Source organism: Granulicella tundricola MP5ACTX9, assembly GCF_000178975.2.
Classification (GTDB): Bacteria; Acidobacteriota; Terriglobia; order Terriglobales; family Acidobacteriaceae; genus Edaphobacter; species Edaphobacter tundricola.
In genome coordinates, this window is sequence record NC_015057.1 from 57672 (window position 1) to 173014 (window position 115343).

At 59.1% G+C, this 115343-nt stretch carries 70 protein-coding genes and 7 pseudogenes (2 of these 77 cut by a window edge); 38 read left to right on the plus strand and 39 right to left on the minus strand.

The features are described 5' to 3' along the window. A protein-coding gene (locus tag ACIX9_RS19050; protein ID WP_013572732.1) for an alginate lyase family protein crosses the window boundary here: on the minus strand, positions 1-1215 show its 5' portion. 9 nt of this gene lie to the left of the window's left edge; the window shows 1215 of its 1224 coding nt (coding positions 1-1215); the start codon lies at positions 1213-1215; its stop codon lies beyond the left edge, outside the window. A 174-nt stretch (positions 1216-1389) separates the two neighbouring features. Here ACIX9_RS19050 and ACIX9_RS19055 point away from each other — a divergent pair, with 174 nt between their 5' ends. Continuing rightward, positions 1390-2646 carry a hypothetical protein gene (locus ACIX9_RS19055; protein WP_013572733.1) on the plus strand — a complete coding sequence of 419 codons (1257 nt, stop codon included), beginning with the start codon at positions 1390-1392 and terminating at the stop codon, positions 2644-2646. 27 nt (positions 2647-2673) lie between these two features. Here ACIX9_RS19055 and ACIX9_RS19060 read toward each other — a convergent pair whose 3' ends face one another. The 5 genes from ACIX9_RS19060 to ACIX9_RS19080 all read right to left on the minus strand — a co-directional run bounded on the left by ACIX9_RS19060 (position 2674) and on the right by ACIX9_RS19080 (position 7537). After that, positions 2674-3639, minus strand: coding sequence for a sugar phosphate isomerase/epimerase family protein (locus ACIX9_RS19060; protein WP_013572734.1), 966 nt, complete (start codon positions 3637-3639; stop codon positions 2674-2676). 88 nt (positions 3640-3727) lie between these two features. Beyond that, positions 3728-4195 carry a cupin domain-containing protein gene (locus tag ACIX9_RS19065; RefSeq protein WP_013572735.1) on the minus strand — a complete coding sequence of 156 codons (468 nt, stop codon included), beginning with the start codon at positions 4193-4195 and terminating at the stop codon, positions 3728-3730. 16 nt (positions 4196-4211) lie between these two features. Then, positions 4212-5087, minus strand: a complete 876-nt coding sequence (locus ACIX9_RS19070; protein ID WP_013572736.1) for a sugar phosphate isomerase/epimerase family protein — start codon at positions 5085-5087, stop codon at positions 4212-4214. Positions 5088-5136: 49 nt separating this feature from the next. Continuing rightward, positions 5137-6456, minus strand: a complete 1320-nt coding sequence (locus ACIX9_RS19075) for a Gfo/Idh/MocA family protein (protein WP_013572737.1) — start codon at positions 6454-6456, stop codon at positions 5137-5139. A 70-nt stretch (positions 6457-6526) separates the two neighbouring features. Next, positions 6527-7537 carry a YncE family protein gene (locus tag ACIX9_RS19080; protein ID WP_013572738.1) on the minus strand — a complete coding sequence of 337 codons (1011 nt, stop codon included), beginning with the start codon at positions 7535-7537 and terminating at the stop codon, positions 6527-6529. Between the two features lie 215 nt (positions 7538-7752). Here ACIX9_RS19080 and ACIX9_RS19085 point away from each other — a divergent pair, with 215 nt between their 5' ends. The 4 genes from ACIX9_RS19085 (at position 7753) to ACIX9_RS19100 (ending at position 13010) form a co-directional block, all read left to right on the plus strand. Beyond that, positions 7753-8349, plus strand: coding sequence for a hypothetical protein (locus ACIX9_RS19085; RefSeq protein ID WP_013572739.1), 597 nt, complete (start codon positions 7753-7755; stop codon positions 8347-8349). A gap of 10 nt (positions 8350-8359) precedes the next feature. Beyond that, a complete protein-coding gene (locus tag ACIX9_RS19090; RefSeq protein WP_013572740.1) occupies positions 8360-8992 on the plus strand; it encodes a hypothetical protein in 633 nt (210 codons plus the stop codon). Continuing rightward, a complete protein-coding gene (locus tag ACIX9_RS19095; protein WP_013572741.1) occupies positions 8985-10382 on the plus strand; it encodes a Dyp-type peroxidase in 1398 nt (465 codons plus the stop codon). Before ACIX9_RS19090 ends, ACIX9_RS19095 begins: the two co-directional genes overlap by 8 nt. A gap of 246 nt (positions 10383-10628) precedes the next feature. Next, positions 10629-13010 (plus strand): TonB-dependent receptor, encoded by a 2382-nt coding sequence (locus ACIX9_RS19100; protein WP_232298898.1) that lies wholly within the window; start codon positions 10629-10631, stop codon positions 13008-13010. A gap of 62 nt (positions 13011-13072) precedes the next feature. Here the strand turns inward: ACIX9_RS19100 and ACIX9_RS19105 are convergent, their stop codons facing one another. Next, positions 13073-13594, minus strand: a complete 522-nt coding sequence (locus ACIX9_RS19105) for a substrate-binding domain-containing protein (RefSeq protein ID WP_041597975.1) — start codon at positions 13592-13594, stop codon at positions 13073-13075. 19 nt (positions 13595-13613) lie between these two features. Then, complete coding sequence (locus tag ACIX9_RS19110; protein WP_041597976.1) at positions 13614-14021, minus strand: substrate-binding domain-containing protein; 408 nt, start codon at positions 14019-14021, stop codon at positions 13614-13616. Positions 14022-14130: 109 nt separating this feature from the next. Here ACIX9_RS19110 and ACIX9_RS19115 point away from each other — a divergent pair, with 109 nt between their 5' ends. From ACIX9_RS19115 to ACIX9_RS19125, 3 genes are all read left to right on the plus strand, one after another. Further along, on the plus strand, positions 14131-14577 hold the full coding sequence (locus ACIX9_RS19115) for a Fur family transcriptional regulator (protein ID WP_013572743.1): 447 nt from the start codon (positions 14131-14133) through the stop codon (positions 14575-14577). Between the two features lie 49 nt (positions 14578-14626). Further along, on the plus strand, positions 14627-16864 hold the full coding sequence (gene katG / locus ACIX9_RS19120; protein WP_013572744.1) for a catalase/peroxidase HPI: 2238 nt from the start codon (positions 14627-14629) through the stop codon (positions 16862-16864). A 459-nt stretch (positions 16865-17323) separates the two neighbouring features. Next, the gene (locus tag ACIX9_RS19125) at positions 17324-18373 is read left to right on the plus strand and encodes an alpha/beta fold hydrolase (protein ID WP_013572745.1); all 1050 of its coding nucleotides are present in this window, start codon (positions 17324-17326) and stop codon (positions 18371-18373) included. Positions 18374-18544: 171 nt separating this feature from the next. Here ACIX9_RS19125 and ACIX9_RS19130 read toward each other — a convergent pair whose 3' ends face one another. Beyond that, positions 18545-19819: a glycosyltransferase gene (locus ACIX9_RS19130; RefSeq protein WP_013572746.1), complete on the minus strand. Its 1275-nt coding sequence runs from the start codon at positions 19817-19819 to the stop codon at positions 18545-18547. Between the two features lie 128 nt (positions 19820-19947). Next, positions 19948-21081, minus strand: a complete 1134-nt coding sequence (locus ACIX9_RS19135) for an ABC transporter permease (protein WP_013572747.1) — start codon at positions 21079-21081, stop codon at positions 19948-19950. A gap of 310 nt (positions 21082-21391) precedes the next feature. Here ACIX9_RS19135 and ACIX9_RS19140 point away from each other — a divergent pair, with 310 nt between their 5' ends. Beyond that, positions 21392-22480: an SDR family oxidoreductase gene (locus tag ACIX9_RS19140; protein ID WP_083808528.1), complete on the plus strand. Its 1089-nt coding sequence runs from the start codon at positions 21392-21394 to the stop codon at positions 22478-22480. A 44-nt stretch (positions 22481-22524) separates the two neighbouring features. Then, positions 22525-24087: a class I adenylate-forming enzyme family protein gene (locus ACIX9_RS19145; protein WP_013572749.1), complete on the plus strand. Its 1563-nt coding sequence runs from the start codon at positions 22525-22527 to the stop codon at positions 24085-24087. A 48-nt stretch (positions 24088-24135) separates the two neighbouring features. Here ACIX9_RS19145 and ACIX9_RS19150 read toward each other — a convergent pair whose 3' ends face one another. The 5 genes and pseudogenes from ACIX9_RS19150 to ACIX9_RS24105 form a co-directional block, all read right to left on the minus strand. Beyond that, the gene (locus ACIX9_RS19150; protein WP_013572750.1) at positions 24136-24930 is read right to left on the minus strand and encodes an outer membrane lipoprotein-sorting protein; all 795 of its coding nucleotides are present in this window, start codon (positions 24928-24930) and stop codon (positions 24136-24138) included. Continuing rightward, the gene (locus tag ACIX9_RS19155; RefSeq protein WP_013572751.1) at positions 24927-25592 is read right to left on the minus strand and encodes an ABC transporter ATP-binding protein; all 666 of its coding nucleotides are present in this window, start codon (positions 25590-25592) and stop codon (positions 24927-24929) included. Before ACIX9_RS19155 ends, ACIX9_RS19150 begins: the two co-directional genes overlap by 4 nt. A gap of 575 nt (positions 25593-26167) precedes the next feature. After that, positions 26168-29533 carry an Ig-like domain repeat protein gene (locus tag ACIX9_RS19160; RefSeq protein WP_041597980.1) on the minus strand — a complete coding sequence of 1122 codons (3366 nt, stop codon included), beginning with the start codon at positions 29531-29533 and terminating at the stop codon, positions 26168-26170. Positions 29534-29622: 89 nt separating this feature from the next. Beyond that, positions 29623-33392, minus strand: a pseudogene (locus tag ACIX9_RS27915) (outer membrane beta-barrel protein). A gap of 69 nt (positions 33393-33461) precedes the next feature. After that, positions 33462-35345, minus strand: coding sequence for a family 16 glycosylhydrolase (locus tag ACIX9_RS24105; RefSeq protein WP_049789438.1), 1884 nt, complete (start codon positions 35343-35345; stop codon positions 33462-33464). A gap of 277 nt (positions 35346-35622) precedes the next feature. Between ACIX9_RS24105 and ACIX9_RS19180 the strand changes: the two genes are divergently transcribed. Beyond that, positions 35623-36888 carry a hypothetical protein gene (locus ACIX9_RS19180; protein WP_013572754.1) on the plus strand — a complete coding sequence of 422 codons (1266 nt, stop codon included), beginning with the start codon at positions 35623-35625 and terminating at the stop codon, positions 36886-36888. A gap of 140 nt (positions 36889-37028) precedes the next feature. Here ACIX9_RS19180 and ACIX9_RS24995 read toward each other — a convergent pair whose 3' ends face one another. Beyond that, complete coding sequence (locus tag ACIX9_RS24995; protein WP_013572755.1) at positions 37029-38612, minus strand: ISL3 family transposase; 1584 nt, start codon at positions 38610-38612, stop codon at positions 37029-37031. Between the two features lie 151 nt (positions 38613-38763). On the opposite strand from ACIX9_RS24995, the pseudogene ACIX9_RS19190 reads away from it, so the two are divergent. Continuing rightward, a pseudogene (locus ACIX9_RS19190) lies at positions 38764-39593 on the plus strand (helix-turn-helix domain-containing protein); the annotation flags it as partial. A gap of 105 nt (positions 39594-39698) precedes the next feature. Here ACIX9_RS19190 and ACIX9_RS26040 read toward each other — a convergent pair. The 6 genes and pseudogenes from ACIX9_RS26040 to ACIX9_RS19210 all read right to left on the minus strand — a co-directional run. Then, a pseudogene (locus tag ACIX9_RS26040) lies at positions 39699-40571 on the minus strand (transposase); the annotation flags it as partial. A 256-nt stretch (positions 40572-40827) separates the two neighbouring features. Then, positions 40828-41381: pseudogene (locus ACIX9_RS19200) on the minus strand (PDDEXK nuclease domain-containing protein). Further along, a complete protein-coding gene (locus ACIX9_RS27080) occupies positions 41366-41797 on the minus strand; it encodes a hypothetical protein (RefSeq protein ID WP_408609734.1) in 432 nt (143 codons plus the stop codon). Before ACIX9_RS27080 ends, ACIX9_RS19200 begins: the two are co-directional and overlap by 16 nt. A gap of 111 nt (positions 41798-41908) precedes the next feature. Then, positions 41909-42547, minus strand: a complete 639-nt coding sequence (locus ACIX9_RS27085; RefSeq protein ID WP_157478134.1) for a sugar-binding domain-containing protein — start codon at positions 42545-42547, stop codon at positions 41909-41911. A gap of 547 nt (positions 42548-43094) precedes the next feature. Then, positions 43095-43181: pseudogene (locus tag ACIX9_RS27555) on the minus strand (hypothetical protein); the annotation flags it as partial. A gap of 124 nt (positions 43182-43305) precedes the next feature. Then, a complete protein-coding gene (locus tag ACIX9_RS19210; RefSeq protein WP_013572757.1) occupies positions 43306-44610 on the minus strand; it encodes a GRP family sugar transporter in 1305 nt (434 codons plus the stop codon). A 463-nt stretch (positions 44611-45073) separates the two neighbouring features. On the opposite strand from ACIX9_RS19210, the gene ACIX9_RS19220 reads away from it, so the two are divergent. After that, positions 45074-45934, plus strand: a complete 861-nt coding sequence (locus ACIX9_RS19220) for an inositol oxygenase family protein (RefSeq protein WP_013572759.1) — start codon at positions 45074-45076, stop codon at positions 45932-45934. A 62-nt stretch (positions 45935-45996) separates the two neighbouring features. Here the strand turns inward: ACIX9_RS19220 and ACIX9_RS19225 are convergent, their stop codons facing one another. After that, a complete protein-coding gene (locus ACIX9_RS19225) occupies positions 45997-48228 on the minus strand; it encodes a GH92 family glycosyl hydrolase (RefSeq protein WP_013572760.1) in 2232 nt (743 codons plus the stop codon). An 89-nt stretch (positions 48229-48317) separates the two neighbouring features. Between ACIX9_RS19225 and ACIX9_RS19230 the strand changes: the two genes are divergently transcribed. The 3 genes from ACIX9_RS19230 to ACIX9_RS19240 all read left to right on the plus strand — a co-directional run bounded on the left by ACIX9_RS19230 (position 48318) and on the right by ACIX9_RS19240 (position 54416). Further along, on the plus strand, positions 48318-49364 hold the full coding sequence (locus ACIX9_RS19230) for a LacI family DNA-binding transcriptional regulator (RefSeq protein ID WP_013572761.1): 1047 nt from the start codon (positions 48318-48320) through the stop codon (positions 49362-49364). A gap of 218 nt (positions 49365-49582) precedes the next feature. Then, entirely contained in the window at positions 49583-53170 is a 3588-nt protein-coding gene (locus ACIX9_RS19235) for an outer membrane beta-barrel protein (RefSeq protein ID WP_013572762.1), read from the plus strand. A gap of 55 nt (positions 53171-53225) precedes the next feature. After that, a complete protein-coding gene (locus tag ACIX9_RS19240) occupies positions 53226-54416 on the plus strand; it encodes a phosphatidylinositol-specific phospholipase C1-like protein (RefSeq protein WP_013572763.1) in 1191 nt (396 codons plus the stop codon). Positions 54417-55462: 1046 nt separating this feature from the next. Here ACIX9_RS19240 and ACIX9_RS19245 read toward each other — a convergent pair. Further along, positions 55463-56419 (minus strand): annotated as a pseudogene (locus tag ACIX9_RS19245) (IS5 family transposase); the annotation flags it as partial. Between the two features lie 121 nt (positions 56420-56540). On the opposite strand from ACIX9_RS19245, the gene ACIX9_RS19250 reads away from it, so the two are divergent. The 3 genes and pseudogenes from ACIX9_RS19250 to ACIX9_RS19265 all read left to right on the plus strand — a co-directional run bounded on the left by ACIX9_RS19250 (position 56541) and on the right by ACIX9_RS19265 (position 60530). Further along, positions 56541-56894, plus strand: a complete 354-nt coding sequence (locus ACIX9_RS19250) for a tyrosine-protein kinase family protein (RefSeq protein WP_157478136.1) — start codon at positions 56541-56543, stop codon at positions 56892-56894. 451 nt (positions 56895-57345) lie between these two features. Next, positions 57346-58550, plus strand: a pseudogene (locus ACIX9_RS25025) (IS3 family transposase). A gap of 405 nt (positions 58551-58955) precedes the next feature. Further along, positions 58956-60530: a hypothetical protein gene (locus ACIX9_RS19265; protein WP_013572766.1), complete on the plus strand. Its 1575-nt coding sequence runs from the start codon at positions 58956-58958 to the stop codon at positions 60528-60530. 457 nt (positions 60531-60987) lie between these two features. Here the strand turns inward: ACIX9_RS19265 and ACIX9_RS19270 are convergent, their stop codons facing one another. Beyond that, positions 60988-61245 (minus strand): hypothetical protein, encoded by a 258-nt coding sequence (locus tag ACIX9_RS19270; RefSeq protein ID WP_041597984.1) that lies wholly within the window; start codon positions 61243-61245, stop codon positions 60988-60990. Positions 61246-61770: 525 nt separating this feature from the next. Between ACIX9_RS19270 and ACIX9_RS19275 the strand changes: the two genes are divergently transcribed. The 4 genes from ACIX9_RS19275 to ACIX9_RS19290 all read left to right on the plus strand — a co-directional run bounded on the left by ACIX9_RS19275 (position 61771) and on the right by ACIX9_RS19290 (position 74276). Then, positions 61771-64548 carry a choice-of-anchor D domain-containing protein gene (locus ACIX9_RS19275; protein WP_013572768.1) on the plus strand — a complete coding sequence of 926 codons (2778 nt, stop codon included), beginning with the start codon at positions 61771-61773 and terminating at the stop codon, positions 64546-64548. Positions 64549-64866: 318 nt separating this feature from the next. Beyond that, positions 64867-68814, plus strand: coding sequence for a TonB-dependent receptor (locus ACIX9_RS19280; protein WP_013572769.1), 3948 nt, complete (start codon positions 64867-64869; stop codon positions 68812-68814). Positions 68815-68971: 157 nt separating this feature from the next. Beyond that, positions 68972-71410, plus strand: a complete 2439-nt coding sequence (locus ACIX9_RS19285; protein ID WP_013572770.1) for a glycoside hydrolase family 2 TIM barrel-domain containing protein — start codon at positions 68972-68974, stop codon at positions 71408-71410. A gap of 358 nt (positions 71411-71768) precedes the next feature. Beyond that, complete coding sequence (locus ACIX9_RS19290) at positions 71769-74276, plus strand: winged helix-turn-helix domain-containing protein (protein ID WP_013572771.1); 2508 nt, start codon at positions 71769-71771, stop codon at positions 74274-74276. Positions 74277-74393: 117 nt separating this feature from the next. Here the strand turns inward: ACIX9_RS19290 and ACIX9_RS19295 are convergent, their stop codons facing one another. From ACIX9_RS19295 to ACIX9_RS19305, 3 genes are read right to left on the minus strand one after another with little or no spacing between them, the layout of a single operon-like run. Then, positions 74394-75329, minus strand: coding sequence for a transglutaminase family protein (locus ACIX9_RS19295; protein WP_013572772.1), 936 nt, complete (start codon positions 75327-75329; stop codon positions 74394-74396). Positions 75330-75373: 44 nt separating this feature from the next. Then, positions 75374-77917, minus strand: a complete 2544-nt coding sequence (locus ACIX9_RS19300) for a circularly permuted type 2 ATP-grasp protein (protein ID WP_013572773.1) — start codon at positions 77915-77917, stop codon at positions 75374-75376. Continuing rightward, positions 77914-81192 carry a transglutaminase family protein gene (locus ACIX9_RS19305; protein ID WP_013572774.1) on the minus strand — a complete coding sequence of 1093 codons (3279 nt, stop codon included), beginning with the start codon at positions 81190-81192 and terminating at the stop codon, positions 77914-77916. The genes ACIX9_RS19300 and ACIX9_RS19305 overlap by 4 nt, the downstream gene beginning before the upstream one ends. 319 nt (positions 81193-81511) lie before the next feature. On the opposite strand from ACIX9_RS19305, the gene ACIX9_RS19310 reads away from it, so the two are divergent. The 3 genes from ACIX9_RS19310 (at position 81512) to ACIX9_RS26055 (ending at position 86212) form a co-directional block, all read left to right on the plus strand. Then, a complete protein-coding gene (locus ACIX9_RS19310) occupies positions 81512-82465 on the plus strand; it encodes a GGDEF domain-containing protein (RefSeq protein ID WP_013572775.1) in 954 nt (317 codons plus the stop codon). Positions 82466-82738: 273 nt separating this feature from the next. After that, positions 82739-86041 (plus strand): TonB-dependent receptor, encoded by a 3303-nt coding sequence (locus ACIX9_RS19315; RefSeq protein WP_013572776.1) that lies wholly within the window; start codon positions 82739-82741, stop codon positions 86039-86041. Positions 86042-86056: 15 nt separating this feature from the next. Continuing rightward, on the plus strand, positions 86057-86212 hold the full coding sequence (locus tag ACIX9_RS26055; protein ID WP_157478142.1) for a hypothetical protein: 156 nt from the start codon (positions 86057-86059) through the stop codon (positions 86210-86212). On the opposite strand, the gene ACIX9_RS19320 is transcribed toward ACIX9_RS26055, so the two are convergent. Next, positions 86197-87636 (minus strand): zinc-binding metallopeptidase family protein, encoded by a 1440-nt coding sequence (locus ACIX9_RS19320; RefSeq protein WP_157478144.1) that lies wholly within the window; start codon positions 87634-87636, stop codon positions 86197-86199. The two genes, ACIX9_RS26055 and ACIX9_RS19320, sit on opposite strands and share 16 nt — an antisense overlap. 215 nt (positions 87637-87851) lie before the next feature. Here ACIX9_RS19320 and ACIX9_RS19325 point away from each other — a divergent pair, with 215 nt between their 5' ends. The 3 genes from ACIX9_RS19325 to ACIX9_RS26060 all read left to right on the plus strand — a co-directional run bounded on the left by ACIX9_RS19325 (position 87852) and on the right by ACIX9_RS26060 (position 90290). Further along, a complete protein-coding gene (locus ACIX9_RS19325) occupies positions 87852-88199 on the plus strand; it encodes a hypothetical protein (protein ID WP_041597986.1) in 348 nt (115 codons plus the stop codon). 14 nt (positions 88200-88213) lie between these two features. Beyond that, the gene (locus ACIX9_RS19330) at positions 88214-88459 is read left to right on the plus strand and encodes a hypothetical protein (protein ID WP_013572779.1); all 246 of its coding nucleotides are present in this window, start codon (positions 88214-88216) and stop codon (positions 88457-88459) included. A 604-nt stretch (positions 88460-89063) separates the two neighbouring features. Further along, positions 89064-90290, plus strand: coding sequence for a carboxypeptidase-like regulatory domain-containing protein (locus ACIX9_RS26060; protein WP_157478146.1), 1227 nt, complete (start codon positions 89064-89066; stop codon positions 90288-90290). 75 nt (positions 90291-90365) lie between these two features. Here the strand turns inward: ACIX9_RS26060 and ACIX9_RS27470 are convergent, their stop codons facing one another. Further along, positions 90366-90491, minus strand: coding sequence for a hypothetical protein (locus tag ACIX9_RS27470; RefSeq protein WP_269744710.1), 126 nt, complete (start codon positions 90489-90491; stop codon positions 90366-90368). Positions 90492-90614: 123 nt separating this feature from the next. On the opposite strand from ACIX9_RS27470, the gene ACIX9_RS26560 reads away from it, so the two are divergent. From ACIX9_RS26560 to ACIX9_RS27790, 3 genes are read left to right on the plus strand one after another with little or no spacing between them, the layout of a single operon-like run. Then, a complete protein-coding gene (locus tag ACIX9_RS26560; protein ID WP_013572780.1) occupies positions 90615-91223 on the plus strand; it encodes a hypothetical protein in 609 nt (202 codons plus the stop codon). Positions 91224-91278: 55 nt separating this feature from the next. Then, positions 91279-92787: a DsbA family protein gene (locus ACIX9_RS19350; protein WP_041597989.1), complete on the plus strand. Its 1509-nt coding sequence runs from the start codon at positions 91279-91281 to the stop codon at positions 92785-92787. Then, a complete protein-coding gene (locus tag ACIX9_RS27790; protein WP_408609735.1) occupies positions 92724-92990 on the plus strand; it encodes a DsbA family protein in 267 nt (88 codons plus the stop codon). Before ACIX9_RS19350 ends, ACIX9_RS27790 begins: the two co-directional genes overlap by 64 nt. Positions 92991-93361: 371 nt before the next feature. On the opposite strand, the gene ACIX9_RS19355 is transcribed toward ACIX9_RS27790, so the two are convergent. Together ACIX9_RS19355 and ACIX9_RS24135 are read right to left on the minus strand one after the other, a co-directional pair. Then, the gene (locus tag ACIX9_RS19355) at positions 93362-94177 is read right to left on the minus strand and encodes a tetratricopeptide repeat protein (protein WP_041597990.1); all 816 of its coding nucleotides are present in this window, start codon (positions 94175-94177) and stop codon (positions 93362-93364) included. A gap of 158 nt (positions 94178-94335) precedes the next feature. Continuing rightward, a complete protein-coding gene (locus ACIX9_RS24135) occupies positions 94336-94737 on the minus strand; it encodes a hypothetical protein (RefSeq protein ID WP_157478150.1) in 402 nt (133 codons plus the stop codon). Positions 94738-94752: 15 nt separating this feature from the next. Between ACIX9_RS24135 and ACIX9_RS26065 the strand changes: the two genes are divergently transcribed. After that, positions 94753-95040 carry a hypothetical protein gene (locus ACIX9_RS26065; RefSeq protein ID WP_198152236.1) on the plus strand — a complete coding sequence of 96 codons (288 nt, stop codon included), beginning with the start codon at positions 94753-94755 and terminating at the stop codon, positions 95038-95040. A 55-nt stretch (positions 95041-95095) separates the two neighbouring features. Here ACIX9_RS26065 and ACIX9_RS24145 read toward each other — a convergent pair whose 3' ends face one another. After that, on the minus strand, positions 95096-95473 hold the full coding sequence (locus tag ACIX9_RS24145; protein ID WP_049789446.1) for a multiheme c-type cytochrome: 378 nt from the start codon (positions 95471-95473) through the stop codon (positions 95096-95098). Positions 95474-95811: 338 nt separating this feature from the next. On the opposite strand from ACIX9_RS24145, the gene ACIX9_RS19365 reads away from it, so the two are divergent. From ACIX9_RS19365 to ACIX9_RS19375, 3 genes are read left to right on the plus strand one after another with little or no spacing between them, the layout of a single operon-like run. After that, the gene (locus ACIX9_RS19365; protein WP_013572782.1) at positions 95812-99159 is read left to right on the plus strand and encodes a CHAT domain-containing tetratricopeptide repeat protein; all 3348 of its coding nucleotides are present in this window, start codon (positions 95812-95814) and stop codon (positions 99157-99159) included. Beyond that, positions 99160-99828, plus strand: a complete 669-nt coding sequence (locus ACIX9_RS19370; protein ID WP_013572783.1) for an RNA polymerase sigma factor — start codon at positions 99160-99162, stop codon at positions 99826-99828. A 40-nt stretch (positions 99829-99868) separates the two neighbouring features. Next, positions 99869-100663: a hypothetical protein gene (locus tag ACIX9_RS19375; protein WP_013572784.1), complete on the plus strand. Its 795-nt coding sequence runs from the start codon at positions 99869-99871 to the stop codon at positions 100661-100663. Positions 100664-100707: 44 nt separating this feature from the next. On the opposite strand, the gene ACIX9_RS19380 is transcribed toward ACIX9_RS19375, so the two are convergent. Next, a complete protein-coding gene (locus ACIX9_RS19380) occupies positions 100708-102369 on the minus strand; it encodes a glycoside hydrolase family 43 protein (RefSeq protein WP_013572785.1) in 1662 nt (553 codons plus the stop codon). Between the two features lie 285 nt (positions 102370-102654). On the opposite strand from ACIX9_RS19380, the gene ACIX9_RS19385 reads away from it, so the two are divergent. Beyond that, positions 102655-104691 carry a tetratricopeptide repeat protein gene (locus ACIX9_RS19385; RefSeq protein WP_041597992.1) on the plus strand — a complete coding sequence of 679 codons (2037 nt, stop codon included), beginning with the start codon at positions 102655-102657 and terminating at the stop codon, positions 104689-104691. 36 nt (positions 104692-104727) lie between these two features. Continuing rightward, entirely contained in the window at positions 104728-105975 is a 1248-nt protein-coding gene (locus ACIX9_RS19390; RefSeq protein ID WP_013572787.1) for a hypothetical protein, read from the plus strand. Between the two features lie 2004 nt (positions 105976-107979). Here ACIX9_RS19390 and ACIX9_RS19395 read toward each other — a convergent pair. The 5 genes from ACIX9_RS19395 to ACIX9_RS19420 all read right to left on the minus strand — a co-directional run. Then, on the minus strand, positions 107980-110235 hold the full coding sequence (locus ACIX9_RS19395; RefSeq protein WP_013572789.1) for a xanthine dehydrogenase family protein molybdopterin-binding subunit: 2256 nt from the start codon (positions 110233-110235) through the stop codon (positions 107980-107982). A gap of 29 nt (positions 110236-110264) precedes the next feature. Further along, entirely contained in the window at positions 110265-111248 is a 984-nt protein-coding gene (locus tag ACIX9_RS19400) for an FAD binding domain-containing protein (RefSeq protein WP_013572790.1), read from the minus strand. Between the two features lie 24 nt (positions 111249-111272). Beyond that, positions 111273-111917: a (2Fe-2S)-binding protein gene (locus tag ACIX9_RS19405; protein ID WP_013572791.1), complete on the minus strand. Its 645-nt coding sequence runs from the start codon at positions 111915-111917 to the stop codon at positions 111273-111275. 621 nt (positions 111918-112538) lie between these two features. Beyond that, positions 112539-115142: a hypothetical protein gene (locus ACIX9_RS19415; RefSeq protein ID WP_013572793.1), complete on the minus strand. Its 2604-nt coding sequence runs from the start codon at positions 115140-115142 to the stop codon at positions 112539-112541. Between the two features lie 124 nt (positions 115143-115266). Further along, on the minus strand, positions 115267-115343 hold the final stretch of the coding sequence (locus tag ACIX9_RS19420; RefSeq protein WP_013572794.1) for a hypothetical protein. Its footprint extends 730 nt past the window's final position; 77 of the gene's 807 nt are visible here — the last part of the coding sequence; the start codon falls outside the window, past its right edge; the stop codon is at positions 115267-115269.

Genomic DNA, 115343 nt, shown 5'->3' on the forward strand with positions numbered 1-115343 from the left:
GAGAAGCGGTTGGCGGATGGGGTAGTTGCGGATGATCTCGCGATCCGTGGGGTCTGGGTTGAGGGATTTCCATAGGTCGAGGTACGGCTGCTGGTGGCAGGCGAGGCCGGCGAAGAGGAGGCCGGGGGAGCGAACGGGGAGGGCGTCGAAGTGCTCGACGTCATGGGCGTACGGCCAGGCGTTGCGATCCTTGAGGAATGGGTAGAGGAACTCGGCTGATTTGCAGAGGCCCCGGCCGTCCGGGAGGGCAAACTTTGTGGCGTCCTGCTGTACTCCCTTGAGGGACTGGCAGAGGCCGGCCATGACGTCGAAGTTGAAGATGGAGTAGCTGTAGGGCTTGGTGCGGAGGAGCTCCTTGGGGAAGGAGCCGTTGGGGCCTAGCTGGTTGGGCAGGAGGATGGTGATGTATTGGTGATAGACCTCGGCGCGGGTGGTCTCGTCCTTGATGAGGCGGGCGAACTCCGCGGCCTGGAGGGCCCAGCACATGGAGTGGTTGTTGAGGGCATCGCGCTCGGTGGTGCCGAACTTGCTGGTTTTGAGCCAGGAGAGGTACTCGGTGAACCAGGTTTTGACTCCGGCGCTGTCTTCCGGCGAGAGCAGGGTGCCCATGAGGAAAGAGGCGGCGCGGGCGACTTCTACGAGGTGGAGGGTATCGATGACGCCGAAGGAGCGGCCGGTGGAGACACCTTTGACGCCCTGCGAAAACTCCAGGTTGGGGTTCATGCGGGTGGCGGGGGTGACGAACCAGGCGCGGAGGTGGGCGCAGGCGGCTTCGCCGTAACGCTTGCCTTGCTTGTCCCCAAGGAGGACCCAGGCGGCGGTGAGGGCGGGCATCTCGACGGAGAGGCGGATCATGGCTTTGCGGTGATCGGCGAAGTTTTCGGGATTGCTCTGGCCGTCGCGGTTGATGTAGGGGCCGTTAGGGTCTTTGGGGTTGGGCCAGAAGTAGTCGGCCTGGGAGTAGAAGTCGTGGAGGCCGCCGGGGCTGCGCTTGGTGGGGAAGTCTGTGATGGTGGCTGGTTTCTGGGCGAGATATAGGTTGGCTGCGGTCAGGATTCGCTGGCGGTCTGTTTTGGCGACGAGGGCGTGACCGTCCTCTTTCTCGGCGGGAGCTTTGGCCCATGCCGGGTTGAGGGTGAGGGCTGCGGATGCGGCGGCTGCCGTCTTGAGGAATGCTCGTCTGTCCAGATTGCCGATAAAGTTCAGTACTTGCACCAGGCCTCCCGCCGGCAGAATTGGTGTGCCGGAGTCGGAACCACGCTCTGCCTTTGCAGCACCATCTGCAAGTGACTCACGGTTTGTCACAAGTCAGAATGGCCGTTTTCCTTGGAAACAAGCGTTTGTCCCAACGGATTGAGGCGGAAAAACAGGGGCGGAGGGGTTTGCGGTATGATCCTCCGGGACGCGATGATCTCTGCCGAATCAACTCGAACGCGGTGGGTTCCTGTGAGCGAGCAGGATCACGCGGAGGTGTTGCGTGCGCTCGAAGGGGTGCTGGCCAGCCCGCACTTCTGCAACAGCAAACGGTATCCGGCGTTCCTGCGATACGTGGTGGAACAGAGCTTGTTGGGTCAGGCGGATCAGCTTAAGGAACGGACGATCGGCGTGGAGGTGTTTGGGAGGACGCCTACGTACGACACGAACACCGATACGGTGGTGCGGTATACGGCGGGTGAGGTTCGGAAACGACTTTCTCTGCACTATCACGAGGTGGCGGAGACTTCGATTCAGATTCATCTTTCCGCTCGGTCTTATCAGCCGGAGTTCCTGATGCTGGATGAGGCTGGAGAAGCAGCGCAGGTAGAGATTCCAGTTGCCGTGGTGGAACGTGTGCAGGACGAGAGCCGCCGACCGCTGTCCCCGGGTACGCCGGTTCGGTCTGGAACTGGATTGCGGAAGTGGGTGCTGCCTGTGGTGATGGTGGTGGTTCTTCTGCTCCTGGGAGGAGCTGCGTGGATGCGTCTGATGGCGCGGCATAAGGGGGACAGCCTGCATCAGTTCTGGGCTCCGGTTCTGCAGGCGAATGCGCCGGTGTTGATCAGTCCGGGGGGCGTGGTGTTTTCACAGACCTCGCGGATTGGGACGCAGGTTGCCGACCACGACGTGATGAATCCGTTTCTCTCCTTTGAGAACGGGCTCGCGATGGGGCGGGTCGCGGCGCTGGTGAACGGGATGGGCGGCAGCTATACGATTCAGTCGTCGAACGCGACGAGCCTGGCGCAGATTCGTGAGAGTCCGGTGGTGCTGATCGGCGCTTACAACAATGCCTGGACGCAGCGGCTGCTGGAGCCTCTGCGGTTTCACTTCAGTGCTCATCCGGGCGAGCAGATTGTGGATGGGGCGCAGCCTGGACGTCATTGGGTACGGGATCTTGCGCGGCCTTATTCCGAGAGCCCGGACTATGCGATTGTGGCGCGGTTTCGTAATCCTTCAACCGACAGCATGGTGGTGGCGGTGGCGGGGCTGCAGCGCTATGGTACGGATGCGGCTTCGCAGTTCATCATCTCGCCGCGCAGTTTGAATACGCTGGACGCGCGGCTGGGCCCGGGGTGGGCCGATGCGAATGTAGAGATTGTGCTGAAGGTGGATGTGGTGAACGGCAGGGTGGGTGCGCCGATGATCGAGGACGCTTATACCTGGAAGTAGCCAGGAATAAGCGTCCCGATTGCGGGGCTAGATTGCGTCGGCCTGCTGCAGATTTTTCTTCATGCCAGCCCAACTGGTGCGGGTGGATGCTTCCGGGGTGCCGCCGCCCTTCCAGTGAGTTTCCAGGTTGACGGCGTCCGAGTAACCGATCTTCTTCATGGCGCGGAACTGGGCGGCCCAATCGACGTAGCCGATATCGACGGGAGACCAGACGATTTTGCCGGTGGCGTCCTTGACGGCGTTCTTGACGTGGCAGTGGTGGATGCGTTCCTTGGGGATGGCGTTCCAGCCGTTGGGGAAGGCGTCGAGTTCGCCGCGCATGACGGCGTTGCCCGGGTCCCAGTTGAGAGCGAAGTTCTTGGCGCTGACGCCCGCGAGGGTGGTTCCGGACTCGCGGCCGGTGGCGGTGTTGCAGGCGAACTCGTTTTCAAGGACGAGCATGATGTTCTGCTGGGCGCATTTTTCCGCGGACTCCTGAAGCTTGGCGTCGATGGCCTTGCGGTAGGGTTTTACGTCGTCGATGCGCCAGAAGTCGAAGCAGCGGACCTTGTTGGTCTTGAACTGTTTGGCGAGGGAGATGGAACGCTCAAGGACTTCATCCTGCTGCTTGAAGGTGGTCTCGGCTGCGCCGTGGAGGTCTTCCTTGGAGCCGTACTGAGAGACGGGTGCGCCGGGCCAGTTGACCTTGTAGAGCGGGCTGCTGATATCGGTCACCTGCAGGCTGTACTTGGCGAGGATCTTCTGGGCTTCGGCGATCTGGGCATCGGAGACGACCTGCAGGTTCTTTCCCCAGATCTCACGCAGCTCCACATAGTGAAGGCCGAGGTCCTTGGCGATGACGTAGCAGGCGTGATCGAAGTCCTGGGAGATTTCGTCGGAGATGACGCCGATCTTGAACGAGGAGCCTGCGGCGAAGGCGCGCAGTGGAGAGGCGAGCGTGGCGGCAGCGGCAGCGGTGCCGGCGAGGAAGTTGCGCCTGGTGAGACTGGTCATAGTGCTTGAGGCTCCTTGATGCCGCGGTGGGCATGAGTCAATGTCTGAGACGATACGCCAGTGGGTAGAGCGTTGTCATAAACGGGCGTCAGGGGAGGGCTTTCTGGAGGCCGACTGCGACGACGAAGTAGTTTGCGGGCACGTCTCCAATGTTCTTGAGGCCGTGGAGGACGCCGGATGCGGTGAAGATGACGCCGCCGGCTTCAATGACGCCGCGCTGGCCGTCGCTATCGACCTGGAGCTTGCCTTCACGGATGAGGAGGAACTCCGAGTGGGTATGGCGATGCGGTGGGTGCGGCATCTGGCCTGGGGGCAAGGTGGTTTCGTGGACCTCGACGAACTCTCCCGTGGCCAGGGTGCCGTGAACGACGGCGCGGCTTGCGCCTCCGTTGGCGGAGGGCTTGGCAATGAGCTTGTCAAAAGGGAAGAGCTCAGAGTGCAGGAGGCGCGGGCCAGTTTCAGGGGCGGACGTGGGCTGGGTTTCGGCGGATGCCGTGCCGACTGATGCGAGGGCGGCGAGCGCTACGCAGAGGTCTCTTCTACTTGGATTGTTCATGCTTTCTCCCTTCGTCTCAGGCGGGGCGGGAGTAGCCCATACCGGCCAGCGCGCCGCGCATGTACGCGAAGCTGCCGATGACGCCGGGCATGGGATCGTCACCGTGGACCTCGTACTCCAGATCGACGAAGCCCTGGTACTTGGTAGCGATGAGGGCTTCAAAGATGCCGCGGATGGGGATCTTGCCATCGCCGACGGCGACCTGGCTCTCCTTGACGCCAAGGTCTGTGAGGTCCTTGATGTGCATGTTGAAGAGGCGTGGGCCAACTTCGTGAATGGCCTTGATGGGGTCCGTGCCGGCGCGTTCGGTGTGGCCGACGTCGATGCAGCAGCCGATGCGGGGGTCCATGTTCTTGATGAGCTTGAGGATATCCAGCGGCGACTGCCAGAGCTTGTCTTCCGGGCCGTGATTGTGGATGGCGAGCTTGATGTCGTATTCCTTGACGAACTTCTCAACGCGCGGGAGGCTGGCCGGGGTGGGGTCGCCTGCGACGATGACCTTGATGCCGGCACGTTTGCAGTACTCGAACTTGGCGCGGATGTCGTCGTCTTCATCCTTGGGGAAGTAGATGGCGCCGGCGGCGTGGAGCTTGATGCCGGCGGCGGTGTAGTCGGAGACGGCGGCTGCTTCAAGGGTGGGATCGGTGGGGAGGTGGTCCTTGATGTCCTTGACGTTGAGGTCCGAGACGTTCAACTGCTTCATGTAGCCGATCATCTGGGCGCGGGTGAAGTTGCGGAAGGTGTAGCTGGCCAGGCCGAGCTTGATGGGCGAGGGAGTGCCGTCGTGAACGGCGGGCTCGGCCATGGCTGGGAGAGTGGGAGCGACGGCGCAGGTGACTGCTGCCAGGGCGCTTGAAGCGAGGAAGTTGCGGCGGGTACTGGTGGAACTCATCGGGATGGAACCTCATGGCTGCTGCGGTTTAGGTAGGAAGGGCGGCGGTTTAGAGGTGCGGCGCCCAACCTTTTTCGTAGTCGCGGCCCCAGAGCTTCATGGCCTCGGAGTCTGCCTGGATGTGGGCGTTTGCGGGATCGAGCTTGAGTTCGCGATTCATCTCCCAGGCGACGTTCGAGAGCTGGAGCATGGTCACGGCGACGTTGCCGACGGCGATGGGTGCGTTGAGCTTCTCGCCCTTCTGCACGCCTGCGATGAAGTTGGCGAAGTGGGCGTCGGTCATGGAGTCCGCGCCGACGAGATCGGCGGAGGAGGTCTTCTGGCCTACCTTGAACTCGCTGGTCTTATTGCCTTTGAGGTCGTAGATCTCGTAGCCGTCACGATCAACGAGGACTGAGCCCGTGGTGCCCATGATGACCGAGCCACGGTCGCGGTTGTAGTACTTCATGCCCTCACAGCATTTGCCTTCCCAGGAGATCATCTTGTCCGGGTAGGTGAAGCTGGTGACGAGCGTGTCGTAAAACTGCCAGTCGTCCTTGAAGTGGTAGCGGCCTCCGCTGGAGGTGATGCGCTCCGGGAAATCGACGCCGAGAGCCCAGCGGCAGACGTCCACTTCATGGGTTCCGTTGTTGAGCGTTTCGCCGGTGCCGTAGGTGCGGAACCAGTGCCAGTTGTAAGGCTGGAGGTTGTCCTTATAGGGTTGGCGCGGTGCGGGTCCCTGCCATAGATCCCAGTCAAGCTGCGCTGGCACAGGAACTTCCTTGCCTGTGCCGATCGATTTGCGCACGTTGCTGTACCAGGCTTTGGCGAAGTAGGCGTGGCCGATGAGGCCGTTGTGGATCTTGTCCACGATCTCAATGGTGTGGGGCGAGGAGCGCTGCTGCGTCCCCATCTGGACGAGCTTGCCATACTTCTGCTGGGCCTGGACGAGCAGTGCGCCCTCTGCCGGGTTATGGCTGCAGGGTTTCTCCACGTAGACGTGCTTGCCCGCCTGGAGGCCGGCGATGGCCATGGGAGCATGCCAGTGGTCCGGCGTGGCGATGGTGATGGCGTCGATCTCTTTGAGCGCGAGGATGTGGCGGAAGTCTTTGTCCGTGGCGGGAGCGGTGCCCATCATCTGCTCCGTGGCGCCTGCGAACTTCTTCAGGGTGACGCTATCGACGTCACATACATGCGTGATGCGTGCCTTTGCCTTGTTGGCCTTCAAGGCGGACAGGTGGGCGTAGGCCCGGCTGTTGAGGCCGATGACCGCGAAGTTCAGGCGATCGTTCGACCCCATAATCTGTGCGTAGCTTTTGGCTGTCGATGCCACGGCGAGTGCAGCCGTACTAGTTGTTGCTTTCTCCAGAAACTCACGACGTGTGATCATCAAGCGCCCTCTCGACTGGTCATCATAACGTTTGTCTCGCGGGTTAGGCGAGTGGGTTGAAGAAAAGATCTTATTGCGCCCAGGCGAGGCCGTCCGCTCCGGCTCCTGCCTGCAGGATGGACTGGACCTTCCAGGTGGCGAGATCGATGACGGCGACTTTGCCGCCGCAGGAGACGTACGCTGCCTTGCCGTCGGGACGGATGAGGATCTCGGTCGGGGTCTTGGGGACGTCGATGGTGGTGGTGACCTTCATGGTCTTCAGGTCGATTACGGCGACCTGGTTGGTTGGGCGCAGGGCCGCCAGGAGCCAATGACCGTCGGGGGTGGGTGCGGTTCCGTAGGCGATCTCCGGCAGCGGAATCCAGCTTTGCAGCGTGTTGGTGGCCGTGTCGATGACTGCGAGTTGAGGTTTGGTTTGGTCCGCGGTGAAGACCTTGCGGTCGTCCGCGGAGATGGAGATGCGCTGGGTTTGGGCAGAGATGGGGATGATCTTGACGGTCTTGCGGGTGTTGAGGTCAAGGACCGAGACGGTGCCGGGACCGACGTTCGCGGTATAGCCGAAGCGGCCGTCATGCGAGATGGTGAGCATGTGGGATTGCTCCTGGCCCGTGGGGATGGTGCCTACTATTTTCAACGACTTCGGGTCAATGACGGTGATGGCCTTGTCCAGTTCAGTGGTGACGTAGAGGAGGTTGCGTTTTTTGTCGAAGATGGCGCAGTGAGGGCGGACGGGGTGGCCGAAGTCCACGGAGCCGATGACCTTGTGGGAGGGGACGGAGACGACCGTCATCGTCTGGCCGTCCGTGCCGGGTTTGCCTACGCCGGAGTTGCCGTAGATGGGGATGAAGGCGGTGCGGCCGTCCGGGGTGAGGGCGAGTTCGTGGCCGGTTATACCGCCCACGTCCACTGCTGAAGCCGCGCCGGAAGAGGCTGGCAAAAAGCTGACGTTGTGGTCTGCCTGATTGACGACGAGCAGGGTGCCATGGGCGCTTGCCTCGGTATGAGCTTGAGCCCAAAGAGGTTGCATCATGGCAAGGCAGGCGATGAGGGTCAGGAGTCGCGAAGAGGAGGCGATTTTCATGTCCGGGAAGCATAGCACCGGGGATACAGGGTTAGCTTTGCTGTGCCTCGCGGATGGTATCCCGGTGGGCTGGCAGAAAAAATATTTGCAAGCCGTGACATCTCTGGCATACTTCTCTCGTTCCCCTGATACTGACTCGAATGTGCTGCTGATGCGTCGGTCGGCGGGAGAACTCTCTATGGGGCCCCTATTTGAATTTTCTTCGGGAGGCCCTGATGAGCAATGTCAACGGCAAAGTCTATGCAATGAATGTCATCACGCCGATGCGGCCGTGGAAGACGTTTGCGCTGCGGGCGATCTTCTTTGCGCTCTGGCATATCAAGCCGTTACAGAGTGACCTGATCAACCTTTCTTTTATCGAGTTTGCGCGGTGGGTGATCATCCCGCGCCGCCGTTTCCCGCATCTCGGTCACGGGCAGGAAAAGGAAGATCTGAAGTATGACTATCTCCTCTTTTTTAGTAACTTCAACGGGACCTGGAATCAGTACATCGACGCGTTCTCCGCGGTTCTGAGCAAGGGGCTGAACCTGATCTGGCGGTGGAGCGATAAGTTTCCGGGCTCGGTTCCGGTGACTCCGTTCAAGGAGTACATTGCGCGAGTGCAGTTCGACACGGACTACTACTACACTGCGTATCCTCATGCGACGGCGAATGATTTGAAGTCGGCCCATGTGGTTCAGGAGGCGTTCGACGCGCTGAGTACACAGGCGCAGGGGAGCACTCCGGAGCAGTTTGCAGAGGCGTACCGGGATTTTGTTTTGCAGGTGCAGTGCCATCTGGGAGAGACCGGCGAAGCGCCGGTAGCGTGCTGAGAGAGAGACCATGCCCAATCAAAGCGGTATCTTGTATGGCCTCACGATCCTTTCGCCCATCATTGATGACGAGCGGGCGACGCCCTCGCACGATCTGCAGATTCGCAAACATCTGGCGGGATTGCCGACTGATCAGCACAGTCCGTTTGCGCTTGCGGCCGGGACGCATCTGGCGCGGATCGCGGTGATGGACGATGTGATCTACGTCGGGATGCCGTCTTGCGAAGAGCATCTGAAGTCGAAGTACCTGGTCTTTGAATCGAACTGCGATGGCGATCTGGAGGGCTATCTCGGGGGGCTGGCGGATGCTGTGCCGGAGCAACTGGACGCCATCTGGAGCCACTGCGTCGGGTATCCGGGAGCGGCGGACCGGTGGGCGTTCATCCAATACATGAAGTCCTGCCAGCTCGATACGACGTTCTACTTTGCGGCGATCAACAACAAGACGCTTCCGCAGGCGCTGCGTGCGCTGTATACCCAGCATGCGGTGACCAACTTCATTGCGTCGCATCAGGGCATGGCGCCTGCACAACTACAAGCTGAGTTCCTGCAATTTACGCAAGACCTGGCGTCCGAGCCGACGCCTCCAGCGGGTTCCATGGGGCCACATCGCGGTATTAAGACGGGTGGGCGAAATGAGTAAGTTGAACGCGACCGACATCCAGGGCTTCGTGCTGCGTGGATATAACCTTCCGCTGGCTCGTTACTATTTTCTCCACTTTGAGGACTCTGTACGAGCTCGTGCGCTGCTGTTGAAGCTGCTGCCGAAGATCACCACGGGCCAGACGTGGGACGGTGGCAAGCCGCAGAGCACGCTCAACATTGCGTTTACTCATCCCGGACTGGCAGCGTTCGATCTGCCTGACGCCACGCTGCTGAGCTTTCCGGTGGAGTTCCAGCAAGGCATGAAGAAGCGTGCCGCCATCCTGAACGATACCGGACGCAATGCGCCGGAGCGGTGGGACGAGTGCTGGACGGAAGGCCTCGTTCACGCGTGGGTCGCGGTAAATGCGATGACGCCGGCGGCACTGGCCTCTGGGCATGCGGAGTTGATCGGGTTGCTGGAGGAGGTGGGCGGTGCCACGATACTGGCGACGCAGGATGCCGCGGCTGCCGTGGCCGGTGGGAAGCCTACGACGAAAGAACATTTCGGGTACACGGACGGCTTTGGCAATCCGGATTACCTGGGGGTGGAGCGCTCCGTGCAGCCTGGGCAGGGTAAGCTGATGCCGGATGGAAGCTGGGCGCCGCTTGCCACGGGAGAGCTGCTGCTGGGCTATGCGGATGAGGCTGGTGAGCTGCCGGTCGCGCCTGTGCCTCACCTGCTGGCGAGCAATGGCACGTTCATGATTTATCGCAAGCTACATCAGAACGTGGCGACCTTCCGCAAGTTCCTGGCGGACGAGGCCGGGCGCTATGGGGCCGGGGATGACTATTCCAAAGAGAAGCTGGCCGCCAAGCTGATCGGCCGTTGGCGTGACGGGACGCCGATAGAGCTTTCGCCTGACGGACCTGACTTTGCGCTGACCCAGGACCCGAACCGCAGTACCAACTTCACGTACGGCGGGGATGCAGACGGTACCCGTTGTCCGATGGGTGCGCACATTCGGCGCGTGCATCCGCGGGACGCGTTCGGGTTTGAAGGCAGGCTGGTGCATCGCCGCAGGATCACGCGGAGGGGACTGCCCTACGGCAGGTTTGCTGGCGAGAATGAGCCGGTGGCCGACACCGACGATCGCGGCGTCGTCTTCATGGCGCTCAACGCCAGCATCTCGCGGCAGTTCGAGTTCGTTCAGCAGCAGTGGATCGAATATGGGAACGACGCGCATCTGGGCAACGACAAAGACCCTCTGATGGGCAATCATGACGGCAGCGGTCGCTTCATGGTTCAGGGCGACAGCAGCAAGAGCAATCCTCCGCATTTGTGCCGTCATCTGCCCCAGTTCGTCGAACTGCGCGGCGGGGATTACTTCTTCCTGCCCAGCATCACGGCGTTGGGCATGCTGGCGATGGGCCTTGTCGATCCGCGTTAGTGGATGGCGTTGACCATGCGTGTTGAACCGAATAAAATCGTTACAGCGAGGCATTGACCTTCGCCGCAGAAGATCGCCGCTCATAAGCTAACGGGCTGCCCGTGCAGCCTCCTTTCATATCCCCTTCCGATTAAGAATCCTGATCAGGATCCAGGAGGGCCCTGCCTCACAAGGAGCCCCATGCATTCCAGCGCTGTTGTTCGACCTCTGATTTACCTTTCCCTTATCTCTACTGCTGTTGGTGCGTTGGCCCAGAGCTCCCAGGTGGCTGGAACCGTGAAGGACCCGGAGCGGTCGCTGGTGGGCAGCGCCGTCGTCACGCTGGAGGAGATGCAGAGCGGCAGACTGCAGAAGACGGTGACGGATGCTTCCGGGCAGTACAGCTTTTCAGCTGTGACCGCAGGCAAATACCGTCTGGTGATTAAGAAAGACGGCTTCGCGCCGATTGTGATTGCGCCCCTGACAGTGGCTGAGGGGCAGAGCGTCAACCAGGATGGAACGTTTGACGTGGCCGGCGTTTCCTCGCAGGTGACGGTAAATGGGAATGCCACCGGCAGCTCTGAAGATGGCTACGCGGTCAGCAAGGTGAATCGCGGTGTCATGGGCGATGCGCCGGTCGTCAACCAGCCTTATACGATAACGGTGATTCCCGCAGACGAGATTGCCAATACCCAGGTGAAGAACCTGCGCGACACGATCAAGTACCTGCCGCTGGTCTCGTTTACCGAGCAGCAGGGGCCTGAGATTCTGCGGCCGGCCACGCGCGGCGTTCAGGGTTCGATCGCGCAGAACACGCGCATGGACGGTATGTCCATTGCCATTACAGGCGGCAACCCCATGGAGCAGTACCAGGAGATGCAGGTCGAAAGCGGACTGGGCGCGGCGATGTACGGCCCGGCGAACCCTTCCGGTATGTTCGACTTCGTTCTGAAGCGGCCGACCGAAGAGCGCACCGCAAACATCTTTCTGGAGCAGGACTCCAGCTCCATCGGCACTGTGTATGGTGACTTTGGTGGGCGTCTGGGGCCGCACAAGATCTTTGGTTATCGCTCCAATTTACTCTTCGGTGACGGCACGCAGTTCGTCGCGGAGAGCCGTCTGCGCCGCCGCCTCGCGGAGTTTGCGTTCGATCTGCGGCCCACGCCGGCCACGACGATCGACGCGCACTACAGTGTCTATGACATCGTCCAGCGTGGCTATCCGGGCTGGTTCAGCTATGGTCCTTCGTCCAAGACGAACGTTGCTGCGGCGGACTTCATTCTGCCCTTAGCACCGGACCCCACGCGCGTCGGCTTCGGGCAGGCTTATGCCGGCGTCAACCTGACGACGCAGTCCACCAGCGTTCGAGTGCTGCATGACTTTTCGCCCAACTGGCACGCCACGGCGGGTGGAACGGCGCAGAGGCTGGACCGCTTCATCGATACGCCTGTGAACACTATTATGGATAACGCCGGGGACTACAGCAGTTCGCTCAGCAGCGGCTTTGCTCCGCGCTTTGGGGTTGAGAGCGATCTCGGTTACATCACTGGCGTCATCAAGAAGTGGGGCATCAAGCAGGATGTGGCACTGGCCAGCGAGGGATATCGCTTCAACCAGTACAGCTATACCGCCAACTCGGCTGCAAGTCTGTTTCTGGGTCTTGCAAACGTCAACAACCCGGTGGTCTTTGCTGCGCCGACGGTTGGCTTGCCCCACAACAGAGGGCTCTATCAATCGGCCGTGGTTCATCAGCAGGGCTTTAATCTTGGTGATCTGATTACCTTCCCCGCGCACATTCTGGTGCGGGTTGCGGCCAGCCAGGACTTTATCGGGGTCGATAACAACTCGGCCACGGCGAGGACCAGCGGCTCGAATAAGCAGGGCATCAGCCCTTCGGCCAGCGTGCTGTACAAGCCGACGACGTGGTCGACCGCTTATGCAACCTACGCGAGCAGCCTGCAGCAGGGTGATCTTGCGCCGGTCAGTGCAACGCTCGTCAACTCCGGCGCTGCGCTTGCGCCTTATCGCAGCAAGGAATGGGAGCTCGGCTTCAAGACTGACCTGCATCCGCTGGCGATCACGACCGCACTCTTCCGGCTGGAACGTCCTTTCGCCGACACCCTTTCCTACAACGGCAGCACGACGCAGAATATCTTCGCCATTGCAGGGCAGCAGGTGAACTTTGGCGCTGAGATCTCCGCGCAGGGCACGCTGTTTCGCCGCCTGTTGATCGACGGCGGATTTACCGCGCTGAATGCCCGGCTGAACGATACGAATGTGGCGTCGACGGAAGGGAAGCGCTTTGTCGGTATCCCCTCGTACAAGTCGAACTTCCTGAGCGAGTATCGCGTGCCGGGCATTGCCAATCTCAACATCACGGGTGATTGGCAGTTCGTCGGCAAGCGTCCGCAGGATGATCAGAACCTGCACACGACGACCGGCTACAACACGTTTGATTTTGGGTTCCGTTACTCGCGTCCGGTCTTTGCGCGGGTGGCGACGTTGCGGTTCACCTGCGACAACATCACGAACACGCGGTACTACTCGACTATCTCCGCTGGCGATATCACTGGGGCCAATGCCAGTGCGAACCTGGCGCATCTAGGATCGCCGCGCACTATTTCAAGCTCACTCCAGTTCGCTTTCTAAACGGCGTAGCAGTGAGCGAGACCCGGCAGCGTCAAGCTGCCGGGTCTCTTTATTGCGAACACTTAGCCACGCAATGCAGGAACTGCTCCGGGCGGGTTGAAGCGATGAGTCGCCAGGAGCTTCTGCGCCTCGTCACTGCCAAGCCAATCGACGAAGGCCGCCGCACCTTTAGGGTTCGCTGCGTTGTTCAAGGCTGCTGCGTAGAAGATCAGCGACTCCGGATTGAAGGTCCTGTTGTTGAGGTTGAGCTTTAGATCCGGGTGCAAGGCGTGCAGGTTATCGCCGCTGAGGTTGATGTCGGCAGGCAGCGAGAGATAAGGCAGGTGTGACCACTCTGGACCTACGCCGTAGGAGGCGCTCGCGTCGAGTTCGCCGGCTGCGAGCCGCTGCTGGGTGTCACCGCCGGTGAGGATCTGCTGCGGATTCATCAGGGGGCCGGCGATGCGTTCAAGCAGGTCGGGTTGCTGATACTTCTTTGCTGCGAGCATCAGGGTGAACAGGATGGCACGGCCGGAAGGGTCGGCTGCGGGGTTCGAGCGGACCAGGCGAAGAGCGGGCTGCTGCAGGACCTGCCACCATTCCATCTTTCCCTGTGATACTGCTTCAAACTGCTCTATGAACCGGCTCTTCGGGCTGTAGACAATCACCAACTCTGTACGGGCGAAAGGCCACCAACTCTGTACGGGCGAAAGGCTTCGCCACCTGGGTTTTGCCGGCGCTCATCACGGTCAGCATCGGGCCTGCAGTAATAGGGATGAAGACGTCCGCCGGCAGGCTGCCATCGATGATGGACTTCGCCACCGCATCGGCTCCCTGTGCGTGAACCCGCAGGTTCAGCTTCGACGACGCAGCCACGGCAGCACGCATGGGACCTTCCAGCATGGGACGAACGGAGCCCGCACAGGCCACATCCAGAAAGGGAATATCCTGAGCCAATAGGTCGAGCGGCAGCATGGAGGCTGCCGCTGCAAAGGCTGTGTCTTTGAGCAGGGTGCGGCGGGTGCCAATCATACGTGTTGGACGCTTTATTTCTGACAAAGGCCGCAGAGGGATCGCCGGTTTGATTGCCTCATTCGGCATCGCTTGACGTGCGATATAAATTATCGTTTACTAGCTCTTGATGCAGACTTTTCAAACTGAAGAGACCCGTCCCTTTCGTGAACTGTGTGCGGACCACGGGCTTACCGTGACCCACCAGCGTCAGGTCCTCTATGAGGTGATGCAGACCATGCCGGGGCACCCGAGCCCGGAAGAGGTCTACGCACGCGTCAAGAGGCGTATCCCTGCGATCTCTCTTGCTACGGTCTATAAGAATATTCATCTCTTCGTTGAGAGAGGCGTTCTCAAGGAAGTCAGCATGCATCACGGCTCTCTTCGAGTCGAGCTGAACAGCCACCTTCACCACCACATGGTTTGCTCCCACTGCAAAGCCATCACGGATCTCGACGAGAAGGATCTTGGCGAACTACCTGCATTGCAGAGCTTGCCCGGAGGCTTCCAGGCAGAACGCTATGCCATCGACGTCATCGGAATCTGTGCCGCGTGCCAGAAAGCGAAACGCAGCTGATCCGACCACCCGCAAACAGTTTCCCGGCAACGAGAACGAAGGAGTAACAATGTCGAACGAAATGAAGTGCCCTGTGCCGCATGGCAACAACCCCTCGATCACCAGCACTGAGACGGAGTCGCCCATGCATGGTGCGGTGACTCACAACTCGCGCAAGATCCAGCGTAACGAGCACTGGTGGCCGGATCGCCTGGACCTTGCCGTCCTGCACCAGAATAACAAGCTGGCTGATCCTACCGGTGCAGACTTCGAGTATGCCAAGGAGTTCAAGACCCTCGATCTCGACGCCGTGATCAAGGACCTGCACGTTCTCATGACCGACTCGCAGAGCTGGTGGCCTGCGGACTACGGCCACTACGGCCCCTTCTTCATCCGCATGGCATGGCACAGCGCCGGCACCTACCGCACCTATGACGGCCGCGGCGGCGCGGGCATGGGCACGCAGCGGTTCGCTCCGCTCAATAGCTGGCCGGACAACGTAAGCCTCGATAAGGCTCGCCGTTTGCTTTGGCCGATCAAGCAGAAGTACGGCAAGAAGATCTCCTGGGCCGATCTCATGATCCTCACCGGCAACGTCGCGCTGGAGTCCATGGGCTTCAAGACCTTCGGCTACGCTGGTGGGCGTGCTGATGTGTGGGTTCCTCAGGAAGACATCTTCTGGGGTACGGAGCACACCTGGCTCGGCAGCGACCGTTACCAGGGGGACCGTGAGCTGGACAAGCCTCTTGCTGCTGTGCAGATGGGGCTTATCTACGTGAACCCGGAAGGCCCGGACGGCAAGCCGGATCCCGTAGGCTCCGCGCGCGATATCCGCGAGACCTTTGGCCGTATGGCGATGAACGATGAGGAGACCTTCGCGCTGATCTCCGGCGGTCACACCTTCGGTAAGGCTCACGGCGCACATGATCCCGGCCCCAATGTCGGTCCCGAGCCGGAAGGCGCACCGATCGAGCAGCAGGGACTTGGCTGGAAGAACTCCGTGGGCAAAGGCAACGCGGAAGACACTATCTCTTCCGGTCTTGAAGGCGCCTGGACGTCCAGCCCTATCAAATGGGATAGCGAGTACCTCGACAACCTCTACAACTACGACTGGGCACTGAAGAAGGGGCCTGGCGGTGCATGGCAGTGGTACGCCGTCAGCGAGCCGGCCAACATTCCGGATGCACACATTGCGGACAAAAAGCATCTGCCCATGATGTTTACCTCCGACATGGCGCTCAAGTTCGATCCCGAGTACGAGAAGATCGGCAAGCGCTTCCAGGCGAATCCCGATCAGTTCGCAGATGCGTTCGCTCGCGCCTGGTTCAAGCTGACCCATCGCGATATGGGTCCCATCGAGCGCTACCTCGGTCCGCTGGTTCCCAAGGAGCGTTTGATCTGGCAGGATCCCGTTCCGGCCGTCGATCACGAACTGATTGGGGAGGCGGAGATCGCCGCACTCAAGAAGATCCTCATCTCCGGCTTCTCCATCTCGCAACTTGTTTCGACTGCCTGGGCGGCTGCCTCGTCCTTCCGCGGCTCCGACAAGCGCGGGGGAGCCAACGGCGCACGTATCCGCCTGGAGCCTCAGAAGAACTGGGAGGTCAACCAGCCGGTTGTTCTTGCGAAGGTCCTCGCGACTTTGGAAGAGGTCCAGAAAGCCTTCGCAGAATCCACCAGCAAGAAGGTCTCGATTGCTGATCTGATTGTTCTTGGCGGCTCTGCTGCTGTTGAGGAGGCTGCGAAGAAGGCTGGTTACGACGTGACCGTTCCCTTTGCTCCCGGCCGCACGGACGCCTCGCAAGAGCAGACCGACGTGGAGGCCTTTGAGCCGCTCGAACAGACGGCCGATGGCTTCCGCAACTACCTCCGCCTGGGCCACAAGCTGCGCGCAGAGGAGTTGTTCATCGATCGCGCCCAGCTGCTCACGCTAACCGCGCCGGAGATGACGGTCCTCACCGGAGGGCTACGTGTCCTCGGCGCGAACTACAAGCAGTCCAAGGACGGCGTACTCACCAACACACCGGGTACGCTGACCAACGACTTCTTCGTCAACCTTCTGGACATGGCCACGGAGTGGAAGGCCTCGACCACTGCGGAAGGTCATTTTGATGGTCTCGATCGCGCTACCGGCGAAGTCAAGTGGACAAGCACCCGTGTCGACCTTGTCTTCGGCGCCAACTCTCAGCTTCGCGCAATCGCGGAGGTCTATGCAGCGTCTGACGCGAAGGAGATCTTCGTGAAGGACTTCGTGGCTGCATGGACCAAGGTCATGAACCTTGATCGCTACGATCTGCGTAAGTCATAGGTCGTCCATCGCACCTCGATTCCGCAATTCAAAGGGCTGCCGCGAGGCGGCCCTTTGACTCTATGTCATGCAATGAAGAGCGGCGGCTGGTACGACGTTGTGAGTGCAATTTTGTAAGTCTCGCTCCCATGAAGATGGCGAGGCGACCTAGTGTAGGTCTATGAGGGTGGTATCGAACTTTTCATAGGCTCATGCGAGTCTTGCGAAGCGCACGGCTTATGCGAGCTTCGTGTGAAGACCTAGCGTTTGGGCAGGAGGATGACGCCTCTCTTTGCTATCGGGTGCTTGACGGCTTCAAGCTAGATGCCGTACGGGTTGCGGGGGGGGGACGAGGACCAACACACGTTGTTCTGAGCGTGGAAGGATGAAAGAATGTTGTAGGTGTTGTACGCGGTATGGGTTTGCGGCTTGCATGCAAAGGCTTCAAACTCAACAGCTACATTTTAAGGAGAGCAGTACATGGTCCGCACGTTGTGGCTGTTGATTTTAGCTCCCTTGCTTCCGGTTGTGGGCTTGCTCTATCAGTGGATTGGGTTGCGGTATGACCGAAGGCGTTTTCTTCGGTTAGGACGATTGGTAGACATTGGGAAGCGCCGACGGCTTTTCATGATGGAGATGGGCGACGAGGCTGGCCCGTCGGTGATCTTCGAATCTGGAATCGGATCAACGAGTCAGAATTGGGCCCGGATTCAAGAGTCCGTGAGTGAGTTCGCGCACACGGTTTCTTACGACAGGTTGGGGTTGGGTTGGAGCACCCCGGCGGTGTCGGAGCGCATTCCTTCCATGGTGGTGCAGGAGTTGCGGGCGATGCTGCAGGCAGCCGGCATCGCACCGCCTTACCTCCTGGTGGGGCATTCATTTGGTGGATTGGTCGTTCGGTATTTTGCGGCCGAGTATCCCGATGAGGTGATAGGCGTGGTGCTTGTGGATGCAATGCGCACCGACGAGTGGCCCCCTGTAGATGAGTCGCAGCGCAAGCTGTTAGATCGAGGGGTGCAACTCACACAGTGGGCTGTGCCGATTGCCTATTCGGGTCTGGCACGACTAACGACCATGTCGTTTCTACATCGATCCGGCAGATTCACCAACCTCTTCACGCGCGTGACTGGTGGGCGCGATGTGCTGGAGCGGGTGACAAGCGAATTGAACAAAATGCCATCAGCGGTATGGCCGATCGTGGCAGCTCACTGGTCGAACCCGGCCTATTTTCGCGGTATGACGGCGCATATCAAGGGAGTTCCTGCGACTGTAGCGGAGATGCTCGAGGCGACCCCCATTGTGGGCATGCCGGTGGTGTTGTTGACGCCGGGGCATCCAAAGGCGATTTCGGACACGGACTTGCGGAAGATCGGACTCGATGCGGAGCAACTGATTGCGGAAAAGAGCGGGCACTGGGTGCATCTCGACGAGCCGGAGTTGGTGATTGAGCAGATCCGCGAAATGATCACGGTTGTGAGGACTGGATCTCCATGCAAAGACACGATTGAGGAGAGCGTCTCGGCCGATTGATGGGTGTGCCGATATGTCAAATCTGGTGGGCCTTGTCCGTAGCGAACCGCGGGCATTGCGACGGCATCGAGTTGACAGAGTGCAGGCACGCACAGCCGAAGATGGTGAAGAGAAGCCAAGCAGAGCGGCTGAACGTGTGGCGACCGGCTCTTCCGTTCTAAATGAGGCGGCTCAGGGGTTGAGCTGAGTTGGGCGGATGTGCAAGACCTGTTCGATAAGGTCTGCAGCGCGGTCTGGCCCATTCAATGTCTGGATGGTTTTCTGTAAGACCTGGGCTGCTTCACGATACTTGCCATCTTCAAGCACGAGAAGGACCGCTTTGCGAAGCCGGGCCAAGTTTAACGTGTGTCGTGAAACCACTACGCATGCTCCACGGGCCCTTAGCCTTGCAGCCACTCCGGGCTGGTCGTTGGCGAGAGGTATGGCCACCATTGGTACTCCTTCCGAGAGAGATTCCAAGACTGTGTTGATGCCTGCATGTGTGATCACCAAGGATGCCCGCTTCAAGATCTCCAACTGGGGAACAAAACGCACTACCAGGGGGTCGCCGGCCAACTTTCCCAGTCGTGCCGGATCAAGGCCGCCGCCCAGAGAAATCACCAACTGTGCGTCCAGTCCGGCACAGGCATCTGTAATCGTTTTGAAAATGGATTCCGAACCGTTCTGCAGAGTACCCATGGAGGCGTAAATGATTGGCCGTCCATCGAGGCGTTCCCAGGGAAAGTCGACAGGAGGACGCTGTTGAGCGTGTAAGAATGGCCCCGTGTAATAAAGCCCAACTGGGTTTTTGCCGGAAATCTCGAACTCCAGCGCCTGAGGCAACTGCGTGATTTGCGCTATCGGTGATAACCCGTCTTCGGGATTTGTTAAAGGCTTCAGCCCCCATTCGATGCGCTGCTGATTTACTTCGTTGAAGATGGGAGAAGCAATTCTCAGAAGGAACCTAATGGCAAGACGATTCCGGAAGCGGCTGAGCCGATCCTGGCCTGCCGACCAGCCGAACCAGAAGGGCGGAAATCGATCATCGGGAAGAAGGGGAGGAAGCAGGGCGATGGAGATCCAGGACAGGCCTAAATGATCTGCCACGTTCCCAGCAAATTCGGCCTCGTCGACCAGCAGCGTTTCTACATTCGCTAAGCGGACCGCCTGTGGACCATCGCGCAGGATCATCCGCGTCGAATTTCTAATCCGGGCCAAGGTGAATCGAAAGGCCGCAATCCCCTTTAGCCGGGCTAAGTGCTCGTCCAGCATTTTGAGGGTTCCTGGCGGATAGTCTTCGGCCCCGATCTGACAAAACTCGATACCCGCCGCACGCACAGTCGCCTCGGTGTCTGCGATCCCGAAGATCACTACCTCATGGCCTCTCAGTTGCAAGGAACGTGCGAGCGCAGTCATCGGATAGAGATGACCGGTTCCCGGAAAACAAAATGCCCCGAATCTTGCCATTTGCCCCTTTGCTTTTATGAATCGGTACAGGCAACCACGGCGGAATGCTCCGATTTTCTATCGGCATTGCCATCCTTGGCAGCGACAGGTTTCGCGGCTGAGATCGGACGAAAGGATTGCGCGATCGGCTAATCGTGCCTAAGCGCATCAACTGGTGAAAGCTGCCCTGCGCGCCACGCTGGAAGCGCTCCCGCAATTAAGCCGGCGAACACCGCGATTCCTAGCGCCTCGGCCAGGAGTGGCAAATGGAGTGACGCCGAAACGAGACTCGCGGTTTGTGGCAAAGCGGCCAGCACTCGCAAACCGCACCATCCTACGGCGATACCTACCAAACCCCCGCCGAGGCCGAGTGCAACTGCTTCAATCTCAATGTGGGCCAGCACCTGCCAGCGGTTCCATCCTAGAGCGCGCAAGATGCCGATCTCCCTCGTGCGCTCAAAAACAGACATTGCCATGGTGTTTGCGATTCCCAGTACGCCGATGAGGAGGGCGAGCGAAGAGGTACCCCAGGCCGAAGCATGGGCCAGCTTGACGAACTGATTGTCGCTGGCGCGTTGAGCTGCGGGGACAGCTCGCATTCCGGGTAGAGCTGCTTCGATCTCAGTCTCAGCATGCTTTAAGTATTGTTCCGAAGCCTCTCCGCGGGGAACTGGGCGCAGCCGAACATCAATCGTCGAAACCTTGCCTTGCAGGCTGCTCAGCTCTTGCAACTGATCAAGCGGCATGACGACCGCGGACGCTTCAAGGGTTGAAGCTCCGTGGTAGATAGCGGTTACTGCGAAAGGCTTTCCCTGGATGTCAAGATTGTCGCCCGGGGCCTTTTTCAGATTCTGCGCGAGCATGTCGCCGAGCATGACCTCTGCTTGGCCATCGCGAAAGCGCCGCCCACTCAGAATCTGTAGAGAACTAAATTGAAACGCATCCGCCTTCCAGCCGTATACCAGGGCATTCACGTCCGGGGTCAGATCCATCAGGTTGAAGATGGTGGGCGACGCCTGCGCCACGTCGGGCAACTTCAAGAGCTTTGCTGTCGTCGACTCGTCCATCGAAGTGTTAAGAAAGGTGCCCTGGATCACGGCGATGTCAGTGCCGCTGCTGGAGTAAATACGCAACCATTGCTGTTCGAAGGCACTCGAAAAACCTACGAGGCCCACGAACGCGCCAACCGCTGTTCCTATCCCCGCCAGGGTGAGCAAAGTTCTCATCCGCCGGCGGAGCAAATTTTTGAAAACAAAACCCGTAAACGACAATGATTTGGCCATGAAACTGAAATACATCCTTTGTCTTCGCTTGAAGAAAAGTTGAGTTGCTGGTCTGTCGCAATGTATTGACTGCGCCTATTCAGAATATGACGTTTACAGCGTCACTGCCGATTTCGACTCTGGTCCGCCGCATGCCTTCGCTATTGCGACGTAACTCTCTCCATCTCAAGACCGGGCGCAAGGGCTTTAGACCGCCGCAGGCTATACTTGATCCTAGCGCAGGCTTCGTATAAGCCCCTGCGGTCATGATCCCCGGCCTTCCTTTCGTACGTGGACCAAGGACGGTTTTGAACTGAATAACGAAGAGATCATTTTAGTTACGGGCGCAACTGGCTTCCTTGGAGTGCAGTTGGTGCGCGAACTTCTGGAGCGGAAGCCGAGCGCTACACTGGCGCTGCTTATCCGCGATACGGCCACCCAGTCCGCTCAGCAACGTGCGGATGCCTTCATCCCTTTGGCGGAGCGCTCGCGGGTCAAGGTTTTTGCCGGTGACGTTAGCCAGCCAAATTGCGGGCTGGATTCCGCTGCCTACGACCGCCTCTTGGCTGAGACCACCCGAGTGATCCACTCCGCGGCTACAGTGCGGTTCGATCACACGCTCGATGAGGCCCGTCGCACTAACGTCGAAGGGACACGGCATATCCTCGATTTTGCAGGGGGGGCGCACCAGCTTCGGAGCTTCGCCTATGTTGGCACAGCTTACGTTGCCGGCGAACGATCGGGCCTAGTGCGCGAAGACGAGCTTGTTGTCGGTCAGAGCTATCGCAACACCTACGAACAAACGAAGGCGGAGGCGGAGGCCCTCGTCCAGTCGCGTCTTGCTTCGATACCCGGCATGATCCTGCGTCCCAGCATCATCGTAGGGGACTCCAAAACCGGCGTTACCTCCAGCTTCAAGATGATGTACTGGCCGCTGAAGATCTACGCTCGACGCCTTTGGCGCACCGTCCCTGGCTACTCGGACGCGGTACTCGACATCGTGCCCGTGGATTTTGTGGCCAGGTCTGTCGTTCAACTCCTGTTTGATGAAGCCGCCCTGGGCTGCACCGTTCATCTCTGTGCCGGACCGCTTGCGAGTGCGACTATCCAGCAAGTTGCACATCGTGCGATGGAATACTTCAACGGTCCCGAGCCGCGCTTTATCGATCCGAAGATCTTCTTCGCCCTCGTGCGGCCGCTTCTGTTCCTCTCTTTGTGGGGGCGCAAACGTCGTGTGCTACGCGACGGCAGTGCTTATCGTGATTATTTCACCATGCGCATGCAGTTTGACACCAGCAATGCCGAACGCCTTCTGCGGCCCGCCGGGGTGAGTCCGCCACCTGTACTCGATTATCTCGACCATCTTTTCCACTATTGTGTGGCCAGCGATTGGGGCCGAAAGTCGATCTCTACGCAATGAGTATCATTCAACGTTATCGACTCGCGCGTGACAGTGGAGTCACGGTGGCCAATCTTGTCGATGAACTCGTTCGTCAAAAGGGGGATTGTGAAGTCGCCGTTCACGAAAGTGGCGTCTTTCATCTCTCCGACTTGCACAATGAAGTTTGCGCCATGGATACCTTTTTGCGGCAGGCCATTGCGCTTCGCCCGGGGCAGCCGGTTGCCATCTATCGCAGCAACAATCGGGAATGTTTTCATTGGTTTCTTGCGATCATTCGCGCCGGAGGCATTGCGGTTCCGTTGAACCCGCAACTATCGCTCGTGGAAGTGCGTAGGATTCTTGCCGATAGCGGCACAGAGATTCTTATCACCGACAGGATGGTCTTCGAACGCAACGTTGGTGACCGCCAGGCTCTTGAAGTACGCACCTGGATACAAGCTGATGACGAGAAGGAAACGCTCGACGGATTTCTGCGCCTCTCCGAGATGGGTATGCCAGCCTCTCCAGTCATCATCGATCCATCCGCAACGGTTGCTATCTTTCATACTTCCGGTACTAGTGGTTTCCCCAAGGGGGCGGCCCTGTCCAGCAATGCGCTACTCGGAGCGCGCGCGTCCACGGTACTCTCCGGGCTACTCTTAGGATCGCGAGACCTTGCGCTGATAGCCTTGCCGTGGTCACACATTATGGCCGTGAGCATTGCCTTATATGGCCTCATGGCCGGGATACGTGGGTGCTTCCTTGAACGCTTCGATGTCGAGGCTGCGCTGGACCTTGTTGAGCGCTTCCACGTCACTGCCTTCGTTGGCGTACCAACCATGTTTGCCCGCGTGGTCAATAGCAACCCCGCGCCCGCGCGCCTGGCGAGTGTGCGAGTTTGGCTGTCTGCAAGCGACCATCTTCCTTCTGAGGTTCGTGGGCGACTGCGCCAGTTCGGAGCGCTCTCCTGGCTGTTCGGTCGGCGTATACCGCCTGTGATCCTGAATGGCTATGGTTTGGTTGAACTGGGTGGACTCGCCATGATGGGCATTGAACTTCCATTGCTGCGCGGGAGTGGCGACTTGTGTTTCCCCGTACCACCATTTCATATCCGCCTGGTCGATGAGAAAGGCCAGACTGTGCCAGTGGGGGTTACAGGTGAATGTCAGATTCGTCGACGAGGTCTCGCCCCACATTACTGGAAAGACAAGGTGAAGGACGAGGCTCAGGGCCTTCTTACCCGGGACGGCTGGTTACGTACCGGTGACCTGGCCACGCGCAATCGCCTTGGGCTAATCCTGCTTGTGGGGCGAACAAAGGATGTGATCAAGTCGGGTGGCTATTCCGTGTACGTTCGCGAACTGGAAGAGGCGATTCTGGCCCATCCTGCTGTGGCCCGCGCGGTAGCCTTCGGTCTCCCCCACTACGAAAAGGGTGAAATCCCCGTGGCCGCCGTTGAACTGCAGACCGGTTCTTTTTGCGAGGAAGCCGACCTGGTGGATTGGTGCCGCAGCAATCTTGCGGCTTACAAAGCGCCCCGGCGCATCTGGATTCTTGAGCCCGGCGCCCTGCCGCAGAATCATAGCGGCAAGTTTCTTCGGCGAGTCTTAAAAGAACGATTTACCGATGCTGTTCCACTGAAATAGCCGCTTCCACCTTACCGGTCCCCGATGTGCAACTTAGGAAGAGGTGGGTCATGGCTGATCTTCAAAGTGGCTGATTTTCTCAGGGCTGAAATCCCTGATGTTCAGGTTTGCTCTCGTACTTCCGTGCTCGATGAGCAGGAGGGTCAATCCAGGCCGGCCACGCACCTTCACTCCCACCTGTCTGGCCGCCCAAACTCCACCCGACTGGGTCAAACCAGAGTAGGTAAATTCTTTAACGCCTGCTGCATCCTTCGGTGTTTTTTCAACATAGACGGGGTAGTTGATGTTGTGATCGAGCCACGTCTGGACCTCGACATAGTGCGAACGATTCGATCCTTCGGGCACACTCTTCAGTACATCGCAATCGTGAACGCCGAATTTATCACTTCTGAGGATTGTTTGGTTCTGCCAGTAGAACTCTGGCTGCAAAAAGTCTTCATAGTTGAAGTCGCTACCGAATACGCTCTCACTCCACTTATCAAACGGTAGTAAAGCTGGAGCGGACTCGTGTGGCCGGAAAATTTGAATCGTATTCTGGCCGTTTGGCCGCATTTCAAGCAAGATACTGACACGCGCGTCTTGATTCGCATTCTCCGCCGGCGTCCGGGGCGGGACGATCTCAATGAGCGCGCGCAGAACGCCTGGGAACCAATGCGCCTCAAGGGTAAATGCATTGCTAACCCTCTTTCCATTTGCATTGACCCGAACGAGGTGCCCGCTGGCACGAGAATCCGTGGCTTCAACGCGCTGCCGTGCAATTGCAATTGCCGCTCGAGCGTCTACCGCATGCGCAGAGGTTGCTACGCAGAGCATTGCCGCAGCGACAAAGGAGGCGAGTCTCATGGCATGATCCTTCCATCGTGGATTCGAATGTGACGCGGTGCGGAGTTCGCGATCTCAGGCTCATGTGTAATGACAATGAGCGTCATGCCGCGGGTCTTCTGGAGCCCGGTCAAAATTTCCATAATTCGCGCCGAGTTCTTGCTGTCCAGATTTCCAGTGGGCTCATCCGCAAGCAAGATGGAAGGATTATTGGCGAGCGCCCGAGCAATTGCAACGCGTTGTCGTTCTCCCCCGGAGAGTTCATTGGGGTATTGGCGCATTCGAGACTCCAGCCCTACTTCGCGCAGCAGCGCCTCGGCGCGTTTCTCGCGATCGCTGCCGCCGTCTCCCGTGGCGAGCATCGGAGCCTGCACATTTTCGATAGCACGCAGGGTGGGTAACAGGTAAAAGGACTGGAAGATGAATCCGACATGATGACAGCGATACTTGTCGAGGCTGATTGAAGAGCCTAAAATCGCGCCTCTAAACTGAACCTCGCCACTGGTGGGAGTATCAAGGCCGCCCAGTAGGTGGAGCAGGGTAGATTTGCCGCTTCCACTGTGTCCGCTGATCGCAACGAACTCGCCAGCGTCAATCGAGAGATCGATGCCGCGAAGAGCCTCGATTCGCCCTTGATCATAATTCTTATGCAGGTTGCATACTTCCAGGATGGGATCAGCCATGTCGAGACCACTAAACCTTAGAAGGTCGTGCTCGGAACGACCCCGAAAATGTCCCAGCAGTCAGTTGGGCCCGTACGACAATGCCCAGCAAGTAGTCTCTTAGCGGGCGGGTAAATATGAACTGAGTAACGAATGCGCCGTTCGCTATGCTCGTCCTGAAAAATCTTGTGAGTGCTTGAAGACGTAGCCGACCTGAAGTCTTCAAGGCAAAGTTTACTAAGGACAATTTAGAGCCCATGCGGTTGGGTGCTTCCTATCATGTTCAAAGTGAAGTGCCTGCTATCCCTGTGAGCGTCGCTGATTTGATTCTTAGACTACGAAAGATTCCTAGTCGATTGGCTCTCGGGCAGCTAACATTCCCGCCAATGCTGTATCGAGCGCAGCTTCATTCTGTTCAGAATACCTCATATGGCTCCAGGGGCGTTCACTGCTCTTACAAGTCCTGCAGAACGTACCGGCTATACCGCTTTTAAGAGGATGTCCGCGGGACGGGCAGACGGTGATCTCCTTATCAGGAGATCACCGTCCTGCGGAACTAGCGATGCTTTAACTTCACACCAGCTACAGGTTGAGAGTTATTGCACGGTAAGGGTGAGGCTTATAGTTTTCACGATGTTCCCCGTCCCGTTCGCAGGGATAGTCGTGGAGCCGTTTGGAGTACCGGTAAGAGTGACCGTAACGTTGGATGTGCCTTTGGGTGTCGGGCTGGAGGTGCCTGCACAGCCATTGATTGCGAGCAGTGCAGTGCCGATGCTTAGCAATAGGGCTAGGGTCCCGAAAGAGCGCATCACACCGAGTGCCTTGCGTCTGCGCGCCATGCCAATCATCAGGAGCATACCGAAAGGCATCACCCATGCGACTGTGGTTGGCGCAGGAGTATAGGTTGTGATGATCAGTTGAACGGTTTGCGGGGTGGCAGTGCCACTGAATGCTAACGTTGCTGGCAGGAAGGTGCATTGGGTGTTCGCGGGCAGGCCCGAGCAGGCGATATCGACCCCACCCACATAACCACCGATGGGAATGATGCTGAAGCTGGTCGTGACCGACCCGGGTGCAGAGACATTCAGTGCCGACGGCGCGTTGCCGATATCGAACTGCTGCACCCGGATGGCGACGCTGATGGCGGCGGAGGTTGAGGGAGCGAATCCTGAATCGCCGCCATAGACTGCGGCGATCGCATACACACCGGCGGGAAGTGCTGTGGTCGTGACCGTAGCCACACCGGTGGAGGAGTTGACGACCGCCGATACCAGCGTTGTGCCGTTGCTCACAAAGTTCACCGTGCCTGTGGGCTTCGCACCGGTCACGCTGGCGAGAACCGTGGCGGTCAGCGTGACGCTGGTGCCAGGTGCCACTGGGGTCGCGCTCGTGATGCTGCTGGTGAAGGTAGTTGTAGTGGGTGCCAGCGTTACCACGATGCTCTGCGTCACGCCCGAACTTGCAGCGTACGTGGCATCTCCGCTGTAACTGGCGTCGATCGTATTGTTTCCCGCAGCCAGGCCGGTGATCGATGCAGAGGCTGTGCCATTGACCAGTGTCACCACCTTGTACGTTGTACCGTTCACAAGAAATGTCACTGATCCGGTGGGTGCACTGGTGGAGCCTGCGGGAGCGCCGACAACCGCTGTTGCGGTCACCGTGGTTCCGTAGGGCACTGTCCCGGAAGGGTTGATCGTGAGGCTAAGAGTCGTTTTCGGAAGGTTGATGCCGGTCCCGGTGAACGCGCCCGCGATGGCAGTGGCGTTTGTCGCCTGCGTGTTGAAGGTCAATGTCTCAGTGCGCGTCCCGACGGCAGTTGGGGTGAAGATCCCAGAGACGGCGCAGGTGGCTCCGGTAACAAGCGTGCCCCCGCTAGCACAGGCGTTAGCGGAGGAGGTGCTGACCGCGAAGTCGGTGGTGTTGCCTGAGGTAGTAAACAGTGGGGAGCCGAGTGCGAGCGAGAGGTCTCCGTCATTGCTGAGGCTGAGGCTTTGTGCAGAGCTTGAGGAGCCGACGTTGATCCTGCCAAGGTTCAGCAAACCAGCTGTGCGGCGGATGGCAGCCACAGCAGGCGCACCCGAGTCCGCAACATAGAGATTGCCCGCACTATCCGCAGCGAAGGAGGCAAGCGACGTCAGCCCCACGCCAAGCGACGTGGCGCTGTTGCTGCCATAGCTACCGCCGGTAAAGGGAATGCGAAGGATGGTCGCCGAGCCTGCTGAAAGAACGTACAGGCTGCCGGAATCGTCCACAGCAACTGCATTCGGAGATGTAAGACCTGCGGCTATGACGCTCGCAGTCGTGCCGGTGATTTTGGAGATGCTGCCCGCCGTGGAGTCTGCCACGTAGAGGCTGCCGCTTGCGTCGAAGGCTATGCCCGCAGGCGCTTTGAAGCCACTGCCCACGATGCTGGACGCTGAGAAGTTACGAGTGCCGCTTTGGTTCGGATAGCGGACGACTGTACCTGCGCCGGAGTTGGCAACGTAAAGGCTTCCGCCGGGTCCAATCGCGATTGCCCCCGGCGATTTGAGCCCGGTTGCGATGGCTGCCGGTGCGGCGTACGCGGTGCCGTTGTAAGGAACCTGTATCACTGTGCCCGTGGCGGTTTCAATGTAAGCTGTACCGTCCGATGCCAGGGCCACGGCGGTGGGCTGCGTCAGACCGGAGGCAATCACAACCGCGGTGGTGCTGCCCGGCGCGAAGTACGAAACAGTGCCTGCGGTCTTGTCTGCCACGAGCAACTCCCCGCTAGCACCAACGGCAATGCCGGAGGGTGACTGCCATGCGCTGCCCACGTTTGTCTGTGTCCCGGGATCGAGCACGAGGCCTGCCCCGGAGCCCTGTCCCGCCACAGCAACCGTGCCGATGACGCCAGCCGCTGACGATAGAACGACCGCGCCGTTCCGTGCACCGATCGACTGCGGCGTGAACGTGAGGTCCAGCGTGCAGGACGAGCCTGCGACGTAGCTTTGACCGATCGCGCAGCTTCCACTGCCTGCACTGACGATCTCGGTCGATGATCCCGTACCCGCCGCGTAGCGGATGCCGGTCAATACCTGTGCGCTGTTGAAGATCACGGAGACCGTCTGCACCGATGATTTGATCCCCACTGCGGTTGATCCGTATCGGATCGCACCGAGCACGTTCCTGAAGATATTGGTGCCGTCGGTTGTGAGGAGCACGCCGTTTGGCGAGACAGCCACATCGTTCTGGGAGCTTGCTGTAAGAACCGTGAAGGCTCGGGTGCCGTCGAGCGTTCCGCTGATGAAGGGTACTTCGATGATGCCGCTGTAGGTTGTGACGAAGACGTCGCCTGATGCGTCGGAACGAAGGCCGATGATGGTGTTGAACGTGCCTGGGACAGCCACGGATGCCGTTGCACCGGCAGGCATACTATAGAGCACGCCGGCGGTCGAGTAGGCCAGGTCTCCTGCTGCGTCGGCAGCCACGTGTGAGTTGGCATCCAGCGTAATGCCACCGACAGTGGAACATGCGCCGGCCTGCGTGATTTTGAAGAGCGTCGTCTCATTGTTGCCTGCTACGAAGACATTGCCGAGGCCGTCGGTGGCGACATCCTGTGTACCGAGGTAGCCGTTATCGATGGAGCCACATGTGCTGAGGATATCCGTGGCCGTGCCGCCGCCGATGGGCACCTGCCATAGGTGTCCTGAGTAGTCCGTCAAATAGGCATAGGTATCGTTTGCCGCCACGCCTTTGGGATATCCACCGCTACCGGAGGGTGCAGTGTAGAGGATGATCTCCGCCCCGCCGCTTGCGGGTTTCTCCGCGAGGATGCCGGAAGCCGGACGAGAGAAGAAGATGTCGCCGCTGGAGTCGGTGGCGAGAGCCTGTGATTGCACCAGATCGCTGTACGGCATGGTACTGGAGAAGGTTGCGGCTGCTGGCGGTGTGAAACTCTGCCCCAGCGCTGTGGTACCGATGCTCGCTGCGATGGCAAGCATAATTGCTGCAATGTTCCTGGCGTGTTTCGTAACACAAAGAGTGCGCATGTCGAGTCCTCAGATCCTGGATATCGGGTGAATGATGTGGCTTAGAACGTGAACTTCGCTGCGAGCTCTACGACGCGACGGCCTTCTTTGATCGTTGACACACCGAAGCCGGGAGCTACCGTAGCCGTCGCGGGATTTGCGGTGTAGCCGGTTGGCAACAGGTTGCTCAGGTTGAGCTGCACCTGTTGCGGGAAGGAGGTGGAGAAGCTCGTAAGCGGGTGGTTGGCAAAGTTGAACGCGGCAAAGCGAAGCTGCAGGTTTTTCGATTCCCTCATAGGGATGTTGCGAACCAAGGTCAAATCGCTGTTGAAGAAGGCGGGCCCATGAATATATGGATCGTTGAACTGGCCGTTCTGTCCGATTTGCGGAAGCTGAAAGCACGCGCCGTTCACAAACTGATTGGGTGCGGTGTGAGCGCCGGGATTGCACGTAAGGACGGGCTGCAACTGCACGTCCGGCGTCCCCAGAAACGTCTTGTTATCCACGTTCAACTGCGTTCCGCCGCTCGGACCCAGCTTGCCGACCAGGTTGAAGTTTGCGTAATAAGTCGCCTGCAGGTTGGGTCCGCTCTGCAACCCTGTAATGCCGGAGATAGCCCAGTTGTTTAGGAGCATGCGCAGCGCGCGTGCTCCTTTGTACGGCGTCCCTTCGTCGTAGCTGTAGCTCGCATTGAAGATGTGGGTGCGGTCGAAAGAGAGCACACCATAGTTGTTGCGGAGGTTCGTGGCGTCGACAGCGTTACCGTTATAAAAACCATCCTTGATTCCGAGCGCCTTGCTCCAGGTGTAGTTCACGCCATAGCTCAGGCGGCCACTTTGCTTGTTGAGGCTGGTCTGCAAACCGTTGTAGTAGGAGTAAAGGTTGTGACGCGGTTCGTAGATATTGCCCAGCTTGCTGTAGGGGCGGAAGTCGTTGACCTGTGCGGTGCTGAGACTGTCAATCAACCCGAGCGGTGTAACGGCTCCGGTGACTGGATCAGGATGAAAGAACGCTCCAGTTGGAACAGGATTGACGTTCTGCAGAGAGAGCCCGAGATTATTCACGTTCTGCGCAGTCAGATCACGTCCCTGATTTCCCGTGTAGGCGATCTCGAAGTGCATATTCTTCGGCATCTCCTGATCGACGGTAAAGCTGTAGGTATAGGTAAGGGGTTGCTCGTCGTCATTCCGATCGACAACATAATTATTGGCTGAGGCAGAGCCGGAGCTGAAGTTGCCGTTTCCGACTGTGCCAGATACGTTGCTCGCGCCAATCTGCTTCAGGTCGATTCCCGCGCCGCCCGAGACGCTGGTTACAGTTACTCCCTGCGCCTGTGATGCGGGGAGCTGGATCACGTTCCAATTGTCATGGTTGCGATACATACCCCATCCGCCGCGCACCATGGTCTTACCGTTGCCAAAGGCGTCAAAGGCCATACCGAGGCGGGGTTCGTAGAAGGCAAAGCGTGCTGCCACCCCTGAGTTGGGGATCGAGCTGTTGATGCCGTGATACGTATAACCCTGATGAGCGTTGCTCGTATCGCCCGCAGTGGTTGGGTCGAAGACTGCAATGCCTTGTCCATGCGCATCCTGCCATGGCCCCAGGTGCTCGAAACGAAGGCCATAGTCAATCGTCAGACGAGGAGTAATCTTCCACGAGTCAGTGATGTACCAATTGATATTCCAGAAATAAGATTCTGCTGCGGTTCGATATTCTGCTGGCTGAACTGCTCCACCATGCCCTGCAGGAAGTTCGCAAGATAGTTGCCGCTGGTGAAGACAGTCGACCCATCCGGATCGGTGAAGCTTGGCGCGAAGTAGTAGTTGGCGATGCGCCCGCTGGTGCTTGAGACCTGGGATGCCAGCCGCTGGTTATTGACGACTTTCTGTCCATACACACCGGCCTTAAGAGTGTGCGACTTCACCGCGAACGTAAAGTTATCCGCAAGCGAAGGCAGCGTCTTTGTCGCATACGGCTGTCCGACCGAGAAATCCGGTGCAAGATTCAGCGGTAGCCCATCCGTGCCGTAGTCGCTGAACTGGGGAAACTGCGTGCTGTTGCTGATCGGCTTCCCCGTCGCAGGATTGGAGAGGCCATAGTACGAGCTTGGATAGCCGATCGTGCTCTTCAGCAATGCGCTCGGCGTCTTCGGCCCGAAGTCCTGGTGGAGCCACGTCATATTCGCCTGCAACTCATTCGTCATGCGCGGAGAGAGAATGACCGTCAGGTTCAAGCCAGCGGTCTGAGAGTTGACCGTGCTCAGCAACCCCCCGCCCGGTGTGTCAATACCGCCCATGGGAGCGGTTTGGGAAGGCGAATAGTACGGAACCTCAGGCACACCTTGGCTGCCGCGCTCCACGTTATACGTCCCAAACAGCTTCACCTTGTCGGAGAAGGAATAGTCGATGCGCGTGCGTCCCTGCCACAGGTTGTTGTTGATCAGGTTGGTGTGAAAGTAGTTGAAGCCATTCAACGGAGCGCTGTTTGGCAGCGGCAGCGTATTCAACAACGCAAGCGCACCGGGATCGAAGTAAGTCGACGCAATCTGTCCATTGCCGGTCGTGTGATTGTCCCGTGTCTGCGTGGGGACCGTGGCAATGTTGTTGTAGGCCGCATTCGCGATGTTCGAACTGCCGTTCGTATTACATCCGCTGATGATCGCTGTACCCAGGTAGGCCTGCAACGATCCGCAACTGAAGTCGCCCTGGCGCATCGCTGCGGTCGGCACAAGCGCGTGCGCAATGGCTTGAGACGCGCTGCCGTACGCGTAGATGTTGCGCTGTGCGTAGTCTTCAGCACCGATGAAGAAGGTGAGCTTCTTGTTGTGATTGAAGTTTGTTCCCGGAATTAGCAACGGTCCGCTGAGATTGCCGCCAGGATAGACATACCGGTCTGCAGGCTTCGCCTGGCTTTCATACTTTGAGAGCCAGTCCTGCGCATTGAGCTGATAGGTCCGGGCATAAGCGTACAGCTCGCCATGGAAGTCCTTAGTTCCGGACTTGCCCACCGCGTTCACTACGATAGGCCCGTTTGAGGTCTCAGCGGTGAAGTTGGAGGTCTGCACCTTCACCTCTTCCACCATGTCTGAGTTGACGTTCTGTGTGGAGTCGCCGTAGTTGCCGGGGTCTGAGACGTTCGCACCATCGGAGAGCAGCGTCACGCCATTGGCCGCGTTGCCGTTGGCTGCATACGAACGCAGCGCGCCCGTCACGCTCACCTGCGATGGGTCATACGCCTGGTTGTCGATCGAGCCTGAGGTCTGTGCGATCGCAAAACCGGGTAGCATCTTCACCAGTTCGCCCACGTCGCGGCCTTCAATGGAAAGCTTCTGAATGTCCTTGGCGGTGATCAGCGTACTGCGTTCCCCGGAGTTGCTCAGGCCGGAATCGCTGGCCGATACATCGACCTCCTGCGTCACCTCGCCGATCTGCAGCATGATCTTGGACAGGTTCTGCGTATCCTGCGGGTTCAGGTGAATGCCCTCGACGACGCTGCTCTTGAAGCCGCCGAACTTTACCGTCACCGTGTAATCCCCGGTCGGCACGGCTGCAAAGACGAACGATCCGCCGGAGTTGCTCTTGGTCCTGCGCACGCTGCCGTTGCCCGCGTTGACAAGCACAACCTCCGCTCCCGGGACGATCGCATTGGAGGAGTCGACGATGTTGCCGCTCAGCGTTGCCGTCGTGGTCTGGGCGTAGGCGGCATGCGGCATCAGCGTCACACACACCATTGGGAGTAAGGCAACGCCGAACGCCGCCGTCCTAAAGAGGGAAGCCGGTCCACGCTGCTGATCGGCGCGGTAGCGGACAGTTTTTGAGGTTAGATTGCACATGCGTGTTGCCTCCAAAGCAAAGGTGAAGCGGTAAGAGTCAAAGTTTGTGACCGGCCGTCAGCGGTGGCATCATTGCGGACGTACCGAAAAAAGATCGATGTTGGCCATGACGCCAGAGGCCCCGGCGGAGTCCGTCACGAGTGCCAGCGTGTGCCGGCCGGCGCTCAGATGGACGATGGGCGACTTGACCTCTTGCCATGTATCGTTCCCACCCGTTGCGGGCAGGGAAAATGGCTTCGACAAAGGCTTCTGGTCCAGGTTGAAGTGCAGCGTACCGCCTGCGCCTGCGGAAGCCGTCCGCACGTTGATCACATAATCGCCATCCTTCGCCACCTCGACGGAGTAATTGATATAACGTCCAGCCTTCAGCTCTTTCAGCGAGTATCCACGGGCGCTGTTCTCTGTCCCTGCTGCATCGGCCATCTCCTCGATCCGCGGCCCCCCGTCCCCGAACTCCGCGCTATACGTGTAGCCGGCGCCGCCTGCGTCGAACCGTTCTGCCTGCACCACGCCAGGCAGCGGAGCCGCTTCGCCATCGAACGCCGCGTCCGTGCGCGTCACGTCCACATAGTCGAATCGCACAGAGTTATCCGCCTTGTTATCCCGTGAGGTGGCAATGAGACCCGCGATCAGGTCATGCTTCAACGCCAGCTTCGCATTGCCGATCGCGTCCCATTTCTTCCCATCAGTTGAGGCGTAGCCGGTGAAGACGTCGCCCAGCCGCCCCACCTTGAGCCAAGTGGCCGGTCCTTTATAGAGCACCTCGCCCGGGACCTCGCCGCGGGCCGTGCGGAAGCGGAAATGAACACTCCCATCCGGCGACACAAACGCCATCGCATAGGGCGACGCCGCACCCCGGCCCTCGCGCAGCATCACCCCAGCCTTCGCCTGGGCGACTTTGGACGACTGGTCGATCACATGCGCGGTCACCTCGCCGTCGGCTGCCATGGGCTTGTACGCAAACTGAAACTGATCGAAGCGTCCTGAGATACCGGCCCCGCCTCCCGCCACCGTGTAAACCCCGTCGCGTAGAACTGCCGAACCCGCCTCCGCCGGGCCGCCGATATCTGCGTTCGACCAACCCGTCGCAAGTGCCTTCTCCTGCCGCTGATACACCCGTACATAATCGACGACCATCGTCGGGGTCGCACCTGTGCTTGCGTCTGGGTAGCCGAAGAACCCGCCCCCCATCGCCAGGTTGAGCAGAAGCGAGAAGGGACCGCGATCCTGCTCCCACTGCTCCTTGCCCGTCAGTGAGCCGACCGAGGTTCGGTGATAAAGGTAGCCGTCCACATAGAAGTCGACCGCGCCAGGCGTCCAATCCACGGCAAACTGGTGCAGACCGGCAGCGGGATTCGCAGGAAAGATATAGTCCGCGCTTTGATCCAGAAAGCCAGTCTTTGATCCAGGCGCGAGCGGCCCATGCACTGCGCCGTGGATCGTCACCCCGTCAATCTTCTCTGGTGTGCCGGGCAGAGGGTTCCACTGTTCCATCACATCGATCTCGCCCACCGCCGGCCAGTGAACACCGCCAACCTCCTGGCCCAGCGCCCAGAACGCCGGCCAGATCCCTTTGCCTGCCGCCGGGATACGGATGCTGGCCTCAAGACGTCCATAAAGGAAGCTCGGCACGCTGACCATGCGGGCAGAAGTGTAGACCGGGGAAGAGGCCTTCTTGGCGCCGACAGTAACGGTCGCGTCGGTGCGGATAGCCACCAGAATCAGGTGCCCCTTTCCATCCAGATAAGCGTTCGGCTGATCGGCCCTGCACGGCGCGGAGGAGTCTCGCGCGCAGTACATCTCCGCCTCTTCATTGCCCGCAATTGCCGCTCCAGGTCCGGTTTGAAACTTCCAGTTCGCTGCATCCGGCGGAGCGCCCGCCGCGCCATTGAATTCGTCGCTCCAGACAAGCTTCCACCCAGAGGTCTGCTGCGCCCCGGCACGAACCAGCAAGCAACACCCTAACGAGAGAGATAAGACAGACCTGAAATACCGCAGGCGATGCACGTCGGACATGTTCTTTCCTTACTGACAGAGAGATCTAAAAAGCTGTGATTGAAAGCGAGGCCAACCCTATCTAGGCCGGAGCTCCACCGGATAGGTGCGCTACTGCATTGAGCTCAAGGTTGTAGCTCAACCTGCTTATTATGTTGCAGTTAGCCGTCTAGCTTGATGGCCGTTGGGCGGAGTATGATACTGTCATCGTCTGTCGCAGGACCCACATCTACCCATGCAAACGGAAATTCAAGGCATTCCCTCGGAGGTTGTGGAGCAGCAGCTTGGCCGCTTGCGGAGTAGCCCCCTCTTCAGCCATAGTCGGCGATACCCCACGTTTCTGGACTACGTCGTCCGCAAGATGCTCAACGGACAGGGCGATGAGCTGAAGGAGCGGACCGTAGGCATTGAGGCCTTCGGTCGAGCCTCGGATTACGACCTGAATGCCGATCCAGTCGTTCGCGTCACAGCCGGCGAGGTTCGGAAACGGTTGGCACAGTATTACTACGACCCCGAACACCTCCATGAGCTCAGAATCGAACTGCGCCCAGGATCCTATGTGCCGGAGTTTCGTCTGGCAGAAAGTCCTGCCGTTGGAGCCCCACCGTCTCGCGCGCTGACCTTGTCGGACAACAACATCACGAAGGAACCCGGAGTCTTACCCTATCCCGCGCTGCCGTCCACGCCGCCCCTCGTTCCAGTGCAGCCAGCTTGGCACGATGCGCACATCAACCGTTGGCGCGGTCTCTCCATCTGTCTCGCCGTCGCGCTGGCAGTTGCGATCGTTGCCGCACTCATGCCGCATCTGCGCCGGGACTCCGCCACCGACCTCTTCTGGCGGCCCGTCATCGATGCCAACGGCCCGGTCATGATCTCAGTCGGATCCGTCGTAGCGATGGTCAACAGCAACGCAGTGGCTCCCGCCCCGTTTACCGTCAGCGGGCATCCGCTCGCCTCGGACCCCATCGCGGTCTCGGACGCGACGGCACTCTCCAGCATTCAGCAAGTGCTTTCCATGCGCTCCAAGACGTCAACGCTTGCGTCCTCGACCGGCACTTCGTTTTCGGACCTGCAGAAGGGTCCGATCGTCCTCATCTGTGGCTTCAACAACCAGTGGACAATGCGCATTACCGATCCATTGCGCTTTCACTTCGTCCGCACCTCCACCGATGACTACACCATTCAGGACCGCGATAGTCCCGAGCACCGCCAGTGGAGCATCAACACGGCCGGGGCGTTCATCAAGATGAACGACGACTACGGCCTCGTAGCCAGGTTCCATGACCCCACCACCGAGCAGGTCGTCGTCGTCGCAGCTGGCATCGGTGAGAATGGGACGATCGCGGCCAGCCAGGTGCTGACGGATGACAGATATCTTGCCGAGCTCAGACGAAACAAGCTGCTGCCGCGCCCTGACCAGAACTTCGAGGCGATCGTCCAGACCCAAATCATCGATGGTAAGCCAGGGCCTCCTCGCATCGTGGCCAGCTACATCTGGTAGTTTGAGTGAATCTATTATTGAATTACGTCCGATAATGAAGCTTATGTCTCCTGCAAGTTGTAGGAGCAAAGCAATAATGGCTCTTCCGTACATTTGGTGAAGGATGGTTTAGTTGGGGCGGCTGCTCTTGGCCGCCCTGTTCAGGCGGTGTGAAGCACTCTGAGTCTGAGCAGGTCGAAGCCGGCTCTGCCATACATCTGGCGCTTGATGAGCTTGAGCCGATGGACGTGGCCTTCCACCTGGCCCTGGCTCCACGGGAGCTTGAGAGCCGCTTCAACCGCATCTCGATCTCTGGTCAGGTGGCTGGCGAAGCCGGCCAGTGCCGTTGTCTTCGCAGCCTCGAACCACGGTGTGAGGGCTGGAAGATCTCGCTGCGTGATGAGTCGGAAGAACTCCTTGGCCAGCTTGGCCGCGACAGACACCTCGGGTGAAGCCTGGTAGACCTGTTCAAGATAAGTCTGAGCGGAGGGCGTTTCCTTCAGGATGTGCCAGACCGTCTGCCGGACTGAGATACGTGGTGCAGCTCTGTGTGGAGCGGCTGCTGCCGAGGTCGGTTGATAGCCACGCCGGCAGCGAAGCCAGCGTCTCACGATGTTAAGTTGACCCGTGAAGCCTCGTTCCCGCAGTTCGCGCCACAGCCGGGACACGTTCCTGCAGCCCTGCTCAAGCCGTCGGTCGAGGTACTCGGCATAAGGATCGACGATGCCTGGACGTGGGCTCCGTTGCGCTTCGGGGAACGTCTCGGTTCTGAGGAACTTGCGTACGGTGCGATGATCGAGTCCCAGCTGTCGGCCGATCGCAGCATGGGACGCTCCTGTCTGGCCCAGCCGATGCACCTCTTCGTAGCGGCTGAAGCGACGCTCCCGGTTGCGGAGGCTGGCCCGTAACTCCCACGGCGGAACCGAAGGTTGCGGAGATGTGACGACGCCTGGAACCTCCCCCATGCTGCTTCTCGCTGCTTGTGTGAGCAGTCGATGATGCGGACTGAGCGCGTTTTTCAGTGCTTCGCTCAGGTTCCGCAACAGGTGCCAGCGATCCGCCACCTGTACGGCTCCAGGCGCGGCCAACCGTGTGGCTTGAGCGTAAATACCGCCTCGGTCCCGGCTCACGATCTCACTGCCAGGATGCTCCCGAAGCCACTCAGCGACAGTTCCAGCCTCCCGGTCCGGCAGCAGATCGATCACCCTACGGCTCTCCAGATCGCACAGGATAGTGCCGTAGCGATGGCCTTTTCGCCACGCCCAGTCATCGATACCGAGTACACGCGGAGCCACGACCGGCGCACATCGGGCGCGGCAACGAAGCTGCCGCAGTAAGGTGGAGCCACTGACCAGCAGGCCGAGACGACGGGCCAGCCGAGCTCCGGCCTGACCGCCGATCATAACCGTGATCCAGTCCAGAGCTTCACAAGAACGCAGCGTCCGCCGACTATAGCGGAGCACGGTGCCGGAAAGCGGTTCGGTAAAAATGCGCCGGCGGCAAGTCTCGACAACACAGAAGAACTTGCGGGTCTGAAGCAGGATCGAGACCGGAATACCTTCCCACGGCAGATCGCCCAGCCTGCGTAGATACCGGCTGTGAACCCGCCGCGAAGCCGTACCGCAGACAGGGCAGCAAGAGAAAGGGCGAGAGGTTCGAAGCTCAACCTCAATCAACCCAGTCCTGGGCCGCAAACAAACCAATTCAACTTCAGAAGTGCTCGGTAGCAGCGTCCCTCGAACCATCCGGAACCTCCAGCGTGCTACCTCCTTGCTACGCCTGCAAAGAGCCGCTGGAAAGAATCACCAAATGTACGGAAGAGCCGCAATAATGTCGTAGCTCTGCAAAGCCAAAGTGTCGCTGCCCCCATCCTGAGTTGAGGGTCGGCGGCGGCAGATGGGTTGGCTACAGATGAGCAAGCGGGAGTTACGACGGGTTGAGGTTTTGACCGAGGTATTGGCAGGCAGTCGTACGACGGAGTCTGCGGCGGGTGTGCTAGCCGTGAGCTTGAGGCAGGCGCAGCGACTGGTGGCCAGGTACCGCGACGGTGGCGGCGGAGCCCTGATCCACAAGAGTCGAGGCCGGCCGGCAAGCAACAAGTTGGCCGCGGGTGTTCGTGAGCTGATCCTGGAACTTGTCCGGCAGAACTACCGTGACCTTGGGCCGACGCTCGCAGCTGAGGTTCTGCTGGAGCGGCACGGAATTGCGGTCTCACGCGAGACCTTGCGTAAGTGGTTGGTCGAGGCCGGCGTTTGGCTATCACGCAAGCAGCGCAGGAGTTTCCACCAGCCAAGACTGCGACGGGAGCGTCGAGGTGAACTGCTGCAGATCGACGGTAGCGAACATCGCTGGTTCGAGGATCGCGGCGAACCCTGCACGTTGCTGGTCTTCATTGACGATGCCACAAGCGGCCTGATGCAGCTGCGCTTCGTTCCCAGTGAGAACACGGGCTTACTTCAGTGACGCAGTTCGGTCGTGCCCTGGCGGAGCTGAACATCGAGATCATCTGCGCGAACTCCAGCCAGGCCAAGGGGCGCGTTGAGAGAGCCAACCGCACGCTGCAGGATCGCCTGGTGAAAGAACTCCGACTTGAGAACGTCTGCGATATGGAGACCGGCAACTCGTTTTTGCCCGGGTTCCTCGAGCGCTTCAACGACCGGTTCGCCCTGCATGCTGCTAAACCTGAGAACCTGCATCGACCTCTCAACGTCAAGCTGGATCGCCTCAACAGGAGGGACATGCCTGCGGTGATGAAGCTCCCGTAGCAGCGTCGAGCGACTCGCGAGCAGCTCTAGACGCTCCGCTAGTCTCGCTCTCGCCCGGCCGCCCAGGGCAAGCGTGAGCCAGCGGAGTGCTTCGCCTAACCGGCAGCTTTTGTCCGAGCGAAGGTGTTCCGGCACTCCCTTCATCACCATCACATCGGCCAGCGCAGAGATGACCCTGGAGCTTGACCAGCGGCGTTCCGCACGCACCAGCAGGCTTTCTCTGGTGTGTTCGTCGATCAGGTTGAGAAGCCGTACGCTGCGGCCATCATGCGTCCGAGCACTGACGAAGTCGTAGCTCCATACATGGTTCCGCCGCTCCGGCCTGAGCCGCACGCACGAGCCATCGTTGAGCCACAGGCGTCCTCGTGGCCTCTGCTTCTGTGGAACCTTTAGCCCCTCGCGACGCCAGATACGCTCCACGCGATCCTTGTCCACGCGCCAGCCAGCTCGCTTGAGCAGCGCCGTGATCCGGCGATACCCATACGTACTGGCTGGCAAGCTGAACGATCGCCTGCGTAAGCGCATCTTCGTCTTCCCGCCGGATCGCACGGTAGCGCTGCGTGCCGCGCGGCTGGGAGGCCAGCCGGCATGCCCTGCGCTCTGTCATCCCATGCTGCTGCTGTGCATGGTCTGCTGCGATCCGTCGTCGCTCAGGGCTTAGAAGTTTCCCGAGGCGAAGTTCTTCAACGCAAGATTATCCAGGCTCAGGTTCGCTACCAAACGCTTCAGCTTGGAGTTCTCCTGCTCCAACCCCTTCAGTCGCTTCGCCTGGTCCACCTGCAACCCGCCGTACTCCTTGCGCCAGCGGAAGTCGGTCTGCTCCACGATCCCGGCTTCCTTACACGCCAGAGCCGTCGTCTTCCCGTTCGCTACGGCTACTTCGATCTGTCGCAACAGATTTACCACCTGCTCAGGCTGGTACTTCTTCCCTCGTCCCATATGCCCTCTCTTTGTCCAGTGTCTCTCTTATCCACTGGCACATTTCAAGCCGGACACTCCAGGAACACTCCGGTATCGCGAGGTTGAGGATGAGGTCAACGGGATCACGTTCAAGCATCGGATCGCAGAGATCCATGCCATTAGCCTGAAGCGGCTCTCGAAGGTCGTCGAGGCCGCCGATGATCCGATGGATGGGGCTGACGACGAGTAGCCGTCAGCCTGGGTGGATGAACCGCGGAGTTCATCCACTCTTCTCTTAGTCTTCTGCCTTACCAATCATCAGGCTCCATTCATGAAGCTTCCGCTGCAGGAGCGCCTTCGGAATCATTTTTGTTTCGTACTGGGCTACAAGCGCCAGCGAGAGATGCCTGCTCATTGCGTACTCCACGACTTCATCGTCCTTTGTTCTGCACAATAAAACGCCGATGCTCGGGTTTTCATGCGGCCGTTTTCTATCCCGATCAAGGCCCCCAAATAAAAAGAGAGCTGGCCCATGTGCTCAGTCGCGAATCGCCCAGTCTTGAGTTCAAAAGCAACAAGACATTGAATATCCCGGTGGTATAAAGACATGTCGAGTTCGAAGTCCTGGTTGCCGACCTGCACCCGAACCTTCTCTCCGACGAAGGCGAAGCCGTCTCCCAACTCCATCAGGAACTTTTTGAGGTTCAAGAGTAGTCCTGCCTGGAGGTCCGCCTCGCTGTGGGCTTCCGGGAGATCTAGAAAGTCCAACATGTAGCTATCTTTGAAGACGACGACAGCGTCTATCGGTAGAACTCGCGACACTGTTGCGAGTTTTAGATCGGACAACATTGTTCGTTCAAAAGCCGCATTTCTGATCTGATGTTCGAGCTCACGATGCGACCAGCGTCCGTGAGTCGCGGAAAGCAGGTAAAACCAGATTGCAACGCAGGCCCTTGCGCAGAATATCGGCGTCCTTTCGCTGTAAGCGCCGGCATCGCCTGCCCCACGAAGGGGAACGTTTGGTGACGGTCCAGCCCGCGCAGCTTCACGATCTTTCCATTCAGCGAGAAACCATGGTCCGTAAAAGTAGCCTCGCGGAAGCCTATGCGACGATGCTCCTCATCCAGCGGCTTCCCTGCTTCGATCAGCCGCACATGTATGGTGTACAGGCTTGGATCATGGATGTCCCATAGCTTGATCTCGCCAACCCTTCCAGGGTCACCGTATGTCTGGCTGGATCTTCCGCGGTCTGCGTGCTCGCGTATACGGGAGCCGTAGTCGCAGGGTTCATGTTCGCGTTCGGATCAGGCGCATCGGTGAGCTTACCCGTGCTCGTCGTCTTTGCGATCACGCGATCTCCATCGCGTAGCTCTACCTCAATCGTCAGATCTTCGGCGGATTTGCCCGCCAGGAAGACATCGACATCCACCGTTGGCGTAGCGCTCAGCACGCCTTTTGGCCGCGCGGAGATGTTGTCGATACATGTCGGTGAGACAATCCGCAGAGATACTTCTCGATAGACCACCAAACGTCAGGTAATCGATCTCGTATCCAAATGTAGGGATATCAGGCCGCTCTGTTGAATCGAGTTGCACCACCAGCACGTTCTCACCATCGTGATGCAGATGCTCCGTGAGGTCGAATGAGAACGGCGTGGATCCACCCTTGTACTCGCCGAGCGATACGCCATTTGATCCACACCGTCGAAGCGGTATTGCTCCTTCGAAATCCACGAAGACCCGTTTGCCCTTCGCCGCGGCGGATGTACGGAACCGGCGGCAATACGTCGAGATAATCGCATAGTCCTTCTCGTCCAAGCTGTGCCACGGGAGCGTCACGTTCGTGTGTGGAATGACCACCGGCTCGAAGGCAGCATCGTTGAATGTCACCAGATGCGCCCCCTCGACCCTGGCCGGCTTATACCGCCACTTCCGATTCAGCGGGAGCGTCGTCCTTGCTACAGCCTCTCTCCCCTTCGCCCACGCAGACGCGCCTCGCTGTGCCGTTGCAGCCATGACCGTCCCACTCATTTTGATGAACTTGCGTCTTTGCATTTTTCTCCCATTCTCCCCCTGCTAAGGTCTTCTTCTCGCTTGCATCGGCATGAGCTTGTCGCCAATGCAAGCAGCCCCTTCAAATCCATCTCGGAACTCGGCTGCGTGCCCCGAGGCAACGATCGCTGCTGATCGATTCAGTGGTCGTACGAGCCCATATCGGCGTCCACCAGCGAGCCCAGCGGATCAAACTCGATGTGCTCCTGTGCCTTGGCAAGCATTCTTCCTCGGGGCCCATTCCCGGCTGGGACACCTGCGCTTGCGTAAACTGTAACAGTCTTGACCGCATTGGTTGAAGGAGCCCCATTGCTCACTCATGTCGCCGATGGCGTAACACGAGAGAAAGCATCACCTTCGATGTGCCAGTGTGCATAGTGACTTGGTGCGCTGAGTCCTATCTTGCGCCGCCACAAGAAGCTGCTCCATCCCTCCTTCGGCCTTTAGGTTGCTAAAGTACGGTAGAAGTAAAGTCAGATATCGCGGGTTGAACTACGCGGCTTGAGCAGGATCAAAAGGTGAAGGTCACATGATCTGCTTGCGGCTTCCCGCTACTGCCGTTGATGATTTCGAACTCAACTGGCTGTCTCCCTTGAAGTGATTTGTAGCCGGCATGCTGGAGCGCGCCGAAAGATACGAAGACGTCCGGACCGGCATCACGGCCAGAAAGCCGAGGTTCTTTGCGTTACTTACGCCTCTCTTCCCGATACAAAATGGTGCGTTCAGCTGAAGCGGGTGTTGCGCCACAGTGCCCAACCGCCGCCTAGGAGCGCAAGAACCAGTACTGCCGTAAGGACCGCAAGCCAACGTATATCAATGAAGATGGGTGGGACAATGGCACGGGAGCCAAGCCAGATGAAGACGCCCACGGCGGCAAGGACGATCATGACATCCCACCAGCGGCGGCGTTCATCGCGTGCGCCAAACTCGTCGCCGCTCTGCGCACTCAGCACCTCCCAATAGTCGAGGCCGTAGCGGTCGCACTCGCGCTCCAGCGCGGCGTTATTGGAAAGATGCTCGCGGGACGATGCGACTGCAGTGCTGATGGCGAGTGCACCGAGGATCATGATGACCGAGCCGCTGATGACCAAGATCTTGTGCGCGCGGTCGGCGGTGGCAAGTTCTCCAAAGACGAGCGCGCCCCAGGCCAACCCCCAGAGCTGGTTGGTGTTTGACAGAGGGATCCCACGGCCGATACCCAGATACTTTGCGGCGAACTGCTGGAAAAGGTCGCCCACCACCCAGACGAAGCCTCCGAGAAATAACCAGAAGAGTAGATGCTGGCTATGCACAAGCTGGAAAACACTCGAGTGCGCGCCTCCATCAAGCGTCCAGGTAAGAGCAAACATCATGCCGAGCTCGCCCACAGTGAAGGCCGTAACGAATGAGAGTGGGTTCATGCCGCTCAAGTAGGCCTTGCGATAGGGCACATACATCGTGCCCCACATCAGGCTGGCTCCGGCTGCGGCTATCAAACCGTGCACCGCGTGGGGTGCCCTGACGCCGCTGCCATGGATGGTGCTGAAGCCGAGCATGATAGCGGAGACGACTATAAGTACCGCGCCAAACACCACCTTGATCGTGTTTCGGAAACCCGCGCCCTCAAGCTCGCGAAAAAGCACACGCCCCCACAACAGGCCGATGAGTGAATTGGTGTTCCAGAGCGGGAACGCCGTCGCCAGGCCGACATCGCGAATGGCGAAGACGGTAAGGGTGTTAGCCACGGCCCAAAGGCCGCCAGCCAGAATGGCCCAGACAATGAGGTGCTTCTTCGCCATCAGGTCAGCGAAGACGTAGGTGGTGCCCTTCAGCAGCGTCGGAAAGGTCCAGCGTGCGGTAAAGACGCCTGCTACCATGCAGAGCGAAATGGCAAAGGGCGAGAAGCCCGCGTTGACCAGCTTGGTTGGTGCCTCTGCCGCGCCCAGCCACACGCCCGCGGCCAAGCCGCAGAGAACGCCCATCACGTGCAGCGAGGTGACGCCACGGAAAGCTACATTCTGCGCCGGTGCGGTTTGGCTTGTGCCCATTGCACTGCTCCTTATCCAGTCAGTCTCATTCCATTAGCTGACCAGTCGATACTGCAGCGGATCAGTCTTTCGAAGCGGGTGCTTATCATTCGTTGCCGGGACACGACACGATGCAGAGATTCAGTGCAGGATCACGAGCATGACAACACCTCCGAGCAACACGAGTGCTGGGATCCAAAACTGGATGTCCGTAAGGATTGCCTTGACCGTCTCCGATCCGTTCATTTTGGAAGGCATACAGAAAGACTCCGATAAGGGGCGCGTGCGGAAGCGGGATGATCTCCGGTAGCGCTAACGTCGCGCAACCATAGCCACTTCGATTCATGGATGTCAAGTAGACAAATGAGTCAGCATTGCTTTGACGCTTGCGAGTGGCAGATCGGACATGGTATACGTTAGCGGTAACGGGAATGGCTGGCAGCCGAATGCAAATAGTTATCCAGCCCCAAGGAGTCTGACCAATATGAGCACAGCGCCAGTAATCCCCACCGGCCCCCTCCATGACCTCGACGATTGGGACGACTTTCTGGAAGGCCGCTACAAGGAAGGTAAGTCTGAATCAGAGTTTCGCCAGTATGATGCCACCGCCACACCGGGTGTAGCGGAATTCTACCGGCTTAACCATGAGAACCAGACCGTCGACTACGTCCTAGAGAAAGAGAAGGCCTACTTCTCCTTGAAGAAGGGACAGAAAACGATATGGGAAGCGGCCGAGTTTTTAAACACTCTAGTGGACGACAGCGATCCGGACACAGACCTGACCCAAATTGAGCATCTCCTGCAGACGTCAGAAGCGATTCGCCGCGATGGGCATCCGCGATGGATGGTGCTGACCGGATTCATCCATGACCTGGGTAAATGTCTCTGCCTTTACGGCGAACCCCAGTGGGGCGTGGTGGGCGATACGTTCCCGGTAGGCTGCGCATGGTCCAAGGACATCGTGTTCCCGGAATACTTCGCCAATAACCCGGATCGGCACAACACGCTTTACCAGAGTAAATACGGCATTTATGAACCAAAGTGTGGGCTTGAGAATCTGCATATGTCGTTCGGGCATGACGGCTACATCGGCGAGGTGATGAAGAACTACCTGCGCGATGAATCGCTGTACATGTTGCGTTTCCACTCGTTCTATCCGTGGCATCGGCACGGCGCGTACGACCACCTGTGCAATGACAAAGACCGCGCGATGCTGGAGTGGGTGCTCAAGTTCAATCAGTACGACCTCTACTCCAAGGGCCACACGAAGCCGAACATAGTTGAATTAAAGCCCTATTACGACGACTTGTTTGCCGAGTTCCTGCCGCCTACCCTGGCCTGGTAAGACATGGACCCCCGATCCGCCGCGTGCCCTGCTTTCGCGGCGGATTTTGGGGCTGGCTTCTTTTATTGTGACACCTTCGCCACGATAGGGGCTGCCCGCCATGCGCTGGCCCATGTAGACGGTCGCGGCCCCATTACAAAGTGCAGCGAGGCTCCGGCTTGGATCTGTTCCCACGTGATGAGGGGCACTGTAAGGGGCTTGGCGTTCAACGTCGCGGACTGAATATACACATTGGTCGCCGAATTGTTTTCCGCCTCGACCTGGAGTTGCTTTCCGTTCGCCAACCGGAGCGTTATCCTTGCGTATAAAGGGCTGCCAATCATGTAGTCGCCGCTGGCTGGATTCACGGGATAGAATCCGAGCGCTGTAAACAACAGCCATGCGGACATCTGTCCACAATCATCATCGCCGTCCAATCCCCCGGGGCCGGCAGCATACTCTTTTGCAGCGATGCTGCGCACCATCGCCTGCGTCTTCCAGGGCTGGCCGCCGAAATCATAGAGATAGCCATAGTGGTGGCTGGGTTCGTTCCGATGCACATTGTGCCCGCCACTAAAGTGCTGATCAAGTTTGCTGTCATACGCAGCCGCGCCGCCCATCAGTGCGAGCAGGCCCGCCTGATCATGAAGAGCAGACCATGTGTACGCCCACGCGTCGCCTTCGGTCCAACCCGCGCGTGAGCGATTCTCAAGCGTGTCCTCAGAGCTCCCGAGCGGTGCCCACGTACCATCCGACTTTCGTCCATTCATCAACCCGATCGCAGGGTTGTAGAGGCTCCGATTGTTGAGGGATCTATGCAGAAAGAACTGATAGTCCTCTTCCCTTCCCGTCAGCCGGGCTACCTGTGCGACGCACCAGTCATCATAGCTGTCTTCCAAGGTGTTAGAGGCTGACTCATCGGTCGTATCGGTCGGGATGAAGCCAAGCTGCTTGTAGTAGGTCAGCCCTGCGCGAGCCTCATACGGCGTATGTTCCTCACGATCAAGCCAGCGCCGCGCCGTATCCCCGTCCGGCGGGGTCATCGCATCCTTGTACACGGCATTCCATGCAAGCTCACGGTCAAACCCGTGGAATCCCTTGCGAAAAGCCTCAGCGACCAGCGAGTCAGCGTGTGTGGCAATCATGATGTTTGTGTAGCTGGGATTCGGCCACTTGGGCATCCAGCCTCCCTCACGAAAGTCCTGGAGCAGAGCGGTGATCATGCCGTCGATACGTTCCGGCACAAGCAGCGTCAAGAGGCTGTTCTCAGCGCGGAATGTATCCCAGATTGAGAATGCAGTGTAGCTCTCACCAGTGTGGATCTGATCATCGAAGGCGCTGTAATAACGCCCGTACTCGGAGAAGGTTCGGGGATAGAGCAACGCGTGGTAAAGCGCGGTGTAGAGCCGCGACTTCTCTGCGTCCGTGGCTCCTTCTACCTGTATGGCGCTCAGTTTCTCATTCCAAGCGGCGCGAAGACGTTGCGCCGCGGTCTCAAAGTCCCAGCCCGGAATTTCCCGGCGAATGTTCTCCCGCGCCTGATCGACGCTGAGGAAGGACGTGCCTACGCGCATCAGCAGACTGGAGCCAGGTGCGAACTCCGCATAGGCACCCCGGGAGGCCTGATCGCCGGTCTGCTCCATGCCGTACGTCTCTGTCTTCAGCGGTGCCGTCTCAAACTGGACGACGAAGTAGCCTTTGAAGTTGGGCAGCTTCATAGGCCCAAGGTGAGAATCCATGCGGTCTGCGTTATAACCGGAGATCTCACCAGCTCGCGGGCTTAGGAAGGCTCCCCCTGCAACCCCAGGCCGCGATGCCTCCACAAGGACGCGCGCCGTGATGTCTGACGGAAAGGTGAAGCGGAACATGGCGCAGCGCGTGGTTGCAGTCAACTCAGCACGTAAATTACCGTGATCGCCGGCGCTCAGAATAACGCTGTAACGATCGGGCTGTGCTTTCTCATTCTCATGCCGCATGGGCATCGCGCGCTCATTAGCAGCGATCCGCAGTGGCCCCACCTGAGGCACGACCGTGACGTAGCCGTAATCGCCCATCCAAATGGCGGGCTGGTGCGTGCCAATAAAGCCGGAGACGGTTGCGTCGTCGTAGTTGTAGGACGTTACGCTAATCTTGTTCTGGCGCGTTTGTGGCGTCCAATTTGTCATGCCGAACGGAGGCGTGACAAATGGCATCGTACCCCCGTAGCCTAACGCACTCTTCTCTGTTCCGATGAGCGGATTCACGTAGGAGACCGCGTCCCGCTGCGCGAACATCGGAGAGGCCGCAATGACGAACAGGAGGAGGCTCTTGCGCATGAGGTCGAAGTATAAGGGCGTGCATCTGCTTTGTGCAAAGGCATCGTGATGTAAAGAGTAGCTCGGAACAGGATTCACCAGGAGCGTTCATGGCCGTTCGATTGAAAGACATTGCGCATGATCTTGGCGTTTCCACGGTAACCGTATCCAAGGTAGCGCGCGGCAGCTTGGACGTCAGTGATGCAACCCGAAAGCGAGTTTTGAAGCGCATGGCTGAGCTGAATTACAGGCCCAATCTGGTGGCGCGCGGGCTCGCCAGCGGCCGGACGTACACGATGGGGCTCGTCGTTCCTGACCTGGTGCATCCGTACTTTGCGGAGTTCGCCAAGGCGCTCAGCGGTATACTCCGCACCAATAGCCGAGCTCTGGTTATCACCTCTTCTGAAGAGGATCCAGAGGTGGAGCACGAGGAGATTCGCAACCTCTTGAGCCGTGGCGTCGATGTGTTGATGATCGCCTCCTGTCAGACGAATCTCAGAAACTTCTTCGAACTTGGCGTGAATCGGACACCCTACCTGCTCTTCGATCGGAACTTTCCCAACCTCATAGCAAACTTCGTCGGTTCCGACGATGTGGCCATCGGAGAAATGGCCACCCGGCATCTGCTGGAGCTCGGTCGGCGCCGTATCGCGCATATCGGCGCGCGAAATTCGAGTCCCTCGTTTGACCGATTGCGTGGCTATCAAAATGTGCTGGTGGAGGCAGGACTTTCCACCTCGGATCGACTCGTCATTCAACGAGAGCGTGTCGAAGAAACCGGTGACGCGATGGGGGCGCAGATGATGAAGTTGCTCCTGAAGCTGAAGCCCCGCCCTGACGCCGTGTTCTGCTACAACGACCTGACGGCGATCGGCGCGATCGAGGCGATCCTCGAAGCTGGCCTGAGCGTGCCCGAAGATATCGCAATCATTGGCTGCGGCAATCTCCGCTATGCCAACTATCTCCGTGTGCCGCTGAGCTCCATCGACCAAGGCGCGTCTGAACTGGGGCGGCTCGCTGGTGGGCTTGCTCTTGAGTTATCCGCAATGCCTGATCAGGAAGCTCAAAGCATACGAGTGCCCCCTAGACTCGTGGCACGTGCATCAACATTGGGCAAAGTTTCACCGAAGAAAAAAGAGCTTAGCGTCCGTCTTTAGCGCGCTTGGGCTCTCATCTGACTGCAGATGACACACTAAGCTGAAAATGTGACTTTCACTTTACGTTAGCGCTAAACATTCCGATTGACAGTCGGTGCCCACCCCGTGTACCGTTCGTCCGCTCAGACAAATGCAATGTTGCTCCGATCGTAATCAAGCCACTTACCGTCGGGTTTATTTCCGTGAATTACTTGACGCAAAGCAACGGGTGAAGCTTTATGACGAAGAATAGAAAATATGACGTATTGACCTTGCTAGCGACGCCTTGCCTGGTCCTGACGCTCCTGTCCGGTGGAGTAAGCGCTTCTGCCCAATTTGGTTCTGCCTCTGTCGTGGGCTATGTAAAGGATCCGTCCGGTGCTGTGGTGCAGGATGTTTCCGTAACGCTTCGAAATGTGTCCACAGGCGTCTCGCAGACTGGCCACACAGACAAGGAAGGCAAGTACGAATTCGACTCCGTTCCCATCGGAAACTATCTGATTTCGACAGCGCTTGCGAACTTCCAAGCCAGCAAGACGGAGGTTTTTAATCTGTCCACCGATGCTCGCCAACGTGTCGATGTAAATATCAAGCCGGGCTCCGTCAATGAGGTCGTTGAAGTTACCTCCGCAGCGCAGTTGCTTGACACGGAAACCAGCTCACGCAGCGAGGTGATCGGCCAGAAGGAGGTCGAAAACCTGCCGCTGAATGGCCGCTCCTATGCTGACCTTGTGCTGCTCACGCCTGGTGTTCGCAAATCAATGTTGGAAAACCAGACGGCCTCTAGCCGGGAAGCGGCATTCAACATCAACGGTCAGCGTTCCGCATTCAACGAGTTCTTAATCGACGGGCTGGAAAACAGCAACTATGGCACGTCCAATCAAGGGTTTGAGGATGAGAATATTGCCCCTTCGCCCGATGCGGTCAGCGAGTTTCGGGTTGAATCCAACAACTATGCCGCCGAGTACGGTCGCATGCCGGGAGCAGTGATCAACGTATCGACCCGCAGCGGTACCAACCAGTTCCATGGTGCGGTCTGGGATTACATTCGCAATACTGACCTGAATGCCTTCGGGCCAATCCAGACTGCGACCGGCAACAAGCCTGGCCTGATCCGCAACCAGTTCGGTGCCACCACCGGCGGACCCATCCTGCACGACAAGTTGTTCTTCTTCGCCGACTACGAAGGTGTGCGACAGATCTTTACCTATCAGCAGGCCGCGGTTACCCTGCCGGACTCAGAACAGCGTGCAGGACAATTCTTGCTGCACCGCGTGGACGGCACCACATCACCCGTTCCGCTTTATAATCCGCTTACCGCCACTGCTTACACGACCGGAAACATTGCGCCTGCATCGACACCATTCGCGCTTGCCGTTCTCGCCGCCCTGCCGGCAAACAACGTTACCGGATCGAACGGCACGACATCGCCCACGTATAACAACATCACCAATAACTATAGCAATGCGCCGCGTGGCACCATCAACGACGACAAGGGTGACATCCGCGTTGACCAGAGCTTTGCGAAGTGGAAGATCTTCGGGCGGTATAGCGAGCACCGGGCCGCGATCTTCGATCCGCCCACTGTCGGTGGACCGGCCGGCGGCAATGCGAATTCAAACGTGAATATTCAAAACCGGCAGATCGTCGGCGGCGCAACATGGATCATTAGCCAGAACAGACTTCTGGACTTTCGATTCGGATACACGCGCAACATCGGCGCAAAAACTCCGTATACCCAGGGACAGACCTCCCTTCTGACGCAGTATGGCATTACGGACGGGCTGCCGACCGATCCAAGCCTGGTTCGTAGCTTGAATGCGCAGTCCATCTCCGGTTTCACCCAGTTGGGGAACCAGTCATCAAGTCCGCAGTACCAAAATCCCACCATTTACAACCCGAAGATCAACTACACACTGGTCCATGGGAATCAGTCGCTCAAGTTTGGATATGAGCAGCAGATCATTCACACGACCGTCAACGATTTCAATCCCAGCTACGGCCAGGATAACTATGCGAGCCGTTATGCTGCGGGCCCGTCTGGTCTCTTTCCCACTTGTTCCGGGACGGTTACAACAGCATGCATCCCGACCGACACTGCGGCAGGCAACACAGCTTCGACCCAGATTCAGGAGGCACAGGAAGTAGCCGACTTCCTGTTCGGAAACCGCTCGTCCTACTCTCTTACCAACTACACGGTGGTCCAGTTGAGGCAGCGCTACTTTGCGGGATATTTTCAGGACGATCTGAAGGTAACTCCTTCGTTGTCGGTCAATGTAGGCCTTCGCTATGAGATCATGACACCGCAGTTTGAGGCCAATAACCGGCTTGCGAACTTCAATCCCGCGACCAACACGTTGACTCCTGCCAGCAACGGAAGCCTTTACAACCGGACGCTGGTGCATCTTCCGACGAAGAACATAGCACCGCGCTTCGGATTCTCGAAGAGTGTCGATGCGAAGACCGATGTGCGCGGCGGCTATGGATTGGTCTATGTGCAGTTCAACCGTGCCGGTGGTGAGAACAACCTGACCTATAACGGTCCCGATGTGGTCAACGCCACGGTGAACAATAACAACTCAATCTACCCAACTCCCACGAGCCTATGCACGACAGACAGCCAGGTGCAGACGCTATGCTTCCGGCAGACGCAACAGGGCTACTCGAACATTCTCACCAGCCCAGCCTACTTCAATCCACTCAACGTAACCTCACGCTACGTAGATCCCAATTTCAAGACGGGATACGTGCAGAGTTACTTCCTGGGCATACAGCGGCAGCTGCCCGGAAGCCTGCTGTTCGATATCTCCTATGTGGGCAACAAGGCTACCCATCTTCAAATTCTTGCCGACTACAACCAGGCCAATCCTTGTCTTGCAGCGGTGGCAAGCACTTGCGGCAACTATCAGAGCCGCCGTCCCGTACCCACCTTTGGCGATGTTGAGATCGCTTATGGCAGCGGCATCGCAAATTACAACTCCCTGCAGGTGAAGTTTGAGAAGCGAGCGGGCGCCCTTTACGTTCTCAACTCGTTCACCTACAGCCGGGCCTTTGATCTCGCCTCCGGACACCTGGAGATGAATAATGGCGATACATCGCGGGTGAACTACGCCAACCCCCGTAATGACTACGGGCCATCCAGCTACGATCAACCGATTGATAACACGACATCGATCGTGTATGACTTGCCGTATGGACATGGCCGCCAATTTGGCGCTCATTCTAGCCGCGTGGCCAACGCCCTGCTCGGCGGCTGGCAGGCTACCGTAATTAACACCATCACAAGTGGCTTGCCGTTCAACATGATCTACTCCAGTTCTTCCAGTAGCACCACCACGTCCCAGCTCAACGGAACGGGAGGCGCCACGATCGGCGAACTTTTCGCCAGCGATCTGGACAATCTGCGGCCTCAGCATATCGCCGGATCACCTTTGAAGGGAACGAACGTTACGGTGCTACCCACGAGCAACATCAACAAGGTAAACAAGAGCCGTGGCCTGAGCGGCTATTTACCTGGAGCAGGCCAGTACACCAGCTACGACTACCCCTCTTACACGCGCTACGGCAACGTGTCTGCGTGGGGAAATGTTTCGCGCAACAGCCTGCGATCCTTTGCGTACTACAACACCGATGTTGGCCTGCACAAGCAGTTCCCCGTCGTAACGGAAAGGGTGAAGCTGGACCTGCGCGCCGAAACCTTCAACGTGCTTAACCACACCAACTGGCAGGCTCCCGATACGAACATCTCGGACGGCACATCATTTGGCACCATCACGACAGCGTTCCCGTCACGCCAGTTGCAATTTGCCGCTAAGGTGATCTTCTGATATGGCTGCATTCGGCACCCCAAATGCGACTACCGTCAACCCACGAGGACTCAGGATGCATTCAAGAATTGCCCTTGCCGTACTCCTGGTCTTTCCGTGTGCCGCAGGCATGCTTGCACAGACGTCGCCTACCCAGGACGCGGCCGTTCACCTCAACCAAATCCAGGTGATCGGCTCACACAACAGCTACAACCTTGGCTTCGCTCCAAGCGAAGAAAAGTTCGCACGGATGCACAACGCCAAGAGCTATGAGTCGCTGGAGTATCACCATGCGACTCTCACCACGCAGTTGAACGGCGGTGTCCGGCAGCTTGAGATTGATATCGTGCAGGACGAACAAGGCGGACGATTTGCTCATCCAAGAGTCGTTGAGCTAACCAAAGAGGCAGGCCTGCCCCCGGACCCTGATTTTGATCCCAACCATGAAATGGAGAAGCCGGGCTTCAAAGTTATTCACATTGCGGACCTGAACGAACGCAGCTCATGTCACCTTTTTACGGGCTGTCTCCAAGAGATTCGCACCTGGTCGAAGGAACATCCGAGCCACATTCCCCTGTTTCTGCTGATCGAAACCAAGCATGGCAACACCCCGTCGATCCCGAACAGCGTGACGGCCGAGGCCTTCACACCCGCCACCTTTGACGCGGTCGATCGCGCGATCCGTTCCGTGTTCACAGACAAGGAAATGGTACTGCCAGACCAGGTACGGGGCAGCTATTCCACAATGGATGCGGCCGTACGGGCGGGTCACTGGCCGACGTTGGCCGCATCGCGCGGGAAGGTGATCTTTCTGCTGGATCAGCGCAACGACGGAGTAGCCTACACCGCCGGTCATCCCGCTCTGGAAGGCCGAGTGCTCTTTACAAATGCCGTACCCGGCAGGCCGGATGCGGCATTCACCGAAGAGAACGGCGGTACCCCTGATGAGATCGACGCACTCGTTCGGCAGGGTTACCTCATCCGCGCGCGTGCGGATGAAGGGACAGTGGCCGCGCGAACGAACGACACCACTCGCCGCGACGAGCTGTTACACTCAGGCGCGCAGATCATCAGCACAGATTATCCACTCTCCGAGCCATCCTCATGGGCTGCGTACAGCGTAGGCTTCGTGAATGGCCTGCCGGCCCGATGCAACATCATCAACGCGCCGCTCGCCTGCATGGACAACCTTCTTGAACCCGGAACCCGCAGCGGCGGGACGCCATCACCGCAGAACGATACTGCAGCTCAAAGCGCGGGGAAATAAACGCCGGGCTCTTTTGCTCAGACCGAGTGCTAGCCTGGCATGCCTGACCGAAGATGGAAGGTAAGGGTGCCGCCTTCCATTAATCGGGCATGCTCGATTCAGAGGCCACTTATTTTGTCTCCATTCCAATTGACCTGATCGATGAGGAAGGCTCCACGTCTGAGGACGTTGTCCTGAATGCGCATTGTGCGCCCGCGTTGCAAAGCAATCTGCACTTTCTCAAACAGCGGCCTGCGGAAGGCGTTCCGGCTGGGAACCGGGTCCACGGCACACAGCCCTTAATGCGTTGCTACAGGCGAGATGCCAAATGGCTGAGCCGGAGTCAGTTCCATTGGAAGACCTCATCACCGTTGAGGCTGCAGCGGAATGATCGGCCGCGCAGTTGGTTCGGTAAAGCGATATCTCTCAGGGGTAAACTGCGCCGCTACCAGATGGGACGCTCTGGCAAATCGATCGTGTTAGCTCACGGGCCAGAAAAAGAAGAAGGGTGGCTCAGAGGCGGAACTGATCCTTCTTCCCCCAACTAATAACGATATTCAGTTGCTGGCGTAGCATCTCTGGACACGAAGGGGACGACAGCACGGCGACGACGCGTAAGACTGGTCAGCGGTTGAGCGGCAGTTGCAAAAAGGCTAGACAGCGGTGTCCTGCAATCTCTGCACGTCAACTATGCACCGATCGATTGCCTGAGCACGGGCTTCCAGCATTGCGACTGAGATTGCGTGACGGCTAAAGTCGGAGAGTTCCAAGCGACGTGCTCCACTCGGAAGCCATCGCTGTCGGCTCTCCACTTTTATATTAGGTTGCGTAGCTGCTCTTCATTTGCCATGCTGCCTTGTATCGACCAGACGTAATCGTCACTATCAAAAATAAACCATTTTAAATGAACATCTTACGAAAATCTAGGGAGACTCTGCGCAGGCGGCTGATTTACGTTATGAGTAAACGTCTTGAGTCGGCGGCCGGTTTGTTACGATACTACCGTCCTGTATTTGGTTTTGGCTGAGTTTGCGCTGTGTTGAAGAGTCGTTGCCCGTTTTCGGGCGCTATGCGGCCAGCCCTGCCAGGTGCTTGCGGTGGAGGTAGAGGTTGATGACGGCGAAGTTAGTGCATAGCCGGTGATGGTTCTTGGCGATACCTCGGTAGCGCACCTTGTCGAAGCCGAAGACGCGCTTCAGGATACGGAAGACGTGTTCTACTTTCGCTCTTACTTTTGATTTCGTCGTATTCTTCTTCTTTGCAGCTTCATCGACATAGTTCTTGAACCTGGTTCGCTTGCAGGTCATGTCCTGGGCTTTGGGCGCGGCCTGCCGGATGGCCTTCGTCTGGCCTTGATAGCCGCCGTCGCCCCACACCTTGCGCTCCTCCCCATGTAGCAGATCCGGCAGCATAGGTACGTCCGAGACGTTGGCCGCCGACGTTGCTACCGAGTGCACGTGACCTTCTTGCATCAACGCCGATGTGCGCCTTCAGTCCGAAGTACCACTGCTTGCCCTTACGAGTCTGACGCATCGCCGGATCACGCTCTTTCTTCTCGTTCTTGGTCGAAGAAGGCGCGTGGATAATGGTCGCATCCACGATCGTACCGGTCTCGATGCGGATGCCCCTGGCTGCCAGATGCAGGTTCACCGCGTCGAGCATGGCACCGCCGAGGTCATGCTTTTCGAGCAGGTGACGGAAGCGCAGCACCGTCGTTTCATTTGGTGCCGGAGCCACGCCCAGGTCGACGCCGGCAAACCGCCGCAGCGTGGCGGACTCGTAAAACGCCTCCTCGACGCCAGGGTCGGACAAGTTGAACCACTGCTGCATGAAGTAGGTCCGCAGCATGATCCCAAGCCCGACAGGACGACGGCCGTTGCCGGCCTTCGGGTAGTGTGGCTCGACCAGAGCCTGTAACTCGACCCATGGATCAACGACTTCCATCTCATCCAGAAACAACTCCCGCCGAGACTTCCGCCATACTTCTCAAAGCTCGACTGCGACGCAAAAGTCTGTTGCCTCATCGCCATCCACCCCTAACCATCGGATTAATCCATCAGGCCGCCGACGCAGAACTTGTGCAGAGTTTCCCTAGGGTGCGCATATGCCCTGAACGGGGCTCGCGTTCTTTTGCTCGAAGGCGACATGCGTCGACCAGGCCTAGCCGCAAACTTCACTGTTGCTTCTACCGGGATAGGCCTCTCTTCTATCCTTGCAGGATCGGCAACCATCCAACAAGCCGTCCAATCTGTAAGCGAACCGCCTGGACTCTTCATTCTTCCCTGCTGGACGGATTCCACCATCGCCCACAGCGATTCTCATGCGGCGATAAATCTTATGCGGACACTCTCTGAGGGATACGACATAGTCATTATCGACTCGCCGCCGGCGCTTGGCTTAGCCGATTCCACCCTGTTGGCAAAGTTCGCCGACGCCATTGGTCTAGTCCTCAGCTACACGGAATTCAATAAGGCTCAGGTGCGTCGCGCCAAAAACTAATTGATGCGCGGTGGGAGTAATGAAGCCGGTATTGCACTCAATTTCTCTACTCTGGAGACGCTAGACTATTACGGAGCCGGTTACGGCGACTCTTCAGCAAAGCAGAAGGAGGCGAAGATATGAGTAAGCTTGCACAGATTCGCTTGCCAAAGCTGCTGGCTTGGTTGCCTTTAGGTCCCCAGTTCCAAGGCCCTCCGCCAACACAACCTTCCCCCAAGAACACTCCCAACCCAAGCCGACGGGTCTATTGCTTCGCCTCCAACGGAAACAGCCCTGCTCCCAGGTGACCTACTGAAAGTTCAAATTTACAATGTTCCCAAGTTTGACTATTCGGCGAGACTGGATGAACGCGGCTTTGTTTCTCTCTCATTGATTGGCGATGTCCACTGGACTGCCGGGTCTTTTCTGTACCAGTTAGGAACGATAAAACTGTTACCGAGAGGACTTCTTTATGGCGCGAGGCAAGAAGCATAAGGCGGAGCCGATTGTGAAATTGCTCCGTCAGGTTGAGGTTGGCGTGGCGAATGGCAAGTCGTTGCCCCAGGCGTGCAAGGAAGCCGAGATCGTAGAGCAGACGTACTGCCGGTGGCGTCGGGAGTACGGCGGGCTGAAGGTGGACCAGGCTCGGCGACTGAAGGATCTGGAGCAGGAGAACGCGAAGCTGAAGCGTCTTGTGGCGAACCTGAGCCTGGAGAAGCTGGTGTTGAAGGATCGCGGAGGGAAACTTCTAAGCCCCGAGCGGCGTCGTTGTGCGGTGAGCCATGCGCGTGAAGCACATGGGGCTGAGCGAGCGGCGTGCGTGCCTTGTGGTGAAGCGGCCACGGGGCACGCAACGCTATCCCGACACAGCGAGATGACGAAGACAGGCTCACCCAGGCGATCATGACTTTGGCAGCCCGGTACGGGCGCTACGGTTATCGACGGATCACAGCCTTGCTGCAGCGTACAGGCTGGTGCGTCGGCAAAGATCGGGTGGAGAGAATCTGGCGTCGTGAGGGGCTGAAGGTTCCAAAGAAGCAGAAGCCAAGGGGCCGGTGATGGCTCAACGACGGGTCGTGCGTGCGGCTGCGTCCCCAGCACGCGAACCATGTCTGGAGCTACGACTTCGTGAGTGCCAAGACTCATGATGGGAGAACAGTGAGGATGCTGAATCTGATCGATGAGCACACCAGGGAGAGCCTGCTGGTGCGTCCGGAACGGCGCTGGTCAAGCGCCAAAGTGATCGAGGCACTGGCCGATGTGATGGTGTTGAAGGGTGCTCCAGAGCATATCCGATCAGACAATGGCCCGGAGTTCGTGGCCCACGATCAGCGCAAGTGGCTGGCCGCGACCGGAGCCAGGACGCTTTACATCGAACCCGGCAGTCCGTGGGAGAAAGGTTACTGTGAATCATTCAACTCGAAGCTGCGCGCCGAGTTCCTCAACGGCGAGATCTCCTACCCGCTCAAGGAGGTGCAGGTGCTGGCCGAACGTTGGCGCATCCACTATAACACCATCCGGCCACACTCTTCGCTCGGCTATCGATCGCCCGCTCCAGACACGTGGCCTCACGAGATCAAGACAGGGTATGGAGAAGTGGAAAGCAGAGTGCGCCTCCCACTTCCCCACACCCTCGACGGCGGCTACTTGAACTCAAAAGAAGCTGCGCTAAACTAACAAGCTAACTGGTGCAAAAGATCGGGCACTCCATTTCGTGCCGAGCGGGGGCCGAAAGAGACAGCGGTAAGGATGTGATCTTCAAAATGCTGAGAAGTACTGTCGCGATCTTCGGTTTGTATCTAAACCGGACTGTGGACTCGCGACTATGGGCGAGTTGCAAGGCACATATGTCAAAGTCAGAGTAAATGTAGACTAGTAAGGCGGAGCAAGGCTGCGGTGATGCGTTCTGCGCTGCATGTATCGTATGCGTTGGATCAGAGGCTGGGCGACAGGCTCCATTCTTCCGTGAGGTGATGCGCCTGTCTCAGTGCAAGCTGAGGCAAGATTTGGTATCAGGTATAAAGTATACGATCGGTTTGGCGGCCCGACATCCTTTCTCCGGCCATAACGTTGCAAGGTGCTATGTCAACTCCTACGTCAGCAAATTCAAAATACGGCGTCAGCCGCCGCGACGCTTCCAAGGCGCAGCGGTGGCTTGACGTCCTTTTACTGTTTGCGATTCCAGGTTATCTGTTCATCAATCTGTTCACTTTGCACGGCGTTCCGCACTTGATTGTCAGCGACGACGGTCTTTTCGTTCTCGATAGCTTACGCATGGGCGAAGGACTGCGCATTTACCGCGACTTTTTCCAGTTCAACGCTCCGGGAATCGACTACATCTTCCGCATCGCATTTGGCCTGTTTGGCATACACACTTGGGTTCCCGCTCTGGTGAACCTGGTGCTCGGCACCTCTCTGTCGTATGTGGCCCTGTACCTTTGCCGTCGCCTCATGCCCCGGCGATGGGCCATTTTGACCACTGCTCTCTTCGTTGTCTTCATCTATGGCCGATGGCTCGATGCCACGCATCACTGGTTCAGTCTCCTGGCTATTCTTCTGGCCATTGTCATCCTTATCCCGGGGCGTTCGCCCTTGCGTGCAGTCATCGCGGGCGGCCTAATCGGTATCGCCGCTTTCTTCACGCAGACCGCGGGAACTGCGGCATGGCTGGCCTTCTCAATCTCACTCTTCTACGAGCGAGTGCCTCTGCCTTCGGCCCGGGCCATGCTTCGCAGACAGGCCAGCCTGCTGGTGTCCGGTATTCTCGTCTGGTTCCTCCTCAGCGCATCCACTCTCATGCACGTCGGCTGGCGCACCGTCTGGTACTTTCAGGTCGTCTTTCCCCGAGGCTACGAACTCCGAGTTGATACCAACCCCCTCCTAACCTTGGGACATGTCTTCCCCCGCAGCCTCTCCTTTGTCCAGTGGGAGAATGTGCTCTTCTATCTGATTCTGGTGTGCACCACACCGATCGCCGTTTACCTCCTGTGGACGTCACGCCTGCGAAACAAGTCATGCTCCGCCGACCAACAGATGGCTGCGGCTCTCCTCGCATCCTCTGGCTTATTGCTCATGGCGGAGGTCGTCGCGAGAGCTACATGGATACGGCTCTACGCTGATTTCCTACCTTCCATGATTCTTTTCTTCGCTGCAATCGCATATCTTCTGCAGAGACGGCCGGCCCTCTCGCGTCTTGTCCTCTTGGCACTCTGGTCTGTGACAATAATCTCGGGGATACGTCAAACTAGATTTAACCACGCCACACATATCGATATCGCATCGTTGCCTACCGGGTGGATCGCACTGAGCCCACAAGATGGAGAGGAGTTCCGCACTCTAGCCAAGCTCACCCACCCTGGCGATCTCTTCTTTCAAGCCTTCGGCGTCGATCTCTATCTCCCCCTCGGCGTACGCAGTCCCGTCTACATGGACTATCTCAGGCAATCCTCAGTAACCAGGCCCGAGTTCCTCGCCAACGCAATTAGTGCACTGAGGAATAATCACGTCCACTACGTCATCCTTCGGCCCGTGTCCGAAATTACTTTCGATCCCACACAGGGCCATGTTCTGGACCCCCTCTATACGTGGATAGAAACGCACTATATGCTCGCTCAGCACTTCTCAAACGGCGATCAACTATGGGAGCTGCAGCCCTAAGTCTTTGAATTTGGTATGTGTCGATTATGAAGCTGATTGTCCGGTGTTGGTTCGAAGCGAACTGGTTCTGGCGGACATTTGGTGATGAACGAATATGCATTTGCATGATATCCAGAGAGACCTCTTAGCTGCTGGAGGACGCGCAGACGCAGTAAGTCGAAGCCCGCGCGACCTTACCTCTGGCGTTTGATGAGCTTGAGTGGGTGGTCCTAACCTTCGATGTGCCCCTGGTTCGACGGCAGCCCGAGGGCTTTGCGCACGGCGTTGATATCCCTTTCTAGGCCAGCGGCGAAGCCTGCCAGGGCGGTGCGTAGTGCGGCTTCAGGCTATGCCAGCGCCTCCAGGCTGCGTTCGCGGAAGATGCGAAAGAAGTTCGTGGCAGAGCTCTGCGACTCGGCCGATCTCGTTGACTTCCGGTAAGCCTGCTTCAAGCAGGGCTTTCGCATACGACGCCCCTCTAAGGATTCACTGTTCGGTAATCGATGCCAAGCTTGCGTGCGAGTTCCTGATCGGGACCACCTGTCTTCAGGTAAAGCTGCCGCACCTTTTCCCATCGCTCATACCGCCTCTGCCGGTTGGCTTGTTGAACCAGAAGCTCGCGCTGGCTCCAGGCAGCGACCGGTGGAGATTTAGGTGACCGATCGTCCGGTCGCAGCTGGTGATCTTTGCTCCCGGCCACGGTGTTGGCATCGCGATCGGCAAGCAGACCGGCCATAGCGGGCCGCCGTTGCCGACAGCGGCTAAGTGAAACCGTGCGTCGACAACCCAGCTCTACGCAGAAGAACCTTCGCATCTGCAGACGGATAAGAACCGGAACACCATCCCACAGTAGGTCTGCCAGACGGCCGTACCGGCTATGAACCTTCTGAGATAAGTTCCACACGTCGGACAGGCAACGGATACATGGCGCGAAGTTAGCCGCATCTCAATCGCCGAAGCAACCCGGCAAAGGCTCACCAACTCGACCCCCACAGTATGGGGGGCAGTGTTCCTGACCGCATAGGCGGGGAGCAGAGATCACCAGAGCGGCTTCTGTCTTACGCCTCAGAATACCCGCTGGAAAGATTCACCAAATGTACGCCAGAACCGCCTCAATATCTTCTTGACACTCTCTAAGAGGCACTGCTAACGTTCATCCGCATTTGAAAAAGTTTTCCTATCGCATTCACTGCACGGTCAGATGAATCTGACAGCTCCAAGATTGGAGCCCGCAACCCTTGTGTCACTTCAGGAGAAGGTTATGACCGCCTCATCGCGCAGTCCCCTCAGCATCGCAACAAGAGCTTGCCGTAAAGCCGGCCTCACAGCGACTATCGCTCTTATCCTCGCCACCATCGGCTGCGGCAACAATTCCTCACGGCAGCAAGCCCTGCTTGGTCCCGCACTCACCCTTAACGCACTCACCACTACGAGTGCTTCCCAAACCGTAAGCCTCACCAACATAGGTTCCGTCGCGCTCCACGTCACCGGCGTCTCCATTACCGGTACCAGCGCCGCGGCCTTCGCGGAGACCGACTCCTGCAAAGGGACCCTTGCCGTAGGCGCGGTGTGCCCGATCGCCGTCACCTTCACCTCAACCGCCGCAGGCAGCTTCACCGCCTCACTCAATGTCGCGGACGATACCCCATACGGCGGCCAGCAGTCCGTCTCCATAACGGGTACCGCTACCGTCCCTATACCGGTCGTCGCCCTCAGCAGCACCAGCCAGGCCTTCCCTTTGCTCACAGCTGGCACGATCAGCGCCGCACAGACAACCACTGTTACAAATACTGGTACCGCACCGCTCACCATTTCTAGCATCTCCATCGGGGGCAGCGGCGCAAATCTCTTCGCGGACTCGACCACCTGTGCAGCCACCCTCGCTGTGAGCGCCTCCTGCAACATCGCTGTCACCTTTGCACCGCGCGTGGCGGGTACATATGCAGGTACTGTCACCCTGTCAGATAATGCCGCCACACCGACCCAGTCCTACACCCTCGCCGGTACAGCAACTCCCGCCGCACTCTCCATTGACACCACCAACGGAGCAGACTGGAAGGTCGCCAACGGAGCCCTCAACCTGGACTTCAACCCGAAGAACGGCCACGTCTTCGGCATCTTCCTCGCCGGACATACAGACAACCTCGTCGATACCACCAATAGCAACGAAGGCATCTACATGGACAACGCGGGCTTCGGCGCCCCAACCCCAACAGCCGCCTATACCCAGGCCGCCGGTTACATTGACTTCTACGTCACTTTTCCCTCCAACGCTACAAACGCCTATACCTACACCGAGCACTTCGTCGTCACACCCAACGACCCCGGCATCCACCTCTACTTCGTCGCCAATCACTCCGCAACTGACATTGCCGGGAGCATCGGACAAGTCCAGTGGGTCTACCGCAGCAACCTCACCCAGTTCCCCAACACTTACTCCGTCAATGCGGATCTAAGCAACCCTGGCCCCGTCGTCGTGCCTCTGCCCGCAGCCTCTGAGGACTTCTCCACGGATCCCGGACGCGCCGTTCAGGACGCCACCGTCGATCTCCACGGCTTACCCATTCCCACCGGATACACCCGCAACTTCTATACCAAGTACGACTACTCCAGCTACAACTACCTGCATCAGGCGCACGGAACCTATGGCTCAACCTACGGCACCTGGGCCTACTTTCCCTCAAACGAATCCCTCGTCGGCGGCCCCACCAAGCAGAACCTCATCTACACCGGTAACCTTCTGATCCTTGAGGCCTACTCCAATCACTACGACAACTCACTCTCTCTCGCCACGCCCTCCGGCACTGCGAGTTCTCGGCTCTTCGGTCCGTTTTACGTTCACTTCAACACCTTCGGGCAGGCCTATAACGCCACCGGCAACATCCTCGCTACGCCGGATGATATGTACAAGGACACCCTCCAGGCCGGTGCCTCGTTCAAGACCTTCTATGACAGCGAAGCCCAACTCGTAGCTGCCGGCTACATCCCCTCCACCGCGCGCGGAACCGTCTCCGTGCAGGTCAACGGCGTCACCAGTACTAACGCCAAAACCTCCTGGGCAGTCCTCAGCGATCCCAAGACCAACTTCGAGTACTCGAGCCATGGCAGCCAGTACTGGGCAGACATTAGCACCAGTGGCGCAGCCACATTCACTGGCGTCATTCCCGGCACTTATCGCCTCTCCACCTACGTCCTCGGTCAATGGGGTGAGTCACGTCAGGAGAACGTCGTCGTCACGGCAAACCAGACCACCACCGTCCCCACATCCACCTTCGTCCCGGAAAACTTTGGCACCACGACCCCGGTTTTCACCATCGGCACCGCGGATCGTTCCTCACATGAGTTCCTCCACGGACACGACGCCGCCAACCATGACGATCGCGAGTTCTGGGGTTCATGGAACTACTGGGCAGACTTTCAGGCTAACCAGGGCGCCGTTATCTATAACGCGACTGCTGGGCCTGCTGGGGCTGCCACCAATGACCTCACCAAGTGGAACTACACTCATTGGGGAACCTTCTACCCCGGACTCTTTGGAGGGGTCTATAGCGCGGCCGATGACACCACCGATGGCTATAAGTACGTCGTTCCGTCCTATGTAGCTGCGCCCGCGACTATGCGAACACCTAACTGGCAGGTGCATTTTGCAACTCCAGCTACGCAGACCGGTACGACTGCGGCTACGTATGTCGTTCTTTCTGCGGCTATTGCTTGTGCGGAAGGGAGCTACGTTATTACGCTCAATGGTCAGCAACTCATCTGGCATGAGACGAATGCGAGTGATTGCATGGTCCGTTCCGGGCTCTCCGCTTATACGCAGTGGATTGCGTTCCAGTGGGATGCTTCGGTTTTGAACCCCGCGGGTCAGGATAACCTGCTTACTCTCAACGTCAGCCAAGTGGACGGGATCAGCGACGATGCGCTTCGGCTGGAGTTGACGAAGACTTCGGCCGATCCGGCCGTGCGGAACTGGTTCGACTATGAGTACATCTACAAGACGATCGACACCAAACCCAACGACGCCGTTGCCAACCCGTAAACGCTGGTTAAACGATGGTTCTTGCACCATAAAACGTGGTGAACGAACCACAAAGTAGCGTGGTGAGACCCCTGTCGATACAGGAGTTTCGCGTTTTTGGCACCATAAAAACGAGAGTGGCCCTTGACGTGCGTTTTGCTATGGAGCACTTTTCTAAGCGCGAGCTGAGATGTAAATGAGGTGCAATGGGGGAACTATTTTTCCATTGACATCCCTGCCTGCGAACTGGCTAAATGATCCCCGCACAAATGCAAGCGGCGAATGCGGTTGCGAACACCAAGTCGACCGGCTGCGGAGTAAACATTTTCTGGAGGCAGTATGAGGTTTTTTGAAACAGGCAAGACGGGGCCGATCCTGGGGCTCACGAGAGATGGCGGGTGTGGTTGGAAGACTGGACTGGCCGCACTGACGATGCCGATGTTGTTAACGCTCGGAAGTGCTGCCGGGATGGCGCAGACGGGCGGCCAGGGGGCATTGGAAGGGTCCGTTCTGGATCAGACGGGTGCCGTTGTGCCGAAGGCTATGGTCACGGCGACGAATCAGGCGAGCGGCGTCTCTGCGAGCGCAACCAGCTCCGGTGCGGGCCTGTACAGCATTACACCACTCATTCCGGGTGTGTACACGGTCACGGTCAAGGCGGAGGGTTTCCAGATCCTCTCGCAGAAGAATATCGAGGTCAACGGCCTTACGATTACGGGCTTGAATCCCAAGCTCAACGTGGGTAACACGACCGAGACGATTACGGTTTCAGAAGCTCCGCCTGTGCTGCAGACGACCAATCCTGCCATCGAGGCGATCATCACGCAGGACACCTACGAGTCGCTGCCGATCATCATGAATAATCAACAGCGGGACCCGACCTCGCTGGCGACGCTTGCGCCCGGAGCTCAGGGTGGAGCGCGTACTCCGATCTTCTCGGGAACGGGAAACTACCTGGCCGAGGTGTATGTGGACGGCGTTCCGACGACGACGACCAATCAACAGGGCGACAATCGCATCGTGTCCAACGGGATCCCGGTTGAATCTGTGGAACAGTTGCAGATTATCTCGGCGGCACCTTCTGCGGAGTACCAGGGAGCTGGTGCGATCGGCTTCACGATCAAGTCCGGGACCAAGCAGTATCACGGGCAGGTGGTCGACTTCATTCGGAATACGGTCTTCGACACCTGGGGATTCGCAGGCAACCAGCAGACCTACAACACTGTTGTAAACGGCGCTTCAGTTGCCGTCCCAACTGGCAAGCCAGTCGAACACCAGAACGAGCTTTCCGCCTCGATCGGTGGGCCGATCATTGGCACGCACGGCAAGGGTTTTTTCTTCGCCAACTATGACCAATTCCATGGCCGGGTGGGCGTTACGCCTACGACGTTTACGATCCCCACGCTGCTGATGCGGCAAGGTAACTTCTCAGAACTAGGAACTGGGAACTACATCTACAACCCCCTGGCGACGGTCTGCAGCACCACGAGCAGTTGCCAGCGTCCAGCCTTCGCAAACAACACCATCCCGACTGCCTACCAATCGCCGATCTCGCTTTATGAGCAGAAGTTTCTGCCTACGCCGAACGTGACCGGGAACGGCATCGTCAACAACTTCCAACAGGGCGGCGTCTCAGGCTTTGACAACCACGAGTATGTCTTCAAGCTGGACTACGATCTGCCGCACACGCAGCGGCTTTCCTACTTCTATGCTCATGGAGTTCGTCAGTCCGCGGGCTATGGAGCGGTCCTTCCCTTACCGTACGCCACTGCGATCTCATCGAACATCTCTCCGACGACGATGGTGCTGGAGCACTCGATCGGCATCAACTCGCGCATGGTGAACCAGATCAAGGTGGGCTTCACACGCTTCCCGGGCGGAAGCAACTCGACGACGTTCAACCAGCACCCCTACGAAGCGGGACCGGATGTAGGCATCACGGGCCTGCCAGCGGGGCAGGCGGCTTTCAGCTTCCCAGGTAGTACCTTTACCGCCACAGGTCTGTTCACTAATGCGGAGACGCCCTGGAGCGCTACGGGCGGCTCCTTTTCCAGCACCGTCCAGACGCCCAACGCTTATACCCTGATCGATAACTTTCAACTCAACGCGGGCAAGCACAGTATGACCTTCGGTGTTCAGTATCAGCGGCTGGAGGATAACCTGACGTCGCAGACCAGCCCGTCCGGCATCTACTACCAGACCTGGAACGGCGTCTCGACCGCGCAGTTTATTCAGGCCGCTAACGGCACCTACGGCAATACACTGGACAACACCAAGTCTGGTTTTGCCTATGCCAGCTTCCTGCTGGGTGCAGTCAATACAGCAGCAACCTCAGTTCCGCTAGTAGCGGAAACGGGTGGCCGCTATGCTCCGGTCTCACCCTATTTCCAGGATGACTGGAAGATCCGACCAAACCTAACGATCAACCTGGGCGTCCGATATGACTACCTGACTCCGTTTCACGAGGTGCATGACAACTACAGCTTCTTCAATCCGAATGAGATCAATCCGGCAACGGGTAATGCTGGCCTGCTGGAGTATGCGGGTTTCCGGGGATCGAATATCAGCTGCGAGTGCCATACGCCGATCCCGACCTACCTGGGCAACATCGGGCCGCGTCTTGGACTGGAGTATTCCCCTGATCCAAACACGGTCTTCCGCGCCGGCTTTGCGATTGTGCATTCCCGCGGCGGCGGTGTAGGCGGACGTGCAGGCGACTCCGTGGGTACGGGACAGACTGGCTTTGGATCCAGCATCATTCTACCGACGGCCAATAACGTGGGTGCGACTGCAGGTCCTTCGTTCTATCTGAACAACAGCTCAGTGTTCCAGGCTGCGGGCCTCTCGAATACCAACTTTGGCGGCCCTGGTTATGCGATCCCACCATCGGTCGGCCCCAGCGTGGCGAACCTGACGGTCGGCACGGGCAACTACGTCAATGCGAGCGGTGCCTACGTCACTCCGGGTGGAGCGCCGGGCTATGCCGATCCTTACCTCTCAAGCAGAGCTCCTACCTTCAACTTCTGGAACCTTGGCCTGCAGAAGGTGCTGACGAAGAACCTGACCCTGACGGTGACGTATGTCGGGAGCCAGTCGCATTTTGTGGCGGGAGCGGGTGTCTCAGGCTTCTGGTCAGGGCAGCTTGATCCGCGCTACATTGCCACGCTGGGCGGTGTGCTTGCCAGCGACGGCAAGACGAATATCCTGGCAGCGCAGGCTACGCCGGCTAACATTGCGATCGCACAGAAGGCCGACCCCAGCGTGACAGTTCCCTACGCGGGCTACGCGCAGGCAGGTGCGGTCAGCTCCGCCGCGACGATCGGTCGCATGTTACGGCCGTATCCGCAGTACACCTCACCACCGAGTGCCACCTACGATAACGTTGCCAACCTGAGCTACAACGCGTTTGAGGTTGTGCTGGCCCAGCGCCAGTACAAGGGCATGAGCTTCACAGTGAATTACACCTACTCCCATAACATTGGGGACGACGGGACAACGCGCAGCGCCTTTGCGATTCCCAGTTCCGTCTCTTCCAACGGCTCACCCATCGCCGGCAACAATCGCGCGGACCGCAGTCTGGTCATTACGGATACCCCACAAAATTTGAATATGTATGGCGTGCTCAAGTCGCCGTTTGGGAAGAACGGAATTGGAGGAGACAGCCTGCTGGTTCGTGCGCTGGCCGGTGGCTGGCAGTTGGCAGATATCTTCACCTATAACTCCGGTACACCGATCCTGATCGTCGGCTCCGGCTGCACTGCGCCGTCACAGGGCAACTGCATGCCGGACATCGTCCCGGGAAAGGAGAACTCGATCCGGGCCAACGGAGGCTATGGTGCGCCGGGCGTGACTTACGGGAACTACAACACGACTCACTACCTGGACCCGAATGCATTTCAGGCGCTTTCCACCTTTGGTGTAGGGGCTACGCCCACGACCAAGATCGGCGATGCTCCGCGCAGCATTTCAAGTCTTCGCGCTCCGAGCAAATACAACGACGATGCTGCAATCCAGCGCAGCTTCAATCTGAGCCGCGAGCGAGTGAAGTTCATCTTCCGTGCAGACTGCTTCGACGTATCGAACAAGGTCACGTTCTCCATACCGCAGACGCAGACTGTCTCCGCAGTCAGCAACGGCGCGAACACCGGCCCTGGCTTTGCGTCTACGGTGAACAATACGGGCTCGATCTCCAGGACGAATGCCGGTAATACCGCGGCATCGTTTGGTGAGTTCACCAGCTTCAGCGGCAACCGGCGGTTCCAGTTCTCCGGGCGTGTTACCTTCTAACCGATTGCTGCCGGTCTATCTTCTGCAGGGGCGACCCCTGCCGGGAGGATAGGCCGCAACTTGTTTAAACTGAAGCTGCCTGCGATACGGTCTCGGTACGATGGCCGTGCTCCTCGATCTGAGGGGCGACTGAAAAGCCGCCGAAGGAGATCTTTCCATGCCTCATAGTCTGACGCGTTCTGTAAGCAGGCGGCTTGCCTGGGCTGCGATTGTTCTTGTCTCGGCTTTATCGGCTCAAGGCCAGCGGCGGGTTTCGGCTGGGGTGTCTTGTGGCCGGCAGGAGGTTCTCCTCGACACGGATTGGCGGTTCCATCTGGGCGATGCTGCTGGCTCTGAACAGCCTTCCGCTTCCGACTCTGTTGACTGGCAGCCCGTGACCTTGCCGCATGACTGGGCGATCCATGGACCTCGGCTTGTAACGAATCTGTCCGGTGGCGCCGGGGGGTTTGCTCCCATGGGGATCGGCTGGTATCGCCGACATATTCCGTCGCCGACGACAGCTTGCGCGGGTCGTGCCTTAGTTCAGTTCGACGGCATCATGGCCAATAGTGATGTGTGGCTCAACGGCCATCTGCTGGGTCATCGGCCTAATGGGTACGTCAGCCTGGTCTACGATCTGACTCCTTTTCTGAACGCGACGCCGGGCGCTGATAATCTGCTCCTTGTGAAGGCGGACAACAGCCAGCAACCGGCATCGCGCTTTTATCAGGGGGCCGGGATCTATAGGCACGTTCACCTGATCCATGTGCCGGAGCTGCACCTCGAAACTTGGGGCACCGCCATTGCGACTCCACACATCATGCCCGTCTCTGCAGAGGTCTCAGTCAGCGCTGAGGTCCGCAACGACGCGTCGCAGTCACGCACTGCCACGGTGCGGGTCACGATTCTGGATGCGTCTGGCCACCGGGTCGCACAGGCGTCGTCGATCGCGCAGGCAGTTGCGGCAGGCGCCGTCCATAGCTTTGCGGTTACGCTGAATGTCTCTCACCCACGACTTTGGGACGTCAAGGATCCCAACCTTTATCAAGCGAAAGTTGAGGTCTTGCAGACCGGCCAGCCGGGCGATCTACAGGTGTCGACCTTTGGCATTCGTGATGCACATTTTGACGCTGCTACAGGCTTTTCTCTTAATGGACGGACGGTGAAGATCAAAGGCGTCGCGTTGCACAGCGATATCGGTGCGCTTGGCATGGCCGTTCCCCTTTCGCTGTGGGAGCATCGGCTGCGGGCCATGCAGCACATGGGGGCCAACGCTATACGGACCGCGCACAATCCCGTTGCACCGGAGTTTCTGGACCTTTGCGATCGCATGGGTTTTCTGGTTTTGGACGAGTTCTTCGACGTCTGGACCGTCGGCAAGAATCCGTACGACTATCACCTAAACTTTCGCGACTGGTACCTTCGCGACACGCGTGACAGCGTGCGGCGGGATAGGAATCACCCAAGCATCATCGCCTGGAGTGCGGGCAATGAGATTCATGACACGCCGCATCCGGACGTGGCGAAACCGATTCTCGCCTCGCTCATCGCGGAGTATCACAAGGACGATCCGACCCGGCCGGTGACGCAGGCTTTATTTCGACCGAACGCCTCGCACGACTATGAGGACGGACTCGCGGACATGCTGGACGTGATTGGTCAGAACTACCGTCCTGGGGAGCTGCTCGCCGCTCACGAGGCCAGGCCGGAGCGGAAGATCCTGGGGACGGAGAATATTCACGACCGTGCCACATGGCTTGCGGTTCGGGACAACGCTGCCTACGCCGGCATGTTTCTCTGGTCCGGCACCGACTATCTGGGCGAGAGCCGGCACTGGCCGCTCTTCGCGGATCAATCCGGCATGAACGATCGTACGGACTTTCCAAAGCCGGACTCGCTGGAACGCGAGAGTTGGTGGGCCGACCGGCCGGTGGTCCATATTGTGCGACGCACTGCCCGGGTGCCCAAAGCGCCGACGGATCCTGGGTATGAACTCGACCAGTATCGGCCGCAGCAGGTGACGTTTCCTGACTGGACACCCGCCAACCGCGAGCCGCACCCGGAACAGGTGGAGGTTTACAGCAACTGCCGCGAGGTTGCGCTGTCTCTCAACGGTCAGTCGCTTGGAGCCAAGACTTTACCCCCCGACGCTTCTGCGCGGGGCTGGCAGGTAACTTTTGAGGCGGGATTGCTGAAGGCTCGCTGCACGGATCAGCCGGGCGTGGAGGAGACGCTGACGACCGCGGGCACTCCTGCCGGGTTAAGTCTTACGGCCGAATCAAAGCAGTTAGGCACCACGTTCGACGATGTGACCGAGGTTCGTCTCACTGTCGTCGATGCACATGGAACTCCTGTGCCCGGAGTTGCCGTGCCTGTTACTTTCTCGGTTGCGGGTGATGGTACGTTGCTGGCCACGGACGATGCTGATCCAACTTATACCGCCGCTTTCGAAAACCCCACCCGAACTACGCTGGACGGCCGTGCGGTCGCATTCATCCGTGGAAATGGTGGCGGCACTCTTACCTTGCAAGCAACATCTCCAGGGCTTGCTGCCACGAATCTCCGGTTCATGCCCCCGAATGCATCGGCTGCTCTCGCTTTGAAGGGTCATCGATAGGCCCGGTCAAGACGGTCTTAGAATCGCTTGGCCATTTGAACGTGGAGACGATATCGCAGACCCAAGGCAGCGCGAGTTTATCCTCATGAGGTATTTTCTTTGTGACTCAGGTTGAGTCGCGCATCAGGGATGCGGATCTGCCTGAAGGCTCGATTCGTATCGAAATCCGTTTCCGTGGCATGGGTCTGTTTTCCCATGCGCTACGGACGGCGGTCCTAAAACGCGCTCTCAACTGCGTCTCTATTCCTGCTGAGCCGCTCAAGTGTATGAAAGTAAAAGGGTTCGATTTTTCGAGGCATCCTGCACTTGAGGACTCACCATTTCGCGGTCTCTAAGCGATCTATTAACCTCGTGCGGGATGGTGGTGTTTGATATGCTTCTCCTCAAACGCAAGATCCTTAGACGTCAGGGCGGGAAGCACGGCCTGATACCGCGAGCGAACGTATGTCTCGTTTTTATTCACGATCCGATCGATAGCTTATCGCCGCTCATGCTGCTGGAAATGCAACCTAAAATCCGGTTTGAGGGTTACCTCATCGATCGTCCTGCCTGGCGTCTCCAGTGGCAGGATGAGACGATTGTGCTCAATCGCAGGACGTTCGACCTGCTTCTTTTCCTGATCGATCACCGCGACCGCGTCGTCCCGAAAGACGAGTTGTTGCAGTCGCTCTGGCGCGATCAGTTTGTGGAAGAGAGCAACCTCACCCAGCATGTCTTTCTGCTGCGCAAGGCGCTTTCCCGGCATGCCTCAGGACAGAAGATCGTGGAGACGGTGCCGGGCCGCGGATATCGATTCACGGCACCGATCGAGGTTGAGCCACAGGCCGTCGAGGAGACTGCGACCAGCTCACAGATCTTTCTTCATGCCAGCGCATCCGTCACCGAGATCACGATTGAAGAAGAGGAGATCGAAGCCGATTCGACCTCGCTGGCGGCGCTGCCCACGGTGCGGAAAGACGGACGAACGCGTTGGGCGCTCGGTAGCTTACTGATCGTTGTGGGGATAGCGATTGCGGGTTGGTTCGGCTGGCAGCATTGGCTGGACCGTACCGGGGGTGCTCCCGTCGACGTCGTCATTGCTCCCTCGGCTGGCAGTACGGGCGACGCCGTTCTGGACAGCGCATTGGTCGATGCGTTGCGCATGGATCTTTCGCAGAGTCCCTTTGTCTCCCCGGTCGCTCCTGCCAGAGTCCGGGCTACTCTGACCGAGATGAAGCAGGATCCCGATGCTGCGATGACCACAGCCGTCGCCGCCGAGGTCTGCGAACGCACCAATAGCCAGGCTGTGCTTCACGGCAATGTGGCTCGCTTTGGTCAGCACTTTCTGCTCACCGAAGAGGCGACGAGTTGTGTGAACGGCTCCATGCTCGCGGAGGCAAAACAGGAGGTTGCAACGGCTGAGGGCCTTCCGCACGGCATCGACAAACTGGCTGAGAAGATTCGGCGGGATCTCGGCGAGTCGCGCCGCAGCATCGCCCGCTTTGACATTCCCCTTTTCCCTGGGCGTACTGCGTCGCTTGAAGCTCTCAAAGAATTCACCCAGGCACAGGTTCAATCCAATCAGGGCAAGTACGTCGACGCGATTGAGCTGATGAAAAAAGCTGTTGCGGCCGACCCAGGGTTCGCAGAAGCGTATTACGATCTGGCAGCTTATTATGGAAGCGTCCTCGCCCTCACTGCCGAGCGGGATGCGCTTCTCAAGGCCTACAGTCTGCGCGATACCGCAAGCGAGCCTGTTCGTTTGGGTATCGTCGCGCTCTATCATTCGGCCATCACACAGGATCTGTATGAAGCCGAACGCAACTATCGCAACTGGATAGAACTTTATCCGCGTTCTGCGCAGGCCTGGAACGGCTTATCCAACGTAGAAAGAGAACTCGGTCATCATCAGGACGCTCTGACTGCCGCGGAACACACGCTCGAACTGAGACCCACGGTCGCAGGCTTGTACGCGAACCTCGCCTTTGAGCAGATGAAGACTGATAATCCCAAGGGGGCTCTCGCTACGTGTAAGCGTGCGCTTGCCAGAGGCATGGACATCGACAACATCCGCGAACACTGCTTCCAGGCGGCCTACGCCCTGCATGACGACGCCGAAGTCCAGCAGCAGCGCGAGTGGGCTGCCGCACATCCTGACGCCGTTTACATCCGGTTCGATGAGGTTATTATCGCGATCGCAGAGGGACGCTTCTCCGATGTGCAGCGTCTCGCCCCGCCCTTGAATGCCATTATGCGGCAGCGTGGTCTGGCCGAGCCAGCCGATGGTTTTCTTCGGGATACAGGTACCAATCTTATTGAATCCGGTGATGTTGCAGAGGGTATCCGCATCCTCAGAAGCGCGCCGGTTGATCTGAAGGACGAGACCAGCGTACTGGGATTGGCGAGGGCGGGAGACATTGCGGCGGCTGAAAATGCAGTTCGCGCCATGCAGGCCGAGTTCCCACAAGGGACTCTTTGGAACGACTACCGGGGCCCTGAGATTCAAGCGATCATCGCATTGGCCACGCATAAGCCCAAGGATGCGATCATTGCCCTGGAACGGGTGCGGCCGCTCGAGGGTCGCGACCCGGTCATCAGCATGATGCGCGGGGATGCTTACCTGGCCGCTGGTGAACCTGCTCAGGCTGAGGCTGCCTATCGCAAGGTTATCGAAGGCCCCGATCAGGAGCCTGAGGCCGAGGAAGTGCCTCTGTCATGGCTCGGGCTTGGGCGTGCCCTGGCCGCGCAGGGTCGCCGTCCCGCTGCCCTTGAGGCATATCAACACTTTCTCACGCTCTGGGCGCATGCAGACTCGAACGCCATGCACCTGGTCGAAGCTAAGAAGGAGTTAGGGTCGTTACAAAATTTCGGTCACCTAAATAATTGAACTTAATGGCTGGTACGGAGCGACGGAGAGTTCTCGAGATACTTCCTCTTGTGGCCCCGTGGGGCAGGAGTGCGTTGACCCTCGTAAAGGATCCATACGCCGCCGTTCCATTCCCGATCAAATTCGGGCTGAGGCTTCCTCGGGCGATGCAAACGGCTTACCGCTGCTGCTTGCGGCGTCCTCGATGGGCTCCATATCCACCTCGACACGGAGCGTGTGGCCGCCGCCGCCAAGAATCAAACCCCGTAGCGGACTGACATCGCCGTAATCGCGTCCCCAGGCTACGGTCACATGTCCATCCGTGGGTGCGACGTCGTTGGTTGGGTCCATATCCAGCCAGCCGGCGGCTCGATCGTAGGCCGATAGCCACGCATGCGAGGCATCAGCGCCGATCAGCCTCGGCCGGCCCGGCGGGGGGTAGGTACGCAGGTAGCCGCTGATATAACGTGCTGCCACGCCAATCGAACGCAGGCAGGCGATCTGCAGGTGCGCGAAGTCCTGGCATACACCGCCGCGCTTCTTGAAGACCTCTTCGGGCGTCGTGCGCACGGTGGTGACTTTGCTATCGAAGCGGAAGTCGCGGTGGATGCGCCGGGTCAGATCCAGCAGCGCCTCCGCCAGGGGGCGGCCGGGGGTGAACGACTCAAGCGCATAGGCCGCGAACTCGGGGTTCGTGCGGATGCGTGGCGACTCGAACTGGTACTGGAAGGCGTCGAGCCCAGCGGGCGTGTGATCCTCGGCCAGCGACCGGGTAGACTGCTCCCACGGCAGCGAAGCGGGCGCACCCTCGGGTTGACCCGGTGAGCGCAAGACCTGGCTCAACGATTCCACGACGAGCTCCTCATGCGGCTCCTGCACCGTGAAGAACCAGAGCACATTACCGAAAAAGTCGGTCCGCTCTGTAAACGTTAGAGGTTTGGGAGAGATCAGCCGGACATTCTCGATCAGCTGGTTTCGATCGTAGCTACGCGGTTTCAGGCAAGCCACATGATTGCCGAAGGAGACCGGCGAAACATACTTGTACGTGGTGCGATGGCTGATCTTGTACAGCATGGCCTGATTCACTGCCTCGTCTCGTTTATTGTCTCATTCGCGTGTTACTGCCCCATGCTGATGGGCAGCGTGCGTGCATGACTGAAGTACCGACTGGAGAGGTTGTTCGACCAGGATGGCAGGAGTTCTTCCAACTCTGCCAGGGATAGGTCAAGCCGCCGTAGTGCCGGATCGGGACGGAGCGGTTTACCTGCTGCTGACCCGTTGGGGCCTGGAGTGGGATACACGATCGACTGCAGGTCTACGCTGCGCAGCCGGTCAAGCGCACGGGTCAGGGTCAGGAGATCGGCCGGATCGAAACGAGGCAATTTCTCATACAACTCAACCAGATGGTCTAACTGGAACTCCAGTGAGCGTGGGTTGGAGCCATCCAACATGAGCACGTCCAGCACGGCGAGCGGCTGGAGCGTGGTGTAGTAGCGCGTGCGATAGGTTACGGAGCTGTCCGCAACCTCCAGGAGATATTCCAGATAGCTCCAGTTCCCTGCTGCCAGCGGCCGGGTGATCAAGCGCAACTGACGCGTGAGGTAGATGGCGCGCTCCAGCCTTCGACCAAGGCTCATGAACAGCCAACCTGATCCGCGAATTAGATTTTCCCGCTCCATACCTGAGAAAGCGGATAGCAGTTCCAGGCATTCTGTCAGCTTCACCGAGTATTCGGGCAACGTCAGCTTCTGCTCGCTTTGCATGGCCGTGCGCAGTTGCCCGATGAGGAGCATCATGTCGGCTGAGAGGCGCTCGCGTACGTTTCCGCCGATGCGTGCGATTTCGGCGAGCGTGCAGGGTAGGCTGTCCCAGCGCTTCATGTCCGTCAGCATGGAACGCATCTCTTTTTCGAGCGCGACAAAGGTGGGCTGCTTACGTTTGGGCAGCTTGCTCTGGCGCGAACCGAGCGAACTGTGCAGACGCAGCAGGCTCTCAAGTTCCGTCGTCTCCCCAAGACGAACCCGCGGCACCATGGACCGGAGGATGCGAGCTATGTTCTCTGCACGCTCCACGGACCGGCCTAGCCAGAAGGTATTGTCGGCCACGCCGCTTGGCACGACGGGCGATGCGCGGCGAAGATCGAGCGGTTCGGTAGCCGGCCGCAACATGCTGAAGGTGTCGACGGGCTTATGCGAGAGCACCCAGGCGTCCTTGCTGTGGCCTCCGCGCTGCATTGAAACAACAGCGCCATCGGCCTCTGACACACGCACCAGGCCGCCCGGCATCGCAACCCATCCCTTGGGCGTGCGCAGCACATAGGTCCGCAGCACCATGCTGCGCGGAAGGAGGCGGTCGTCCTCCCATACGGGTGCAGTGGAGAGCGCGACCCGCTCCTGCGCGACGTACTCGTGCGGAGCCTTACGCAGACGCTCGATCAGTTCGGCGCGCTGTCCCTCCGGCAGCTCAGCCCCGAAGACTGGCTCCATGCCGCGCGAGGGAAAAGCCGGCTTGACGACAACTCTGTCCAAATGGTCCAGCACCCAGTCCAGCGCGGGCTCCTGTCCGCACCACCATGTGGCGACCGAGGGAAGCTTAATCTCTTCGCCCAGCAGATGACTTGCAAGCCCGGGTAGAAAAGGCATGATGGCTGCCGACTCGATGAGTCCGCTGCCGAGCGCGTTTGCGACCGCCACGTTGCCGGCCACCACGGCATCCACCAGCCCCGATACACCCAGCAGCGAGTCGCCACGTAGCTCCAGCGGATCGCAAAAGCCGTCGTCCACGCGGCGCAGGATGACGTCCACCTGCTCCAGCCCGGTCACGGTCTTCAGGTAGACGCAACGCTCGCGTACGGTGAGATCCGAGCCCACCACCAGCGTCAGTCCGAGATACTTGGCCAGAAACGACTGCTCGAAGTAGGTCTCATTGAGGGGCCCCGGCGTCAGAAGCACGACGCGCGCAGGCTGCCGCGGCGACATGGCCAGCAACGCCTCACGCTGTGCCCGGAAGAAGGGTGCCAGACGCTGCACGTTGCTATCGCGAAAGAGATCGGGCAGGACATCCGAGACGATGGTGCGGTTTTCCAACGCATATCCGGAGCCCGAAGGTGCCTGCGTGCGGTCCGCCAGCACCCACCACTGACCGTCGGGCGAACGCGCCAGGTCCACCGCCAGCATGTGCAAGTGACTATGAGGCGGCACCGTGACCCCTACCATGGGCCTCAGAAAAGCCGGGTTGCCATACAACAGCGCCGCCGGGAAGTGCCCTTCGGTGATTAGATTCTGCGGGCCGTACAGGTCTTCGAGCAGGCGGCTCAGCAGCTCAGCTCGCTGAATGATGCCGGCTTCGAGAAAGCGCCACTCGTCTTCAGCGATCAGCAGCGGCACGAGGTCGGTCTGCCAGGGCCGGTTCATGCCTTCGGGGTCGCCGTAGATGTTATAGGTGACGCCGTTTTCGCGGATACGCCGTTCGGCCAGCGCCCAGCGTCGGCGCAGCTCTTCGGTTCCCAGGGTCTCGAGCGAGTGCATCAACCCAGACCAGTGCTCGCGCGGGTTCACGCCATCCGTGGAAGACTCCTCCCAGGTGCGAGCGGGACGGGGCGCGGACTCGTACCGCTCGACCGGATCGACACCGTGCTCTACGCCAGGCAGAGCGGCGCTCAACCGGCCTGCTCCGGATTTGGTCTGTCTTTCTCGTCCACTGGTTGCGGAAAACGCAGGTCAAGCGTCATGGGAAAGATCGGATTGCGTTCATCAGGAGGAAGCGGCATCGGCCCGGAGGGAGGTTCTGAGACTACAAAACGTTCGTTCCGCCGTGCCTGGGCTTGCTCTGCATCGCGAGGACGGGTTGTATGCACGCTTCCATCGGGCGGGCCGGCAAAGTAGGTACAGCGGGCGATGGAGCGGGCGATGGAGCGGCCCTGGGAGACGGTAGAGGTACCCAACGCGTCCGTCCTGATCAGATCGAAGACCAGCGGCGTATGCACCGGGATCGTGGGGTGCAGGGCGGCCGACAACATCCGCGCCCGGTAGCGGATACCAGCCACCATCTCACCCGGCACGCCGGTCGGGACCAGCGGCACGCGGCGTCCGTTGCAGGTTACGATCAGGCGCGAGCCAAAGCTCTCTCCCGAGGGCTGCGTCAGCTTGACCTGCATACGCTCCAACGACGAGTCCACGCTGCGCCCCGTGCGGCCGGAGCTCGTCTCTTCAGCCAGTACATTCCAAGGCTCGAGCGCCTGGCGCAGCTCCAGATCGAAGCCCTCACCGTGAACGGCTCCGATGCGCGGGAAGCGGAACTCGGCGTGAGTCTGAAACCAGTCGTCCTCGAAGGCGAATCCGGCCTGGCGCAAGGAAGCCAGCACCTCGCGGAAGTCCTCGCGGACGAAGTGCGGCAGCATGAAGCGGTCATGCAGCGTGGCCTCCCAGCGAATCAGGGAGTCGGTACAGGGCTGCTTCCAGAACACGCTCACCAGCGCACGCACCAGAAGCATCTGCAGAAGGCCCATGCGATAGTGTGGCTGCATCTCAAAGGCGCGTAGTTCCAACAGGCCTGCGCGCAGGCCCTGGCCTTCGGGCGGGTACATCTTGTCGATGCAGAACTCCGCGCGGTGGGTGTTGCCCGTTACGTCCACCAGCAGGTTGCGGAACAGGCCGTCAAGAATCCAGGGCGGGCATTCAGCGCGGTCCCGCAACTGGCTAAAAGCGACCTCAAGCTCATAGAGGGCATCGACGCGTGCCTCATCGACACGCGGATACTGGCTGGTGGGGCCCACGTACATACCGGCAAAGAGGTATGACAGGGATGGGTGCCGTTGCCAGAACGTAACCATCGAACGCAGGAGGTCGGGACGCCGCAAAACCGGACTCTGGAGCACGCTGCTGGAGCCCAGGACGATGTGACTGCCGCCGCCAGTATTGAGGTGACTTCCGTCGTAGGCGAACTTGCCCGCGATCAAACGATGGGCGTGCGCCTCCTCGTGCAGCGTCTCATTCAACTCTTCGAGCGTGTCCCAGTCAGAGGTGGGCGGCAGGTTCACTTCCAGAACACCGGGGTCCGGTGTGAGGCCGTAGTTGCGCAGACGCGGATCGTGCGGAGGCGTGTAGCCTTCCAGCCAGATGGGCATGCTCAGATGCTGGCATGTGTCCTCGACTGCGGCCACCAGATCCAGGTAGTCCGCGACGACCGGCGTGTAAGGCAGAAAAACGTGCAGTTGGCCGTCCACAGCTTGAACGCAAAGGGCCGGGCGGACCAGTTCAGGTGCGTTCTCAGCCGTGCTCGACAGCGGAGGCAAAGGATCAGGCGTGGCGGCAATGGCGAAGAGCTCCGGACGATGCGCGGGGCGGCCTGGCAGCTTCACGAGTGCGTCCTCGCCCTCACCTTCCATGGTGTGCTTTAGCTCATCCGGTGCAACAAAGGGCACCAACTCAGCCGTGATCCGGTAGCCGATGGGCGAGTCGCCCGGGAAGAGCGTCAGTCTATCCGGCCGCGGGAACCAGAGCTGGCTCGACCAGGCCAGGCGGCCCTCAGGCTGACGCCGGCGCAGCGGAAGAATATACCCGACCGACTCCGCATCGGCGCTCGAGTCTGGTTCGAATGCCGCCAGGATATTTTCTTCACTCACCTGCAGGCGACGCGCCAGCGCAGTGAGAAAGCGCAAGCTGTCAGCATCGCCAAAGCTCGACGCAACGTCATCATGCGCGAACCAATCAGCATCTTCCCAAACGGGTACGCCATCGGTGCGCGAGATGCAGTGGAACGCCCAGCGCGGCAACGGCTCGCCCGGGTACCACTTACCCTGGCCGAAGTGCAGCAGGCCGCCTGGCGCGGTTCGTTCCCGCAACCGGCGGATCAGCACCATTGCTCGGTTTCGCTTGATATCGCCGAGTGCTTCCAGATTCCACTGTGGGCTCTCCGGCTCATCAATTCCTACAAACGTCGGCTCGCCGCCCATGGTCAGGCGTACATCCTGCTCGCGGAGGCTCGCGTCCACCGTGTGTGCCACGGTTCGGACACGCTGCCAGGCGTCGTCGCTGAATGGTCTTTCGAGGCTTGGCGCCTCGTTGAGACGTCGCACCGTCAGTGTGTGGCTGAACTCCACGGCCGCTGGCTCGACCGTGCCGGAGATGGGCGCAGCCTCCCCAGGACTGGGCGTGCATACCAGTGGAATGTGTCCTTCAGCGGTGAACAGGCCCGAGGTCGGGTCCACGCCGATCCACCCCGCGCCCGGCAAAAAAACCTCTGCCCAGGCATGAAGATCGGCCGTATCAGCCTTGGGCCCGCTCCACTCCCCGCTTTCGGATTGTTCCCCCGCAAGCTGGATTAGATATCCCGAAACAAAGCGCGCCGCCAGCCCGAAGGATCGAAAGACCTGTACCAGGAGCCAGGCCGAATCGCGGCAGGAGCCGGTCAGGGTCGTCAGGGTCTGCTCGCAGCTTTGTACGCCATGTTCCATGCGTGTGGTGTACCCCACGCGGTCTCGTACGTAGCTCGTCATATCACCCACAAACGCTACGGTGCCGCATGGAGAGGCAGGAATTTCGTTCAGGAGCGCCTGGAACCGCGACCCAGGTTGTTCCACGGCTCGATACGGTTCAAGGTTCCGCGCCATTTCAGCGGGATATTGGAAGGGAAACATCTCAAAGCCGGAATCGAGAACGAAGTCGAACGCATTGATCGGCGTCATATCCGCGACCAAGGTCACATCGACCAGGAAATCGGTGATCTTCTCGGCCAGGAGCACCCGGGCGAGGGGGTTGCCTAACGCGTCGAACTGCCAGTGCACCGCGCCGCCGGAGGGCTGGAGAGCGAGCGCGTAGCTGCGGATCGGCGTCCGGCAGTGCGGGGCGGGGCGCAACTGGATCACCTGTGGGCCAAGCGAGACTGCACGTTCGTAGTGATATGCCGTTCGGTGGTGCAGTTCGAGGTCGATGGTCATGAATATCTCGATGCTAATACGTCGAGCCGACCTTGCGCCGATTGATGGAGAAAGCGCCGGCGCAAGAGGAAAATAATCCAGACTGAACGGGTCGATTCGTGGAGTGGAACGGCAGCCTCGATGATCGATCCGGGCCGCCATCGATTAAATGCAGGCTGATTGCCGCCCAACGCCTCACATCCACCATCTCATGACGCACTGACGCCTTTGCGCCCCCCGATGCCGCGTTGGTGTGATAACGATTCAAAGGGAAACAGGCTAACGTGTCTAGGATAGCTGGCATCTATCAGGAATCGTGAAGCAAAGGATCGTGATCACAATGTCTCCTTCCGAGCATGTGGAGTCAAGAATTTTCAGGCTTATGGCCGAATACAGCATCGACGTGCTCTGCCGCATTTCAATGGACCTCCATTGCACCTACTGCTCGCCGTCGGCCACGAAGACTCTGGGATGGTCGACAGAGGAGATGCTTGCCTTGTTCCCGTTGCGCCTCATTCATGAAGAGGACAAGGGTCGAATCCGGATGGCTCATCAAAGATTGATGGACGATCCCGACTGCGAGAACTCCCCTGCTACGGCCCGGGTGCGTGCGAAAGACGGCTCATACCTCTGGTTTGAGTTCAACGCGCGCCTGCTACGGGACCTCGGCGAGAACGCTCCCTGGCAGGTTTTGCTGAATATGCGCGATATCAGCGAGCGAAAGCTATTGGAGCAGAGACTCGAAGCTCTTGCCTTGACCGATGGTCTTACGGGCATAGGCAACAGGCGATCCTTTGACCAGGAGATGCAGCGCGTTGCGGCTCAGAATGGTTATGAAGGAAGACGTATCTCGCTTATTCTTCTCGATGTGGATCATTTCAAAGCATTTAATGATGCTTATGGGCATCTCGTGGGGGATGATTGCCTGAGAACACTGGCAGACGCTCTCGCCTCCAGTCTTATTTCGGTAGGCGGTTTCGTCGCACGGTACGGTGGAGAAGAACTGGTTGCGATCGTTACTTCAGCCGATCCGGGTGGGGACGTTCAACTGGCAGAATGCCTCCGTCATCATGTCGAGCAGCTCAGGATCCCGCACCAGGGGAATGCTGCCCACGGCTCTGTCGTCACGGTGAGTGTTGGAGTGGCCACTGCGGTCGAGCAATCGGGTGGGTCGATCACGGACCTGAGGTCAGGCCTGCTGCAGGCAGCCGACGCAGCCCTCTATAAATCCAAAGGCAGCGGACGCAACAAGGTCTCTTCCAGTCTGATCATTCTTTCGCCACAAGGCGTATGAGTGTAGAGCATCGGCCCTTGCCGATGATCGAGTTGAAACCGTCATCCTCGAGCACTCGCTCCCATTTCGCAGGCTGCGAAATTATGTGCTTGCGCTAACCGCCCCATGGGCTAAAATACTGAGAACACATACACATCTGCCACTCAAGTTCATCAACGCCTTATAAGCGCTGACACTTTTCTGTATCTAAAGCCAACGGAACACGTTTGCAATAGCTACGCCAAAATGTCCTTTATTGGGCTTGCCGATTGATCGAGCAACGATAGGAGCTTCATGATCCGTATCAAGCGTCATCAACTATGCGCTTTAGGCACACTGGCCTTTGCCGCTGCAGCGTCTGGGCAGAATACGACCCAAGGTGCAATCTCAGGTACGGTCTTTGACCCGAGCGAAGCCGCCATACCAAATGCGACGGTCCGTATTCACAATGACGGAACCAACGCCGACCTCACCTTGACCACCAACGACAGCGGCTTCTTCAAGGCCCCCGCGCTCGCGCCCGGGACCTATACCGTCACGGTGGAGGCCACGGGCTTTGGCACTCTACGGACCAATCAGGTGACTGTGGAGGTGAACCTCGTCACTGAGGTCAGCCCGCACCTGCAGACGGGCTCCGCTGGCGGACAGACGGTTGAAGTTACCGCGGACGCGCCGGTCTTGAAGTTTGATTCGCCGGCTTACGGCGGGCAGTTGACGAACGCTGAGATCGAGAATATTCCGATCAACAATCGTCGTTGGTCGTCGCTCTCCTTGCTGACGCCAGGCGTAACGAACGATGCACAGGGCTTCGGTTTGATCTCATTCCGAGCAATTCAGCCCCAGTTGAACAACGTGCAGATCGACGGCGCGGACGATAACCAGGTCTTCTACGGTGAAGAGCGTGGCCGTACGCGTGCCGGCTACTCCACGTCCCAGGTGGCCATTCGCGAGTTCCAGATCAATACCGGCGTCTACTCGGCCGAGTTTGGCCGCGCAGTCGGCGGCGTCATCAACTCGGTCACCAAGAGCGGCACGAACCAGTTCCATGGTGAGCTCTACTTCTACCACCGCGATCAGCAATGGAGCGCCTCCAACCAGTTCACGACCACCATCGCCTACGACCCGGTTGCCGGCACGGCCAGCAAGATCTTCTTCAAGCCGAAGGACAAGCGCAACCAGTGGGGCTTCGGTCTTGGCGGACCCATCATCAAGGACAAGCTCTTCTTCTTCTACGCGTATGACCAGTTCCAGCGCGTCTTCCCCGGAACCGGTTCTGCTGCTTCCGCTTCGTTCTATACCGCCCTCACGCCAGCGCAGTCCGCAACCCTTGCCACGAGTATTCAGAACGGCACCGGCAAACCCACCACGGCCGCACAGGCCTCTACCGCTTATAACAACCTGATTGCCGCTGCCAACACCGACCTCGGCACCACGCCGCGCATCGGCTTCCAGATCATCAACACCCCCAAGCTCGACTACACGATCAACAGCAAGAACACGGTCAGCCTTCTCTATCACCGGCTGCGTTGGGATTCACCGGGCGGCGTGCAGACCCAGTCCAACGTGTTCTACGGCAAGGAAGGCTTCGCCAAGGACTTCGTCAAGCTGGACTATACGGTCGCCAAGCTGGACTCCGTCATCACCCCACGAATCACCAACGAGATCCGTTACCAGTACGGACGTGAGTTGAACGACGAGAGCGCGCTGCCCAACGGCAGCTTCGTCAATCAGTACATGACCGCAAACGGCAATACCCCGCAGGTCAACCTGAACAACGGTTCCCAGGGCTTCATCGCCGGCCAGCCGTACTATGCCTTCCGGCCTGCATTGCCGGATGAACGCAAATGGCAGATCGGCGATACCGCGTTGGCCCAGTTCGGCCCGCACGCCGTGAAGTTTGGCACGGATATCGTTCATAACTACGATCTTCAGAACACGCTCGGTTTCTCCGGCTTTTCCCCCAACGGAACCTATAACTACACCTCGGTCCTGGCCTTTGCGCAGGATGCCTTGAGCGGCGATGGCGGCGGTTGCGGAACCACCCCGGCAGCCGGAGTCGCATACGCCCCGGTTGGTTGCTATAGCTACTTCCACCAGACGGTCGGCGGCACCACCTTCGATATGTCCACGGTGGACTACGGCTTCTTCGTCCAGGATGACTGGAAGGTTTCGCCCCGCCTCACGGTCAACGTCGGTGCGCGGTACGACTATGAGTCGATCCCCGGACAGCAGGCCAACCTGGTGGTCGCGAGCTTCGCTCCAAGCGCCAACACCATCAGCGACAAGAACAACATCTCCCCGCGCGTAGGTTTCGCCTATGATCCGTTTGGTCTGGGCAAGACCGTGATCCGTGGCGGTTTCGGGATGTATTACGGTCGCATTCCGAACGTAAACATACTCGGAGCGCGCTTCGCTTCAGGCGCCGCGGCAGGCCAGTTGAGCTACAACATCCCGGCGCCTACCGCTGCCGGTGCTCCCTTGCTTCCCACCCTGCCTGCCAACTTCACCGGGCAGACGCCGGACATCCAGTACATCGACAAGCACCTTCAGAATCCCTACACAGAGCAGTTCGATCTGGCTGTTCAGCAGAATCTTGGATGGGACACCATCTTCTCGCTGAGCTATCTCGGTGCATTGGGCCGCGAGTTGCCAAACAGCTTGAACCTGAACGTCGACCCCGCAAACGCTTATACGGTGAACTACACCGTTCTTGCCGGAACAACCGGAACCTGCGGCCCCCTGGCCTGCGGATCCGTAGTGCCGGTCAAGGTCTATGGCCAGCGTCGCGCCGGATCGAGTGCCAGCGTCAACCTGAACCCGGCTTATGGAGCTGTCTACGCGGGCCTCAGCAACGTCAATGCAAACTATCACGCGGCAACTGTAGGTATGACAAAGCGCGCGAACAAGTTCATGAGCTTTGACGTGAACTACACCTGGTCTCACGCGCTCGATTACAACCAGACCTCCGTTACCGGCTTCAGCAGCAACAACTTCTTCGATCCCTACGGCAATGCTCGCGCCAACTACGGCAACTCCTACCTGAACGTGCGGCATCGTGCCGTAGGCTGGGCCATCTTCAACCTGCCCGGTACCAAGGGTCATCACTATGTCGATGCGGCCACCAACGGCTGGTCCATCAAGCCGGCGTTGCAGGTGCAGTCCGGATTGCCTTACAGCGCATCGGTCAATACAGCAAATGCTCCGGCGCAATGCACTGCGAACGGCTGCCTCCAGGCTACGAATGGCGGCTTGTCCGGTCTCGGAGTAACTTATGTGCCGGCCATCGGCCGTAACACCTATACCTATCCTCGTGACCTCGTCATTGACGTCCGCATCCAGAAGGACTTCAAACTGACGGAGCGCTTCAATCTCCAGTTCATCGGCGAAGCGTTCAACGTTGCGAACTATCAGAACGTCACCAGCCTGGTCACGACCGCGTACAACGTGACCTCGACCACAAACGCAACCACCGGATCCGGAACTCTGACCTACCAGCCGCACACTGCGACTGGTGGCTTCGGTTATGTGAACTCCGTCAACAGCAACTTCGCCTACAGCCCTCGCAACATCCAGGCTGGCGCTCGGTTGTTCTTCTAACACCGCTCGAACAGCGTGATCTTCGGTCTGCACGCCGGCAAAAACCGGCGTGCGGTCTGCGAGAACGACACTCTCCAGCCGGACCTGGCAGCTGTCGCTTTATTGTCATCGGACCTTTCCATGTCGATCCTCTCCGTCGCACGCCGCAAACGCGCCTACTCCATCGTGTAAAACGCCTTCATGAACCGGTAGTAGGACCAGAGATCCACCTTCGACGACATCTCATAAGTCGAGTGCATCGACAGCAGCGGTATCCCGATATCCAGCACCTCCATATTCCGCCGCGACAGGAACCCACCGATCGTCCCTCCGCCCCCCACATCCACCTTCGGCGTCTGCGTCTGCCACGCGATATGGTTCTCATCCAGCACCCTTAGCACTCGAGCCTCAAACTCCGAGTTTGGGTCGAACCCTGCACCATACTTCTTCACCGTTACCCCATACCCCAGCACGGCGGAGTTTGAGTTCTCCGAATTCCCCGGAAAGATCGGGTTCACCCCGTCGTTGCAGTCCGCCGATAGCACCGCCGCATTCCGCATCGCTGTCCGCACTCCCAGCGCTGTCGCCGGCTTACCCTGCGCATCCAGCAGCGTCGTAAACGCCATATCCAGAAAGTCCGAGCCCGCCCCCGTATTGTTCACCGAACCCGTCTCTTCAAAGTTCGTCACATAAGCCATCGCCGTCTTCTTCGGCGTTCCCTTCACATCCAGCAGCGCACGCACGCTCGTGTAGGCGGAAAGCTTATCGTCCTGCCCCCATGATCCCGTCAGCCCCCCATCGATCCCCACATCAGCCGGCTGCGTCGCAGGCACAAGCTCAAGCTCGGAGGACACGAGGTCCTCATCATGAATCTTGTACCTGGCCCGCAGCGCCGTCATCACCTCCGCCGCCACGGTCGACTTCTCCCCCGGAATACTCCCAATCACCGGATTCATCTCCTCCCCGCCAAATACTGTCGTATAAGTCCGCGACCGCAACTGGCTATCCGAGTGCGGTGCCGCATCCGCAATCACAAACACCGGCTCGCCCGCCCCAAACCCGATACTCACCTCGATATGCCGTCCATCCACCGTATCGATATGCCCCACCAGTGCCATCGGTAGGTTCGCCCACTGATACCGTTTGATCCCGCCATACGGCATCGTCTTCAGCAGCGCCATCGATCCCGGCGCATCGATCACCGGCCGTGACTTCAAATTGATATGCGGCGAGTCCTCATGCGACCCCACCATCCGTGACCCACTCTCGATCGGATCAGTCCCCACCACAACAAACAAGGCCGCACGCCCGCGGTTTTTGATGATCAGCCGAGCGCCCGGCTTCACCTGCGCCGCGGAGATGTATTCCGCGAACCCCGCTCCGCGTGCCAGTCGCTCCAGCTCCGCCTCGCTCAACATCGCGGACTTAGCATGGCGCAGATAGTCCTTATAAGGCTCGGCGAACTGCATCACCTCACCCTTCTGCCCCGCGGTCAAAGTCAGCCAAGCCGACTTCGCCGCCACCTCACCCGCACCCTCTCCCGGCTGCTGCGCCACACACACCGAAGCCGCCATCAGCCCCATCACCGCCACCCTGCCAAATCGTTGGAATGCCATTCCTGCACCATACATCAACAGAATTCGCTGAAGCTCCAAAAAAGTTCGAGATGTTTTTCTCCTGCCAGCCACCTTCGTTATAAGGGCAGGTCTGGATTGAATCCTAAGCGTGGAATATCCACGTCAGCCTCCGGACTTCGCTCTGTAGAAAGGCGCAGACCTGGACACTGACCCCTTCATCAACTCCGCCAACGTCCCATCCGTCGCCCACGTCTTTGACGACGGCAAAGCTCCCATCTCGCTCGGTGCAGGCTCCTGACCCTCACCAGCTCCTACGGCAACTCAGCGCCACCTGGCAGAAGGTTCGCATCCCCGCAGGCAAGACAGTCGAGCTCATGCACTTCGTCTCGCAGGAGGTTCTGCGCTCGGCCGGCATCGCCGCCGCGCAGCGCCTCATCCAGCTCCCGCCGGAAGCTCTCGCCGGTCTCACCACCACGGATGCCACGGCCATCCAGAACTTCAGCGTCCCCCAGAACCTCACCAGCGCCCTCGCCGCGCTGCTGTCCTCACCGGCCAGATCACCGGCGGCGCAATCGCCGGAGACGGCGTCACCCCGGTTGTAGGCGCAACCGTCAGCATGCAAAGCTCGGACCCAATCTTCGCCCGCACCTACGTCGCCATCGCGGACTACACAGGGAGCTACCAGTTCAACAGCAGGCTGGACGGACAATCGGACGCCGTCGCCATCCCGCTTGAGCCCTTCACCCTCTCGGCCACTCATCCCGTCACCAAGGTCGTCTCCCCCACCGTCAACGGCACCCTCAGCGCCTCCACCCCCAGCGCCGTTCAGCCCGTCGTCTTCTCCAACACCGGCCAGATCTAAGGCACCGTCCGCCTGAACGCAACCACCGTCGTTACAAATGGAACCATCCTCTTCTCCAGCCCCTCGCTGACCACATCCTTCACCATCCCCTGCAGGCGGACGGCACCTATCTCGTCACCAGCCTGCCCCTCGGCACTTACTCCGCCATCGCCACCATCACCGGCATCCTCCTCACCGGTCTCGCCACACCATCAGTCAACGTCGGAGCCACCACCCAACAGGACATCCTCATCGGAGCCTCCGGAGCCATCCAGGGAACCGTGCGCGGCTCTGACTCGGCTCACACCCCGCTGCCGGGAATCACGGTTTACCTCCACATGGGCACGCAGACCGTCTCCACCCTCAGCAACAGCAGCGGCCTCTACACAACACTGCAAGTCACCACCTCCACCGGGGTCCAGACCTTCACCGCCACCACCAACACCAGCGGCTCCGCCACCTTCTCCAACGTCCCCATCGGCCAGCTCAGCGCAGAAGTCGATGGAGCAAACGGCTACACTGGCTCGGCCGTCGCCGCCCTCGCCTCATCCGGCCAAACCGTCACCCTCTCCGTAACCCTCACCCAGAGCGGCACCGTCACCGGAACCTCACCGGCCACATCTACTTGCCCGACGGCACCACCCCCGCCGCCCAGGCCACCCTCATCCTCTACCAGATCGGCGCCTATCAACCCACCGCCACCATCAAGTCCCTCGCCGATGGCTCCTACCAATTCCCCACCGTCCCCCTCGGCAACTACGTCCTCAACGTCTACGACTCCGCCAACATCTTCCGCAACTACGCCCTCTTCACCATCGCCACCTCCGGCCAGACCCTCACCCAGGACGTCATCCACATCGGCCTCGGTACCGTCAAGGGCACCGTCTCCAACCCCGACGGCACCGCCGCCGCCAACATCGCCGTCAACCTCGTCCCATCCGGACGCCTCACCGCCGCCCTCGGCGTCAACGCTGACGCCAGCGGCAACTACACCATCGCCAACGTTCCAGCCGAGTCCTTCCAGGTCACCGCCCAGAACCTCAGCCAGGGTCTCTCCGGCACCGTAGCCGGCGCAGTCACGAAAGACGGCGACATCGAAACCGTCAACATCCCCCTCAGCTCCAACATCGTCGCCCTCGGCCAGACCCTCACCGACTTCAACAACTTCCCTTACGACATCCAGAAGGACGGCTCCATCCTCAGCGGTGCCCAGGGCCTCAAGCCCCTCTCGAACGTCGGCATCTACCCCCCCTACACCAACGCCTTCCGCCTCTCGCTCTTCCAGAGCGGCACCACCCTCAACTTCACCGGCGCGACCACCGGCACCACCTCCCTCGCTGGCCGCCAGATCGCCATCGCCCAACCCGGCCTCGCCGACCTCAACCTCACCCGCAAGATCTACGTCCCATCCGACGGCTACTTCGCCCGTTACCTCGAACTCCTCACCAACCCCACCTCCAGTCCCATCACTGTCGACGTCCAGGTCAGCGGTGGCATTCAGCAGGCCTTCTCCTTACAACCTCACCGTCGTCCCCTCCAGAGGCAACCAGACCCTCTCCGCCGCCGACCAGACCCTCGTCACCGACGACGCCCCCGCCACCCTCCCCTGGCCCTACACAGAACCCTCCCTCGGCGAAGCCTTCCAGGGCGCCGCCCCCGCCAAGCCCATCGACGTCGCCACCTACACCCAGCCCAACTCCACCAACGGCCTCTACTACCCCGTCCTCACCTACCGCTGGAACTCCATCACCATCCCCGCCGGAGGCGAAGTAGCCTTCCTCCACTTCGCCACCCAACAAACCTCGCAGGGCCAGGCCTCCGCCCGTCGCCCGCCTGGACAAGCTCCCCCTGAAGGCCTCGCCGGCCTCCAGTTAGACGAGCTCGCCCCCATCCAGAACTTCGTCACCGGCACCATCACCGCGACCCTTTACTCCGGCTGCGCCGTCACCGCCACCATGCCGCTCGCCAACAACGGCGACACCGCGGCCTTCAAACTCACGCTTGACCCTACGATCTGCACGTCGGGCGGAGGGGGTGGCACACCCAGTGCCACCCCACAACCTCATCAGCAATCCACCATCGCCCCCTCCACTCCTAGCGTCCACGCCGCCAACGTCGATCGCAAGCGTACCCCGCCCTCACCCGCAACCCTCTCACTGCTGACAAGGCTCCTGCCATGATCCACCTCTGCCTCGCCTGTCCTCTCCTCACACTCCAAATCCTCTGCAGCCCCGCGCTTCACGCTCAGAAGCAGGCCGTAACCCCGCACGCCATCCTCCAGCAGAAGACCCCGCTCCCCGCCTTTACCCTCTGGACCGCCGAAGGCGCAACCGTGGACAACACCCACGTCAACCCCGGCGGTTACTGGCTCCTGCTCTACCGCGACCTCGACTCCACCGCCGCCGACCAGGCACTCCAGCTCCTCGAATCCCTCACCACACCCTCAACCCTCGTAGGCCCCAACGGCGCACTACCACCCCTCCCGCTCGACCCCGCCAGGCTCATCATCCTCGTCACGCACGCCACCGGAGCCCAACTCAGCCAGCTCCAGCTCGCGCATTCAGCTCTCGCCACCGCCATCTGGATGCGAGACCAGAACAGCTCCGCAGCCGCAGCCCTCAATATCGCAGGTTTCCCCCAGCTTCTTGGCCTCCATGAGAACGCTCGCCGCTGGCAGCTCGCCGGCAGCCTGGAGCAACCCACCACCCGCGCCGCCATCCTCTCCTGGATCAACAACAACGCTCTCCCCAAAACAAGCTCACCCTCCTCAAGCTCAAGCCCATAATCCCCCTCGTCAAACCCCAGGCCCCCACCACCGCCTCAACACCAGGAGCCTCCCATTGAGCCTCTTCAAATTCGTCACCACCGCCCTCCTGGCCTCGGCCCCCTTCGCAGCTGCCCAGACCTCCTTCGGCAACCCCGCCGCACCCGTCTCCATCGTCGCCTTCGTCGACCTCGAGTGCCCCTTCTCCGCCGAAACCCTCCCCCACCTCGAGGCCTACGCCCAGGCCCACCCAGATCAGGTCCGCCTCCAGCTCCGCCAGTTCCCCCTCGAGCAGCACGTTGAGTCCCGGCTTGCCCATGAAGCCGCCCTCGCCGCCGGAGCCCAGGGCAAGTATCTCGAAATGGTCGATCTCATCCAGGCCAACCAGCGCACCATGACCCGAGACCAGTACCTCCACTACGCGGAAGCCCTCCACCTCGATCTCCCCCGCTTCACCCACGACCTCGACACCCACCGCTTCCTCCCCCAGGTCATCGACGAGGTCAACGAAGGCAACGCCCTCGGCGTCACCTCCACCCCCACCCTCTACATCAACGGCAAACAAACCACCGGTGCCCAGACCCTCGTCGAACTCAGCTCCCTCATCCAGCAAGCCGACTACATCCACAAAGCCGACGCCCCGCCCACCGTTGCAACCGAAGACTCCGCCGCCATCGTCTCGCCCGACCTCTGGAAGCAGATGCTCACAGACGCAACCCAGGCACTAGGCCCTTCGGACGCCCCCATAACGGTCGTCGAGTTCACCGACTTCCAATGCCCCGTCTGCCGCCGCTCTGTCCAGCCCCTGCATGACTTCATCGCCGCAAGCGGAGGCAAGATCCGCTGGATCTACCGCAGCTTCCCCCTCGACATCCACGAAAACTCCCAGATCGCCGCGGAAGCCGACCTCGCCGCAGGTGCCCAGGGTAAGTTCTGGCCCATGCACGACCTCCTCTTCGCCCAGCAGGACACCATCGACCGCGCCAACCTCGACAGCTTCGCCCGCCAGATCGGCCTCGATCTCCCACGCTTTCAGGCCGACCTCACCTCCGGCCGCTTCCGCGCCTCCATCGCCACAGACCGCGTCCTCGGCAACAAGGCCGGCGTAGACGGCACCCCCGCCTTCTTCATCAACTGCCACTTCCTCTCCGGAGCCCGCTCCCTGCCGGAGTTCCAGCAAGCCGTAGCCCTCGCCACCCAGCAACCCGGCACCACCACACCCGCAACCCAGCTAGCCGCCGCCCCACCCCCACCCGACCACCTCATCGCCGGAACCTTCAACGCCCCCAACACCATCCTCTGGTTCTCGGACGTGGAAGCCTCAGCCGCACCAGCCATCGGCAGGATCATCCAGCAGCTCATCGCCCAGCAAGGCCCTCGAAAAGAGACCCAACTCCGCGTAATCCTCAAAAGCTACGCCCTCCCCGATCACCCCGCCGCAGCCCTCACCCACCGCGCCTCCTGGCCGCCGCCGATCAGCAAAAGTTCTGGCCTTTCTACTACCTCCTCGCAGGCAAAACCCTGCCCCCTGACCCGGCCGCCGCTCAGGCCATCATTCAAGCCGCCGCCACCCAGGCCGACCTGAATCCAGAAGCCTTCCACCGAGCCCTGGCCGACCCCACCCTCACCTCAGACATAGAATCTGACCACCTCGAAGGCGCCCGCCGCGGCATCCGCGGCGTCCCCGCCCTCTCCCTCAACGAAAAGCGCGTAGACGGCATCCAGTCCCTCGACCTCTACCAGAAATACCTTGCCCAGGAGCAGGCTAACCTGCAGATTTCAAACTAGTTCCAACAAACTTTCGCAAAAACACCAGCAAAATCGTTTGTCAAGCCCCCGTCCACCCAAAAAATCGCTCAACCCATTCCCTTACTACAACTTAGCTCAAGAAAATAGTTGGGGTATTCACCCCCCGCACCTTGATAAAATAGAAGCATACCCAAAAACTGACACGTCAAAGCTGACACCTCACAACCCTTAGCTGAAAACTGGAAGAGAACCCGAACCACCACATACACACCCAAAGCCCCAACCGCTTACCCACCAATATCGTCATTCTGGCGAAGCCAGAACCTCCGTATTGGCATTGCCGTTGCCCAATTTTACTAACCACTAAACTATAAGTCCAGACCTAACCACAATCGAATGAAGACTTTGGATCAAACAGGGGGGAGGGGGTACCCTCCTCGATGTTGAATCCAAACCATACTAGGCGGATTCTGAGTATTCAGAATCTGCTTAGTCTCAGCGTTCAACCCATCCTCATCCCCGTGGATATGACCAGGCGTCACCTCCCGAGCCACATCCAGATTCGCCCGCCAGTACCCCAGCACCCGCCACAACGCCGCAGGATCATCCTTCGTCTGCGCCGTCTGGCGAGCCTCCTCGGCAGCCAGGCCTTTCTCACCCAGCGCCGTGTACATCCCGGACAGCCACTTATGCGCGACCACGTCGTCCGGGTCCACCGCCAGAGCCGCCTCGAACTCCAACCTGGCTTCCGGATATCTGCGGTTTAGCAGATAGATCCACCCCAGGTCATCATCCACCTGCCCAAACCGGGGGTACGCCCTAGCCACCGGCACCAAAGCCGCAAGAGCCTTCGCGTACTGGTACTGCCACCGGTAGCAGAGGCCCACGTAATATCGAGCTCGCATATTCTCCGGCGCGATCGCATCCGCAGCCGCAAACAGCTTCAGCGCCTCGGCATACCGACCCTGCGTGTACAGCACAATACCCTCGTTGATACAGCCATCCGCCAGCTTGGGATACTCGACAGCCGTGCGCCGGAAAGCAGCCGCAGCCGCCGTGAACTCCTGCTTATCCAGCAGCGCAATCCCGTAGGCAGTCCACCGCACAAACGGCGTCACGGAGGAAGCCGCCGGAGGCGTCGTCTCACCCACATTCATCACCACGCTGTCCTCAGCCATCGTGACGGTCGGATACCGGTCCTCATGCCTCGGCCCATCGTCGAACACTCAGTCCATGAACTCCCGCCGGAACCTGCGGTACTGGACTGCCCCATGCACGGTTACGCTCTTCACCCCCACCGGCACGGTGAACCGGTACCGCTCCAGATTCCGCCCGCCCCGGCCGCGCCGTACTGTCGTACGCCCGAGCCTGCACCTTCCACACCTCATGCCGGTTCAGCCGCTCCCCACTCTCCGAGAGGATCTGGTTGGTATACCGGTAAGCCTCCCCGCTCAGCCGGTGATCCACCTCCCACCCCCCCACTCTCATAAATCAACTTTCCGCGCTCATCCCGAGCCTCAAAGTGTACCCAGCACTCATAGAAGTCCCTCTGCTCCGGCACCAAACTATGCCCGATCCCCGTATTCTGCACCACCCCCGAAACCGTAACCTTCTCCCCACCCCGCACCACACCCCCCTCCAGTGGCCCTCCCACCCCAAACATATCCACCCGCAAAGCCTTGTTCCTGAGAAACTTCACCACCTCAGCCGACTGCTCCTCAAACCCATAAGCCACCGGGACAACCGTATTCGCCCCCAACCACCGGTGTGAAGCCCCCGGCGGCATGTGGCAACTCTGACAATGCTCTCGACATTCTTCGGAAAGAAAGCCATCGGACTCTGCATCGACCAGCCCGACTGCTGCCACTCGTCATACGTCGTAAACGCCCGCAACCACTTGTACCCGTTCAGCGATTGCGGCAGGTTGGCCTTATGGCAGCTCCCACAGGACTCCGGCGTCTGCAGCACACCCCGCATCACCGCCGCCTTGTGCCTCTCCGGATGGGCCAGGATAGCCGCATTGGACGGCAGCCCCGCCACCGGCCGCCCCTCCTCATCCACCATCACCGCCGGCCGCCCCAGCACATAGCTCCCCAACCCCCGGGTCGACGTCACCCCCTGAACCGCATGAAAACTCATGCAGGTCACACCTTCTTCGTCAAAGCTTCGATCCACGTTGGACCATTCGTAAGCGCGCCGCTGAACAGCGTGACCGGGTTGTGGCACCCCTCGCAGTGCCGAGAAAACTCAACACCCTTCTGATCGATCAGCAGTTGAACGTTCTTCTTGTACCAGACCGTCCGGAACGAGTTCGCGTGGGCCGACTCACGCCATTGCTTATAGATAGCCTTATGGCACTCCCCACACCAAGCCGCCGTCGGAACCTCGGCGGGACTTAGAAAGCCGGAAAAGGCCGCCCTCGCCTCACTTGGCAGAAACGGGCTGCTTCCGAACGGCAGCAGATAACGCGAAACATGATCAGAGACATTGGACGAGGCGAGCGCCGCACATTTCGACGCCATCTGCCCGTGAGCCCGGTTCACAACCAGTGAACACGATAGTAGGCAAAACAATACAAGACACAGATAACGCCGGCTGTGAGGGATGCCGGTAAGGTATGGCTTTATACAAACGTCTCTGAAGAACCACGCCGGCTGATACAAGGAAGAGCACCTCTGAATTAGGTGACTCGAAACCTGTTTTCATCATGTTTAAAAGCCTCCGTCACCTCGCTTTTCAAACTTATCTCTACGTGGAGGACTCCGAGATCTCCCCAAGAGGTGGTAAATTACGAAAACACCCACGCTGTCCATGATTCTTTCCACGGCAATCGACCGTTGCACTTCACTTCCGGGTTCGAATGAGCAAAGTTTCGGGCGCAGTTGATCCTCTGTCCTCGCTTTCGACGCTTCAAGCAGCGTTGATTGGTGCTCGTCTGCTTTTGCTCGTAGGGTTAGCCTCCTGGTCGTGCTCCGCCTCAGCAGCTCAGCAACAGTCCACTGCAACTCAGCCCCCCCAAGACGTAACGATCCTGTCCCCCGGCTCCGTTCAAGCAATTCACCTTGCAGTCGGCGAAGCCCGGACATACAAAATCATTCTGTCTCCACAACAATCGCTGCGGCTCGTTCTCACGCAAGGCGAGCACTTCCAGAAGCTCATCCTCCATGGCCCGCGCATCACGGGCTCCACCCGAACCAACGACTCCGGATCGGGAGCTTCAATCCCCTCCACGCTCACCAACGCCTCACCCGCAGGTAGCCCCGCCAGCGAATATACCTTGGCGATTCAGTCGTACCACTCCAATGAATCGTCCGAAGGTTCCCTCGATCTCAGTCCAGCCTCCTTCTCTCTTCCCGAGGCGCAACAACGCGCCACCGCGGAAGATCTCTTCTACGACGCGGAATACCTGCGGCGCAGCGCGAATGCAAAACAATGGCCGCACGCGAATGATGAGTTTCAACAATCCTTGAATCTGATCCAGCCACTGAAGGATCAGTACTTCACCCTGGCAATTCTGACCGAGCAATCCCGTCTCCTGCTCTTCCGTTTGAACGACTACGTGGGAGCCCAGCGCGTCGCAGCTCAGGCAGCCGCCGTCGCAGCTCAGTTGGATACAAACTCCTCGTCCGCGCTCTACAGTGACCGGTCAATCCTGACCCTCAAAGCCTTGTGCCTGAAGACCCTCGGTTCGGCTGACTACTATCTCTCCGACTACCCATCCGCGATCCTGCACTCCAATCAATCTCTCGCAATCTACCAGCAACTCAATGACCTGTACTGGGAGGGCATCCTTCGCGGCAACCTCGCCTACGTTTATTTTGAAAGCGGCGATACTCCCGCAGCCCTTGAAACTGCAGCACGCGCATCGGCCATCGCCGACCAGGTTCACGACGAGTATGGCCGGGTCTACACACTGGAAGCCCTTGGCTCCATCCATTTAGCCCGTGATGAATTCGATCAGGCCTACGACAGTTATCAGCAAGCGCTGACGCTCACTCGAAAGACCCCTTACCCCGCAATCGAAGCTCTCATATGGCGAGGCTTGGGAAGGTTCTACCAGGAGGTTGGCAAAGCCGATCTCGCAGAGGACGCGTACCAGCAGGCTGTCACCTCGGCCAAGAAGGCAAGCGATACCGCGGCGCTGCTTGAAATCACGTCAGAGCTTGCTGCGTTGGAGCGCTCACAGGGAAAACTCAAAGCAGCTCATACGGCTTATGACAGCGGCATCGCGCTCTCCGGCTCCTCAAAGCTTTCGCGCGAAGCCGTACTTCTCCAGAGTGGCTTGGCCTTGACCCTGGCTGCGGAAAAGAAGCCACGCGAGGGCATTCAGCAAGCCGGACAAGCCGCCGCCTTGGCTCAATCGATCGGTTATGTTGAAGGCGAAGCGAACGCCACACGGGACCTTGCGCAGTTGTATCTGGGCTTGAAAGACCTCAAATCCGCGCGTGCGGACTATAGCCATGCAGCCCAGTTGTATGAAGGTATTCAGGATCGCGTACAGACCGCGCACGCTCTGGCCCAACTTGCCCGCATTGACGTGGCATCGGATCTTCAGCTCGCTCAGACGGAGGAGGATCATGCACTAGACCTCATTGAAAGCACGCGTGTGCTTGTTCCAGGCCGGGAGCTTCGCACATCCTACTTCGCCGATCAACAAGGCGTCTATGCCTTCGGCATCGAACTCATGATTCGCCTCAACCGGGCCTACCCCAACAGGCACTACGTCGACCGCGCATTTCAGATTGCGGAGATGGCGAGAGCCCGCAGTTTGCTCGATCAAAGCAGCTTCTTCGCGGAGGCCGCTAACTTCTCCACTACGACTCCCTCTCCCGAGACAGCCTCCTGCGAGCTGCATCTCGCAGCAGCCTACCAACGGCTGCACGACCTGAATGTGAGCGACGAAAACGCAAACTATCGGATCACCCGCACGCAGAACGAAATTCAGGGACAGCTCGCAATTTGTGACGGCCTTGCAGGCACCGCTCAAAGTGCCAAGCGGCAACCCGAAACCAGCCTTGCAACCCTCGATTCACTGCAACATTCTCTTTCCACTCAACACGCCTCTCTGATCGAGTATTGGCTGGGCGACGCCGAAAGCTGCCTCTGGTACATCACTGCCCACGGTGTCAAAATGCTCCCGCTTCCACCGCGCCGCCGTTTGGAAGCACAAGTCCAGAGCCTGACTGACTCTATCCTTGCAAGGCAATCGCCTATTCCGGGAGAAGATCTCGCCGCCCGCACTATCCGCCTTGAGCAATCCGATCGACGCGCTGGAGACCTTCTTCTTCAAATGGGCAAACTTCTTCTAGGCCCGGCCTCCGGCCATCCCGCAGGCGTTCTCTATATAGTGCCAGATGGCGCTCTCGCCTCGCTGCCTTTCGCCGCGCTAACCCCGCAGTTCAAAGAGACTCCAATCCTCCTACAGGGCGAAGTCATTGAAGAGCCTTCGTCTTCTGTCCTCCTGCATCTCCTTGACATCCATGCAAATTCCGGAGGCCACCCATCGTCTCCTTATGCTGCCATCGCTATCTTCGCAGACCCCGTTTATGCAGCCGATGATGAACGTTTGCCACATCAGCCCGCTCATCTGTCCCAGACCGCGCTCCGCTCCGCGTTTGTCCTTCCTGAGCTCGCACGTCTGCCCGCATCCCGCGCGGAGGCAGACTCGATCGCGTCTCTCGCCTCCGGTAGCAGCGTTGAAACGCATATCGGCTTCGATGCCTCATCCCACGCCATCCTGAGCACGGATTGGAGCCGCTATCAGGTCATGCATCTTGCCCTCCACGCTCTCATCGGGCAGTCACCGGCCTTCACCGGCATCGCCTTCAGCATGTTTGGCAGATCCGGTCGCACCCAAAACGGGATGCTCTGGCTCAATCAGATCTACCGCCTCAAGGGCGCGCCGGGCATGGTCTTCCTCAGCGCCTGCAGTACCGCAGCTGGAAAGGAAATTCCAGGAGAAGGCATCGACAGTCTTGCCAACGCCTTCCTCTCCCATGGCTCTCAAAGCGTCATCGCCTCTCTCTGGAGCGTTGAGGATCAGGCCTCGAGCCAGCTTGTGCGAGACTTCTACTACAACCTGCTCACGTTACATCTGCCCCCGGGCGCTTCCTTGCGCCGCGCGCAACTCTCATTTGTCCATTCCACTCAGCACCGCTCGCCGCTTTATTGGGCCGCGTTTCAACTTGAAGGTCTCCCGGGAAACTGAATGTCCCCTGATAAATCTTCTGCCTTAGGAGCCGAGCAAGCCCAGCCCAAAGCTCCGCCTATCGCCAGGCGGGTCTGGAGCCTTGATCGGGCGGCGCTGGCATCGCTCCTGCTTGTGCTTGATGGAGATCCAGACCAGGCTGCCGTGGCCTACGAGGCGCTTCGCCAGAGACTCATCCGTTTTTTTCATCTCCATCAGGTCAGCGATACTGACGGCTTCACGGATATCTGCCTCGATCGTCTGGCAAGGCGCATCCACCAGGGTTTAGTAGTAGAAAGTCCGCTGAGCTACGCAGTCGGCATCGCTCGCATGCTCTTAAGAGAAGAGCGGACCGCACAGCGCCGTAGGGAGACCATGATTGAGGATTTCTCCCGTCTTGGCCCGGGTCACCTGACAGAGGAGGTCATGATCCAGGGGATCAGCCTCCCTAACCTCGAGCAATACCTTGAACACTGTCTTCAACATCTGGCTCCCGTTCAGAGAAAACAGATCCTGCTCTATTACAGCGCCACCGCCCGGGAAGGCATCGACATTCGTCAGCAGATGGCCGCGGAAAGTGATCTGTCCCTCAACACTTTCCGCAATCGAATGCTGCGCCTCCGTAAGCTCCTGGAAGATTGCTTGCGAAAACGCATCGCCGCCCAGGACCTGAAGCGCCCACCCTTGTGATGCTTAGGCGAATTTTGCCACATACTTCAGAAAGGCTTTAATGATTGTTCCCACCAATCCCGAAGAACGGATAGACCTGGTACTCGATTACCTGCTCGACGAACTCCCCCAGTCGCAAATCGAAGCCATGGACAATGCACTTTTTGAAAGCGAAGATCTGGCCTCCGTCTTTGCCGAATATAAAGTTGACCTGATCGACGCCTACGCCGACGGCCGTCTCTCGCCGACGCAGCACCAACGCTTCGAGCGCATGCTCCTCATCGATCTAAACCTGCGCGCGCTCACACCTTTCGCGCACGCCCTAAGCTCCATGCGAGCCCATGCAGCAGAAGCCCCGCATCAGCGCCCAAAGAGCCAGGCCCGAAGCAAGCTCGCTTACGGCGCCGCCGCGCTGATCGCAATCGCTGCAACCCTGATTGCAGTCATCTTCACTCATCGTCCGCATCCGGTTCCCGCCTCCAACCCACAGCCCCCAACCGTGATCGCAGCGAACAACCCTCCTCGTCAGGGCTCTATCTATCCCGTCATCCTCTCTCCGGCTATCCTCCGGGGGCATGCTGATTCCGATGTCCATATACCTGCCTCGGCTGACCAGGTGAGACTGCAGATTCTCCTGCCGGCTGAAAGCGACAAGCTTCAATACACTGCCTCGCTCCGGGGGAAAAGCCATTCCTTCCAGAGCACGTTTTACAACCTGCGGCCCATTCAAGCAGGAGTGGAGAGGTACATCGAAGTCACTATACCTTCGGGCGATCTTCAACCGGGCGCATACGAGTTAAGCGTCTCCGATCAGAGCGGACTGCCGGTCCACAAGTATCCCTTGAAGATCACCTAGGCGAAGAAGGAGTAAGGGGGACGCGGCTCAGCTTGAGCCAATTGTTATCGGCTAAAGCGAAACCAGTCGAAGTCTGCGTACCCGAGCTCGCCGGTGGTTGCTGGGCTGGTGGCGAAGAGGCCGATGCGTGCGCCCACCCAGCGGCCGGGGGTGGCATGGAATGGGGTACCGATGGATTGGAAGGCCGAGCCGTCCGTGCTGAAGCTATAGCTGACGGTGGCTTCCGGCTTGTCCGCGTCGCGCTCCACCCGGGCTCGAAGGTAAAGGGTGGTGGAGGTGACGGGGACAGCTTGAGATTCGGTCTGCTTGCCATCATGCTCGGCATCCTGACGCTCCACTTGGCGGACTTCAAGGTGGTCTCCGGTATTTCTGACGGCGATGTAGGCGTAGCTCTGGCCAAGCACAACGAGCCCGGTCTCTTCCCCCGCAAAGCGCGAGGTGAAGGTAAGTTTGGTGGTGACGGTGAAGTCCGGCGCGGGAAACTTCTGGAGGAGGAGATTGGGAAGGTTCCAGAGGTTGGGGGAGGATTGGGGCTCGTTGATGAGCCGGAGCGCACCCATAGATTTTGAGGGGAAGGCGAAGTCCGACTGGGGATTGGCCTCCCACTGCCATTGAGGGCCGAGGTGCGGCTCGTTGAACTCGTCCGAGTCCGGGAGGGTGGCGATGGGCTGCGAGGGGACGTTGGGCTTGCGGAAGGTTGCGACGGGCTCGCCAGTTCCCTCTTTGGAGATGTTCTGGCCGATGACGGGCCAGTCGTTGGCCCAGTGCATGGGCTCGAGATAGAGGACGCGGCCGTAGGGGCCCTGGTCACGGAAGTGCAGGAACCAGTCTTCTCCGGTGGGGGTGTCGACCCATGCTCCCTGGTGGGGGCCGTTGATGGAGGTCTTGCCCTGGGCGAGGACGACGCGGCGCTCGTATGGACCGTAGATGTCTTTGGAACGGAGGACGACGTGGTAGCCGGGGACTACGCCTCCTGCAGGCGCGGAGATGTAGTAGTAACCGTGGCGCTTGTAGATCTTGGGGCCTTCGAGGGTCTGGTCGTGGAGGTGACCGTCTACGATGATGGAGCCGGAGTCCAACAAGGCAGTTCCGTCCGGGGCCATGCGGCTAAGGACGACGATGTTCTTGATGCCGCCGCGGCTGCCGGCAAGGGCGTTGACGAGGTAGGCGTTGCCGTCGTCGTCCCAGAGGGGGCAGGGATCGATCCAGCCGGGGGCGGCTTTGATAAGTAGCGGAGCGGACCAGGGGCCCTGGATGGATTTGGCCTGGGTCATATAGATGCCAAGGTCTGGGTCGGGGTAGAAGATGAAAAATTTGCCGTCGTGGAAGCGGATGGCAGGGGCCCAGACTCCTTTGCCGTGTTGTGGCTTGCTGTATAGCTCGTCCGGCGGCTGAACGGGGAGAGCGTGGGCGGCGAAGTGCCAGTTGACGAGGTCTTTGGATGTAAGGATGGGGAGGCCGGGGATCTGGTTGAAGCTGGAGGCAACGAGGTAGAAGGTGTCGCCGACACGGATGACGTCAGGGTCTGAGTAGTCTGCGAAGAGGACCGGATTCTTGTAGGTTCCGTTGCCTTGATCTGCGGACCAGACGGCGGAGACGCCACCGGTGGGCGAAGCGGCCTGGGCCGCGGCCGGGATTAGGGACGAGAGGACAAGGCTCAGAAGGATCAGGGCTTGGCGGATAGGTTGGGGAGTCATCTTGTCCATGTTAGGCGAAAGCCGTGAGCGCCTTCGATTTCTGGCCCTTTTCGGTTCTCATGATCCGCTCATGAAAATCGTCCAGACAGCCGATTGAAGCTTGGGATTCCACTGCGACCCGGGTTACTGAAGGTCAGTTAGCTTGCACATTGCTTCAGGTTGGCCCAGTTTTCCAGGTTCACGCTGGATTGGAGTGATTGGCATACGACGTGCATTGGATGATCAGGCGGCCTTCATGTACTGAGTTCCATGTGGGTCATTGAGAAACCGTTGTGAAAGGAAAGGCCCCTCTCCGTGAAGAAATCGCCCCAGAGGCAGTCATCCAAACAGGCCGGCAACATGGATCTGTTGCAGACCGGGCTGGCGCATCACCGCGCAGGTAGATTGTCCGACGCTTCGCACTGCTACACAGCTCTACTCCGTCTCAACCCTGCGCATGCCGACGCACTCAACCTTTCGGGCGTTCTTGCACGTCAACGTGGAGACCTGAGTGTCTCAGAACGATTCATCAAGAAAGCTATTCATCAAAGTCCGTCGGTCGCCACCTATCACCACCATCTGGCAAAGACTCACACTCATCAAGGCAATACTCTCGAAGCAATCAAGGGCTATGAGCGTGCAATATCCCTCAATCCAGCCGATGCCGACTCCATTGAACTGCTCGCCAAACTTCTACTGGCGAGCGGAACCAAAGACGAAGCTTTAAAGCTGTACCGCCAACTGCTGAGTCTTTGCCCCGACCGGCCTGATGTTTACTTCAATCTGGGCCATCTGCTGGAGTTTGACGATGACAAAGATGCTTCCCTAAACATCTATCGTGAGGCCGCAAGACGTTTTCCCGACAATCCCGATGCTCACTTCAATCTTGCCAGGAAGCTAAAGGCTGAGGGACAGACACAGCAAGCGATCAACTCCTTCGAAAACGTGCTGCTTCTGAAACCCGACGACGCGGAGACGTTCAACTATCTCGGAACGCTCTTTCACCTTTTGGGAGAGACTGATAAGGCTAAAGAGTCCTATCTTCTGGCCATCAAACATAAGCCCGACTATCCTCTTGCGCTGTGCAATCTTGGTGCGTTGCTGATGGATTTTGGACAATGGCAGGTTGCAGAGATGATGCTCCGCAAAGCAATCGAGCTTGATCCTGATCTGCTCGCCGCTTACTGCAATCTGGGAAGCGTGCTAGCACAGCAGGGAAACACAGTTGCGGCGATTGAAGCCCTCCGCCAGGTACTCCAGAGAGACCCTGCCCATGCAGAGGCACTCTGCACGCTTGGCAATACTATGAATAACCTTGGCGATGAGGCCGGAGCGATGAAATGCTTCCACCTTGCGCTCAAAGCAAATCCCGGACACGCCTTAACCCGCTTCAACATGAGCACCCTTACGCTCGCCGCCGGCAATTTCGCGGAGGGATGGCCAGACTATGAACTTCGCTGGCAGGTCAGGGAGTCGAGTCGCAACGAGCGTCACCTCACCCAACCACGTTGGACAGGTGAAGATCTTCGTGGGTCCAGCATCTTCGTTTACGCGGAGCAGGGATTTGGCGACACGATCCAATTCTCTCGTTATGTGTTGCTACTGGTTGAACTTGGCGCGCAGGTCATTCTAGAGGTACAGCCCCAGTTGTTTCAGCTATTGGAGAATATTCATCCATCCGTTTTGGTTATCACGAAGGATTCCCCGGCCGCATCAGAAACTAACTTCCACTGCCCGTTGCTCAGTTTGCCCTCCATCTTTGAAACCGATATCGAAAGCATTCCCGCCTGCATTCCGAATCTTCATACCGAGGTCGGTCACATGGCATGGCCTGAACATTTAGCCTCCAAGCGGCTACGTGTAGGGGTTGTTTGGGCGGGTAATCCTGATCATATGCGTGACAGAATGCGCTCCATTCCGTTCAATCAGTTCAGTCACATTTTATCTGCCTCAGAGATAGCCTTCTATTCGCTACAAAAAGGACCAGCTGCGACGCAGTTTGCGACGGCGCAGCATGTTATCGACCTCGACGCGATCCTACTCGACTTCACTGATACAGCTACTGCAATTCTGAATATGGATCTTGTCATCACCGTTGACACATCGGTCGCACATCTGGCAGGCGCCCTTGGGAAGCCGGTTTGGATCCTGCTGCACCACACCCCAGACTGGCGTTGGCTACGAGGACGAGTCGATACCCCTTGGTATCCAAGCGCTCGTTTGTTCAGGCAGACGGAGCCCGGGAAATGGGATGATGTTCTATCCGAAGTCGAGCGCGAATTAGATTGCCATTCCAGAGCGTGGCAGAGCAACACGCATACAGGTATTCCTCTTGTTGAGCAGCTTGTATGACCTACCCTCTCCAGAAGAAATTCGGTACGGTGCGGCATGGATAAAGTCCTGTTTCTCTCCGGCACGACGCGCGGCGGAACGCTGGAAGGTATCGGACGCGCCTTCGCTCCGGTTCTCAAAGAGCTGGATATGGAGCTCGTTGAGGTCAGCCTTCATCATCTCGACCCCCTGCTTCAACTGCTAAAAAGCGGAGCGCTCGAAAGATTCAAGTTCGTGCTCTCCTGCGTTGGGATGGGGATGGATCTGACGACCAACCAGGGCGGAGCCGCGACCAACCTCTGGCAGGAGATCGGAGTTCCGTTCATCACGCTCCACGGCGACTCACCCGCCTATTTTTTCGATCGCCACGTCGTTCCGAGCAACAACTTTATCTCTCTCTACGCTTTTGCCGAGCATCGCGAATTGAGAGCGCGATTGCCATTTCGTAAAGGCCCAACCGGAATTTTGGCGCCCATCGTGCTCGACGAACTCCCCTTACAAAAACTCGATTTTGAGGCCAAGAGAAATGGACCGCTGCTCTTCCTCAAAAACGGCAAGAACCCCAATGACATTCGGGATTCATGGACGGAGAGCCTCGATTTACCTCTCTTGCAATCGCTCTTGGAGCTCGCCGATGAGCTCGAAAACGATCTCGATGCACCTCAGTCAAATCAGATCGACGATCTTGTCACCCGTTACTTTGAAGATCGTGGTTTTGATCTCTTGCAGATGGTCAAGCTGCGTCTGTTCTTCATCGCTCAGCTCGATGATTACCTGAGAGCCGTCAAGGCAACCAGGATGGTCTCCGCATTGATGGATCTTCCTGTTCAGATCCGCGGTAACAACTGGCACCACCTGGACTTTACCGGTAAGAAGGCCACATATATCGACGACTGCAACTACGTCGATTCAATTGGCCTTATTCGTCAGTCGTTGGGTTTGATCGATATGTCGCCAAACACTGCGTCCATGCCACATGACCGGGTTTTACGCGCGTACGGTGCCCATACGCTCTGCTTATGCAATGCTTCGCAGAGCTTTCTGGACCCGCTGCCTTTCAGTGACAAACTCACCTATAGCTTTGAGAAGGACCGGCTGTGCGATACCGTGAGCTCCATTCTCAGAAAGCCAGCGAGAATTATTGAGATGGGGATTACGGTCGCAGAGACGTTCCGCCGTCTGCACCCGCCGGAGGATTCGTTTAAGGCGATGATACAATATGCCAGCTTTGCGAGATTGGATCAGTCACGCGAACGTGTTCCTGGGCTACAGGATTTCTTTGTGTGGCCTCCACGGACCCTTTGAAATGGCTTGTCCCGACATCTGTTCCACATTGCTAATTTTTGGCGCCAATCGCCGTTCTGGATGGCTTGGCCGTCCTTGCTTCAATGATCCTGTCTTTTGAGCACGCCAACTCCAGCAAGAATCACCGCCGCAATGCGCCCAATACTCGGTTGAGGTGTTCAAGAGGCACAAGAAGCGTCCCAGTAAACTTAAACCCGCGCGCAAAAAACTCAGTTCGTCGAACAAATATCGAAAGACCTAATAGCGGAGACCTACGCTCCGGCTGTTTCAAGAAGCTCTCAGAGAAACGTAGCGAAGTAATACGTCGAGCTATTTTGCCGGAGCGTTTTGGTGGCACACTTGACCTCCTCCAGTTCCTCAGGGAGAGCCGGGTCGCTACCGGTCTGGCGTCGGAAAAGATTACAAACCTCATGTCCAGAGAATTCTAATAGCTTGACTGAATCGGGCGGGGGGACGCGCAAGAGGTACCGCCTTGCAAACACCGTACAGTGCAGGTATGGAAGCCAACAAGCGAGCCCTAGCAGCACTGTTGAGATGGCTGCAGGAGCAGGATCCCATGGCGCCACCCTCCGCATTTTTTTCGAGAAAATTCCGCATGTTTCGTCGCTGGAACAGATGATTCACATTGATTCAAACTTCGTCCCAGCCCTCAGACGTGCGGCGCCGAACGGCTGAAAGGGAGGGTTTCCACGGGCGGTAATCAACTTCTCTGGTTGCGCAATCTCCCGTGCTTTCTCTTGCACCATCTTCCTCAATAGATCACGTACTCCAGGTCGCTGCTTACCGAACATTGCATCTACTTTGAAAGGTAGTGCGTCTAGGTGTGAGAGCCGCAAGGCAATTCAGGCCCTAATGAGCAGCGTGAAGATCACAACACGGCTGAAGTATACGAGGACGAACAGGTAAAAATGCGACAGCTCTAACGGTGGCGAGACGCGGACCATCTGCCCTCCTGGCTACCGTCCAGGCGCCGCAGCAATTTCCTCGGCCCACCTTCTTTAACGTGGTCGGCCTGCCGAACTATCTCCCGCTCCTGCTTGGTCGAAATTGCACTCCCGGACACGGCATCAGAGAAGTTCGCGGTGAGCTAACGCAACACATCAGCTCGGTCATCAGGGTCGGATCCGGCGTGGCTCTCCTGCTCCAGACAGGCATTTATGGGAAACGATCGCCGCCTTTCCGAGTCATCGCGAAGAGATCTGACCGTCTGTTCCGTGCCGCCTAGTCGAGGGCGATTATCTTGGCTCTCGGTAACGTCGTCGTAAAAGTCTTGGACATGGTGGGAAGGCGGAAGTCTGCTTTCGATCACTGGCGGCGAGGGACTGAGGAATGCGGGGACGGCTTGTCAGGAGAATTCAACATCGCCTCGAACGCATGCGGAAACCATGAATCCCGTCAATGACGGTGCGTTTACTTTTGTAAACATAAGCAAGAATTTCCTTCATTTAACGATGTACCACGCCTAAAAGACGACGCCACGACAGTTTACAAATGTTTACGCACGGTTCAGCCAAGAATTATTTGCAAGCTAAGTACTAGTGCCATAAAGATATAAAGATATCAGTCGCGATGCAACATCACGGCAAACCCCTGGGGATGACGTGTCATCCTTATTCCGCTGCAAAGCAGCGGTACTTTTGTTTTATGATGCGAGCTCTCAGAGTGTCTGGAGACCTGCGTGATAGACGTAAAAGTCTAGGAGGACGGCGACAATGCTTTAGGACGTTGTCTGCGTTTCGTGCGAGCAGATTTCAGCATCCTGCTCCAGATCAGCGAGGTGACTCTCGCCCGACTTGGATGTCCTCCCTATGCAGCCTTGGCAACTCATCGGACGGCTTCAGCGAGGCAATCTCGGCGCAACAGAGTGGAGGCTTATGGGACGTGCGGAACAACGCGGCTACAGGCAGGAATCGTCCATTGCGATAGTAATACAAGGTGAGCATTGTTTTTTTAGAAGAGTCGGAAGCATATTAGAGCACTGCATAATCCGAGCATAAATTACGCTTAGGCACGCTTCCAGGTCGCGGCCGGGAGCAGATCCTCAATGCGAACGGGAAGTTCGCGGACGCGGACGCCGGTGGCGTGATAGACGGCCGAGGTGATGGCGGCGGCGATGCCGGCGAGGCCGATCTCGCCTACACCCCGCGCGCCGAGCGAGTTGAGGACGAGGTCCGGGTAGTCGAGGAAGGTGACGTCGATGGAGGGGACATCAGCGTTGGTGGCCATGATGTAGTCGGCGAGGTTGTTGTTGATGGGTGCGCCGAAGCGCGGGTCGTAGTTGGTTTCTTCAAAGAGCGCCATGCCGATGCCCATGACGACCGCGCCTTCAATCTGGTTGCGTGCGGGTTTGGGGTTGAGGATGTGCCCCGCATCGATGACGGTGACGACGCGCGAGACGCGCAGGCGAGCGATCTCCGGCTGCCAGGTAACCTCCGCAAACTGTGCGCCGAAAGAATGGGTGGAGAACTTGCGCTTGGGATCGCCGAAGGTTCCTTCGCTCTTGCCGTCGCCTGCGGCTGCACGGATGTTGGCCTTGGTGAGGATATCGCCGAAGGGGATACCGGAGGCTGCGGGCTGGTCTTTCAAGTGGACCTTACCGTCTGTAAAGGCCAGATCAGCGGCTTTTTTTCCAGGGAAGCTGGCATTGGGCTCTGCAGTGGCAATGCCGAAGAGGGTCTGCTGGGCCTTCTGGATGGCATCTACGACTGCGGGAATGCAGGATGCGGTGGCCCACGAGCCGCCGGAGATGGCACCGGCGGGCAGGTTGGTATCGCCGAGCACAACCTCGGTGCGGTCATGGGGGATGCCGGTGTTCTCCCGGACGATATTGGCGAGCACAGTATAGGTACCGGTGCCGATGTCCTGGGTGGCGGTGGCGATGCGGGCGGTGCCGTCGTTACGCAGCTCAAAGCTGGCGGATGCGCCCATGCGCTCTGCGATCCAGCTACAACCGGCGACGCCCCAGCCGAGAGTGAGGCCGTCCTTCTTCATGGAGCCTACGCCGGGAGTGCGGTTAGCCCAGCCGAACTTGTCCGCGCCGGTCTTCAGGCACTCGATGAAGTGGCGCGAGGAGAAGGGCATGTTGAGGCCTTCGTCCTTCTCCGGCTCATTGAGCAGACGGAGCGCGATGGGGTCCATCTTAAGCGCGACGGCGAGTTCATCGACTGCGGACTCCAGGGCGAAGAGACCAGGGACTGCGCCGGGCCCGCGCATGGAGGTCGGCGTACCGACGTGGCGGCGTGCGAGGGCGGAGGTAGCGCGGAGGTTGGGAACGCTGTAGCTATAGGCCGTCGCTTCACTGCATCCTTCCGAGTAGTCGTCCAGGATGGAGGTGTGGTTGAGCGAGTCATGCATCACCGCCAGCAGCTTGCCTTGCGGAGTCGCGGCGAGGCGCACGCGCTGCTGGGTCTGAGGGCGATGACCTACGTTCTGGAACATCATGTCGCGTGTGACGACGAGCTTGACCGGGCGCTTGAGATCGCGTGAGGCAGAGGCCGCGATAAGCGCGTGGGGCCACGGCCAGAGCTTACCGCCAAAGCCTGAGCCGAGGAAGCGCGAGATAACGCGCACGTTCTCCTGCGGGACGCCGAGCATCTGCGCCATGACATTCTGGTGGTTGACGACAGCCTGCGAGGTCTCGTAAAGGGTGAAGGCCTGGCCGTCCCAATCGGCTACGCTGGCGTGGAGTTCGATTGGGTTGTGGGTCTCGGTGGGGGTGACGTAGGTCTGGTCGACCTTGACTGGGGCTGAGGCGAAGGCTGCGTCGGGGTCGCCGCGATGAGAGTCTACCTTGGGCGCTTCCGTGGAGGTAAGGTAAGTGCTGACGTCCGGCGCGCTACTGCTATAGGTGACCTTGACGGCGTTGGCGGCGGCGATGGCCTGCTCATAGGTGAGAGCGACGACGGCTGCGACATACTGGCCGTAGTAACGGACTACCTCATCTTCAAACGGCGGGCGCTTCTCATCGATGACGCCGGAGAAGCCCTGCGGCGGGCCGGAACGGAAGAGCGAGCCGATATTGCCGTGGTGATAGATAGCTTTGACGCCAGGCATGGCTTTGGCGCTGGTCAGATCAAGCGCGGTGATCTTACCGTTGGCGATGGTGGCGCAGACGGGCACGGCATAAAGCATGCCGGGGAGATTGTGGTCTGACGCGTACATCGCGGAGCCCGTGACCTTGACGGGCCCATCGATGCGCGGCTGCTTGCCATTGGGGTTGATGGACATCTGCGGCGGAAGCGTGGGGGATGCGAGTGGCATGAGGAGATCTCCTGTGCGCGGTGGAGCAGTTACGCGGTTGCCGTAGCGAGAGTAAGGGCATGGGCGACGCAGCGCCGTGCGAGTTCTATCTTGAAACCGTTCTGGCTCTGCGGCTGTGCGGCGTGCAGAGCGGCCTCGGCGGCGCGATGGAAGACGGCCTCCGAGGCGGGCTGGCCGTGGAGCGCTTTTTCCGCTTCCAATGAGCGCCAGGGTTTCGTGCCCACCCCACCCATGGCTACTCGAGCAAAGGTGATCCGGCCACCGGTGGATTCGATGACGATGGCTGCCGAGGCCAGAGCGAACTCATAGGAGGCGCGGTCACGCAGCTTAAGATAAACCTGCTTTGCGCCTTTGCGCGGCGCGGGCAAAGTAATGTGGGTGATCAGGTCACCGGGGGTGAGGACTGTCTCACGCTCCGGCGTGGTGCCGGGGACGAGGAAGAAGTCCGCGATGGGAATGTCCCGCTCTCCCTTGGGTCCCTGGATGTGGATGACGGCTTCCAGCGCGGTCAGGGCTACGTTCATGTCCGAGGGGTTGGTGGCGATGCAGTGCTTGCTGGTCCCCAGGATGGCGAGGGTGCGGTTGTCGCCTTCGATGGCCGAGCAGCCGGAGCCAGGCTCCCGCTTGTTGCAGGGCATGGCGTCGTTGCGGAAGTAGGCGCAGCGTGTTCGCTGGAGGAGGTTGCCGCCGGTGGTGGCCATGTTGCGAAGCTGCGCGGAAGCTCCGGCAAGGAGCGCCTGCGAGAGGACCGGACAGTGCTCGACCACCAGTGGATGATGGGCGAGGTCCGAGTTGCGGACGAGTGCTCCGACGCGAAGACGTCCGTCCGGAAGGGTTTCAACCTTATCCAGCGGCAGGCGGTTGATATCGACGACACGGGTGGGGCGCTCGACATCCAGCTTCATGAGATCGAGCAGCGTGGTGCCGCCGGCGACGAAGCGCGTGCCCTGCGCCTGGCCTAGCTGGACGGCCTGCGGAACATCATTGGCGCGTGTGAACTTGAAGGCTTCCATGGGTGAGTTCCCTTCCCAGTGCGGTTATGCGCGCTGACGTACGTGCTGGATGGCGGCGACGATGTTGGGGTATGCGCCGCAGCGGCAGATATTGCCAGCCATGGCTTCCTTGACGTCCGCATCCGCAGGGCCGCACGGCTCCTTGAGCAGTGCGACGGCGGACATGATCTGGCCGGAGGTACAGTAACCGCATTGATAGCCGTCATGCTCCACGAAGGCGGCCTGCATGGCGTGGAGGGCGTCGGGCTGGCCTAGGCCCTCGATGGTGGTGATCTGCTGGCCGTCATGCATCACGGCGAGGGTGAGGCAGGAATTGATGCGGCGGCCATCTACGTGGACGGTACAGGCACCGCATTGGCCATGGTCGCAGCCCTTCTTGGTGCCGGTGAGGCTGACGGTCTCGCGCAGGGCGTCAAGGAGGGTGGTGCGCGGGTCTAAGTTGAGGGCGTAGGACTTGCCGTTGATAGAGAGGGCGACGGGGATTGCGCCTTCGATCGGCTCGGCTGCGTCCGTGGCGCGGGCGGGGGATGGGGCAGAGGATTGGGCAGCAGCGGCGAGCGGTGCCGTGGTGGCGGCCACACCCGCTGCACCGATATGCGAGAGAAAAGACCGGCGGGTAACGCGGCCTGGTTCCTGATCCTGATCTGGCTTCTTGGGCGAGTCGCTCATCGATTCACTCCTCCGTCACATGCGTTGAATCGGAGCAGACCGGGGATTCGGGCTGCTCCTATATTTTAGCGCGCGGGAGTGAGCGAAGTTTCGGGACCTGATTAGTCCCCAAGGTTACGCGATGGGGCGTGCGGGTGACTCGGTAAGGGTCTCGCCGGTCGGAGGTCTGGCTGAGGTCTTGGCGATCCTCTGGGCGGACACAAATTTCTGCAGGCATCTACGATCGCAGGCAAAGGCCCACAGGTAGACAATGAAAAGAAGCGAGACAGCGACGATGGCGCAAAGGATGTCTGACATTGGTTCACTCCTGATTCCGGATTCTTTGAGACTGCGGCGGCGTGAGTTGGCTGGAGCATCTCTCACGTTGCTGTTGTCTCGTATCCGAAACCGGATTGGCTTCAAGTCAGACTCAAACGAGAATCAATTCTGGATCAACCATCTATATCGTTGAAGTGTAACGGTTTATGAGTTTTGAAGACGCGTGCGGGACCGGTTCTTTTGAACCCTTCAATGGGGAGGCGGTCGATTCCGCACATAGCGATTGAAGAGAAGATAGGTCGAGCGAAGACGGAGGGAGCGCGGCACTCGCCCTACCTTGAGCATTCAGGGGTGGAGCGCGAATTATTTGGGATCTGCAGGCGTCTGAGTGGGATCAGCAACTGTGGGTTTAGCGGCAGGCGACGCAGGAGCAACAGTGATGGACTGAGACGGCGTAGTCTGGGCGGCGGGAACATTTTGTGCCGTGGGTGCCGCCGGTGCAGGCTTCGGGATGGCCGCGGGCAGCGTCACGGATGCGAGAGCGTTGGGATCGTCGCGCAGCTTGAGGTAGATCGTTGAGCCGTCCGACGGCGTGGGCACAAGGTAGGTGCTGTCGGCGTAACCGGTGGGAACGTCCGCGGGTTTAGCGAAGTCCTTGCCTGCGCCGAAGGACTGGACGAGAAAGAGGTTGCTGCCGTCAAGCGTGCAGGTGGGGGCGTCCTGCGTGGTGCAGTGGATGGCTTTGATGCTGGGCGAACGCACGAGCGTGCCGAGCGGCGTCCACGCGCCGGGTGTGCCGTCCGAGGCGACGGGGCGCATCTGTAGCTTGCCAAAGGCGGACTGGCCAAAGGACTTGAGCGGATCAAGCGTGGCTACGGCGGTATGATCGTCCTGAAGGACGAGGTTATTGGCGGCAAGCGAAAGGGCCGTCGTAACAGAGCCATCGAGCGTTGCGACTTCAATGGTTTGCGTGCGGGGCATGGCGTCCTTGGTCTGGACGACGAAGGTCAAGGTGCCATCGAGGGGAATGTCATCCTTGGCTCCGAGCGTGACAGGCATGGAGTCGTCCTTCTGCGCGGCAGTGGCCTTGAAGGAGAGCAGGTTAAGGCCGGGGCGTGCGGCCTCTGCGGCGATGTTCACCGGCATGGTGCGCCCGTCCTTGAGCTTGACGGTGGCATCCGCACCGTCGTCCGGGGAGACGCCGGATTTAGCCTGGAGATGAACGGTCTTGTCGTCGTTCGAGTCGCCGGTGGGGGTGAAGGTCTGCTTGTCGACATCAACCGAGACAACATCCTTCAGGCCTTCCCCCGTGAGGATGGCGGTGTTGTCGCCGCCGTGAATCTTCAAGTTCTCAAGCTTGATTCCGGCGTTATACGCGGTGAGGGGAACCTTATCCTGATCCTTGTCGCCATACTGCAGGATGGCAAGCGAGTAGCCGCCGGGTTGGACGGTTTTTAGGGGGACGTCCAGGTTGAGGGTGTCCTTGGCATCCTTGCCGTCGGCCGCCTTATAGGTGACATCTACATCCTTTGCCTTTTCGCTGGCGAGTGCGATGTGCTGGACGCAGGCGTCGCCATCCCCTTTGAGGGTGAGGTGATTGTCCTGGCCGGCAAGAAGCTGGGTGTTGCCGACGATCTTCCAGTCCTTGCCACGAACCTGCTGGAGGGTGACAGTGGGACCATCGAAGGCATCAAAGCCCCAATAACCGCTGACCTTACCGGTGATGGTGAGGTCGGTGGGCGAGCCGGGTTTGGCATCGGTCTTCTCTGGCTTAGGCTTGTCCGATGCGGGCTTGAGTGGTTGGCGCTTGTCGTTTTCGGAGACGATGAGGCCGCCTTCAAACGCGTCCGGGTGCAAGGGCAGATCAGTGGTGTCGCCGGTGCGATTGAGGTGCAGCACAAGATCATGGGCGAAGCTGCTGGAGAAGACAAGCGGCGCGCCTTCTAGCTGAAGTGCGACCTTCGGCTGCAGCAGGCAGGCGACCTGGTCTGCGTTGTGCAGGCGAAGAGGCGGCAGCGCAGCCTTCTGGATGGCAGGCAGGCCGATGACAATAACCGACTCCGGCTTATGGAAGGAGGGTGGCGTGTTGAGGCGGAGGCTGAGGGATTCGCCGTCCGGGAAGCTGAGGCCCGGGATGTACTGATACTGCGCGGTGCGAAGCGTGCCGACGAGGTGGACGAGATCGACGACGGCACCGACATAAGCCGAGTAGACGCCTGCCCCAGCGGCCGACGTGTAGGAGGCCGCATTGATGAAATCGGATGATGGGCCAGTGGATAGGGCTTCCGCAACGGTCTGGCCGTGGCCATCGTCGAGTAGGACGGGGGCGCTGGACTGCGTGAGGCAGGTGACCTGCTGATCGACCGGCTGCTTGAAGCAATCGGCGTTAGGCTTGAGGGCGAGCGTTGCGGCAAGCTTAGTGGAGTGATCCTGAATGGCCTTGGAGTCGGTGGGCGAGACCGTCTTCATCGCCGCGAGGTAGCGCTCGATGCGCTGCTGCTCAAAGGAGGCCTGGTTGAGGTCGGCGTCGGCGCGGATGAAGAGGCCAGGCTTGCCTTTGACGGCGGAGCGGAGGGTTTTGAAATCGCCGCCAGTCTCCGGCGCAAGGAACATAACGGCCTGCTGAGCCTCGGCAGGCACCGTGACGGTCGTGCCTTCAATGGTCTTCTTTTCCCAGGTGTCAATCTCAGTGAACCAGTTGTCAGGCGGCTCGTTGGTGGTGCCGCGCAGGAAGGCGACGATGAGAATGAGATGGTTCGATTGGGTGGCAGGCAAATCCGCCTTAATCCAGAGCTTGTCGCCGGGCTGAAGGTTGGGGACCTGCGCGATGGGAAGCGTGGTGTCGCCACGAGTGACGCGAACCTTGATCTTTGGACCAGCTAGATCGAAGCGCGCGGCGTCTTCAGCATGAAGAGCTGTGACAAAGGAGGTGGCGAGAAGACAGGCGGCAACGTTCAGGGCTCTCATCTCGTTGGTTTAGACGCCAAGCGGGTGGGAGGAGTTGTGGAAGAAAGCGCAAATGAGCCAACCAGACTGATCGAAAGGACTTGGGGCAATCGGTCGGAGCGTTGCGCCTTCTACCGAAGCGCTTTTAGGACTTGGGTTTCGAACCGCCGTGAACTCGTTTGCCGAAGACGAGGCCCACCGTAGTTCCGATGCGTGCGGAGT

Bases quoted from the DNA above. Each gene is read 5' to 3' on its own strand.
- ACIX9_RS19055 (WP_013572733.1), top strand. From the start codon at position 1,390: ATGATCCTCCGGGACGCGATGATCTCTGCCGAATCAACTCGAACGCGG.
- ACIX9_RS19060 (WP_013572734.1), bottom strand. From the start codon at position 3,639: ATGACCAGTCTCACCAGGCGCAACTTCCTCGCCGGCACCGCTGCCGCT.
- ACIX9_RS19065 (WP_013572735.1), bottom strand. From the start codon at position 4,195: ATGAACAATCCAAGTAGAAGAGACCTCTGCGTAGCGCTCGCCGCCCTC.
- ACIX9_RS19070 (WP_013572736.1), bottom strand. From the start codon at position 5,087: ATGAGTTCCACCAGTACCCGCCGCAACTTCCTCGCTTCAAGCGCCCTG.
- ACIX9_RS19075 (WP_013572737.1), bottom strand. From the start codon at position 6,456: ATGATCACACGTCGTGAGTTTCTGGAGAAAGCAACAACTAGTACGGCT.
- ACIX9_RS19080 (WP_013572738.1), bottom strand. From the start codon at position 7,537: ATGAAAATCGCCTCCTCTTCGCGACTCCTGACCCTCATCGCCTGCCTT.
- ACIX9_RS19085 (WP_013572739.1), top strand. From the start codon at position 7,753: ATGAGCAATGTCAACGGCAAAGTCTATGCAATGAATGTCATCACGCCG.
- ACIX9_RS19090 (WP_013572740.1), top strand. From the start codon at position 8,360: ATGCCCAATCAAAGCGGTATCTTGTATGGCCTCACGATCCTTTCGCCC.
- ACIX9_RS19095 (WP_013572741.1), top strand. From the start codon at position 8,985: ATGAGTAAGTTGAACGCGACCGACATCCAGGGCTTCGTGCTGCGTGGA.
- ACIX9_RS19105 (WP_041597975.1), bottom strand. From the start codon at position 13,594: ATGGAATGGTGGCAGGTCCTGCAGCAGCCCGCTCTTCGCCTGGTCCGC.
- ACIX9_RS19110 (WP_041597976.1), bottom strand. From the start codon at position 14,021: ATGATTGGCACCCGCCGCACCCTGCTCAAAGACACAGCCTTTGCAGCG.
- ACIX9_RS19115 (WP_013572743.1), top strand. From the start codon at position 14,131: ATGCAGACTTTTCAAACTGAAGAGACCCGTCCCTTTCGTGAACTGTGT.
- katG (WP_013572744.1), top strand. From the start codon at position 14,627: ATGTCGAACGAAATGAAGTGCCCTGTGCCGCATGGCAACAACCCCTCG.
- ACIX9_RS19125 (WP_013572745.1), top strand. From the start codon at position 17,324: ATGGTCCGCACGTTGTGGCTGTTGATTTTAGCTCCCTTGCTTCCGGTT.
- ACIX9_RS19130 (WP_013572746.1), bottom strand. From the start codon at position 19,819: ATGGCAAGATTCGGGGCATTTTGTTTTCCGGGAACCGGTCATCTCTAT.
- ACIX9_RS19135 (WP_013572747.1), bottom strand. From the start codon at position 21,081: ATGGCCAAATCATTGTCGTTTACGGGTTTTGTTTTCAAAAATTTGCTC.
- ACIX9_RS19150 (WP_013572750.1), bottom strand. From the start codon at position 24,930: ATGAGACTCGCCTCCTTTGTCGCTGCGGCAATGCTCTGCGTAGCAACC.
- ACIX9_RS19155 (WP_013572751.1), bottom strand. From the start codon at position 25,592: ATGGCTGATCCCATCCTGGAAGTATGCAACCTGCATAAGAATTATGAT.
- ACIX9_RS19160 (WP_041597980.1), bottom strand. From the start codon at position 29,533: ATGCTTGCCATCGCAGCGAGCATCGGTACCACAGCGCTGGGGCAGAGT.
- ACIX9_RS19180 (WP_013572754.1), top strand. From the start codon at position 35,623: ATGCAAACGGAAATTCAAGGCATTCCCTCGGAGGTTGTGGAGCAGCAG.
- ACIX9_RS24995 (WP_013572755.1), bottom strand. From the start codon at position 38,612: ATGGTTCGAGGGACGCTGCTACCGAGCACTTCTGAAGTTGAATTGGTT.
- ACIX9_RS27085 (WP_157478134.1), bottom strand. From the start codon at position 42,547: ATGGCTGCAACGGCACAGCGAGGCGCGTCTGCGTGGGCGAAGGGGAGA.
- ACIX9_RS19210 (WP_013572757.1), bottom strand. From the start codon at position 44,610: ATGGGCACAAGCCAAACCGCACCGGCGCAGAATGTAGCTTTCCGTGGC.
- ACIX9_RS19220 (WP_013572759.1), top strand. From the start codon at position 45,074: ATGAGCACAGCGCCAGTAATCCCCACCGGCCCCCTCCATGACCTCGAC.
- ACIX9_RS19225 (WP_013572760.1), bottom strand. From the start codon at position 48,228: ATGCGCAAGAGCCTCCTCCTGTTCGTCATTGCGGCCTCTCCGATGTTC.
- ACIX9_RS19230 (WP_013572761.1), top strand. From the start codon at position 48,318: ATGGCCGTTCGATTGAAAGACATTGCGCATGATCTTGGCGTTTCCACG.
- ACIX9_RS19235 (WP_013572762.1), top strand. From the start codon at position 49,583: ATGACGAAGAATAGAAAATATGACGTATTGACCTTGCTAGCGACGCCT.
- ACIX9_RS19240 (WP_013572763.1), top strand. From the start codon at position 53,226: ATGCATTCAAGAATTGCCCTTGCCGTACTCCTGGTCTTTCCGTGTGCC.
- ACIX9_RS19250 (WP_157478136.1), top strand. From the start codon at position 56,541: ATGCGTCGACCAGGCCTAGCCGCAAACTTCACTGTTGCTTCTACCGGG.
- ACIX9_RS19265 (WP_013572766.1), top strand. From the start codon at position 58,956: ATGTCAACTCCTACGTCAGCAAATTCAAAATACGGCGTCAGCCGCCGC.
- ACIX9_RS19270 (WP_041597984.1), bottom strand. From the start codon at position 61,245: ATGGCCGGTCTGCTTGCCGATCGCGATGCCAACACCGTGGCCGGGAGC.
- ACIX9_RS19275 (WP_013572768.1), top strand. From the start codon at position 61,771: ATGACCGCCTCATCGCGCAGTCCCCTCAGCATCGCAACAAGAGCTTGC.
- ACIX9_RS19280 (WP_013572769.1), top strand. From the start codon at position 64,867: ATGAGGTTTTTTGAAACAGGCAAGACGGGGCCGATCCTGGGGCTCACG.
- ACIX9_RS19285 (WP_013572770.1), top strand. From the start codon at position 68,972: ATGCCTCATAGTCTGACGCGTTCTGTAAGCAGGCGGCTTGCCTGGGCT.
- ACIX9_RS19290 (WP_013572771.1), top strand. From the start codon at position 71,769: ATGGTGGTGTTTGATATGCTTCTCCTCAAACGCAAGATCCTTAGACGT.
- ACIX9_RS19295 (WP_013572772.1), bottom strand. From the start codon at position 75,329: ATGCTGTACAAGATCAGCCATCGCACCACGTACAAGTATGTTTCGCCG.
- ACIX9_RS19305 (WP_013572774.1), bottom strand. From the start codon at position 81,192: ATGACCATCGACCTCGAACTGCACCACCGAACGGCATATCACTACGAA.
- ACIX9_RS19310 (WP_013572775.1), top strand. From the start codon at position 81,512: ATGTCTCCTTCCGAGCATGTGGAGTCAAGAATTTTCAGGCTTATGGCC.
- ACIX9_RS19315 (WP_013572776.1), top strand. From the start codon at position 82,739: ATGATCCGTATCAAGCGTCATCAACTATGCGCTTTAGGCACACTGGCC.
- ACIX9_RS19320 (WP_157478144.1), bottom strand. From the start codon at position 87,636: ATGGCATTCCAACGATTTGGCAGGGTGGCGGTGATGGGGCTGATGGCG.
- ACIX9_RS19330 (WP_013572779.1), top strand. From the start codon at position 88,214: ATGCAAAGCTCGGACCCAATCTTCGCCCGCACCTACGTCGCCATCGCG.
- ACIX9_RS26560 (WP_013572780.1), top strand. From the start codon at position 90,615: ATGATCCACCTCTGCCTCGCCTGTCCTCTCCTCACACTCCAAATCCTC.
- ACIX9_RS24135 (WP_157478150.1), bottom strand. From the start codon at position 94,737: ATGCCGCCGGGGGCTTCACACCGGTGGTTGGGGGCGAATACGGTTGTC.
- ACIX9_RS26065 (WP_198152236.1), top strand. From the start codon at position 94,753: ATGCTCTCGACATTCTTCGGAAAGAAAGCCATCGGACTCTGCATCGAC.
- ACIX9_RS24145 (WP_049789446.1), bottom strand. From the start codon at position 95,473: ATGGCGTCGAAATGTGCGGCGCTCGCCTCGTCCAATGTCTCTGATCAT.
- ACIX9_RS19365 (WP_013572782.1), top strand. From the start codon at position 95,812: ATGAGCAAAGTTTCGGGCGCAGTTGATCCTCTGTCCTCGCTTTCGACG.
- ACIX9_RS19370 (WP_013572783.1), top strand. From the start codon at position 99,160: ATGTCCCCTGATAAATCTTCTGCCTTAGGAGCCGAGCAAGCCCAGCCC.
- ACIX9_RS19375 (WP_013572784.1), top strand. From the start codon at position 99,869: ATGATTGTTCCCACCAATCCCGAAGAACGGATAGACCTGGTACTCGAT.
- ACIX9_RS19380 (WP_013572785.1), bottom strand. From the start codon at position 102,369: ATGGACAAGATGACTCCCCAACCTATCCGCCAAGCCCTGATCCTTCTG.
- ACIX9_RS19390 (WP_013572787.1), top strand. From the start codon at position 104,728: ATGGATAAAGTCCTGTTTCTCTCCGGCACGACGCGCGGCGGAACGCTG.
- ACIX9_RS19395 (WP_013572789.1), bottom strand. From the start codon at position 110,235: ATGCCACTCGCATCCCCCACGCTTCCGCCGCAGATGTCCATCAACCCC.
- ACIX9_RS19400 (WP_013572790.1), bottom strand. From the start codon at position 111,248: ATGGAAGCCTTCAAGTTCACACGCGCCAATGATGTTCCGCAGGCCGTC.
- ACIX9_RS19405 (WP_013572791.1), bottom strand. From the start codon at position 111,917: ATGAGCGACTCGCCCAAGAAGCCAGATCAGGATCAGGAACCAGGCCGC.
- ACIX9_RS19415 (WP_013572793.1), bottom strand. From the start codon at position 115,142: ATGAGAGCCCTGAACGTTGCCGCCTGTCTTCTCGCCACCTCCTTTGTC.